The following is a 108,641-nucleotide window of genomic DNA, read 5'->3' on the forward strand; positions in this document are numbered from 1 at the left end:
GCATTCTCCTCTTTCAACCCGTTGCCTTTGCGCAGTCCGCCCTTGAGCGCAACCTGCCGCAGGTTGCGCCGGGTGAGCCGGTTTCTCTCGGCGTTGATGAACAGGAGTTCGGTGCGACAGACACGACGCCGCTCGGGGTTGATCTGGCCGGCGTTTATCTGATCGGGGAAGATGATGCGGCTGCCGCTGCACCGCCGAAAGGCGTCGGGGGAAAAATCGAGATCATCGACCGGCAGGCCGCCGAGACTGCACTGGGCGCGTTCATCGGCGAGCCGTTGACCCTGGCGCTGGCGGGCAAAATCCAGGCGGCAATCGCCCGCATTTACAGGGAGGCCGGTTATCCGTTTGTCTCCGTCACCCTGCCGCCGCAGGAAATCACCAGCGGTGTGCTGCAGGTTCGCGTCATAGAGTTTCGCACAGGCGAGGTGACGGTCGAAGGCGTCGCTGCCGGCGAAGCCGAGGGCATCCGGAAGGGGCTGCGCGCGGCGCGCGGAGAGAAAATCGATGCACGGGCGCTGGAAGAGGATCTGAACTGGCTGAACCGCACCCCATACCGGCGCGCCGAAGGGGTGTTTCGGCCCGGCGAGGACACCGCGCTCAGCAATCTTGACGTCATGATCCGGACGCAGCGGCCCTGGCAGGTTTTTGCCGGCTGGTCGAATTCCGGCTCAAGCGACACCGGGCGGGACCGCTATTTCCTTGGTGGTTCTGCGCGTCTGCCCCTGCCGGGCGCACCCTGGATTTCCTATCAGATGACGGCAAGCGACGACATCTGGAGTGATCCGGGGATCATTATTCCGCGGGGGGGTGATTATCCGGGATACATCAGTCATGCGGGTAGATTGACCATCCCGACCTTCGCCCGCCAAAGTCTGGAAATCGCCCCGGCCCTGGTTGCGAGCAGCGACCGGCCGAACCGCTTTTTCACCATTGAGAACACCACGTTCGAACTGCCGGTGATCTATCGGTCGGCGGTCTCCAACATCCTGCCGGGACGCTATTGGGGCGACATCTATGGCGGTGTCGAGTTCAAGCGTCTCGAACGCCGTACATTGTTCAACGGCGTGTCGGTGGCAGAGGGAAGTGCGGAGCTTTTCCAGCTGGTGCTGGGCTGGAGCGGGGATTTCGAAGACCGCTGGGGCAAAACGGTCGTCGATGTGCGCGTGAAAGCCAATCCGGGCGGCGTGCTTCACGGCAACGACATGGCCAGCTGGCACCCGTTTTCCAACGGTCGTATCGATGACCTTCGATATGCCTATCTGGCCATGGATCTCACCCGCGCCACGCCACTGCCGGCTCAGCTTTCCTGGATTTCCTCACTCTCGGGAACCCTTGCCGGCGAGGCGCTGCCGGATACCGAGCGCGTCTCTCTTGGCGGGCGCTATGCGGTGCGCGGTTACAATTACGATGATGTGAGCGTGGACAGCGGCATCATCTGGCGCAACGAGCTGCGTCTGCCGAACATCTCGCTGCTGGGAGACGGGGTCGGGGGCGATTGGCTTCCGCCCGTTCAGGACAGCCTGTCCCCCTACTTCTTCGCCGATCTCGGCTTCGGGGGCGATCACAGCACGGACCGGAGCACGACGCTGGGCGGGCTTGGAGTGGGGTTCGATTACAATGTCGGCGAAACCTTCTCAGCCAGTTTCATAGCCGGCGTTGCTCTCAGTGACGGTGGAAACACGCAGGCCGGTGACTGGAACCTGCAGGGTTCCATAACGGCGCGTTTCTAGCAGCCTGGACCGACGCCGTCCCATGCGCGCCGGCTCATGGCATTGACGATTCGGATGTTCCTTCAGGCCGTGAGACGGCTGCTGTCGCCAAGTGATGGCGGCTGTTCCCCGTCGCCCTGCGCGGCTGCAATGCCATCCACAATTAAATAAATGCAATTGTCGTGGCTGCCAGGCGCGTTGTCTGAATACCCTGCCAATTGATGCACACTGCCGCGGTGACACGCGAAAGCAGTGTGCTTCCGCGCGCCGCACCCGCGACAAAAACGCCGCATCGAATGCCTCTTTCGCTATGCCAAAAACGAAGGTAAATGAAAGCAATATGAAAATTCTGTGTCCGACAGGTATAGACATATTGTTCTTCAGGTGTTGTCATCCAACGGTAACAATAGCTGGTCAAGAGAGATCGGTTTCAAAATCGGCGACCAGCTCTACAGGGAGATAAGAGATGAAATTTCGCGCAATGCTTTCCGCCGCGACTGCTTTAACGGTGGCGCTGCCGGCAATGGTCGGCGTCGCACAGGCCGAAGCAACCCAGATCCAGTTCTGGCATGCTTTCACCGGTCGTCTCGGTGAACTTCTGGACAAGCAGGTAGCGGACTTCAACGCCAGCCAGGACCAGTATGAAGTCGTTGCCACGCTCAAGGGCAACTATTCGGAAGCTCTGAACGCAGGCATCGCCGCTTTCCGCGCCGGCGAACAGCCGCACATCCTGCAGGTGTTCGAAGTCGGCACCGCGACGATGATGGCTGCCAAGGGCGCGATCAAGCCGGTCTACGAAGTGATGGCGGAAGCCGAAGCCGATTTCGACCCGAGCGCGTATCTCGCGCCGGTTGCCGGCTACTACACGAACACCGACGGCGAGATGCTGTCGCTGCCCTACAACTCCTCCACGCCCGTTCTCTACATCAACAAGAACGCGCTTGAGGCTGCCGGTCTCGACCCCGAGACCAAGCCGGCTACCTGGTCGGAAGTCGAGGAAATCCTCGTCAAGCTGAAGGAATCGGGCTCCGAGTGCCCGCTCACGACGGCATGGCAGTCCTGGATTCATCTTGAGAACCTGAGCGCCTATCACAATGTGCCGTTTGCCACGGAAGCCAATGGCTTTGCCGGCACCAACACCGAGCTCGCTTTCAATGGCGACCTGCAGGTGAAGCACATCGACAAGATGGGCGCATGGGCGAAAGACGGCCTGTTCAGCTATTCCGGCCGCCGCAATGAGGGCGGTGCGCGCTTCCGTTCGGGCGAGTGCGCCATGTTCACCGAATCCTCCGCTGGCTATGCCGGTGTGAAGGCCGAGGCCGACTTCCCGTTCACGGTGACGAACCTGCCTTACTGGGCGGATGCGGAAGGCGCGCCCTTCAACACGATCATCGGCGGCGCATCGCTGTGGGTCATGTCGGGCCATGAGGGCGAGGAATATGCCGGCGTTGCCGACTTCCTGAACTACCTCTCCAGCGCCGAAGTGCAGGCTCAGTGGCATCAGGACACCGGCTATCTGCCGATCACCACCGCCGCTTACGAGCTGACCAAGGAGCAGGGCTTCTACGACGAGAACCCGGGCACCGACATCGCCATCCTGCAGATGACCGGCAAGGCCCCGACGGACAACTCCAAGGGCATCCGTCTCGGCAATTTCGATCAGGTCCGCGCCATCATCGACGAGGAACTGGAAGCCGTATGGCAGGGTGAGAAAGACGCCAAGACCGCACTCGACGAAGCTGTGAACCGCGGCAACCAGCTGCTGCGCCGCTTCGAGCAGTCGACGCGCTAATCTTGTAAAATTGCGGGGCCGGCACAACAGCTGCCGGCCCCGTATCATTTGGTCGGCCCATGGAAAAACGCGTTACCTTCGACAATCGATTATTGCCATATCTGCTACTTGCGCCGCAGCTTCTGGTGACCATTGTCTTTTTCTTCTGGCCTGCCGCACAGGCCCTCTACCAGTCGCTGCTTCTGCCTGATCCGTTCGGTCTGGGCGCGCAGTTCGTCTGGTTCTCGAACTTCGAATATCTCTTCAGCGACCCGTATTATCTCAAGTCGTTCATCACGACGGCGGTCTTCACCTTCTTCGTGACGGTGGTTTCCATGTCGGTCGCGCTGCTTTTCGCCGTGATGGCTGATCAGGTCATTAAAGGCGCGGGGACCTACAAGACGCTGTTGATCTGGCCCTACGCCGTCGCGCCTGCCGTTGCCGGCGTGATGTGGCTGTTCATGTTCCAGCCCTCCATCGGCGTCATCGCATTCTACATGAAGGCCATGGGCATCGACTGGAACCCGGTTCTCAATGGCGGTCAGGCCATGTCGCTTGTCATCCTCGCTGCCGCGTGGAAGCAGATCAGCTACAATTTCCTGTTTTTCCTGGCCGGTCTGCAGGCCATTCCGAAGAGCCTGATCGAGGCTGCCGCCATCGACGGCGCGGGCAAGTGGCACCGCTTCCGCACGATCATCTTCCCGCTTCTGTCGCCCACCACCTTCTTCCTGCTGGTGGTCAACATCGTCTATGCCTTCTTCGAGACGTTCGGCATCATTCACACGATGACGGCAGGCGGCCCCGGTCAGTCGACCACCATTCTCGTCTACAAGGTCTATTCCGACGGTTTCGTCGGGCAGGACCTCGGCTCCTCCGCCGCCCAGTCCGTCATCCTGATGGTTGTCGTGGGCATCCTGACCGTCATCCAGTTCCGCTTCATTGAGCGGCGCGTGCATTACTGAGGAGGGCGGATCATGGTCGAAAAACGGGGTTTTGGAACCATTCTGATGCATGCGGTGCTGATCATCGGCATCGCCATCGTCTGCTTCCCGATCTATCTCACCTTCGTCGGCTCGACGCTGACGCATTTTGATATCATCCGCCCGCCCATGCCGTTGCTGCCCGGGCCGCATCTCATCGACAATTACAGCGAGGCGCTGGCTTCGGGCGTGACCGCGCCTGTCGGGCGCATGCTGTTCAACTCGTTCATCATGGCCATGGGCATTGCGATCGGCAAAATCGCGATCTCCATCCTGTCGGCCTATGCAATCGTCTATTTCCGCTTCCCCTTCCGCATGCTCGCCTTCTGGGCGATCTTCATGACGCTCATGCTGCCGGTGGAAGTGCGTATCGTGCCGACCTATGAGGTCGTGGCCTCGCTTGGCCTGCTCAATTCCTATACCGGCCTGATCCTGCCGCTCATCGCCTCGGCAACCGCCACCTTCCTCTTCCGCCAGTTCTTCATGACCGTGCCGGACGAGCTGGTGGAGGCTGCGCGCGTCGATGGCGCGGGGCCGCTGCGCTTCTTCAAGGACATCCTGCTGCCGCTCTCGGTGACGAACATCGCAGCGCTGTTCGTGATCCTCTTCATCTACGGTTGGAACCAGTTCCTCTGGCCATTGCTCATCACCACAAAGCCGGAGATGAACACCATCGTGATGGGTCTGAAGCAGATGATGCCGACCGCCGATGACTACGGCAACTGGCCCGTGACCATGGCAGCCGCCATGCTGGCCGTTCTGCCGCCGGTGGCTGTGGTGATCTTCATGCAGCGCCTGTTCGTCAAAGGCCTCGTCGAGACAGAAAAATAGAAGGACCGAAATCGGCATGGCGACGATTTCCATTCGCGATATCCGCAAATCCTACGCAAAGACCGAGGTCATTCACGGCGTAAGCCTCGATGTGGCCGATGGCGAGTTCATCGTCATTGTCGGCCCCTCCGGTTGCGGCAAGTCCACGCTTCTGCGCATGGTCGCAGGCCTTGAGCGCATCACCAGCGGCACGATGGAAATCGACGGCCGGCTGGTCAACGATCTGGAACCGCGCGAGCGCGACATCGCCATGGTGTTCCAGAACTATGCGCTCTATCCGCATATGAGCGTGTTCGACAACATGGCCTATGGCCTGAAGATTGCCGGCAAAACAAAGGACGAGATCCGCCAGCGCGTCGACAAGGCCGCCACCATGCTGCAGCTCGAGCCCTATCTCGACCGCAAGCCGCGCGCCCTTTCCGGCGGTCAGCGCCAGCGTGTCGCCATGGGCCGCGCGCTCGTGCGCAATCCCGCCGTCTTCCTGTTCGACGAGCCGCTTTCCAACCTCGATGCCAAGCTGCGTGTGCAGATGCGTCTTGAGATCAAGCAGATGCAGCGCTCGGTGGGCACCACCGCGCTTTACGTGACGCATGATCAGGTGGAAGCCATGACGCTGGCCGATCGGCTGGTGGTCATGAATGGCGGTATTGCCGAGCAGATCGACACGCCGATGAATGTCTATGAACGTCCGGCCACGCGCTTTGTCGCCGGCTTCATCGGTTCGCCGGCCATGAACATTCTGCAGGGCAGCGTCTCGGGCTCGGATTTTGAGCTGGAAGGCGGGGGCAAGCTGGCGCTCGACGCCCAGCCCGCAGAGGCTGGCCGGCCGGTTCTCTTCGGCGTGCGCCCGGAGCATCTGCAGCTTGTTTCGGCGGATGAGGCCACGCTCAACCTGTCTGTCACCGCAGTGGAAACGCTTGGTGCGGACACGCTTGCTCACGGCAAACTGTCCGGCGCCAATGGAGCGGGCGGCGAGCTGATCGCCCGGCTGTCCGGCAGCGCGCAGGTCGCTCCCGGCGACACGCTGCCGCTCGCCATCCAGAAGGGCATGACGCATCTCTTCGATGCCGAGACCGGCAAGCGCCTCTGACAAAAAGCGCCGCCGGGCGAAAGGCCCGACGGCGCTTGAAAATGTTAGCGCAAGCTTATGAAAATCAGGTGCAAAGCGGGTTCGGCATGTAACCGACAAAGCCGGTGATCTTCCAGCGCCCGTCGATCTTCGAGCAGAAATAGAGCGTCTGCCAGTTCAGCCGGTCGACGGTGCCGTCGGCCTTGGCAACCATGCCGTTGAACTTCTTGTGCAGCACCGCGCGGTCGCCATCGATGTCGATGTCGCGCATGTTGGTAACACGGAACAGGGCTTCGCGCAGCGGCTCGGCAAACGTAGTGGCCGCCGTCTCCTTGCCCTGACGCAGCCACTCGTCGCGATAGGTCTCGACGTTGGGAAACTGAAGCCGCCAGGAATCCGCATCGCTCAGAAAATGCGCGTGCATGCCGAAGAACCGGTCTTCGGCAAAATCCCCTTCCACCATCGACCAGTCCTGCGAGAGGAACGCGTCGATATCGCGCCGCACCAGCATCTCCCATAAGTAATGACGGTCGGCGTCGCCTTCGGGAAAGGGATTCTTGTCGTAGTTCATCAGCTCCTCCGTCTTGATGATGGGGTTTGGGGGCAGGGTCTAGAGCGTCCCCACTTTTCGTTGAATCGCGAAAACCCTCTAATTCACTGTTCTTGCGCAATTCCGGACGGAAAACCGGTTCCCACTTTTCCTGGAATTGCTCTAGGTCAGGCGGCCACGCGCGGCGACCGGAACGGTCTCGGTGACGATGTCGCCATCGGCAAGGTTCACCTCGTCATAGAGGTTGGACACCGGGCAGACATGGTTGGGAATGATGCGCACTTTCTCGCCGATTTGAGGTTTTTTGGCAGAGCCTGAAAGATCGATGACGCCGTGCTCCTCGCTGAGCCCGGTAATCACCGCATCGGGATATTCCACGATGTGACCATGGCCGGGCACGGGCGCGAGGTCGGCGGCGAGCGCCTTGGAGCCGGCATCGATGACCGCGCGGTTTTCCGTCGGGCGGCTCACCACCGTCGCAAGCACCGTGAACGCGCAGTCTTCCAGCGTGCCATGGCCGAAAGCCACCTGCATCCGGTCTGAATAGATATAGGTTCCGGGCCTGTGCTCGGTCGCGCTCTTCACGCTTCCCGCCTCGTAGAAATCGGGCGAGCCGCCACTGGAAACCGTGTTCGCCCTGAGGCCGTTTTTCTCAAGTGCGGCGATGGCCTCGCTCAGCCATTCTTCCACCTCGGCGAGTTTCCCGCGCGGCGGATAGGTCATCAAGCCTTCGAAGCGCAGGCCAGGTGCTGCGTCGATCTCTTTCGCGAGCGTCACGACCTCTTCCATCGTCTGCACGCCGCAGCGCCCCGCGCCCGTATCGCACTCGATGAGAACCGGAAGGGGATGATCGGGATCGGTGAAATGCGCGGCATAGCCTGCCACCGTCACCGCACTGTCGGCGGTGATCGAGAGGGTGATGCGCCGGTGCAGCGCCAGAAGCCGGTCGAGCTTGCCCGCGCCCAGAATGTTGTAGGGAATGAAGATGTCGGTAATCCCGGCATCGGCCATCACTTCGGCCTCACCGATTTTCTGGCAGGTAATGCCCACTGCGCCGAGGTCGCATTGAAGCTTTGCGAACATGGGCAGTTTGTGCGTCTTGATGTGCGGGCGCAGCTTCAGAGCATGTTCGTCGGCATAGGCCTGGGCACGAACAAGGTTGGCTTTCGCCCTGGCGCGGTCGATGACCACCGCCGGCGTTTCCAGGTCGAGAATGCGCACGGCATCAGTCTCCAATGGGCAGTTCGGGATCGCGGATATTCTGGCTGGCAAGGCTATGGCGCACGCGGCGCAGCGGTTCAAGCACCTTCTTGCCGAGCGTCAGGGCCGTCGCCATGGCGATGATGTCGACGCTCGCCAGCAGCGCATACCGCATGGAGGAAGGTTTGTAGAGATTGCCGTCTTCCTTGAAGGTCAGCGGCAGAAGCGCGTCGCCGGCCTCGGCCAGCGGCGTGTTGGGCGTCGTCACCACGTAGGCCCGCGCGCCATACTGGCGGGCGATGGTCACCGCATCCATGACGGAGGGCGCCTGGCCCGAAACGGAAAACCCGATCACCACCGCTTTCGGCTCCAGAACGGAAGCGCTCATGCGCTGCAATTGCGGATCGGTGTGGGCGGTGACGTGCAGGCCAAGGCGAAAGAGCCGGTTCTGCAATTCCACGGCGGCAAAGGACGAGCTGCCGCCAGTGCCATAGATCAGAATCTGGCTTGCCCGGCTGATGCTGCGGGCCATCGGCTCCAGATCGATATCGGCCAGCGCCATCGACATGAGGTCGAGCGCGGCATGTGCGCCCGTGGCCACCTTGGCCACCACTTGACCGGAAAGCGGTAGCTCCTCCACCGGCGCGCTCGGCTCGCGCAGATAGGCCCCGCCAATGGCGAGCGCCTGCGCAAGGTGAAAACGCATGTCGCGCGTGCCGGGGAAACCGAGCGCCCGCGCCAGCCGCGTGATGGTCGGTTCGCTCACGCCCGCCCGTTCGGCGATCTGCGCAATCGGCGCGTGCGCCGCGAAATGCGGATCGGCCAGAATGCTCTCGACCAGACGAATTTCCGCGCCGCGCCCCCGCTCCAGCCGGTCCTGCAGCCGGGCGATGATATCGACCGTACGTTCCGTGTCGTTGGGCGCGCGTTCGTCCATTTTCAGGCTGCCTTCAGTCGCTGGCCATTGTCGTGGTCGAACAGATGCACGTGCTCGACGGGCACCGCAAGCCGCAATTCCTCACCGGGCCGCGGCAGATCGCGGTCGCGCAGGACGACGCGCACATCCTCGCCCGCAATCGTTCCGAACACATGGATTTCCGGCCCTGTCGGCTCCACCACCGCCACTTTGAGCGCCAGCGGTCCCTGCGGGTCACGCACATAGGATTCAGGCCGGATGCCGATCGTGACCGGGCGTCCGTCGCCCGCGCCGGCGGCGATGGGCAGTTTGCTGCCATCGCCCAGAACGGCAACCGGCGCGCCATCTGCGCTTTCCGTCCGCGCCTGAAGGAAGCTCATGGCCGGCGAGCCGATGAAGCCGGCGACAAAGGTGTTTGCGGGGTTGTCATAGAGCTCCAGCGGCGTGCCCACCTGCTCGATATTGCCGCCATTCATGACAACGATCCGGTCGGCCATTGTCATGGCTTCGATCTGGTCGTGGGTCACATAGACGATGGTGGTGCCGAGCTTCTGGTGCAGCGCCTTGATCTCGGTGCGCATCTGGATGCGCAGCTTGGCGTCGAGATTGGATAAGGGCTCGTCGAACAGGAATACTTTCGGATCGCGCACGATGGCGCGGCCCATGGCGACGCGCTGGCGCTGACCGCCGGAAAGCTGTCCCGGCTTGCGATCCAGATAGTCGCCAAGATTGAGAATTTCAGCTGCCTTTTTGATGCGGCGCTCCGTCTCGTCCTTGGGCTCGCCGCGCACGCGCGGACCGAAGCTGATATTGTCGCGCACGCTCATATGCGGAAAGAGCGCATAGGACTGGAACACCATGGAGGTGTCCCGCTTCTGTGGCGGGATATCGTTGGCGCGCGCGCCGCCGATCATGAGGTCGCCGGCGCTGATCGCTTCCAGCCCCGCAATCATGCGCAGAAGCGTGGACTTGCCGCAGCCGGACGGCCCGACCAGAACGACAAACTCGCCATCGTCGATGGCCAGAGACAGTTTCTCGATGACTGTCAGAGAGCCGTAGCGTTTGCAGATATCCGTCAGTTTCAACTCAGCCATGAAGGGGCTCCTTAGCCGGCGATCTGTTCGAGAAAGGGCAGGTTCCCGGCGGAAATGCCTGCATCCACGGGAAGCACCGTGCCGGTGATGCCGCTTGAAAGCGGGGAGGCGAGGAAAGCGGCGGCGCGCGCCACCTCCGCAGGCTCCACCATGCGGCGCAGCGGATAAAGCGCTCCAACCTTGCCGAGAATCTCCGGGTCGCGCTCGATGCGATGATCCCACGCCATGGTGCGAACGGAACCAGGCGTGATCGCATTGGCGCGGATGCCGTGCCGGCCTTCTTCCGTGGCGACAGCGCGCATCCAGGCGATCAGCCCCGCCTTGGCAGCCGCATAGGCGGGGTTGCCGTAATGGGAGAGCGCGTTGATCGAGGAGATGAAAACAAAGGCCGCCCCGCCTTCGCGCTGGCGCAGGGCGGGCAGAAACGCCTGCGAAAGACGCGCCGCGCTGCGCAGATTGAGGTTCAGCTCATGGGTCAGCGCTTCGGGCGTGACATCATCCAGCGTTTCGGCGCGTGTCCACCCGGCATTGGAGATGATGGCGGAAGGGACCCCGTTTTCGCAGATCCGTTTTGCAGCCGCCTCGACCGCTTTATCGTCCAGCAGGTCGAAACGCTGCGCCTCTGCGACGCCGGCGAAGGATAAATCGGCCTCATCCAGATCGCACGCGACGACTGAAGCCCCGAAACCCGACAGAACCTCCACCATGGCCCGGCCAATGCCACCGGCCGCGCCCGTTACGACGATTCTCTGGCCACCAAGATCGATCATTGCACTCCCATTCATTCGCTCGTTTCGTCCGCCGCTTTTGTGCTCGTGTTTTTCGTTTCACAGGCAGACGGGGCGTCGGCAGTTACACCAGCCGACATCTAAAGCTTGCCGAAAAATCGTAATTTAGCAACATGATTGTGCGATTTTCCTTGCCAGAAGCTAATTTCTGTAAAAAAATTACATAAAAGATTGCCGCTCACGCCGAGAAGGCAACCGGGAAAACAGGTCAGGCCGCCGCCTCCCGAACGGGAGATGGAACAGGAACCCAAGAGAGGAACAGGGAGACAGACATGAAAAGGACTGCACTCAGGACAGCCGTTGCCGGCGCTGCTTTGTTAGCCGCGATGGGATGGGCGCATGCAGAGACCGTGCGCGTGACCGTTGCGGAATACAGCTCGAAAACCGGCCCGTATTTCGAGGAAGCCGCAAAAGCCTTCGAGGAAGCCAATCCGGGCTCCGAAATCCAGGTCGAAGTGGTGCCGTGGGATGTGCTTCTGCAAAAGCTGACCACCGATATTTCCGGCGGCGCCAATGCCGATCTCTCGATCATCGGCACGCGCTGGCTGATCGACTTTGTGGATCAGGGCATTGCCGCGCCGCTCGATGATTACCTGACTCAGGACTTCAAAGACCGCTTCTTCCCGGTCTTCCTTGAGCCTTCGGTGATGCAGGAAAAGACCTATGGGCTGCCGGTCGCCGCATCGGCCCGCGCCATGTATTACAACAAGGACCTGTTCGAGCAGGCCGGCATTACCGAAGTTCCCGACACGTGGGATGAGCTTGCCGAGGCAGCCAGGAAGATCGGCGCGCTGGGCGATGATATTGCCGGCTTCGGACTTCAGGGCAAGGAAATCGAGACGGACGTCTATTTCTACTATGCGTTCTGGGCCTATGGCGGCGAGCTGGTGGAAGAAGACGGCACGTCCGGCCTCGACAGCGACGCCGGCTACAAGGCGGCGGAAATGTACAAGTCGCTGATCGATTCCGGCGCAACGCAGCCGGGCGTCACCTCCTACAATCGCGAGGACGTGCAGAACCTGTTCAAGCAGGGCAAGGTCGGCATGATGATCACCGCGCCGTTCCTTTCCAACCAGATCAAGGAAGAAGCGCCGGATCTCAAATATGGCGTGGCGGCCATTCCGGCCGGTCCCGAGGGTGACCGTGGCACCTATGGGGTGACCGATTCCATCATCATGTTCGAGAATTCCGAGAACAAGGATCTGGCCTGGAAGTTCCTCGATCAGCTGTTCACCACCGAATGGCGCGCCAAGTTCACCTCCGGCGAGGGCTTCCTGCCGGTCAATCCGGAAGTCGCGGCACAGCCGGCCTTTGCCGACAATGCCGATCTGAAGGAGTTCACCGCGCTTCTGCCGGACGCCCGCTTTGCACCGGTCATCGCCGGCTGGGAGGAGATCGCGGCAACCACGTCGGATGCGGTCCAGACCATCTATCTGGGCAATGGCGAGGCCAAGGCCACGCTTGATGCCGCTGCCGGCGAGATCAACAGCATCCTCGGCAACTGATCACGGCCTGACCGAACCGGCATGCGCGGCCCAGCGCCGCGCATGCCGACTTCCAAGTTTCATCCGGCGATGAGCCGGCAAAACGTGACGGGACCATGATCCGCTCGCCTTTGACCAATCCCTATCTGCTGATCCTGCCGGGGTTCCTGCTCGCCGCGTTCATCATCCTGTGGCCGCTCTACCAGCTCGGCACGATTTCGCTCAATGACGTCAATCGTTTCGGCCAGTTGCGCGGTTTCAACGGTGTCGAAAACTACGTGGCGGTCTTCACCGATCCGGATTTTCTGGGCGCGCTGTGGCGCACCTTCATCTGGACTGGCGCCATCGTCATCGGCACGCTCGTCGTTTCCGTGCCCGTCGCCATGATCCTCAACGAGGATTTTTATGGCCGTGCGATTGCGCGCGTCATCATCATGCTGCCCTGGGCCGTGTCGCTGACCATGACCGCCATTGTCTGGCGCTGGGCGCTGAACGGCGAAAGCGGCATGCTCAATTCCGGCCTTCATGGTCTCGGTCTGATCGACCAGAACATCCAGTGGCTCGCCCGCGCCTCCACCGCCTTTCCGGTGCAGATCATGATCGGCATTCTGGTCACGGTGCCCTTCACCACGACGATCTTTCTCGGAGGACTCTCCTCCATTCCCGACGATCTTTATGAGGCGGCGAAGCTTGAGGGCGCGTCGCGCTGGCAGACATTCCGCGAGATCACCCTGCCGCTGATGAAGCCGTTCCTGAACATCTCCATCGTGCTGAACATGATCTATGTGTTCAACTCGTTCCCGATCATCTGGGCCACCACGCAGGGCGGTCCTGCGAACTCCACCGACATTCTCGTCACCTATCTCTACAAGCTGGGCTTCCGCTTCGGGAAACTCGGCGAGGCCTCGGCCCTTTCGGTGATGATGTTCGTGCTGCTGCTTGCCTTCACCGTTCTCTATGTCTCGCTGGCCATGCGGAGGGAGCGCACATGAGCCCGAAGCTGAAGAAATCCTTCCTCTACTGGGCGCTGCTCTCGCCGCTCATCGTGTTGATCCTGTTCCCGTTCGCCGTGATGTTCATCACCGCGATCAAGCCGGCAAATGAAGTGCTCTCGCCCACCTGGTGGCCGCGCGAGCCGGCATGGCGCAACTTCATCGACATGTGGGCCGTAACCAATTTCGGCAATGCGTTGTGGAACTCGGTCTATGTTTCGGTTCTGTCGACCGTGCTGGCGCTCGCCGTCTCCATTCCCGCAGCCTATGCGATGAGCCGTTTCCGTTTCGCGGGACAGGGCTTCTTCCGCCAGTTCCTTCTGGTCACGCAGATGCTGTCGCCCATCGTGCTGGTGATCGGCCTGTTCCGACTGGTCGTGTGGCTCGGCCTGCTCGACAATGTGAATTCCATCGTCTTCGTCTATGGCGCGTTCAACGTCGCCTTCACGGTGTGGATGCTGCAGAGCTATTTTTCCACCATCCCGAAGGATCTGGAGGAAGCCGCCTGGATCGAGGGCGCGAGCCCGGCAAAGGCGCTGGTGATGGTGTTCCTGCCGCTTGCCCTTCCGGCCATGACGGTCACCGCCATCTTCTCCTTCATCAATGCCTGGAACGAGTTCGTGATCGCACTCACCATGCTGCGGCGGCAGGAGAGCTACACGCTGCCGATCCAGATCTTCTCGCTGGTTGCCGGCCGCTACACGGTCGAATGGCACCATGTCATGGCGGCCACGTTCGTCGCCACAATTCCCGTCGCCATCATCTTTGCCTGGTTGCAGCGCTATCTCGTGCGTGGCCTCGCGATCGGCGCGGTGAAATAGGTCTCAAAACGGAGTTTATCGATGACCAAGCAGTGCTTTGGCACATCCCATGTGCCGCTTTCCCCCGCCGTTCGTGCCGGCGACTTCGTCTACATTTCGGGCCAGGTGCCCGTTGGTGAGGATGGCGTTGTCGTTCAGGGCGGCATCACCGAGCAGACCCAGCAGGTGATGGCCAACGTCAAGGCCGCGCTGGCGCTCGCCGGCTGCTCGCTGGACGATGTGGTCAAGACGACCGTCTGGCTGGAAGACGCGCGCGATTTCGGCCCCTTCAACGCCGTCTATGGAAAGCACTTCCCCAAGGATCCGCCGGCGCGCACCACCGTTGAATCGCGGCTGATGCTCGACATCAAGATCGAGGTCGAGGCCGTCGCCTACAAGCCGCTCTGATCCAGACAAACCGGAATCTCATCGCATGCGTGTCTTCACGGCGTCGCTCGCCACCGAAACCAACACCTTTTCGCCCATCCCCACGGATCGCGGGGATTTCGAGATGGCTTTCTACGCCGGACCCGGCGACCATCCCGAAACCCCCACGCTCTGCTCCGCGCCGATTCCGGTTCTGCGGCGGCGGGCGAAGGAGGAGGGGTTCACCCTGATCGAGGGCACCGCCACCTGGGCGGAGCCGGGCGGTTATGTCCGTCTCGATGTCTATGAGGCGCTGCGCGATGAGATTCTCGATCAGCTGCGGGCCGCCATGCCGGTGGACTGCGTGGTGCTCGGCCTGCACGGCGCGATGGTGGCGCGCGGGCTCGACGATTGCGAGGGCGATCTGCTTGCCCGTGTGCGCGAGATCGTCGGCCCCAATGTGATCGTTGCCGCTGAACTCGACCCGCACAGCCATCTGACGGCGAAGCGCGTTGCGGCGGCGGACATTCTCGCCGCCTTTCTGGAGTTTCCGCATACGGATTTTCTCGAGCGCGCCGAGCATGTGGTGGATCTGGCGCTGCGCGCCACGCGCGGCGAAATCCGCCCCGTGATCTCCACCTTCGACTGCCGCATGATCGACGTCTTTCCCACGAGCCGCGAGCCCATGCGCTCCTTCGTGGACCGCATGAAGGCGCTTCAGGGCAGGGGGGACGTTCTTTCGGCCTCGCTGATCCATGGCTTCATGGGAGGCGACGTGCCCGAGCTTGGCACCCAGGTCATGGTCGTCACCGACAATGCGCCGGAGGCCGGTGACGCACTGGCCGAAGAACTGGGGCTGGAGGTGCGCGGCATGCGTGGCATGACCGCGATGAACAGCCTTTCCATCGAAGACGCCATTGCGAAAGCCGGTGCCGGCGGCAGGAGCGGAAAACCCGTCGTGATCGCGGATATGTGGGACAATCCCGGTGGCGGAACCGCAGGCGACAACACTGCGCTTTTGCATGCGCTTGTTGAAAGCGGCATCACGCGCGCGGGTGTCGCGACCATCTGGGATCCGCAGGCCGTCGGCTTTGCCCATGGCGCGGGCGAGGGCACCATTCTCGACATGCGCATCGGCGGCAAGGCGAATGCGGCCAGTGGCACGCCATTTGACGGCACATTCGAAATCCGCAGGCTGGCGGAAGAAGGGTGGCAGACCTTCGGCACCAGCCGCGTCACGCTTGGCCCGGCGGCTGTGGTGCGGCTTGTCGGCACCGAGATCGACATCGTGCTCAACACCAACCGCACCCAGACCTTCGAACCGGATATCTTCTCCAATCTCGGGGTCGATCCGTTGGAAAAGCAGGTGCTTCTCATCAAGTCGACCAACCACTTCCATGCGGGTTTTGCGCCCATCGCGGAAGAGATCATCTACGCGGCGGTGGAAGGGTGCTATCCGAACAATCCGAAGACGGCGGGATACACCAAACTCGCCCGCCCAATCTGGCCGATAGACGAGAACGCATTCCAGTAGAAAACCTGCGCTCAAATGCGGCCTGTTTGACCAATCGCAAAGTGTGCCTCCATGTCGACGGCTAGAAGGAGCCGTCGATATCAAGCGTTCGAAGCCGAACCCAGGAGACCATTCATGAAAGCGATCAAAACCGCCGCCGTGGCACTTGTTGCCGGCCTTGCCCTTGGCATCGTCGCAACGCCCGGCTTCGCCGCCGAGTTTGAGATCAGGATGCTCAACAAGGGCGAGAAGGGCGTGATGGTTTTCGAGCCGGATTTCGTTCGCGCGCAGCCCGGCGACACGATCAATTTCGTCTCGGTCGATCCCGGCCACAATGCCGAGACCATCAAGGGCATGGTTCCTGAGGGCGCCGAAACATTCCGCAGCAAGGTCAGCAAGGATTTCTCGGTGACGCTGACGGAAGAAGGCATTTACGGCGTCAAATGCACCCCGCATTACGGCATGGGGATGGTCGCCCTGGTGGTGGTCGGCGAGCCGGGAAATGCCGACGCTGCGGCGAAGGTCAAGCACCCCGGAAAGGCGAAGAAGCACTTTGCCGAACTGTTTGAAGCGCTGCCGGAAAAACTCGCCGCCAACTGATCCGGGCAGGGCTATGCCGGGCGGGTTTCCTGCCCGGCTTTAATTCAGGGCCGGGGCCGCGGGAGGCTCCAGCGCAAGGCCCAGAAGCCCGGCAAGTGCGGAACGCTCGGCCACGAGATCGGCAAGCGAATAGCGGTCGAACACCGCCAGATATGCATCCAGCGCTTCGGCCACGACGCCCCTCAGGCGACAGGCCGGGTTCAGTGCGCAGCGCGTCTCGCCACCGCCCATGCAGGCGACCAGCGCGAAACTTTCCTCCATCTCCCGCACGACCGCACCAAGGGTGATTTCCTCCGGCGCACGCGCCAGCGCGATGCCACCGGAGCGGCCGCGCTCCGTGGTCACCACACCCATCTGCGAAAGCCGACGCGCGACTTTCAACAGATGGTTGCGCGACAGATCATAGGCATTCGCCACCTCGCTCACCGTGCAACCGGCATCGCCCCGCAGCGCCAGATAAATCAGCATCCTGAGCGCATAATCCGTCTGCTGCGTCATACGCATGGCGTCACCCCTGCGCTGCGCCGGAAACCCTGTGGGAGCGCACCAGACCGAACAGGGCGCAGAGCGATGCGCCAAGCAGGAGGAGCGCTTTAAGGCCCTCGCCGGAAGCGTAGATGAAGTGGTGCATGGAGGCCGGCAGCGGCGAACCGGCAATAACGGCCGCCATGCGCGTGTCAAGCACGGGCAGAAGCCAGAAGGATTGCACAGCGAGGATCACCACCAGAAGCGCCGTCGCCAGAAGAAGCACGCGTCGCCGATAAACGAACACCGTCGCCATCATCAGCAGGACGGCCAGCGCCCATTCAACGCGCGAAAAGGCTGCGAAGGTGACATTGCCGATCTCCAGCGCGACAGGCAGCGACATCGAGCCCGCCTGAAATTTCACCGGTGTGGCCAAAAAGGAAACGCCGCACACCATGCCCAGCCAGATGAGGGCGATGAAGCCATAGGCGGCGAGCGCTGCGGGGCTGGTTTCGTTCTCACGCATTGCCCGCACTCCTCGCACGCGCCGCATCCGGTCCGAGCGCCGCAGGCAGGCGGAAGAACATGGCCAGCCGCAGGCTCCTTGCAATGCGCTCGGCCCGCTCGACGAAGACCGCCGCGGTGCCCGGCGCGCACAGATCTGCAACCGTCTGCCGGAAGATGCCGAGCCAGATGTCGAAGTCGGATTCCTCGACGGTGGTGAGCTTCACATGCGCAGGCACGGGTCGGCCGTGATAGCTGCCATCCTTCAGGATCACGGCGCACCAGAAGTCCGTCATCTTTTCCAGATGCGGTTCCCAGTCGTCCTTGATCTCTCCGGCGAAAATCGGGCCGAGACGCGCATCGCTGCGAACACGGCGATAGAATTCCCGCACCAGACGGCCGATGAAAGCGCGGTCCACCGCCGGGTCTTTCAGGGCCTCGTCAGGCTGCGGCCTTGGGCGCGCCGACAATGCATCGCTCATGGCATGCTCCTAAAGTGATATATTTGATGCCACTTTTATCATGAAGGCGCGTCCACTCAACAGACGCGATGTCGCAGCGCCGATCTGCCTGGCAGGCGAGGGGGCGGCGGTCTCAGCCATGGGTTGTGCAGCGCCTCTCATTTAATCTTGACAAAGATACTCATATTAATGATGATTGGGAACGAAAACAGCGGATCACTCGTGATGCAGTATCGTCTCCTTTCGCCAGAAAGCCTGATACCGACCGAAGACGTCGACCCCGACCGGGTTGCCGGGCTTCAGGACGCTATTTTGCGCCATGGCTTCTGGACCGTGCCCATCGCGGTCGAGAGGAACGCCCTGTTCGTGATGGATGGCCATCATCGTCTCGCCGTCGCCCAGCGCCTGCGTCTTGCCGTCGTTCCGGTTGTGTTGCGCGACTATTGCGACGTGAAGGTGGAGAGCAGGCGGCCGGGCATGACGATAACGCCAGCGCGCATCTTCGCGATGGCGCGCAGCGGCCGCAAATTCCAGAGCAAGACCACGCGGCATGTATTCGTAGAGGAACTGCCCGACTGCGCGCTGCCGCTTGGCCATTTGCGTCACCCGGGCATCGCGCCGCGTTTCTTCAGGTCAGCGCCCGAGGCGCGCCCGTGACGTTTCATGGCCACAAGCCCAATGCCGGGCTCTCCCCCGTCTTAAGCCCGGAAATCGCAAGAGTTCTGGCCGAAGAAAGCACGCTTCTAATGGAGTGGATCGACCGGCACGGCTCCCCGCTCAACCTGATCTGGCCCGGACAGCTGGCGAAGAACCTTGCCGCGATGGAGGCGGTTTTCGCGCAGTGTCGCGTCGCCCATGCGGTCTATTATGGCGCCAAGGTCAACAAATCACCGGGCCTCATGGCCACGGCATTGAAAGCCGGTGCCGGGATTGACGTGTCGAGCCTCTATGAGCTTCAGGACGCCCTGCATCTCGGAGCCGATGGGGGAAAGCTCGTGGCAACGGGACCGGCAAAATCCCGGGCGTTTCACGAAGCCCTGATCGATTGTCAGGCCCTGATTTCGGTCGATTCACCGGAAGAACTCGATGATCTGATCGCCCGCCTTCCAGACCGGGAGTGCGTGCAGCCGGTGCTTTTGCGCCTGCAGCCTGCCGGTCATGAAAAGAGCCGTTTCGGCATGCCCGCACCGCGCCTGCGCGCCTGCCTTGCGCGCATTGCCGCCGAAAAGAGACTGCGCTTCGATGGGCTGCACTTTCATATAAGTGGTTATGCCTGGGAAGAGCGCGCAGAAGCATTGCGTGAAGCCGCTCCGCTGATCGCTGAAGCCCGCGCCATGGGGTTCGCCCCGCGCATGATCGACATTGGCGGCGGATTGCCGGCGCAATATGTCGATCCGCACGCCTATCGCGTGCATTTGCAGGCGCAGAGGCCTGACGATTATCGAACCGGAAGAGTGCCATCCGCGTTCTATCCCTATGGGGGCGCGCTTTCCGCCGCCGACTGGCTGCGCCATTTGCTCGACGCTCCCATGGGCGATGGCCTCAGCGTTGCGGACTATCTGAAGCGCGAAGCGCTGACGCTCGGGCTGGAGCCGGGGCGTGCACTCGCCGATCAGACGGCGCTGACGCTCTTTCGGATACTGCGGGTCAAGGCGCTCACGGCCGGAGACCATGTGATCTTTGTCGAAGGCAGCAGTTTCAGCGCCTGCGAGACTTGGTTTTCGTCCGAATTTCTGGTCGATCCGGTCCTTTTGCCGACGGGTCGCTCCGCACGCTTACTCAGGCCCGTTCGTGCCTACATCGCAGGCCACAGCTGCCTGGATGAAGACGTGCTGTGCAACCGTTGGCTCACCTTTCCGGTTGCTCCACGCGCCGGAGACATTCTGGTCTGCGCCAACACCGGCGGCTACCAGATGGACCTCCTCGAAAACGAATTTCATCGCCACCCGATGCCGGGCCGCCTTTGCGTGGTTCAGGACTCAAATGGGCAGCCAGCTCTTGTTCCTGACACACTGACGAGAGGCGCACATGCTTTGCAGCACCATTGGCCAGTTGATCGGTTATACGCCGGTCATGACGATCCCTGTGCCGAATAGCGACGCTACGCTGGCACTCAAAATCGAGAAGAACAATCCAGGCGGTTCGATGAAAGACCGCATGGCGCGCAGCATGGTCATTGCCGCACTTGAAGACGGAAGGCTTTCCCCCGGCGGGACGATTGTTGAATCCTCTTCCGGCAATACCGGCATAGGCCTGGCGCTTGCCGCACAGGAGTTCGGTCTGCGCTTTATCGCCGTGGTTGACCACCACGCCGCACCCGACAAGATCCGCACCATGCGGGCGCTCGGCGCGGAGATCCGCTTTGTCGAAGGCGATTTTCGCGAAGACGAGGTTGCGGTGGTGGAGCGGCAGCGGCTTGCCGCACAGCTCGGTGCGCAGCTACCCGGCGCGCTCTTCATGAACCAGTCCGACAACCCGGCGAACCCGGATGGCTATGCCGGCTTTGTCGATGAATTGCTCGTTCAGTTTCCCAGAGGGATCGACGCCTTTGTGGGCTGTGTCGGTACCGGCGGCTCCATGACCGGCATCGCCCGGCGTCTGAAGCGGCACAATCCGCGGATTCGCACGATCGCGGTGGAGCCGGCGGGCTCCATCGTTTTCGGCAAGCCGGGGCATGCCTATTATCAGTCTGGCACGGGAACACCGGCCGGCGACGAAGTGGGCAAAGTGCTCGATTACACCTGCATCGATGAAGGCGTGCAGGTTACCGACACGCAGGCGTTTGAAACCGCGCGCCATGTCGCCCGCCATCATGGTCTTCTGGTCGGGGGCTCCACGGGCGGAACCATCTACAAGGCGCTGGAATTCATCGCGTCCGGCCATCTTTCGGGCACGGTTGTTACCGTGGTGGCCGATGGCGGCGAGAAATATCTGGGCTCCATCTTCGATGATGACTGGATGCACAAACGCAACCTGCTCGACCCCGCGATTGGCGAGCAGCTCGAGTTCTGGCTCTCCGGCATGGCGTGCGCGGCATGAAGGTCACGATCTGCGGCGCGGGCCGCACCGGACATCTCAACGCAGTGCTTTTCAGGCAGCAGCCGAATGTCAGCGTTTCCGTCTTCACCCGGAACGCCGAACTGGCTGAACTTTGGGCCTCTGGCGAGAGCCAGTGGGAGGCGCACACCGCTGACGGCGGTGTGCTCTCGGCGCGGCCAGACTATGTGGGCGTGGATGCCGAACGGGCGCTCTCGCAGACGGATCTCGTCGTGGTGACCCAGCCCGCACAGGCGCGCGCCGGGCTTCTTGAACAGCTTGCGCCACACCTCCCGCAGGAGAGGCGCGTCTTTCTCGGCGCGATCCCCGGCTTTTGCGGGTTCGACTGGCTGGCCGCCGAGATTCTGGCTGGACACGACAATGTCGTGATCTGGGGCATGAAGGATGTGCCCCACACGGCGTTCGACCTGACGCCTGGAAAGCGCGTGCGCATGGGCGGCGCAAAGGCGCAGCTTTATGCAGCGCTTCACCGCCGCGAGGATGACGCCCACGGTGCGGAACTGGCTGGCATGCTTGCCACGCTGTTTGCGGCCCCGGTGACGATGCTGCGCGACTATCTGGAAATCACGCTCACCCCCGGCAATGCACTCATGCACCCCGCCGTGCTCTATGGCCTGATCGGCCCGGACGGGCCATGGCAGGGCAGAGCGTTCGACGCACCCGTCTGCTGGTGGAGCGATTGCCCGCAAAAGGGCGCGGATCTCCTTGAGGCGTGTGATGCGGAAAATCAGGCGATCCGCCATGCGGCAGAGGCGAAGCTCGGCATCGATCTCAGCAGCGTCAAGCCGCTCCGGCAGGAATTGATCGAAGCCTATGGCGACCAGATCGGGGATGCCCGAAGCCTCTATTCGCTCCTGCGCACGAACCGCGCCTATGCCGGTATCAAAGCCCCCATGACGCCTGATCCGCAGGGGCAGGGGCTGGTGATCGACCGCGAAAGCCGCGCCTTCCACGAGGACATCGGTTTCGGGCAGGCCCTGCTGGTGGAGATGGCGAAACGGCTCGGCGTGGCGGTTCCCAACATCGCGAAAACCTATCGCTGGGCCTGTGATTATCACGGCGGGTTGGCCGATGCCGCGCCGGCCTATGTGCCCCGCAACTGGCCGGAGGCTGCGTGATGGATGACATTCGCCTTTACACCGCCGCCAGTCTCGATGAAGCGCCTTTGCGGGAAAACGCAGTGCAGAACGCACTGCGAAGGCTCATCCGCTGCCTGTTCGCCGAAGGCCTGCTCGATCCGGCGGCCCTGCAATGGGCCGGGGACAGAAATGAGGCGGAACTTCCGCTCTGGCCATCGCGCCGGGTTCTCCATTTCGCTGATCTGCGTCGTGCGCCCGCCGGCACACTGCGCAATTTCGGACCGATGGAGCTTGTCGATGCGGCAGGCGTTCGCGCCCGCATCGAGCACCCCGTCACGCTGGTGCGGGCGATTGCCCCGAGCCTTGCCATGTCGCCCGCGGCCAATGGCATCACACATCTCCTGCGCGACATCGAAAACAGCATGGCAAACGACATTCTGGCGCGTCGCTACCGCGCGGATTGGAGCGCGGGGCTGCGACGCCGGATCGATGATGGGAAGGCCCCCGGCCTCCTTGCCTATCTGCAGGAGACCCTGCCGCCCCATCTGGCGGCGATGTTCCTCGATCAATGGGGCGCGCTTGAAGGGCACCCCTTCTATCCAACGTGGAAGGCGCGCCCGGGCCTCTCGGCAGAAGACGTGGAAGCGTTCTCGCCCGAGTTCGGCGCGCGGGTGCCGGTGCGTATTGCCGCGCTGCGCAGGGACTGGGCCCATGTCGAGAGAATGCCTCATGTGGCCGATTATTCCGACTGGTTCGCGCAGAATTTCCCCGATTGCTGGCGGGACTGGTCGCACCGGTTGGAGGCGTGCGGCCAGGTGGTAACGGAGTGGATACCGCTGCCGATCCATGCCTGGCATCTGACGCATTTCGTGCGCCACGAATTTGCAGACGAGATCGCCCGTGGCGTGCTCGACCCGGAAGGCCCCGACTTGGTGACGCTGCCTTCCATGTCGTTCCGCACCATGCTGCCGGAGACGCAAACCCCGCGCCCCTTCATCAAATTGCCGGTCGCGATCTGGATGACCAGCGAGCAGCGCACCCTGCAGGCCAAGTCCATCCATATGGGGCCGCGCCTCAGCACGATGATCCGCGATATCCTGATGCGCGAAGGGGAGGCGCTAACCGACAGGCTCGACATTTTCACCGAGGAGCTGGGCGCGATCCTCCGCGATCCCGAAACGGGCGATGAGCATCCCGGCCGCTTTCTCTCGGTTGTCTATCGCAACACCGATGTGCTGAAGCTTGCCGACGGTCAGATCGCGGTCGCCGTTGCCGCCCTTCTTGCCGAAAGCCCGCTCGATGGCCGGCCTCTCATCTGCGAGCTGATCGCCCGGGGAGACGAGGGCGGCGAGGGCGATGCGGCGGTGGAAGCCTTCTTCCGCTCCTATGCACGCACCATCATCGAGCCCGTGCTCACCATGTATCTGCTCTATGGCATTGCCTTCGAGGCGCATCAGCAGAACAGCACCATCCTGTTCGATGCGGCGGGCAGGCCACGAAAACTGCTGATCCGCGATTTCGGCGATGGCCGCAGCTTCGCACCGCTTTTCGAGGAACGTGGCTTCCGGCTGAAACCCTTTGTGCGGGAGGGCATTCTACCCACCACGTTCGACGAGGATATCGGCCCGGTGCGGTCCTTCCTCATCGATGCCTGCTTCGTCTGCCATCTGCACGAGATCGCGCTCACCCTCACCGATCACTATGAGCTCCGCGACACAGGCCTGTGGCGCATTCTCAGAGAAGAAGCGGAAAGCGTTTTCGACGCGCTGCGCCCGCGCATGCTGAGCGACGCCTTCTGGCAGCGGGAGCGTGCGGCGTTCCTTGAAGAGCCCTGGCCGACGCGCTCCGTTCTGCGCATGCATCTGGAGCGATACCGCGACTACCGCGCCGAGCACACGCTGCCCAACCCGCTGGCGGAGGCGCAATGACGCTCACGGCAACGGTCATTCGCGGCTTCGGGCCGGTCTTTGTTCTGCTCTTTGCGCTGCAATTCGTTTCCATGGGCGCGATGGAGATGAGCGGGCCGTTCTGGCCGCTGCACATCGAGGCGCTGAGCGCTTCTGAAAACGCCTTCGCCCTTGCCGGCATCGGCGTCTACGTGCTTCCCATGCTCGGCATGTCGCTGACCAGCGCTTTCTGGGGGTGGATGGGTGACCGCTACGGCAACCGGTTGATGATGGTGCGCGCGCTTGCGGGGCTGGCCGTCACGCAATTGCTGGTGGCCTTCGCAACCGATGTGTGGACCATCATGGCCCTGCGCTTTCTGCAGGGGGGATGCGCGGGCTATATCGCCCCGGCGCAGGCCTATGGGGTTCAGGTCACCGGGGGCAGGGACCGCACAAGCCTGTTCGCCTGGCTCCAGGTGGCCACCAATGTGGGCTCGCTTGGCGGCGCGTTTCTGGGCGGACTGATCCTCGATGCCTACCCCTTTGCCGTGATCAACCTCACCGCCGGCGCGGTCTGCGCCCTCTGCGCCCTTGTCGCCTGGCTAAGCCTGCCGACACCGCAGGGCGAAGCGCCCGCCGTGGGCGCGTGCAGGGTGCAGGCGCGGCCGGCCGAGGCGCCTGTCACCGCGCTCTTTGTTTTGATGGGCACGCTCATTGCCAGCCGCATGGTGCTTCAGGTTCCGTTCGCGCTCTACATGACGCAGGTTTTCGGCGCGGCCCACTGGGTTGCCGGCTTCAGCTACGGCCTGCTCGCTCTCGGTTTCGTGCTTGCCGCGCCGCTGTGGGCGCGGTTCCTCGAAGAGCGGCCCAACGCCTTTGTGCTGGGCTGGAGCGTGCTGATCTCGACTGCGTGCCTGCTCGTCACGCATCTCGCTGGGGCCACCAGCTCCGTTGCGACATTCACCATGCTCTATTTCCTCTGGGGTGTGCTTCTGGGCGGCACCACGCCCGTTCTGCTCTCGCTTGTCTCGGCAGCCACGCCGGGCGACCGGCAGGGGCGGGCGCTTGGCCTCGCGCAAAGCTGGCAGCAGGGCGCATCCGTGATCGGCATCACCGCCGGCGTCATCGCAACGCGGCTCCTGGGACTGGAAGCCGCGTTCCCACTCGTCTCATCCCTCTACGCCCTCTCCACCTGCATTGCGCTCGGCACATGGCTGAGGGAGCGACACTCAAACAAACAGGAGATTTCAAATGACTGAAAGACGAACCCTGCTTGGCTCCATCGCCATGGCAGTTCTGCTGACCCTGACCGTGCCATCAGGGTTGGCTCTTGCCAATGACAAGCCGGCGGCTCAGGCGCAGGCACCGCTTGTCGTGACCGATATTGCAGGCCGCGAGGTCACCGTTCAGGCGCCCGTTCAGCGGATCTTGCTGGGCGAGGGCAGACAGCTTTACCTCATTGCATCGCTCGCCCCGGAAAACCCGCTTTCGCGCATCGTCGCCTGGCGCAACGACTTGATTGAGGCGGACCCTGCCACCTATGCGCAGTATCTGATGGCGTTTCCCGAGCTTGCGGACCTCACCACGTTCAAGGGGCAGGAAGACAGTCTGATCGATATCGAGTCGGCCATCATCCAGAAGCCCGATGTGGTTCTGCTCAACCTCGAGGCCATGCGCGCCAATGAGGACGCCGAATATGTCGAGAAGCTCGCCGCGCTCGATATTCCGGTTCTCTATGTGGACTTCCGGCACATGCCGCTCGAAAACACCGATCCGACAATCCGCCTTCTCGGCAAGATCATGGGCCGCGAGGACAGGGCGGAGGAAATCGTCGCCTTTCGGCGCAAGGCAATGGCCGAGGTGACCGATGTCATCGCCGCGCAGAGGCCTGAACGACCGAACGTGTTCATTGAGCGCATCGGCGGCTATTCGGAGGAATGCTGCCTCACATTCGGGCCGGAGAATTTTGGCAAATATGCCGAGCTCGCCGGCGGCCACAATATCGGCAGCGATTTCCTGCCCGCCACCTTCGGCCAGCTCAACCCGGAACAGGTGATCGTCTCCAACCCGGATCATGTGGTCGTTACCAGCGCGGACTGGGAAGCCTATGTTCCCGGCGGGCGCTGGATACCGGTCGGTCCGGGCGAAGACACCGAAAACGCGCGCGAAAAGCTGGACTGGTACACGACGCGCAACGCCTATGCCGGCACCGAGGCGCAGGAAAAGCAGAATTTCCACGGCATCTGGCACCAGTTCTACAACAGCCCCTATGATTTCGTGGCCGTGCAGCAGATGGCGAAATGGTTCCATCCCGAGCTCTTTGCCGATCTGGACCCGGACGAGACATTTGCGGAATATCACCGCCGCTTCCTGCCCGTAGACTATCTGCCGGGCTACGCCGTGAGCCTGTCCGACAATCCGTCATGACCGGCATTCGCAGTGAAACAGCGCCCCTTTCGGGGCGCACCTCCTATCAGGCGCTGACCCTGCGGCGAAAGCTCGTTCTCGCCGCTCTCTCCATCGCTCTCGTTCTGGCGCTGATCGGCGACATCGCAACAGGGCCGGCAAGCTATGGCCTTTGGGATGTGGCGCGCACGCTGATCGCGCCGGCCGAGGCCGATGCGCAGATGCGTGTCATCGTCTGGTCCATCCGCACGCCGGCCGCCTTAATGGCCATTGTCGTGGGCATGGCGCTCGCCATTGGCGGGGCGCAGATGCAGACCATTTTGAACAACCCGCTGGCGAGCCCCTTCACGCTGGGCATTTCAGCCGGCGCGAGCTTCGGCGCGGCGCTGGCCATCGCTTTCGGTGTCGCCCTCATTCCGGCAGCGGGCGAATATGTGGTTGCGGTCAACGCTTTCGTGGTCGCCATGGCGACGGCCTGTCTCATCCACATGGCGAGCATCAGGCGCGGGGCGTCCATCCAGACCATCGTTCTGTTCGGCATCGCGCTTGTCTTCAGCTTCAACACCGCGCTGGCCATCACCCAGTATTTCGCCAATCAGGAGGCGGTTGCTGCCATCGTGTTCTGGACCATGGGGAGCCTCGCCAAGGCCACATGGCCGAAATTCTTCATGACCGCGCTCGCTGTGGCCATCACGCTGCCGATCTTCCTGCGCCGCCGCTGGCAGCTTTCCGCGCTGCGGCTGGGCGAGGCGAGGGCGGCCAGCTTCGGCATACCGGTGCGCCGCCTGCGGCTTGAAACGCTGATCCTCGTGTCGCTTCTCTCGGCCATTCCGGTGGCCTTTGTGGGCACGATCGGCTTCGTCGGGCTCGTTGGCCCGCATATCGCGCGCATGATGGTGGGCGAGGACCAGCGTTTTCTCCTGCCGGCAAGCGCGCTGACCGGCGCGCTGATCATGTCGCTGAGTTCGATCCTGGCAAAGGTCGCTGTGCCCGGCGTCGTGCTGCCCATCGGCATCGTGACCGCGGCCGTTGGCCTGCCGGTCTTCCTCTATCTGATCCTCAAGAACGGGAGAGAGATATGGTAGTTTTGAGCACGGATCGCCTGGGTGTTCGCTTCGGGTCGCGTGATGTGCTGCGCGACATCACGCTGCCGCCCTGCGACGGCGGCAAGGTGGTTGCCATTGTCGGCCCCAACGCGGCGGGCAAGTCGACCCTCTTCCGCCGCATCGCCGCCCTTCTGCCGGGGCCGGGCTCCTTCAGCATCAGAAATGTGCGCGATCCCGCCCGGGCCATCGCCTACATGCCGCAGGACCAGAGCGGCAGTGCGGTTCTGACCGTCTTCGAGGCCGTTCTGCTGGCCCGCAAGCAGGTGAGCGGCTGGCGGCTGCGAAACGGTGACCTGATGGCGGTCGACCAGACGCTTCAAACGCTTGGCATCGACCATCTCGCCGACGAGGTGCTGTCGGAACTGAGTGGCGGGCAGCGCCAGCTTGTCGGGCTTGCCCAGTGCCTCGTGCGCGATCCGCAGGTGCTGCTTCTGGACGAGCCGACCAGCGCGCTCGACATGAACCGCCAGCTGGAAGCCCTGAGCTGTGTGCGCGGGCTGGCGCGCGAAAAGGACATGCTCGTCCTGATCGCGCTGCACGACCTCAACCTGGCGCTGAAATTCGCCGACGAGGTGGCGATCCTGTCAAACGGAACGCTTCATGCTTTTGGGCCGGCGGCCAATGTGCTGACCCCCGACAACCTCGCCACCAGCTTCCGCGTGCGCGCCCGCGTCGAGCCCTGCTCACGGGGTGAACCGCATCTCATCGTGGATGAGGCGATCTGAGGGAGCCATTCGACGTTCAGTCTTGCGCGACCCGCCCGGAAATGCTTCGAACCGGCTGCAATCTTCAACTCTTGTGGCTGAGTGCATCATGGCTTGCCTGATCGGCGCCTGCGCACATCTCGGCCGATTTCGGGAGCGGCAACATGCAGGACCCATTCAGGCGCGCCACGCTGGGGGCGGGCGTCTTCTACCGCGATCCGACCGCCGCGCTGGACTGGCTCGAACGGGCATTCGGTTTTGAGCGTCATACCGTGGTGCGGGACAGGGACGGTGAACTCGTTCACTCCGAAATGCGCATCGGGGATGCCTGTATCATCGTCGATTCCGAATGGTCTTCCCATGTCGCCAGCCCGGCCTCGGTGGGCGCGAAGAACACGCAGGCTCTCTACATCAAGCTCAAGGGCGCGCTCGACGATCATTGCGAGCACGCCCGACAGGCCGGCGCAGAGATTTTGCAGGAGCCGGAAGACCAGATCTACGGCGACCGCACCTATCGCGCACGCGATCCCGAGGGACATGTCTGGACATTCATCCAGCCTGTCCGATCCGTTTCCCGCGAGGAGGTTCAGAACCTGACAGGCTGGTCCATTGAGGGCTGGCACGGGGAGTAGGTGTGTGATGGGAGTAGTGAAGCCAGAGCGATGGCGGAGAGTGAAACGCCGGCGGCTGCATGCTTGTTACGGAGTTGTATAGTTCGTCCCTGAGGAACCGGAAGTCTGTCATGAGCCGGAGAACTCCACGCTAGCATGGCTCCTTACGCGAATTGGCTCGCCGAAAACCAACGTTCCAGCGCCTGCCTGCATCCTCTTGAAATCGATGGTGAGACGGAGCCGCTTGTTTGAAGATTGCAACAAGTGTAGCCTTTTAGGGTGCCAATGGGTGGATTTTTGTGAGGTACACGATGGTTCGGAATATGCTTGTCGTTGCAGCAGCCGCCTTTGCCATAGCTGGCTGCACCACCACAGAGCGGGACGTTGGCGTGGGAGCCACAGCAGGTGCTGTTGTCGGCGGATTGGCCGACGGTGGTCGAGGAGCGCTTATTGGCGCCGGCGCAGGGGCGTTGGGCGGGCTTCTCGTTCGAAACCTTCGCAACGGATATTGCGAATATCGCGGTCGCGACGGTCGGATCTACAGGGCCCGGTGCCGTAAGTAGTTCCCGATCCGAATGTGCAGGATTTTCAAGTGGCGGAATTAGACGTCCGACAGGATTTTCTGCCGGACGCGCCGCAATCCCTGAGGCATTGACAATCGTTCGTGCCCAGGGAGCTGCATTGCTCGGGCCGGTGACGCTTTCGCGGGGCCTTAGACAGTTATGAATTGACGCGCTTCATTTTCGTGATCTTCTGCGGGGATGTTCGGCGTTGCCGTTTTCTCACCGCAGGCTGATCCCTGCTGGCTTCGCACCATTTCTTCTATCCATAGTCCTCTGGCTTTTACTTTGACAGCCTGATCGTCTCCTTCTGGAGAAGGACAGGTGGCGGCTCCATCTCTGTCATCCCATGAGTACTGGCGGTTGCCGTCTACGCTGGCGTTCCCAGCGTAGACGGCAACCGGAGAACCCCATTCCTTGTCGTAATAGTCGAGGAACTCCGGCGCCGCACCTGACCAGCTACAGCGTGGTTCACCATCGGCTCATGTGAAGAGCTTTGGCATCGTTCAGGCTTTCAAGAAGTCAAGCGCGGGTGTTGTCTTCTTGACGTCGACTTCGGTGATCTCGGCAATGACGACATTGTGCTCTACGAACGGATCGGTATTGATACGCCTCTCGATCTCTTCGCGGCTTTCTCCTGTCGCCAGAATCGCGCCGCCGCCTTCCGGTGTCAGAGAGCCCACACATTGAAAGATGCCGTCGCCGAAACCCTGAGCGATCCATTCGTTGTGGGCCGGCATGAAATCCGAGGCGGCTGATTTGTTTTCGGAGAAGCGGAGATAGATGATGAACACTGTTGTCTAGTCTTTCGTTGAGGTTTGAACGGGAAGTCGGTCAAGCCACGCCTCCAGCGCGGAGACTTCCGCCCTGAGGAATGCCTCATCCTTGAGGGCGGAGACCATCACTGCGATGCCTTGCGAGCGGGCGAGAACATGCAACGCCAGAGCATCGGCATCGTCCTTATGCCCGAGCGCGCTGAACTGATCCGCAAGCCAGTCGCGAAACAGGCCGAAAATCTCTGCGGCGCGCGATTCTGCGATGTGATCCAGCTTGGCCAACTCGGTCGTTAGCGTCCCGACCGGGCATCCGAATGCCATGATCTTGGTCCGATTGGTGATGAGGATACGGATGAAAGACCGTATTCGGTCTTTCGGTGCGGCATCCGTTTCCCAGGACTCGAGCAGTGTCTGTGTTGCTGCCAGGCGACGGTCAATGACCGCGTCGAGAATATCGTCCTTGGATTTGAAGTGGTGGTAGAAATTGCCGCGGGAGATGCCGACCGCTCCCGCAATGTCCGCAAAGGATGTCGCCTCGAAACCTGCTTCGTAGAACAGCGCATCGGCCTTTTCTTCGATACGTTTGCGAGTGGCTGATCGTGACATGGAGGCCCCTGAAGAGTCGCTGTAGTCAAGATTAGGACGAGCGTCCTAATCTGTCAAGCGCGAACTCCGAAAGCGGCTGTCATGCATCGCGCAGCATTCGGTAGCATGGGCTCAGAGCGGTCGCCGGGGCCGTACACCAGCAATCCGAATGGCTGCTGTCAAAATGGCGGGTTGGAGCCCGGAGTGCGTGATGCTGCGCAGCCGCTGAATGTCGGCTTTCTTCAAGACCGCCGTCCCATCGCGGCCTATCGTTGTGGTCGCATTGTTGGAGACACCTCACATGATCTTTCGCTACACGATTCTCTACGTGGATGACGTCTCGTCGTCGCTCGACTTCTTCGTAAAGGCTTTTGGGTTCGAACGCGGCTTCCTTCACGAAAGCGGCGATTACGGCGAGTTGCTAACAGGGGAAACCAAACTGGCTTTCTCCTCAAGAACCCTCATGCGTCAGTTGGACAAGGACCCGGCGCTGCCGAGACCGGACGCCCCGACGTTCGAGATAGCATTCGAGACGGAGGATGTGGCTGGCACCCTGCAAAGGGCGCTCGACGCGGGGGCCACGCTCATTCAGGACGCGCGCGATGAACCATGGGGGCAGACAACGTCATACGTGGCGGACCCGAATGGGTATCTGATCGAAATCTGCACAGCAGTACAGTTGCCGGGTTGAGGCCATGATGGAGGAGTCAGAGAAAGCCAAAATTGTCGCTCAGTTGAAAGCTGTTGTCGCAACGGTCGAGCCGGAGGCGGCCTTTGTCGCGAAATATGGGGGAACCATGGTCGAGAGCGTTCCCGGGCAGCCCAAATCGCAGTTCTGCGGGATTTTCGCCTACAAGGACCACGTTTCCCTAGAGTTCACCAACGGCGCGCAGCTGGCTGATCCGGAAAAGGTGCTAGAAGGCGGCGGAAAGCACCGGCGTCACATCAAGCTCGCCAGCCTCGCCGACATCGTGGACAAGCGATGCGGGCATTTCCTACGTCAGGCCCGCGATCTCCAAGCCGATTTCCAATGACCAGTTGCCAAGCCCGGGTTGCGCCAGATCGGCAATCGCAGCAGGGTTCCGGCGGAGTTGGACGGGCGTCCAGCCGAACCACCGCACGAACTCTCGCGTCATGTGGGCCTGGTCGCTATAGCCGTAGTGCGCCGCGATCTCGGCAAGCGGAACACGACATGGCAGGGCCTGAACCGCCCGCCGGGCCCGACCCAGCTGACGCCAGAAGGCCGGGGTTGGAAGCGACAGGTGCCTGAACCGACGTTGCAGGGTTCTTTCCGATACGCCCTGTTGCCGGGCCAGGCGATGAACGCTGTTGCCCGGCAAGCAAAGGGCATCGATGATTTCCGAAATCTCTTGGTCATGCCGCGTGAGGGCTTCGATCTCTGTATCAAGGTTCGACACGTCACGGTCCGCGATCTCGAATTCGGCAAGGTCTAGCGTGGTGCCAGGCCGCAGCCGATATCCAGTCAGGCAGGTTCCTGCGTCGAGCCTGACCAACCTTGGCGCGAAGTCCCAGTCAGTGACTAGAAGAACCTCGCTTCCCGCCCTGCCGCAGGACAAGACAAGCAGATCGACACAACCATCTGGAAGAACCACCGAGACTTCGTTGGCCCCGACTGCGTAGGTCCAGCGATGAACGCAGGGGGAGGTAGCTTGGGTCAATGCGGGCATGACAGTCAAAGTAAACGAATAGCTGCCGTTGATCCAGAGCGAAGCAACGGCTGGCTCGTCCGCATGACAGTCATTGGGGGCTGCTGGCAGGTGGCTTTGTCACGAATGCCCGCTATTTGACCTCGCGGAAAATCGTTGAACGATGCCGGTCGAGTTTCGCGGCGTTGTGGTCAACGCTAATGCCGGCTATCCGCCAGCGGGCAATCTTGCGGCGTTCATCCACGCCAATCTGTGAGTAGGTGCGTTTCATGGGGGGCGAGAGATAAGTCATTGTTATCTCCTGCAAGTCGCAAGTCGCAAGTCGCAAGTCGCAAGTCGCACTTCAAGATAGGACTCACCCTGCTATATCAAATGATCGCATAACATACATTATGGAACCAATCTAACCCTCCGAGCGCTCCGGCGGTGCGATGAGTGAACCGGCGGTGTAGACGAGGATCGAAAGTCCCACCGCGCCCAGCGCCGCGATGCCGAGGAAGATGATCACATCTATCGGCCCGCCGAGATCCGACAGGCTGGATTTCGTCACCCACAGCACCAGCGCCACCGCCGCCACCGCGCCGAACGGCATGGAAAGCTGCGCCCACAGGAACTTCTTCATGGAAACCGAGCGGTCGCGGATCAGCACATAGATATAGGCCAGCGTGATCACCACGGCCGCCACAACCAGAAACCAGAACAGACCGCGTCCGAACATTTCTTCGAACACCGCGATCATCGTGCCAAATGTAAGGTCTTTCATGATCCTGTCCTCTCAGGCTTCGCCGCGCAGCATCGCGTTGTAGGTCGGCTTGAGCGCCAGCTCCTTCATCAGCCAGCTGATCCATAATTCTTCCAGCGGCGCGATGATGCCCGGGAAGGATGGAACGAGATTGTTCTGATAGTCGAACTCGACCAGCATCGCCCGGCCTACGCGGGTGATCATCGGGCATGAGGTGTAACCATTGTAGCTTGCCGTGCCTTCGCTCCCCGCAATGGCCGCCACCAGATGATCTTCTACCACCGGCACCTGCCATTTCACGCTGGCTGCGGTCTTTCCCTTGGGCACGCCGGCCACATCGCCCAGCGCGAAAACATCGGGATAGCGCAGGTGGCGTAGCGTCTGCATGTCCACCTCGACCCAGCCCTGATCGGTCCATTTGTCCGCCCAGGAAAGGCCCGACTGGCGCACCACATCGGGCGCGCGCTGCGGCGGGATCACGTGGAGATAGTCGTAACCAAGCTCCTTCTCGCCCTCCGGCGTGTCGAAGGTGGCGATCCGGCGGCCGGCGTCCACACGCTTCAGCACATGCGAGAGCGCCGGCGCGATGCCGCGATCCTGAAACAGCATGCGCACCTTCTCGGCCACGATGGGCACACCGAATAGCGCCTGCGAATTGTTGGCGTAGATGATCTCCGTCTTGCCGGCATTGCCGTTGGTTCTGGCAATGTCGTCGATGAGGAAGGTGTGCTTGAGCGGCGCGCCCGCGCATTTCATTTCGGTGGCGGGCCGTGTGAACACGCCGACACCGCCCTCCTCGGTGAATTTCGAGGCCGCGGCCCAGGTCCGCGCGGCATGGTCCGGTCCCGCATAAAGCGCGCCGATGCCGTTTTCGCCGACCATGTCGAGCGAGAACCCCTCGATGGCGTCGTGATCCAGAACCAGGCCCGGTGCCACAACGAGGAAATCATAGCGAACCGTCTGGCCGCCGCTGGTCGTGACCGTGCGGGCTTCCGGGTCGATTTCCGTGGCGGCCTCGGCAATCCAGTCGATGCCGTCCGGCAGCCAGTGCGCCGTCGAGGAGACGACGTAATCTGCCGGTTTCAGCCCGGCTGCAACGAGGGAGAGCCCCGGCTGATAAAGATGCCGCTCGCTTGGATCGACGATGGTGATCTTCGCGCCATCAAGCCTGCGCACCAGGCGGTTGGCGAGCGATGTGCCGGCGGCCCCTGCGCCGATGATCACGATGGAAGCGGATGTTTTCACGGTCTGGGCCGGCGCGGTGTGGGCGGATGCGCCAAGAAGGGCGCCGGCGGCGGAAAGAGTGATGAACTGGCGTCTGTTCAAGGTCAGAGCCTCCCTGCTTGTCGTGGCCTGCGGGATACTTCATCCGGAGCCACATTCATTATGATGGATAAGACAATAGACGGCTATTTTCCTTGATTAAGATCAAGCGGGGTGATGCAATACTGTCGACGCGCAGATCTCGCATCCTGTCGACAGGAATGGAATGCCCTTGATCTGCATCAACGACTTTCAGTCGGTTTCGGCTGAAGGTCAGAGGCAATGGCAGCAGCAGGAAACAGGCTCGATGATCATTCGCTCCCTGACAGAAGAAGAATGCGTCGCGGTGCTGGATCGCAACCGGCTTGGCCGGCTTGCCTGCGCCCGGGATGGCGAGCCCTATCTGGCGACGATCCACTATGTGCATGCGCAGGGCAGCCTTTATGCCTTCTCGCTTCCCGGTCGCAAGATCGATTTCATGCGCGCCAATCCGCGTGTTTCGATGCTGATTGAGGAGAAGGACGAGAAGGGCTGGCGCAGCGTGGTCGTCAATGGCCGTTTCGAGGAACTGCCAAACGAGATCGGCCACAAGAAGCAGCGTGAGCAGGCGTGGCAATTGCTGAGCCAGCACGAAAACTGGTGGCTGCCTGGCGGCCTGAAGCCGGTTCTTCCCGTCACGACGAAACAGCCGCACCTGTTCTTCCGCATTGCGGTCGAGGAAATGTCGGGCCGGCTGGCCGACCGTGAGGCGGAATAGAGCCATGGCGCAGCCTTCCGCCTTGATCCAGAACAAGGCGGATGGGCCGGACAGGGAGCATACTTGATTGCATTCAACGGTTTTGGGAGAGCGACGATGTCTTACAAGACAATACTCTGTGTGATCTCTGCCAGTCAGGGCGACAATGACCTGAAGCAGGCGCTGACGCTTTGCGAGCAGAACGAGTCTCATCTGGCCGTTCAGGTGCTCGGCATCGCCGCTCCACCGCCGGTTGGCACCTATGCCGCCACCGTTTCGGAAACCTGGGCCGTCGAGCGCCAGGCTGATATCGAGCGCCTCAGCCAGCGGGTGAAAGAGGTCAATGATATCATCGCCAGGGCGCAGGTTTCGGCGGATGTCGACAGTGTTTTCGTGGAGCGGACCGTGGTGGACGATGTGGTCGGCCGCCGGGCGCGCTATGCGGATCTCGCCGTCATTGGAGCGGATCTCAGAAACAACGAGGATCTGCGCGGCCCGGTGCTGAACGGCCTGTTCTTCCATGCCCAGATTCCCGCCATGATCTTCCCGGACGACAGGCCCATGGCGCTTGTCGCGAGCAACATCATGATTGCCTGGGATTGCCGTCTGGAGGCGTCGCGGGCCGTGCATGAGGCAAGGCCCCTGCTCGCGGCTGCCGGCAATGTCCATGTGGTGATGATCGACCCCGAGGCCGGCGAGCGCGCGGATGGCGAAGAACCGGGCGCGGACCTCGCGACTTATCTGGCCCGCCTGGGTGCGAAAGTGACCGTGGAGCGCGTCACCAGCTCCGGCCGCAGCGTCGCCGATACGCTTCAGCGTCGCGCGCAGGACATGCAGGCCGATCTTGTGGTCATGGGCGCTTACGGGCATTCGCGGCTGCGCGAACGCATTTTCGGCGGCGTCACGCGGTCGATGATCGAAGAACCGGCAGTGCCGGTCTTCATGGCGCGCTGAGCGCGGGGCACGCTGAATGGGGGCACGCTGAACGAGAGGCGCGCCAAACCGACGAAAGGGAAACGTCTGCAATGTCGATCACACCCGAACAGTGCCGCGCGGCGCGGGCCATGACCCGCGTTTCCAGAGAGGTGCTGGCCAATGCCGCGAATGTGCCGATCTTCGTGATCGAGCAATATGAGCAGATGCTGTCGGAACCGGATGATGCGCAGCTTGAAAGCATCGAGACGGCGCTTGAGACGCTTGGCGCGGAATTCATCGATGAAGACAGATATGGCGGCGCAGGTGTGCGCCTTCGGTTCGATGCGACCCTTTCCAGAAGCATGTCCGACTGGGAGAGCGAAGGCGGCCGCGCCGCCGACAATGATGTGCCCTGAGGGCCTTCTTCAGGAGAGAACGCCCTGCTCGCGCAGCATACCGATCTCGGCGCGGATCGTGTCGATGAAGGCGTTTTCGATGCGGCTCAGCGGGCGGTCTTCGTGATGGAAGATCGCCATTTCCCATGGGATGGAGGGCTTTAGCGGCCGCTCGATCACATCGTCGCCCGAAGGCAGAAGACTGCTGAACGGATCGACGATGGCAATGCCGACGCCACGCCGCACGAGGCCGTGCACCGCGCGCAGGGTGCGCGCCTCCGCCGCGATCTGGCGCTGCGCGCCGGCGGTCTGCATCATGTAGTCGACGCGGGTGCGCAGCGGGCTGCCGATGGCCAGTTCGACAAACACTTCGCGCCGCAAATCTTCAATCTGCACCACATCCCTGCCCGCCAGCCTGTGCCCTTTCGGGATCAGGCAGCGCGCCTCGCAGGCCCCCAGGTTAATCAGGCTCGCGCCATAGGGGCTCGCATCCAGCGTGATGCCGACGCCCAGATCGCAGCTTCCCTCGTTGAACATGCGCAGAAGCTCTTCAAGGCCCGTATCGACGATCTTCACCGCCACGTCCGGGTGCGTCTGTTTGAAGCGCGCCACCACATCCAGCAGGAACGTGTCCACATAGATCGGCTGTGCAGCCACCACGATGCGCCCCACCTGCCGGTTGGCGATGGCGCGCGCTTCGCGCTCAAGCTCCTGAAACGCGGTCAGTGAACGCGAGACATTTGTGTGGAACAGGATCGCCTCATGGGTCGGCATGAGCTGGTTGCGTTTGCGCACGAACAGGGGAAAGCCAATCGTCTCCTCCAACTGGCCGAGAAGGCGGCTCACCATGGGCTGGCTGATCTTCAGCGCCGCAGCCGCGCGCGTTGCGGAACCATGGCTCATGAAGGCGTCGAACGCCTCGAGCTGCTTCAGGTTCATCTGCGCATCCTCAATAGTCACTATTAATAATAGTAATACTAACAGGCATAATTTGCGAAATAAAGCATACTGTGCAAAAAAAGCGTGCGCTCGGTCCATCCGGGCGAATGGCTTCACTCTCCCAGGGAGGACCCTGCATGAAATCTGTACTGAAAAACATTGTGGCTGCTGCCGCTCTCGTTCTCGCAGCCGGCACGGCGCACGCGGGCGATTATCCGGAAAAGGCCGTGACCATCGTTGCGCCTTATGGCGCAGGCGGCGCTTCGGACATGGCGGCGCGCGCATTGGCCGAGACCGCCCGTGATTATCTCGGCGACCAGCCGGTTGTCGTGGTCAACAAGCCGGGCAATGGCGGCATGATCGGCGCTCGTTTCGTTTCCGAGATCGAGCCGGACGGTTACACGCTTCTTCTCGCCCGCGTCGGCATGGCGCTCTACCCGGCGGTTCAGGAAAGCTCCCCGGTCGGTTGGGATGGCTACACCTTCCTCGGTTCGCTCGAAGCAACCCCGATGATCCTCGCCGTGGCGGAAAACTCCCCCTACAAGTCGGCTGAAGAGCTCATCGCGGCGATGAAGGCCGAGCCGGGCGCCCTCACCTATGGCGCATCCGGCGCGACCGCCATTGACGGCTTCACCGTTCAGGCGCTGCTGGCCGACAATGAACTCGACCCGCTGACGGCAGCGACCCTCGTGCCCTACAAGGGCGGCGGCGCTCTCGCGACCGCGCTTCTGGGCGGCCATGTGGATTTCCTCGCCATCGCGGCCGGTTCGCTGATGCCGCATATCGAGTCCGGCAAGATGCGCGCTCTGATGGTCTACGCACCGTCGCGCATGGACACGCTGCCTGACGTCCCGACCGCAGCCGAGCTCGGCTTCGACAAGGCTGGCCAGATCACCGGCTGGAGCGCACTCTACGGCCCGAAGGATCTGCCGGAAGAGGTCGTGACCCGCTGGCAGGAAACCCTCAACAAGGTTGGCGAGGACGAGACCTGGCTTGAGCTGGCCAAGCGCCGCGGCTCCATCTCCACGGCTGGCAAGGAAGACATGCCTGCCTATGCCAAGTCGCAGTACGAGCTGTTCAACGGGCTCGCCCGCGAGTTCGGCTACATTCAGTAAGCCAACTTAAGAACCAGGAGGACGCGGCATGCTGAACAAGGGAATGCTCCGGGGCTTTTTGATCGCCCTTTTCTTCGGCGTGGTGCTTTTTGCACTGATCCCGATCCACGTGCCGCGTCCTTCCTTCATTCCAGGCTTCGCGCCCCCGCCAGACATGTGGCCGCGCACCGTCTCGATTCTGGGCCTCGCGCTCGGCATTCTGGCGATGGTGCTTGTGGCTCTCAGCGGCGGGCGCGCAGCTCCGGAAGAGGCGGAATATTCGCCTGCCTCGCCTGCGGAATGGCGCAACCGGCTGATCCGGCTCGCGCTGGCGCTCGCCGCATTTGCAGGCTTCGTCTTTCTTGCGCCGCGCCTCGGTTTTCTGCCGTCATCGATGCTGCTGGCGCTCGCTGCCTTCATTCTCGCCGGAGCTTCGTCGCGCTGGGTCGCAGTGCTTGCGCTGGCCGTCCTGCTGCCGCTCGGCCTGCAGCTCTTCTTCGGCAATGTAACGCACACGCCCTTCCCTCAGGGGAGCTGGGGCATCTTCCCCACCTTCAACTGAGAACGCCACCAGGACCGCTCAACACATGTGGAACGATCTTCTTTTCGCATTCGAATCCGTCGCCACGCTGGCCAATGTGCTGGCCATGGGCGCAGGCATCCTGGCCGGTGTGATCATCGGCGCCATTCCGGGCATGACCGGCACCATGGCGGTGACGCTCGCCCTGCCCTTTACCTTCTATCTGTCGCCCGTCACCAGCATTCTGCTGCTCGTTGCGCTCTACAAGGGCAGCACCTATGGCGCGTCGATCTCGGCGATCCTCATCAAGACGCCGGGCACGGCGTCCGCTGCCTGTACGGTGCTTGATGGCTGGCCGCTCGCCCAGAAGGGCAAGGCCGGCAAGGCGCTCAACATGGCGCTCATCTCGTCCTGTATCGGCGATTTCCTGTCCAACATTTCGCTGATCTTCCTCGCGGCCCCGCTGGCGCTTCTGGCGCTGCGCGTTGGTCCGCCCGAATATTTCATGCTGATGGCCTTCGCGCTGACCATGGTCGCCTCCATTTCCGGCGGCTCGCTGTTGCTCGGCGTCGTGTCGGCCTGTTTCGGTCTGCTTCTGGCAACCGTCGGCGAGGACATGTACGGCTCGTTCCGCTTCGCCATGACCGAGGACATGAAGGGTGGCCTTTCCGTGGCACCCGTTCTGATCGGTCTGTTCGCCCTGCCCGAGCTTCTGCGTCTCATCGTTTTCCGCGAGGAAAACCATGGCCAGGCCATGAAACTTGGCGACAACCGGCTGACGCTGGCGGAATTCCGTGGCTCGGTGAAATCCATCATCCGCGGCAGCTTCATCGGTGTGATTCTGGGCGCCATTCCGGGCATCGGGCCGTCGGCCGCCGCCTTCTTTTCCTATGGTGAGGCGCGTCGCTCCTCCCCCAACAGCGAGAATTTCGGCAAGGGCGAGCTGGAGGGCATCGCGGCTTCTGAATCGGCCAACAATGGCTGCTGCGGCGCGACCATGATCCCGCTTCTGGCGCTCGGCGTTCCCGGCGACGTGATCACCGGCGTCATGCTCGGCGCGTTCATGATCCAGGGCCTCACGCCCGGCCCGCTTCTGTTCCAGAACAATCTGAACGAGGTCTACATGCTGTTCATCGGCATGATGTTCTCCTCGGTTCTGCTGTTCGGTGCGGGCAAGCTGACGGTGCGCTTCTTCTCGCACATCGCGTCGATCCCGCAGGTGCTTCTGACGCCTGTGGTCCTGATGCTGTGCGTCTATGGCATCTATTCGATTTCCAGCAACATGTTCGACGTTACCGTCCTGCTCATCATGGGCGTGGTCGGCTTCATCATGCTGCTTTTGAACATCCCCCCGGCGCCGTTCCTGATCGCCTTCATTCTGGGGCCGATGTTCGAGGACAATCTGCGCCGCGCGCTGGCCATTTCGCGCGGTGACCCGTCCGTCTTCTTCCAGTCCGCCATTTCCTGGATTTTCGCAGGTCTGATCGTGTTCTTCGTCGGCCTGACGATCCGCCGGGAGTGGCAAAAATACCGAGAGAACCGTGCTGCACAGAATGCCTGAGGCCGAAAAGTCCACCATGTCACTGCTTGAGAATGCCAAGAGCCACCTGAAGGATCTGGTCGCCTTCGATACGACGAGCCGCTACTCGAACCGGCCGCTCATCGACCACATGGCGGCGTTCCTGCGGGAATACGGCATCGAGCCGGTCATACTGCTGGACGAGACGGGCGAGAAGGCAAACCTGATCGCCCGCATCGGCCCTGCCGACGTTCCCGGTGTCGTGCTGTCCGGCCACACCGATGTGGTGCCGGCGCTGGAAAAGGGCTGGACTTCCGGTCCCTTCGACCTGACCGAGCGCGACGGAAAGCTCTATGGCCGCGGAAGCTGCGACATGAAGGGCTTTGCCGCCTGTGTCATGGCGATGGTGCCGCAGCTTGCAGCCGCGAAGCTGGAAAGGCCGGTCTGGCTCTGCTTCTCGCATGACGAGGAAGTGGGCTGCCTCGGTGCACCGGCCATCGCCGAATGGCTGGCCGCGCTCGACGTGCCGCCCATGCTGGCGATCATCGGCGAGCCGACCGACATGACGCTGGTGACCGGCCAGAAAGGCAAGATCGCCATGCGCTGCCATGTGCATGGCACGTCCGGCCACTCCTCCTTCGCGCCTGATCACGTCAACGCCATCGACTATGCGGCGCGCATCGTTTCGATGATCGCCGAACGCGGCGAGCAGATCGGCGAGGAAGGCCCCTTCGACCGCGACTTCACGGTGCCGCATTCGACCATGCTGGCGACCATGATTTCCGGCGGCGTCGCCACCAATGTGACGCCGGATCTGTGCAGCTTCACCTTCGAGATTCGCAGCCTGCCGACCCATGATGCGCGGGCCGAACTGGAATCTCTGAAAAAGCGCGCAAACGAAGAAATTTTGCCGAAAATGCAGGCGAAATGCGCCGAAACCGGCATCGAATGGGAAGAAATTTTCGCCTATCCGGCGATGGGCGACAGCACGTCGACCGACGGCTTCGCCTTCTTCCGCGACATCATGCCGGAGTGGTCGGGCAAGGTGTCCTACGGTTCGGAAGGCGGTGTGTTCGAGACCATCGGCGGCATCCCGTCGGTAATCGTCGGCCCCGGCTCGATCCGCCAGGCGCACAAGCCCGACGAGTTCGTTGCCATTGAGCAGCTGGACCTTTGCCTCGATTTCCTGGGCAAGGTCGCCCGGAAGGTCACCGAACCGGCCTGACCTAAGCATTCCGGCCCGGCCGCTCATCGCGGCCGGCCCTCCCCTGACGCAGAGTTCTGCACAACCGCGTCAGCCTGCTTGACAAGCAGCACCGCCTTCGCCCACCCTAACGCCTCACCTGGGGGGTCCCGCCAAGGGGCTGAGATTCTGCTGGCATGGTTTTCCATGCAGCGCAGTGACCCGATGAACCTGATCCAGTTCATACTGGCGTAGGGATGGTGCATGCTTGGCGGGTCACAGGCTTATCGCGGCCGAAAACCGTTTCCGTACAGGAACGTCACAGCTCTTCCTCCTCTCGGCACGAACTGGGTCTCCATTGCTGAACGAGCAGAGGAGGCTCTGAACCCATGGACGCATTTGCCCCGACCGTAACCACCGGCCCGTTGCCGGCGTCGCGCAAGGTCTACAAACCCGGAACGCTTCACCCCGAGATTCGCGTGCCCATGCGCGAAATCGCCGTGCATCCAAGCGCCGGCGAACCGCCGGTGACCGTCTACGATTCCTCCGGCCCATACTCTGATCCCGACGTGCTGATCGAGATCGACAGGGGCCTGCCGCGCATCCGCGAAGCCTGGGTAAAGGCGCGCGGCGACGTGGAAGCCTATGAGGGACGCCACGTCAAACCGGAAGACAATGGTTTTGCCACCGGCGACCGGCTGACGCCGGAATTTCCCATTCGCCATCAGCCGCTGAAAGCGAAGGACGGCAAGGCCGTCACGCAGCTCGCCTATGCGCGCGCCGGCATCATCACGCCGGAGATGGAATTCATCGCCATCCGCGAAAACCTCGGACGCGCGCAGGCCAAGGCCGCGCTTGCCCGCGACGGCGAGAGTTTTGGTGCATCGATCCCCGATTTCGTGACGCCGGAATTCGTGCGTGACGAGGTGGCGCGCGGCCGGGCCGTGATCCCCTCCAACATCAACCACCCGGAAGCCGAGCCGATGATCATCGGCCGCAACTTCCTTGTAAAGATCAACGCCAATATCGGCAATTCCGCCGTCACCTCCTCCATGGCAGAGGAAGTGGAAAAGATGGTGTGGGCGACGCGCTGGGGTGGCGATACGGTGATGGACCTGTCGACCGGCCGCAACATTCACAACATCCGCGAATGGATCATCCGCAATTCGCCCGTGCCGATCGGCACCGTGCCGATCTATCAGGCGCTGGAAAAGGTGAACGGCATTGCCGAAGATCTGAACTGGGAGGTGTTCCGCGACACGCTGATCGAACAGGCCGAACAGGGCGTCGACTATTTCACCATCCATGCGGGTGTGCGCCTGCACTACATTCCGCTGACGGTCGACCGTGTCACGGGCATCGTTTCGCGCGGCGGATCGATCATGGCCAAGTGGTGCCTGCACCATCACAAGGAGAGCTTTCTCTACGAGAACTTTGCGGAAATCTGCGACATCTGCCGCGCCTATGACGTGTCGTTCTCGCTGGGCGACGGCCTGCGGCCGGGCTCCATCGCCGACGCCAATGACGCAGCCCAGTTTGCCGAGCTGGAAACGCTGGGCGAACTGACGAAGATCGCCTGGGAGAAGGACTGTCAGGTCATCATCGAAGGCCCCGGTCATGTGCCCATGCACAAGATCAAAGAAAACATGGACAAGCAGCTCGAGGTCTGTGGCGAGGCCCCGTTCTATACGCTTGGGCCGCTCACCACGGACATTGCGCCGGGCTATGACCACATCACGAGCGGCATCGGCGCGGCGATGATCGGCTGGTATGGCACGGCCATGCTCTGCTACGTCACGCCGAAAGAGCATCTGGGCCTGCCCGACCGTGACGACGTGAAGACGGGCGTCATCACCTACAAGATCGCAGCGCATGCGGCGGACCTCGCCAAGGGGCATCCGGCGGCGAAGATCCGCGATGATGCGCTTTCGCAGGCGCGCTTCGAGTTCCGCTGGGAGGATCAGTTCAACCTCTCGCTGGACCCGGAAACGGCGCGTAATTTCCATGATCAGACCCTGCCGAAGGAAGCGCACAAGGTGGCGCATTTCTGCTCCATGTGCGGCCCGAAATTCTGCTCCATGCGCATTTCCCACGACATCCGCGCCGAGGCGCAGAAGGAGGGGATGGCGAAGATGGCGGAGAAGTTCCGCGAGGGCGGCGATCTCTACATGCCGCTCGACCAGGTGGCGGCGGAGAACGGGGACTGACCCATGCATGTCCTCATTCGCGGGGCCGGCATTGCCGGCCTCACGCTGGCCCATGAGCTTGTCCGGGCGGGCGCGCAGGTGACTGTCTGCGACGTTCGCGCCGGACCGGCGGGCAGCGCCTCATGGCTTGCCGGCGGGATGCTTGCGCCCTGGTGCGAGCGCGAGAGCGCGGAGGAGCCGGTTCTGACACTGGGACGCCTTGCTGCGGACTGGTGGGACACGGCGCTGCCCGGCCATGTGTTGCGCAATGGAACGCTGGTGGTCGCACCTGCGCGCGATGCAGCGGAACTCAACCGCTTCGCCACCCGCACGGGCGGCCATGCGTGGCTGGATGGCGACGGCGTGGCCGCACTGGAGCCCGATCTCGCCGGACGGTTTCGGCGTGGGCTCTTCTTCCGGGACGAAGCGCATCTCGACCCGCGCCGGGCGATGACGGCGCTGATCGCCGGGTTGAAAGCGGCAGGTGTACGCTTCGCTTACGGTAATGATACGTCGGTTGAGGCGGACAGGATTGCCTATTGCACCGGCATGGCGGCCGCTGACGACGGGCTGCGCGGGGTACGTGGCGAAATGCTTCTGCTGCGCACGAAAGAGATCAGCCTTTCACGCCCGGTGCGTCTGCTTCATCCGCGCATTCCGGTCTACATCGTGCCGCGCGAGGGGCATCACTTCATGGTCGGTGCGACGATGATCGAAAGCGATGATGACGGGCCGATCAGCGCCCGCTCGACAATGGAACTCCTGAACGCAGCCTACAGCCTGCACCCGGCCTTTGCGGAAGCGAAGATCGTGGAGACGGGCGCCGGCGTGCGCCCGGCCTATGCCGACAATCTGCCGCGGGTGAAGCAGACCCGGGAGGGGATCAGCGTGAACGGTTTTTATCGCCATGGCTTTCTGCTCTCGCCCGCAATGGCGCAGGAGGCGGCGGCCCTGATCCTGAACGAACGCGTGGAGGCTCTGAATGAAGCTCACGGTTAATGGCGAGGAGCGGCGCGTGACGGCAACGACGCTTGCCGCCCTTCTCGACGAACTCGACTATGCGCCCGACTTTCTCGCCACGGCGCGCAATGGCGAACTGGTGCGGGCGGGGGAACGCATTCTCTGCACACTTGATGAAGGCGACCGGATCGAAATTCTCTCGCCCATGCAGGGAGGCTGACATGCTGACGCTCTACGGTGAAACACTGACATCGCGGCTTCTGCTGGGCACTGCGCAATACCCCTCCCCCGCCATCATGGCCGAGGCGGTGCGGGCTTCGGCCTGCGATATCGTGACCGTGTCGCTGCGACGCGAGACGGCGGGAAACCGCACTGGCGGGCAGTTCTGGGAGCTGATCCGGGAACTGGGCGTGCGGGTTCTGCCCAACACGGCCGGATGCCACTCGGTGAAGGAAGCGGTGACCACGGCGCAGATGGCGCGCGAGCTTTTCGGCACGGACTGGATCAAGCTCGAAGTGATCGGCCACCATGACACGCTTCAGCCGGACGTGTTTGGCCTCGTGGAAGCCGCGCGCATCCTGAGTGCCGAGGGTTTCAGGGTGTTTCCCTACACGACCGACGATCTGGTGGTGGCCGAACGGCTTCTTGAGGCGGGATGCGAGGTTCTGATGCCCTGGTGCGCGCCCATCGGCTCGGCGCGCGGGCCTGTGAACGTGGACGGATTGCGGGCGATTCGGGCGCATTTCCCCGACATTCCGCTGATCGTGGATGCGGGACTCGGACGCCCCTCGCATGCGGGCATGGTGATGGAGCTTGGGTTCGATGCGGTTCTTTTGAACACGGCCGTTGCAAAGGCCGGCGATCCGGCAGCGATGGCGGCAGCCTTTGCCGGGGCGGTCGAGGCCGGCCACGTGGCCTTTCGCGCCGGGCCGCTGGAGCCGCGCGACATGGCCGTTCCCTCAACCCCGATTATTGGCAAGGCCGTTTTCGAATGAAGCTTGATCCCTTTTATCTCATCGTTGACAGCGCGGCGTGGATTGCCCGGCTTGCGCCTCTGGGCGTGAAGCTGGTGCAGTTGCGCATCAAGGAGATGGATGCGCAAAACCTCAAGGCCGAGATCGCCGAGGCAAAGCGCATCTGCGCCGGTCACGACTGCCAACTGATCGTCAACGACCACTGGCGGCTTGCCATCGAGACGGGCTGCGATTTCATCCATCTGGGACAGGAAGATCTGGCGGAAGCCGATCTTGGCGCGATCCGCGCGGCGGGGATGAAGCTTGGCATCAGCACCCATGATGGAGCGGAACTGCGCACGGCGCTCGCCGAAAAACCGGAATATGTGGCGCTCGGCCCGGTCTATCCAACGATCCTGAAGAAGATGAAATGGGCGCCGCAGGGGCTCGACCGGCTGGCCGACTGGCGAAAGCGTGTCGGCGATGTGCCGCTGGTGGCGATTGGCGGGCTGAACCCGGAGCGGTTGCCCGGCGTGTTTGAAGCGGGTGCGGACAGCGCCGCCGTGGTGACGGACATCACTTTGAACCCCGATCCGGAAGCGCGCACCCGCGAATGGCTGGCGGCGACGGAGAAATGGCGATGAGCGCTGCGCATGTGCTGGTGGTCGCCGGCTCGGATTCCTCCGGCGGGGCCGGTATTGCGCGCGACATCGAGACGATTTCGGCGTTCGGCGTGAAGACATGCCTTGCCGTGACGGCAGTGACCGTGCAGACGCATGAGGCGGTGAGCCGCGTCGACCTCTGCGCCCCTGAGATGGTGGAAGCGCAGATGCTTGCCGCCCTTTCGGCCAACCGGGTGACGGCGATCAAGATCGGCATGCTGGGAGCCGGTGAGACGGTGGAGCGCGTCGCGGCCATTCTGCGCGCAAATGCCGACATTCCGGTGGTGCTCGATCCGGTGATCGCTTCGTCTTCCGGGCGGGCGCTGCTTGCCGAAGACGCGATTGAAACCATGCGCGAAAAGCTGATGCCGCTTTGCAGCCTTGTGACGCCCAACCTGCCGGAACTGGCGCTTTTGACGCGAGAGGAAGAAGCGGAATGCGAGGCTGACCGGCATGCCCAGGCAGGCCGGATGCTTGCCGGGGGCGTGCGCGCGCTGCTGGTGAAGGGTGGACATGCGCGTGGTGTTCGCGCGGTTGACACGCTCTTTCGGGCGGACGGGCCACCGCTTCATTTTGATGGACCGCGCCTGCCCGGCGCAATGCGCGGCACCGGCTGCATGCTGGCGAGCGCCGTCGCGGCTGACCTTGCCCGGGGCGATGCGCTTGAGGCAAGCGTGCGGACGGCCAAAACCCATCTTTCCGAACGCTGGCTGGCTGCCTGAGGCAGGCTGCGCCCGGCTGTCACTCAGCGTCAGCCTTGGTGAGACACTAAAACCATTTCAATCCTCGTTCGATGGCGTATAAAACGCCCCGCGCCTGCGGGCGCTTTCCCTTTCAGATCACAAGTTCAGGCAAAGCCATGACCGAGAAGACGTTTCACATCAATCTTACCTGCGAAGATCGCCCCGGCATCGTGGCGGCAGTGACGACGGAACTCGCCGGTCTGGGTGCGAACATCGCTGAATCCAACCAGTTCTGGGATCGCCAGAGCAACCGCTTCTTCATGCGCATTGCCGCGACCGCGCCCGAGGGCGTGGAACGCGACGGGCTGATGCGCGCGCTGGAGCCGGCCATTGCGCGCTTCGACATGAAGACCGCGATGAGCGACTCGACGCGGCGGCCGAAGATCATCATCATGGTGTCGAAGTTCGACCACGCGCTGCTGCACCTGCTCTACCAGATCCGTGTCGGCTGGCTGGACGCCGAGGTGGTGGCCATCGTTTCGAACCATGAGGATTCACGCCGCACGGCGGAGATGGAGGGCATCCCCTATCACTGCTGGAAGGTGAACAAGGAGAACAAGCAGGAGCAGGAAGCAAAGCTGCTTGAGCTGTTCAAGGAGACGGGCGCGGATCTCGTCATCCTCGCGCGCTATATGCAGGTGCTTTCGAACGAGCTCTCGAACCGTCTCTACGGCAAAGTGATCAACATTCACCATTCGTTTCTGCCGAGCTTCAAGGGCGCGAAGCCCTATCATCAGGCGCATGAGCGCGGCGTGAAGCTGATCGGCGCGACGGCGCATTATGTGACGCCGGATCTCGATGAGGGGCCGATCATCGAGCAGGAAACCGAGCGTGTGACGCATGCCATGACGGCAGAGGATTTCGTTGCCACCGGCCGCGACATCGAAAGCCGGGTTCTGGCCCGCGCCGTGAAGCTGCACCTGGAAAACCGGGTGATGATGAACGGGCACAAGACGGTCGTCTTCGGGTGACACCTGTCAACAGAGTGTCGTGAAGGGCGCTCGGGTGTTTTGATCCCGTTCTCCGGTTTTCGTCATGCCCGGCCCTGAGCGGGGTATCCATGCCGTCGTCGGCGCAAATGATTGCGGTTCTGGCATGGATCCTCGGGTCAGGCCCGAGGATGACGAAGTGTGGAGGTGGGCTGGGGTTGGTTCGGCCTGTTGTCGCGTGGTTTTGCCTCTGCGCGTGGAAAGTACGCGTGGAGAGCATGTAGGACGGTGAGGCCTGACATGCGCAGGATTGTTGCCGGTCACGCTGAAGGTTGGGCGTCCCGCCTTGCTCTCCGGTTTTCGTCATGCCCGGCCTTGAGCCGGGTATCCATGTCGTTGTCGGTGCAGATGATTGCGGTTCTGGCATGGATCCTCGGGTCAGGCCCGAGGATGACGAAGTGTGGAGGTGGGCTGGGCTGTTTCAGCCCGTTGTCGCGCGGTTTTGTCTGTGTGCGTGGAAAGTGCACGGTACGGCGAGCAGGACGGTGAGGCCCGGCATGCGGAGGATGTCCCCGTTCACGCTGAGGTTGGGCGTTCCGCCTTTCTTCCCGGTTTTCGTCATGCCCGGCCTTGAGCCGGGTATCCATGCCGTTGTCGGCGCAACTGGTTGCGGTTCTGGCATGGATTCTCGGGTCAGGCCCGAGGATGACGAGGTGTGGAGGTGGGCTGGGGGTGGTTCAGCCCGCCGCAGCGCGGTTTCGCCTGCGGGCGCGGAAGGCGAGCAGGAAGGCGAGGCCCAGCATGGTTGCGGTGATGGCGTAGAGTGTCAGCGCGATGGGGCTTGAGACCAGAATCTGGAAGTCGCCATTCGAGATGGAGAGCGCGCGGCGCAGATTGTTTTCCATGTCCGCACCCAGAAGCAGCCCCAGAATGACCGGCACCAGCGAAATGCCCAGCATGCGCAGGATGTAGCCGATCACGCCGAACCCGACCATGACGAACAGGTCGAAGGTGGAATGGCTGATCGAGTAGACGCCCAGGAAGCTGACCATCACGACGAAGGGCATCAGCACCCATTGCGGCATTGAAAGCATGCGCGTGAACAGGCCGATCATCGGGATGTTCATGATGAGCAGCGCGACATTGGCCAGGTAGAGCGCGGCGATGAGGCCCCAGACCAGTTCCGGCTGCCGGTCGAAGAGCAGCGGGCCGGGCTGGATGTTGAGCGAGATGAGCAGCGCCAGCATGACGGCGGTGGTGCCGCTGCCGGGCACGCCGAGCGTGAGCATGGGGATGAGCGCGCCGCCGGACGCGGCGTTGTTGCCGGCCTCGGGCGCAGCGATGCCGCGCGGGTCGCCCTGCCCGAATTTGCCGTCCTTGGCGCTCCAGCGCTGTTCGGCGATGTAGGACATGAACGCGCCGAGTGATGCGCCGGCGCCCGGCAGGATGCCGCAGACAAAGCCGATGACCGAGCCGCGCAGATTGGCCCAGCCGCCGGACATCATGTCCTTGAAGCGCGGCAGCGCACGGCCAAGCGGGACCATTTTGGTTTCGCCCTGATGCACCCGCTCCAGATAGACCAGCACTTCGGAGATGGCGAACAGGCCGACAATTGCGACGATGGGGTCGAACCCGTCATAGAGATGGAACGAACCGGCGGTGTAGCGCGCGGTGCCCGTGGCCGGGTCGAGACCGACCGTCGCGATCATCAGGCCGATGAAGGCCGCGAGCAGCGTCTTGAACGGATTGACCGAGGTGATGCCGCCAATGGTGGCGAACGCCATGACATAGAGCGCGAAATAGTCGGCGGGGCCGAAATAGATGGCGGCCTTGGCCAGAAGCGGCGCAAACAGGGTGAGGCCGATGGTGGCGAAGGTCGCGCCGATGAAGGAGGCGACGGCGGAGATGGCGAGCGCTTCCGACGCCTTGCCGGCGCGCGCCATGGGGTAGCCGTCGAGCGTTGTCATGATCGCCGGTTCATCGCCGGGGATGTTGAGCATGATCGACGAAATGCGCCCGCCATACATGCAGCCATAATAGATGCATGACAGCATGATGAGCGCCGAGGTGGGCTCCAGCCCGAGCGAGAAGGCGAGCGGGATGAGAATGGCAACGCCGTTTACCGGACCAAGGCCCGGCAGCGCGCCGATCAGCGTTCCCGCAAAGCAGCCGAACAGCGCCAGAGCCAGATTGGTCGGCGTGATGGCGACCGCAAAGCCTTGCGCAAGGGCGGAGAGCATATCCATGAAATCAGCTCACGAATTCTGGGAGAAGCGGCAGCGGCAGGCCGAGCAGCTTGTCGAAGGTGAGGAACAGGAACGCGCTCATGATTGCCGCCGAAGCGATGGATTTCGGCCAGGAACTGCGCAGAATGCGCCCGAAAAGCGCGACGGCGATGAAGGTGGCAAGCGGAAAACCGAGCACTTCCAGAAAGCCCGCATAGGCAAGCAGCAGCGAGACCGCCGCCACCTGCAGCAACAGCGGCTTGCCCGTGACCCAGGCCGGTTCCTCATCGGGCCGGATGATCATGACCAGGCTGAGAATGGCCGCAGGCACGGACAGCATGACGGGGAAGGCCGCGGGGCCAAGAGGGTCGCCGAAGCTCGCCTCATAGTCTCCCGCGGTCACGCCGTACCAGATCGAAATGGCCAGAAGAAAAAGGCCGACGATCCTGTCTGTCACTTGATGACTCCGATCTCCTGGGAAATCTTGCGCATCTGCTCGGACTGATCCTTCACATAGGCTTCGAATTCGTCGCCGCCGCGCCAGACCGGAACAAGGCCGTTGGCCTGCGCCGTCTCTTTCCAGTCATCGGTGTCATAGAGGTTCTGCAGACGGTCGACCCAGGCGCTGTAGCCCTCGTCGGACACCTCGCCGCCCGTGTAGAAACCGCGCCAGTTGTAGCCGGTCACGTCGAGGCCCTGCTCCTTGGCAGTCGGGGCGTCGGGGAAGGCAGGAATGCGGTCGTCGGAAAGGGCTGCGAGAATACGCACATCGCCCGATTCCACAAAACCTGCGATCTCGCCGAGATCGGTGGAGACCGCCTGTACCTGACCGCCGATCATCTGCGTGACGGCCGGGCTGCCGCCGTCGAACTGCACCCAGCGGATCTGCTTGTAGTCATCGCCGGAAAGGCCTGCGGCCTGCGCCAGCATGAGAAGGCGGATGTGGTCCCAGCCGCCCGCACCGGACGAACCGGCGACGGCAAGCGCGCTCGGGTCTTTCTTGAGCGCCGCAACCAGATCGTCGAGCGTCTTGAATTCGGAGTCCTTCGGCACGAGAATGACGCCGACATCGGTGCCGAGCATGGCAACCCAGCGCATCACGGATGTGTCTGCCGGATATTTGCCCTGCGCGATCTGCGTGACGCCCACCGTGGAGGTGGCGACCATCAGATCCGCGTCATCGGCGCGCGAGGACATGACCTTGGCATAGGCAACCGCGCCCACGCCGCCCGGCATGTTGGTGACCTGCACCGGGGCGTCCACGCGTTTCTGGTCAAAGAGCATCTTGCCGATGGTGCGGCAGGTGAAGTCCCAGCCGCCGCCGGGGTCGGCGGGCGCAATGCATTCGGCTGCCGTCGCGCCGGCAACGGAGAGCGACGTCCAAACGACGGCCGCGCCAAAGAGCTTCGATAATTTCCTCATCAAGTCCTCCCTTGTTGAAACCGAGATGCGAGATCCCGAAACCGGTTTCCCTGACCGGCCTCAGCCTCCTTCCACGAATCCGCGCGCGCCAAAAAGACGACGCGAATCCTCCAGCGCCTGCAGGATCTGCCCACGCACATCCTGCGCATGCCTGCGAATGGCGGCGGCGGCCTCCTCAGTCTTCCGCTGCCTTACAAGCGCTATGATTTCATTGTGTTCGCGATGGGCAATCGCGCGCGCCTCCGGCGAGCTGGCAACCAGCCAGCGGGCGCGGATCGTGCGGTTGACCGCATCCTGCACCGCGTCGCGCAAAAAGCGGTTTCCCGAAAGGGCCGCAAGCTGCACGTGAACGTCGAGCCCGGCCTCGAACCAGTCGTCCGGCGTGAAATCGCTTAAGCCCTCATCCACCGTGCGCAGAATGACGTCGAGCTCTTCGGGCCTGGCGCGTTCACAGGCAAGGCGGATCGCCGCATCCTCTACGATCTCGCGGTATTCGAAGATCTCTTCGAGCTGCTGGAGGTCGAACGGCGCAATGGCGTAGCCGCGCTCTGCCTTGACCACGAGCCCTTCGCGGATCAGTTCCGCCAGCGCCTGCCGGATGGGCGTGCGCGACACGCCATAGGCTGCCTCCAGCGAACGCTCCGAGACGACCTCGCCCGGCGCTAGCTTGAGCGACAGAACATCGCCGCGAATGCGCGACAGGACGCGCTCGCCAAGCGGCTGTTCGGACATGTCGCGCGCGGCCTCACCCATGGGTCGTCTGTCTTCCTCCCGGATGCGCAGCCGATGCCCGGGCCGCGCCATTGTTCTTCCGGTCGCCATTTTCTGAAGGGCCATTGACCGGACTTTGCGAGACGGTATACCAATCCGGTCTACCGATGCAATCAGGTGGGAGGAAAAATCGTGACAGCAGCAACCGGCCACCATGTGAAGGGCTTCCCCGAGACCGTCAGCGTCATCGAGGTGGGGCCGCGCGACGGATTGCAATCGGAACCGGAATTCGTGCCGACGGACCGGAAAATCGCCCTCGTCAACGGGTTGATCGATGCCGGCATCCGTCATCTGGAGGTGACCTCCTTCGTCTCGCCGCGCGCGGTTCCACAACTGCGCGATGCAGCAGACGTTCTGGCCGGGATCGACCGCTCGAAGGGGGCGGTGCTGACTGCGCTGGTGCCCAACGCAAAGGGCGCGGTTCGTGCAGCCGAGGCCGGCATCGACGCGATGGTCGTTTTCATGTCGGCGTCGGAGAGCCACAATCTGAAGAATGTGAACCGCACCCGCGCCGAGTCTCTGGAAGGATTTGCGGACATCGTGCGGATTGCCGGAGAAGCGAACATTCCCGTCTTCGGCGCGATTGCGACGTCGTTTGGCTGCCCGTTTGAGGGCAATGTGCCGGTGAGCGCCATCGTGGACATTGCACGGGCCTATCGGGACATGGGCATCACCACGCTTTCGCTGGGCGACACCACCGGCATGGCCACGCCGCCGCTGGTGCAGGAGCGCTGCCGCGCGCTTGGCGAGGCGGTGCCGGAAGCCGACATCGCGCTGCATTTTCACAATACGCGCGGTGTGGGGCTGGCCTGCGTCTATGCCGGGCTTCTGGAAGGCGTGACCCGCTATGAGGCAAGCATTGGCGGGCTCGGCGGCTGCCCCTTCGCGCCGAATGCGACGGGCAATATCTGCACCGAAGATCTGGTTTACATGCTGGATGAATGCGGCGTGGAAAGCGGCGTCGATCTCGACAGGCTGATCAGGGTTTCGCGGGAGGCGGAAGCGGTGATCGGGCGCACCCTGCCCGGCCAGGTTATGAAGGCGGGGCCACGGCTTCAAACCTACGGCATGGACAGTGTTGCGACGGCCAATGGCTGACGGGATGACCGACATGAAAGCGCCTCTCGACGGTATTCGCGTCATCGACCTGACCCGCGTTCTCTCCGGCCCCTTCTGCACCATGATGCTGGGCGACATGGGCGCGGAAATCATCAAGGTGGAGCCCGCAAAGGGCGATCCTATCCGCGAACAGGGCACGCTGCGGGATGGGTTTTCCGCCTATTATGCGAGCTTCAACCGCAACAAGAAGTCGGTCGTCATCGATCTTTACAGCGATAGCGGTCGGCAGGTTCTGGAACGCCTGATCGCCGGCGCGGATGTGCTGGTCGACAATTTTCGTCCCGGCGTGATGGCCAGGATGGGTTTTGGCGAAGAGCGCCTGAAGGCGCTGAACCCGAAGCTGGTGACCGCCAATGTGAACGGCTACGGCTCGACCGGCCCTTATGTGGAGCGCCCGGCTTTCGACTTCATCGCACAGGCGATGAGCGGGCTGATGGGCGTGAACGGTGCGGAAGGCGGGGAACCCATGCGGGTTGCGCAGCCGATCACCGATCTGGTGGCCGGGCTCTACTGCGCTTTCGGCATCGTCAACGCACTGCGCGCCCGCGATCTTAATGGCACGGGACAGCATGTGGAAACCGCCATGATGAATGGCGCAATCAGCATGATGGCCTATCTGGCGTCCGAATATTTCACCACTGGGGAACTGCCGGCCCGCACCGGAAACGACCACCCGCTGGTCGCCCCTTACGGGCTGTTCCGGGCGAGCGATGGCGAAATTGCGGTGGCTCCATCGAATGATGTGATCCTGAAGCGCTTTCTCGATGTGCTGGGGCTTGGCCATCTGCTTGAGGACGCGCGCTATGACACGAATGAAAAGCGTTTCGGCCGACGCGCCGAACTGAACGAGATGATCAACGGCGCGGTCGGCGGCGACACGCAGGAGGCCTGGATTGCGCGCCTGAACGCAGCCGGTGTGCCCTGCGGCAAGGTGCAGAACCTGGCCGAGGCGCTGAATGACCCGCAGACGCGCGCGCAGAAAATGGTTATCGAGGTGGATCAGCCGAACCATGGGCCGATCCGGATGCTGGGTTTCCCGGTGAAGCTGAGTGGAACGCCATGCCGATTACGCCACCCCGCCCCCGCACTGGGGGAAGACACCAGGGCGGTTCTGGAAACGAGTGGTTTCTCTGCAGACGAGATTGAGGCGCTGGCAAGAGAAGGTGCCATCGGTAGAAATTAGGCTGTGGCATTCAACGCGCCACCCTTGGATCGGCGTTGAACGGCACCCATATGCCGGGGAGTGTCCTGCCCCTCCGGAGTTTCCCCATGGTTCCGTTTTCCGTTCTCGATCTGGCTCCCGTTCCCGACGGTTCGAGTGTTGGAGACGCCCTGCGCAATACGCTTGATCTGGCGCGCCACACCGAGAGCTGGGGTTATCGCCGTTTCTGGCTGGCCGAACACCACAATATGAGCGGCATTGCCAGTGCGGCCACCGCAGTGCTGATCGGCCAGGTGGCGGCGGCGACACAGTCGATCCGCGTTGGCGCGGGCGGCGTGATGCTGCCGAACCATGCGCCGCTGGTCATCGCAGAACAGTTCGGCACGCTCGCGACGCTTTATCCCGACCGCATCGACCTCGGTCTTGGTCGCGCGCCCGGCACCGACATGGCGACGGCGCGGGCGCTGCGGCGCGGGCTGGAAGATGGCGACGGCTTTCCGCGCGACGTGATGGAACTGATGGCCTATCTCGGCGACGGGCAGCCCGGCCAGCAAGTGCGCGCCATTCCCGGCGCGGGCACGCATGTGCCGATCTGGATTCTCGGTTCAAGCCTTTATGGCGCGCAGCTTGCGGCGCATCTGGGCCTGCCCTACGCCTTCGCCTCGCATTTTGCACCCGCGGCGCTGGAACAGGCGAGCGAGATCTATCGCCAGACCTTCCGTCCTTCGGAGCACCTGGAGAAGCCGTATTTCATGATGGCGCTGAACGTTTTTGCAGCCGATACGGACGCGGAAGGCATGTTCCTGAAGTCCTCCATGCAGCAGGCTTTTGCCAATCTGCGCCTCGGGCGGCCAGGCCCCCTGCCCCGGCCGATGGAGAATGTGGAAGCAACATTCGACCCGGCAATCGCGGCAGGTGTGGCGCAGGCGCTGGCCTGCACGGCGGCGGGCAGCCCGGATACGGTGCGCGATGCGCTGCATGGTTTCATCACCCGCTACGGGCCGGATGAAATCATCATCACCGGCCAGATCCACGACCCTGAGGCGCGCCTCAAATCCTTCCGGATCGCGGCGGAAATTCTTTCTGAAACCCGGGCTTCGCAGGAGGCCTGAGGTCACAGGATGACCCCATAACAGCTCTGTTAGAGATATGCTTTAAGCCTGAACTGATCCAAGGATTTTGGAAAATTTGGTCTGATCGACCTTGAAATCGGCAAATTAAGACCAAACGAGTTTTTGCTCCTGTTATCGTCAAGTGAACAAGAGCGCGGGGAAAACGCGCCTTTCTTCGAACGATAATGGGAGAGAGACATGTCGTCCTCGCAAAAGGCATTGCCGAGCTTACCGCTTGCGCTCACGCCGGTGCTGCTCACGCTCATCGTGCTTGGCGTACAGCTATTCTACTTCGACGATTTCACCCCGCATGTGCCATTGGCCATAGGGCTGGCGATTACCGGCCTTGTCGGCGTCAAGCTGGGGTTTGACTGGGAAGACATCGAAAAGGGCGTGTTCCACGTCATCCACGTGTCACTGCCTTCCGTTTCGGTTCTGATCACGGTTGGCATGATCATCGGCGTGTGGATCGCGAGCGGCACGGTGCCGACGCTGATCTATTACGGTCTCACCATCCTGTCTCCGCAGATATTCCTCGCCGCCGCCATGCTTTTGTGCGCGGTCGTTTCGCTGTCGCTGGGAACCTCGTGGGGCACGGTCGGCACGGTCGGCCTGGCGCTGATGGGCATTGGCGCGGGATTCGGCATACCCGTCTACTGGACGGCAGGCGCGGTGGTTTCCGGCGCGTTCTTCGGCGACAAGGTTTCGCCGCTCTCCGACACGACGAACCTTGCTCCGGCGGTGACGGGTGTCGACGTGTTCTCGCATATCAAGAACATGATGCCGACGACTATCCCCTCCATGCTGATTGCGCTCGGTATCTACCTTTTCGCCGGCTATGCGCTGATCGAGTCCGGCGGTGCATCCTTTGACAAGATCACCGCGATCACCTCGTCGCTGCAGGACAATTTCGTGATTTCGCCCTGGCTGCTTCTGCCGGCCATTCTGGTGATCGCGCTGGCCGTGAAGCGCATGCCGCCTATCCCCTCTCTTTTTGCAGGCGTTCTGGCTGGCGGCCTGACGGCGATGCTCGTGCAGGGCGTCGGGCTGCATGATGTCTTCACCTACGCCAATAGCGGCTACAAGATCGACACGGGTGTGAGCGAAATCGACTCGCTGCTCAATCGCGGCGGCATCCAGTCGATGATGTGGACGATCTCACTGGTGCTGATCGCGCTCGGCTTTGGCGGGGCTCTGGAGAAGACCGGCTGCCTGGAGACGATCATCCGCGCCATCATGATGAAGGTGAAGAGCTTCGCCGGCATCCAGACGGCTGCCGTCGGCACCTCCATGGCGACCAATCTGGTAGCAGGCGATCCCTATCTTTCCATCGCGCTGCCAGGCCGCATGTATGCGCCGGTCTATCGCGGCATGGGCTATTCCACGCTCAACCTGTCGCGGGCGATCGAGGAAGGCGGTACGCTGATTTCGCCGCTGGTTCCGTGGAATGCTGGCGGCGCATTCGTCATCAGCGCGCTGGCGCTCGGCGTCTCGGACGGGCATCTGGAGAACCTGCTCTACATTCCGCTCGCCTTTGCCTGCTGGCTCTCACCGGTGATCGGGCTCGTCTATGCCTATACGGGGCTTTTCTCGCCACGGGCGAGCGAGGCGGAGATACAGGGCTGGCACGATAGCGGTGAGACCATCGCTGACCTGAGCGACCATGGCTGGGAGACACCCGCCATACCGAGCACGACACCGGCGGAATAAGCCGCTGTGACACGGACAGGCCCCTTGGATGGACGCGCGGCGATCTACGGGGCCTGTTTCACATTCAGCGGGCGGGGTAGTGAAACGGCTCGCCCGCAAAAGCTTCTGCGCCACGGCCGATCTGGTGGATCGCGCGGATCATCCGGCCTTCGCGCTCAAGGAGCCGGTCGCCCAGTGCGACGATGCGCCGGTTGGGCGTGGCGCTCGGGGCGCGCTCGCGCAGCATCTGCGCAAGGGCGAATTCGTCCATCTCGCGGGCGAAGGCGTTGGCGATGACATAGGCGGCGGCCGTGGAGCGGCTGATGCCCGCATAGCAATGCACGACCATTGGCGAGCGCCAGTCCCAGTCCTGTGCGAAATCGAGCAGGCGTTCGACATGATCGAGTTCCGGCGCGATGAGGCCGGGACGCAGATCCGCGATGTCGTGCATGGCGAGATGCAGGCGGTTCGGCACGGCGCTGGCATCATCCAGAGCCGGGGGCTCGCCGTTCGAGGTGAGCGAAATCATGTGCTGTGCGCCGGTGGCCTTGAGCATGCGCTGTAGATGCGCGCCGGGGCAGACATAAAGCATTATGCCCCTCCCCCGTCCCGGCTTTGAAGTGCGGCGCGCACGCGCTCGAAAGCCTCATCATCGCCCGGCAGGCCGATGCGCAGGCAATCCGGCCGTCCGGCGAAGCGCCGAACGAGAATGCCGCTGCGGCCAAGATGATCGAAAAGATCCGCCGCGCGCGGATGGCGCAGGAAGCGGAAGAGATCCGTTCCGCCTGCGATGGTCAGACCCTTTTCGTGAAAGAGCGCGTCGAGACGTAAGCGCTCTGCTTCGAGCCTCTGGCGCATGGCGCTTTGCCAGCCATGGTCTGCAAGCGCCTCGAGCCCGGCGTGGAGGGCCGGCCCTGCAACAGCCCACGGACCGAGCCAGCCTGAGAGTTTTTGGGCGCGTTCAATGGAGGTGAGCGCGAACCCCAGGCGCAGGCCTGCGAGACCGAAGAACTTTCCGAACGAGCGCAGCACGAGGATGTTGCCGGCTTCCAGATCGCCGGCGAGGCTTTCGGCCTGCGGGCCGACATCCATGAAGGCCTCATCGACCACCAGAACGCCGCCATTGCCGCGCAGGCTTGCGGCGAGATCGAGAAGGTCGCTTCGACCGATCAGCCGCCCGTCGGGATTGTTTGGATTGACCACCACGGCGAGCCGCGCGCCACGAAGCGCATCGAAGCTCTCCACCTCTTCGACCGCATGCCCGGCCAGTGCGGCTGCGCGCGCGTGTTCGGCATAGGTGGGGCCGAGAATGCGGGCCGGGCCGGGTGCCAGAAGCGATGCGACCAGCGGGAGAAGAAGCTGCGTTCCGGGCGCGGCGATGACGTTTGCCGCAGACGGCGCGCCGTAATGCCGGGCCGCGTGCCCGGTCAGCGCGGCAATGTCGGCTTCTTCGGGCAGGCGCTCGACGGCGCTGGCAGGCAGGGGCGAAAAAGGATAGGGGTGCGGGTTGATGCCGGTGGACAGGTCGAGCCAGGGCGTCGGCGCGTCTGGAAACTGCGCCGAAGCCCGAACGAGACTGCCGCCGTGATCGGTTACCTTCTCCGCCGCCCGGTCAGCCAGTCGAGGCCTGATGTCCATTCTGATCGCCCTTTCATCCATGCTGGTCGAGCTCGCCATCGGTTATCCGCAGCAGCTCTTTCGCCTGATCGGTCATCCCGTCACCTGGATTGGCCGTCTTATCGCGCTGGCGGACGCGCGATGCAATGTTGAAACCCTTTCTCCCGGTGCGCGCCGCCTGAATGGCGCGCTTGCGCTGGTCGGCATTCTGATGCTCGCAGGTCTGGCCGGCTGGTTCATCCAGACGGCCCTTTCCGGCTGGGCCGGGCTGCTGGTCGCCGCTCTTGCCGGCAGTTCGCTGATCGCCCAGCGGAGCCTTGCAAGCCATGTGAAAGCGGTGGCGGACGGGCTGGACGCCGGCGGGCTTCCGGAAGGCCGAAAAGCGGTTTCGCAGATCGTTGGCCGGGACCCCGAAAGCCTTGATGAGGCCGGGGTTTCGCGCGCGGCCATCGAGAGCCTTGCCGAAAACTGCTCCGACGGCGTGGTTGCGCCGGTGTTCTGGCTGGCGGTTGGCGGACTGGCGGGCGGCGCGCTCTACAAGGCTGCGAACACGGCCGATTCCATGATCGGCCACAAGACCGCGCGGCATCTTCATTTCGGCTGGGCGGCGGCGCGTTTCGACGATCTGATCAACCTCCCCGCTTCGCGCCTGACGGCGTTTCTCTTCATTGCCGCCGCGTTCTTCATGCGTGATGCCTCGGCCGGAGCGGCATGGCGCGCGGTGCGCCGCGATGCGCGCCATCATCGCTCGCCCAATGCGGGCTGGCCGGAAGCGGCGATGGCGGGCGCGCTGGGCCTCGCCCTTGCCGGCCCGCGCCGCTATGGTGGCGAGGTGGTGGATGACGCGGTGATGGGCGATGGCGGCCGCCGCGCCGCCAATGCCGGCGACATCCGCCGGGCGCTCACGCTCTATCGGATTGCAGACGGGCTTTTGATCGGGCTTGTGGCGCTTGCCGCCGGGCTCTGGCATCTGGCTTTCTGAGATTGGCGGATTGGGGCGGAGGCGTGGGGGCCGATTGCCACGCTCTCTGATCTTCTGGCAACTACGTGGTGCGTGGTTCGACAGGCTCACCATGAGGGAGGGGGAGGCGCTGCAACTCCGTTCTCCATGTTGATGAACAGGCTTTCAGGACACCACCTCCCTCATGGGAGCCTCCTGAGCCTGTCGAAGGCGAACCACGCACCACCTCAAAGCAGGGCGATCTAAAACTCGATGCCCTTCTGCGCTTTCACACCAGCGGCGAAGTGGTGTTTTACCTGCCCCATTTCGGTGACGAGATCGGCGGCCTCGGTGAGTGCTGGCTTGGCGTTGCGGCCGGTCACGACCACATGAAGGTCGTCACGCCGGTTGGTCAGCGTGGTCACGACGCGTTCAAGATCGAGATAGTCGTAGCGCAGTGCGATGTTCAGCTCGTCGAGAACGACAAGACCGATCGTCGGATCGGCCATCAGTTCCTCGGCCTTTTCCCACGCCCGCTCGGCGGCGGCGATGTCGCGCTGGAGATCCTGTGTTTCCCAGGTGAAGCCCTCGCCCATTGTGTGCCAGGAGACCTGATCGCCAAAGGCGGCGAAGGCATCCTTCTCACCGCAATGCCATGCGCCCTTGATGAACTGCACGACACCGACGCGGCGGCCATGGCCGAGCATGCGCAGCGCAAGACCGAAGGCAGCGGTGGACTTGCCCTTGCCCGGCCCCGTATTGACGATCAGAAGCCCCTTTTCGACCGTCTTGTCGCGCACCTCGGCATCCTGAACGGCCTTACGTTTGGCCATTTTTGCCTTGTGGCGCCCGGCTTCGTTTGCGTCGATCTCTCGCATGTCACTTCACTTTCATGGGCAGGCCGGCAACCACCAGCGTGACGCTGTCGGCAGCGGCGGCGACTTTCTGGTTCAGGAACCCCGCCTCATCGCGGAAACGGCGTCCGAGCGGGGTTTCGGGCACGATGCCGAAGCCGACTTCATTGGAAACGAGAACCGTGGTTCCCTCTCTTGCGGCAAGAGCTGCAAGCAGTCGCTCGGCGGCAGGTTTTAGCTCTTGGTCGTTGAGCATGAGATTGCTGAGCCACAGGGTGAGGCAATCGACCAGAACCGTTTCGCGGGCAGGCAGGGTTTGAAGCACGCCCGGCAGGTCGAGCGGGGCGTCGTGCGTCTGCCACGCCCCCGCCCCTTTGCGCCGCGCGCGGTGAATGGCGATGCGCTCGCGCATCTCGTCATCGAAGGCCTGGGCCGTGGCGATGTAGTGCCAGGGCGCGGGCGCGGCTTCGATCAGCGTTTCGGCATGGCGGCTCTTGCCGGAGCGCGCGCCGCCCAGAACGAAATGAAGTGAACGCATCGTCAGATCCGCTGGCTCAGCCGAGAAGTTGTCCGGCAAGGAAGGTTATGCCGACACCGACAATGGCGGCGCCAGCAAGCCGGGGCTGCATGGCCTCAACCGCCCAGCCGCGCGAGCGGACGAGAAAATAGACGCCAAGCGCGATGGCGCTCTGTATTGCGGCAAGGCCTGCGAGATAGGCGATGAGCGGCGTCTGCTCGCTGCCGACAATGGCTTCGCCGAAGGCATAGCCATGGAACACGCCGACCACCAGGAACAGGGCGAAGACGAGCATGTGGCTTTCCACGGCCCGACCGCGCGCCAGAAGCCAGCCGCCAGCAAGAACGCTTGCCGCGATGACGATTTCGGCTGCCGGAAGATCGAGCAGCATCAGGTGCAGGCCGACGCCGACAAGCGAGCCGGCAACAAAGAGAAGCGGCGCGAAAAGGCTCATGCCGGCGACGGCGGCAAACAGGCCGGCAGCGACGATGAAGGCCAGGTGATCAAGCCCGATCACGGGATGGGCGAGCCCTGAGACCAGCCCTTCGTAAAGGGTCGTGGGCGTCTGCCCGTCCATGGCGTGATGGGCGTGGGCGCTGGTTGCGAAGAGCGATGCAAATGCGAATGCGGAAAAAGTGCGCAGGAAATGCGTGTTCATGTCCGGTCCTTTCCCCTCCACCCGAGGGTTACGGTGTTTCTTTCAGGCCGTCGGCAGGTTTCCTGGCTCACGGGTCGATGCGCTTTCCAGCCTTCCCAAGGCGTCATGCCTCAGTGGCGATCAGGAAAACGCTCTCCGCTTACAGTTGCGGGGGCAGCCGTGGTTTTGGCGCGATTGCGCCGCACCACGTTCCCTCTGGGTCCGCTTCAGCGGAACCGACAGCGGGCGGAGCATACAAGAATCGCCACGCCCCGCAAACGCTTTGTTGCCCGCATTGACAGACGTGGCGGGCGAGCCGTAAATGCGCAGCAGACGGTCCTTCTCCCGCAATGGAGAGGGCTAAGAGGGAATGCGGTGCGGGCCTTGCCCAATGCCGCAGCTGTCCCCGCAACTGTAAGCGGAGAGCGCACCTGACACGCCACTGGGGTTTGCCCTGGGAAGGCTGGAAAGCGCATCGACCCGTGAGCCAGGAAACCTGCCGTCTGCGAATGAAATCCTGACCGCCTGGCGGGTGTCCCGGGCAAGGAGTGTGCATTGTGACTGCTGACAGCGCCGCTGCGCGCCTTCTCCCGACCATTCATGGTGTCTCTGCCAGTACGCGGCCGCAAAAGGCCCGTGCGCCCCTCACCCGCGTCTTATCGTTCTCCACACTCCATCACCTGAAGGATATCCCATGACCACGAGTTTCGACCGGGTTCCCTGCACCGTCGTGACCGGCTTTCTCGGCGCCGGCAAGACGACGCTGATCCGCAATGTTCTGGAAGGCGCGCATGGCAAGCGGCTGGCGATCATCGTCAATGAATTCGGCGATGCCGGCATCGATGGCGAGGTGCTGAAGAGCTGCGGGCTGGACAATTGCCCCGAGGAAAACGTTCTCGAACTGGCCAATGGCTGCATCTGCTGCACGGTTGCCGATGATTTCGTGCCGGCGCTCGACCAGATCCTCGCACGTGAGCCGAAGGTCGATCACATTCTGATCGAGACGTCCGGTCTGGCGCTGCCAAAGCCGCTGGTGCAGGCCTTTCAGTGGCCGGCAATCAAGAACCGTGTGACGGTCGATGGCGTGATTGCCGTGGTGGACGGACCGGCGCTTGCCGACGGTCAGGTGGCTGCGGACATGGACGCGCTGGATGCACAGCGCGCAGCCGACGATTCGCTCGACCATGATGATCCGATCGAAGAAGTGTTCGACGACCAGGTGGCCTGCGCTGACCTGATCGTTCTGTCGAAGAACGATCTTCTGGATGAGGAAGCCGCCGGGCGCGCCCGCGCGCGGATCGCGGGGCATCTGTCGCGCAATGTGCAGATCGTGCCGAGCGCGCATGGCAAGGTGGACCCTGCCCTGCTGCTGGGTCTCGGGCTTGCCGTCGAGGACGACATCGAGAACCGCAAGACGCATCACGACGATGCGCATGACCACGAGCACGACGATTTCGATACATTCGTTGTCGATCTGCCATCGGTTCTGCGGCCCGAAGATCTGGAAGCGCGTGTCAATGCGGCGGTGGAGACCGGCGAGGTTCTGCGCCTCAAGGGCTTTGCGCATGTGAAGGGCAAGCCGATGCGCCTGCAGGTGCAGGCGGTTGGTCCGCGCGTGTCGCACCATTACGACCGCCCGTGGAAGGCCGGCGAAGCCGCCGAGACGCGGCTCGTGGTGATCGGCCTCAAGGGCATCGACCGCGCGCGTATCGAAAGCCTTCTCTCGGCCTGATCCGATGCACATCCTCGCCACCACCAGTGCCTCACTCGACGATCTGATCGAGCCTGTCGATCTGCAGCAGTCGCCGGCGGACATGGTGGCGCTGTCGTTCACCGACAGCGATCTGGCGGGGATCGCTTCTGCATGGCAGGCGCAGCGCGAGGCCCTGCCCTCGCTGCGCCTCGCCGCACTGCGCGACCTGAGACACCCCATGTCGGTCGATCTGTGGATCGACAACACGGCGGCGCATGCCCGCGTCATTCTGGTGCGGGTGCTGGGCGGCTATGAGTGGTGGCGCTATGGCTGCGACCGGCTTTCCGCACTGGCCCGGCAAAAGGGCATCGCGCTGGCGCTGCTTCCCGGCGAATGCCATCAGGACGACCCGCGCCTGGCCGAGCGCTCCACCGTTTCGCCGGAAGCGCGCGCGGCGCTGCTCGCCTGCTTCCGCGAAGGCGGACCGGACAATATGCGCGCGCTGACCATGCAGCTTGCGTGCCTTGCGGGGCGGGACATTGAAGCGCCGGAGGCGGAACCGGTGGCCAAGGCCGGTTTCTATGCGCCGGGCCATGGCATTGTCGAAGCGTCGTTCTTCCCGGCCAGTGCGAATGCCGACCGGCCTGTCGTGCCGATCCTCTTTTATCGCTCCATGCTGCTGGCAAGCGATGTTGCGCCCATCGACGCGCTGGTGGAGGCGCTTGAGGAACAGGGGCTGTGTGCGGTTCCCGTTTTCGTTTCCAGCCTGCGTGACCCGGTTGCCGTCGATCTCGTGCGCAACGCCGTGGAGGCGTTGAAGCCGCAGGCGCTCATCACCGCGACGGCCTTTTCGAGCGGCGCGGAACCCGGCGAAAAAACGCTGTTCGACCGCTTCGGCGTGCCGGTTTTTCAGGTGGTCACCGCCACCACGCGGCGCGAAGCGTGGCAGGAAGGGCAGCGCGGTCTCGCGCCTGCGGACCTCGCCATGCATGTGGTGCTGCCGGAACTCGATGGCCGGCTGATGGCCGGCGCGATTTCCTTCAAGGATGAGGCGGCGCTGGATGAAGGGCTTTCCTTTGGCGTTCAGCGCAACCGGCCCGAACCCGCGCGCATCCGGCAGGTTGCGGCGAGGATCGCCGCCTTTCTGAAGCTCGGTGGCACTCCGGTGGCTGAGCGCCGCATTGTCGTTCTCATCCCGGACTATCCAAGCGCGCCCGGCCGCACCGGCTATGCGGTGGGGCTCGACGTGCCATCGAGCGTGCTCGCCATGCTGCATGACCTTGATGAAGCGGGTTATGCGGTTTCTGGTGTTCCGGAGACCCCAAGGGCGCTGATGCAGCAGCTTGAAGAGCCGTCGGAAGCGCTTTCGCTGGATGAATACCGGTGCGCTTTTGATGCGCTGCCCGAAGAGGCGCGTGAAACGCTGCTCGCCACCTGGGGACCGGCGGAAGGCGATGCGGAAGATGGCGTCTTTCCGTTCCGCGCGGCGCGGTTCGGCAATGTCACCGTGGCGCTTGCGCCGGATCGCGGGCGCTCGGCAGACCGACGCGTGGACTATCATGACCCGACGCTTGCACCGCGCCATGCGCTCGTCGCCTTCGGCCACTGGATGCGGGAGGGGCTCGATGCCCATGCGCTGATCCATGTGGGTGCGCATGGCACGCTGGAATGGCTGCCGGGCAAGACCGTGGCGCTGACGGAAACCTGCTTTCCGGAGATCGTGGCTGGTGCGCTGCCGGTGGTCTATCCCTTCATCGTCAGCAATCCGGGTGAAGCGGCGCAGGCCAAGCGCCGGATCGGCGCTGTGACGCTTGGGCATCTGACGCCGCCGCTGGCGGGCGCAGGGCTCTCGCAGGACCAGCAGGAGTTGGAACGGCTGGTGGACGAATATGCGCAGGCCGACGGGCTGGACCGCCGCCGCCGCGACCGGCTGGCGCAGCTGATCGTGGAAACCGCCGAGCGCACCGGTCTGACCCGTGATGCCGGCGTTGAGGACACGGGCGACACGGATGCGGCGCTGATGCAGATCGACGCCTGGCTCTGTGATCTGAAAGATTTCGCCATCAAGGACGGGCTACACATCTATGGCCGGGGCAGCGGCATGGATGAAGGGCCTGAACGCAGCGCCTGCGCGGAGAGCGAAAAGCGCGCGCTTCTGGCCGCACTCGATGCCCGACACATCGCGCCCGGCCCCTCCGGCGCGCCGGCGCGGGGGCGTACCGATGTGTTGCCGACCGGCCGCAACATCTTCACCGCCGATCCGCGCACCCTGCCGACGCCGACCGCAACCGCACTGGGCAGGATGGCGGCGGATGAGGCCGTGCGCGGCTATCTGCAGGAGCATGGCGACTGGCCGCGCTCGCTCGTCATCGACCTGTGGGGCAGCGCCAGCCTGCGCACTGGCGGCGAGGAGATCGCACAGGGTCTGGCGCTGATGGGCTGCCGGCCGCAATGGGATCAGGCGACGGGGCGCGTGACGGGCATTGAAGTGCTGCCGCCGGCCAGCCTTGGCCGTCCGCGTATTGACGTGACGTGGCGCATCTCAGGCCTGTTTCGCGACATGTTCCCGACCCAAATCGCGTTGCTCGACACTGCGGTCGCCGCCGTGGCCGCGCGCGACGAAGACGAGAGCGAAAACCCGCTTGCCGCTGCTGCGCGCGTGGCCGGCAAGGCTCCGGCGCGCATTTTCGGTTCTGCGCCGGGCACCTATGGCGCGGGACCGGAAGAAAAGCTGGCGCGCGGAGACTGGCAGGAACGCGCCGAACTCGGGCAGGCCTATCTGGACGCCGGCGCGTTTGCCTTCGGCGGTGCGGAGGGCGAAGGCCGGCGGGAAGATGGCGCGTTTGCGCGGCAGGTGGCGGATGCCGATATGCTTCTCCACACAGGCGACGATGCCGGGCGGGACATTCTCGAAGGCTCGGCGGATGTGGCCTTTATCGGCGGGTTCGCGGCGGCGGTGGAAGCGCTGGGCGGCAAGGCTGATCTGGTGGTGCTCGACACAACCGATCCGGAGCGCCCGCGCGCCCGCTCGCTGGCGCAGGCCATTGCCCGCACGGTGCGCGCCCGTGCGGTCAATCCGCGCTTTATCGAAGGGCAGTTGCGCCATGGCCCGCGCGGCGCGGCGGAACTGACGGAAACGGTCGACCGGCTGATCGGCTTCGCCGAGACCACGGATGCGGTTTCAGGCAGCCTGATCGATGCCGTGTTCGATGCCTATCTCGGCGATGAGCGTGTGCGCGATTTCCTGCTTGCAGAGAATCCGGCGGCGGCCCGGGCGATGGCGGAACGGTTTCACGCTGCGCGCAGGCGTGGCCTCTGGCACCCGCGGCGCAACTCTGTCGATGACGATCTGGCGGCACTACTCGCGGAGGCGACGGCATGACGATGCGGCGCGGCGCATGCCCCACACTCTCCGCCCCCATGAAAACCGGTGACGGGCTGCTCGCGCGGATTGCGCCGGCTCATGGCGCACTGACGCCTGTGAAGCTGGCGGGCATCGCGCGGGCCGCGCGCCGCCACGGCAATGGCATTCTGGAAGTGACCGCGCGTGGAAAGTTGCAGATCCGGGGCCTGACCGCTGAGAGCACGCCTTTGCTCGGGGCGGAAATCAACGCGCTCGATCTTGGGGCCGTGGATGGCTTCGCGGTGGAGACGGGAGCGCTTGATGGTCTGGCGCAGGATGCGCTGGGTGACCCGATGGCGCTTGCCCGGCGGCTCGATGAATATGCGGCAGCGCACTGCCTTGCCCCGCGCCTTGCGCCCAAGGTCTCGGTGACGGTCGATGGTGGCGGGACGCTGCATCTCGACGCCATCGGAGCCGACATCAAGCTTGTGGCGCTGGGTGACGGTCTCTGGCAGATCGGCGTCGGCGGCAATGGCGCGACGGCGGACTGGTTAGGCCAGGGCGATGAGCAGGCGGTGGGCGGTGCAGCGCTTGCGGTTCTTGATCTGCTGGCGCAGACCGGCGGCCGCGCCCGTGATTTCACACAGGCGCAGAAGGATGCGCTCCGGGCCGGGCTTGAGCCAGCCGTGCAACATCCCGCACGGGCTGACAGTGCGCCGGTTGGTCTGTTTGCGCTGAAAGACGGGGATAGCGCGCTCGGGATCGCCCTGCCCTTCGGTCAGATCGCTGCGGAGGCGCTGGTCGCGCTTTGCGAGGCCGCCTCGGATGCAAGGGAAATTCGTCTTGCGCCGCGCAGCGGCCTGCTGCTGATCGGGCTCGATGAGCCCCGGCAGGATGCGCTGTCGCGGGGGGCTGAGGCTCTTGGCTTTGTCACGGACGGGCATGATCCGCGTCTTTCCATAGCGGCCTGCGCCGGTGCGCCGGCCTGTGCCTCGGCGCGGTTCGACGCCAAGGCGCTTGCCGCCGAGGCGGCGGAAGCCGGTCTGCCGGACGGTTCGTTTCGTCTACACCTCTCGGCCTGCGAAAAAGGATGCGCCCAGCCCGCCGGGGCTGCGGTGAACCTGATCGCGGCCGAGGGCTGCTGCACGCTTTCCTCCGTTGGCGTGGAGCCTTCCGAACGCCTTCGCACCTTCCTCATCGAGCGCGGCGAGAAGCTGCGCGCCGCCCTTCTTCGAAAGACAGGCTGAATGCAAGAAACCGAGTACATACGCGACGGCAACGCCATTTATGAAAAGTCGTTCGCGATCATACGCGCCGAGGCCGATCTCGCGCGCTTCAGTGCGGAAGAGGCCGATGTCGCCATCCGCATGATCCATGCCTGCGGGCTTGTCGAGGCGGCGGAGCATTTCGTCTTTTCCGAAGGGTTCGTTGCGGCAGGTCGCGCGGCGCTGAAAGCCGGCGCGCCGATCCTGTGCGATGCGGAGATGGTGGCGCGGGGTGTGACCCGCACGCGGCTCCCCGCCGACAATGAGGTGATCTGCACCCTGCGCGATGCGCGCACGCCGGAGCTTGCGCGGGAGATCGGAAACACGCGTTCCGCCGCTGCACTGGAACTGTGGCGCGAACACATGGAAGGAGCGGTGATCGCCATTGGCAATGCGCCGACCGCACTCTTCTACCTGCTCGACATGCTGCGCGCCGGTGCGCCGAAGCCTGCCGCCATCATCGGCATGCCGGTCGGTTTCGTGGGCGCGATGGAATCCAAGGACGCGCTCGCGGAGAGCGGGCTTGGCATTCCCTTTGCCATCGTGCGCGGCCGCATGGGCGGCAGCGCCATGACGGCGGCGGCGATCAACGCACTTGCGAGGGCTGGACTGTGAGCGGAACCCTGATTGGCGTTGGCACCGGACCCGGCGATCCCGAACTCATCACCGTCAAGGCGTTGAAGGCGCTGGAGCGGGCGGACGTGGTGGCGCATTTCGCAAAGCGCGGACGCCGGGGCAATGCCCGCAAGATCGTCGACGACCTCCTGCCGGAGGCGGCGGTGGAGCTGCCGCTGGAATATCCGGTTACGACCGAAATCGACAAGAACGACCCGCGCTATATCGAGGCCATCACCGGCTTTTACGAGGAGTCGGCGCGCGCGGTGGAAGTGCATCTGAAAGCGGGCCGAACGGTTGCGGTTTTGAGCGAGGGCGATCCGCTGTTTTATGGCTCCTACATGCATCTGCATGTGCGGCTTGCCGCGCTCTACCCGACGGAGGTGATCCCCGGCATCACGGCCATGTCCGGCTGCTGGTCGCAGGCGGGCATCGCAATCGTTCAGGGCGACGACATCATGACGGTCCTGCCCGGCACGCTCGATGAAGACGAGCTTGTGCGCCGCGTGAGCGACACGGAAGCCTTCGTCATCATGAAGGTGGGGCGCAATCTGCCGAAAATCCGCCGGGCGCTGGCGCGGGCCGGCAGGCTCGTCGGCGCGGTCTATGTGGAACGCGGCACGATGGACAATACCAGCATGACGCCGCTTGCGGACAAGGCTGACGACACCGCCCCCTATTTCTCGCTCGTACTCGGACCGGGCTGGCAGGCCAGGCCGCAGGAGGGCGCGGCATGAGCGGGCGCCTCGTCGTCATCGGCACCGGTCCCGGAAAACCGGCACAGACAACGCCGGAGGCGCGCGCAGCCATTGCGGCGGCAAGCGATTTCTTCGGCTATGGTCCCTATCTCGACCGGCTCGAACTGAACGATGGCCAGACCCGTCACGCCTCCGACAACCGGGAAGAACTTGCCCGCGCGAAGGCGGCGCTCATCATGGCCGCTGAAGGCAGGCATGTGGCCGTGGTTTCGGGCGGGGATGCAGGTGTTTTCGCCATGGCGGCGGCCGTGTGCGAGGCCATCGAACACGGGCCGCAGGAATGGCGCGCGCTCGATCTGGAGATCGTGCCGGGGCTGACGGCCATGCTTGCGGTGGCCGCCCGCGTGGGCGCGCCGCTCGGTCATGATTTCTGCGCCATATCGCTTTCGGACAATCTGAAACCCTGGGACCTGATCGAAACGCGGCTTGCGGCTGCTGCCGGTGCGGGCTTTGTGATCGCGCTCTACAATCCGATCAGCCGCGCCCGGCCCTGGCAGCTTGGCCGCGCCTTTGAACTGTTGAGCGGCATTCTCCCGGCCTCCACGCCCGTCGTGTTCGGCCGCGCCGCAGGCCGGCCCGACGAGCGCATGGCGATTGTTCCGTTGAATGAGGCGCGCGGCGAGATGGCCGACATGGCCACCTGCGTCATCATCGGATCGCCCGAAACGCGGATCATCGAACGCCCCGGCAAACCGCCGCTGGTTTATGCGCCGCGCTCGGCGACGGGAGCCGCCAGGTGAGTGTTGATCGCGCCGATCGCATCTTCGATGTCGGCCACGACGGCTGCGCCAGTCGGCTTTGGCCGGTCGATCATGATCACCGGCAGGCCGAGCCTGCGCGCGGCTGCGATCTTGCCATAGGTCGCAGCACCGCCGCTGTTCTTGGCCACCACGATCTCGATGCGGTGATCGGCGAGCAGCGCGATTTCATCGTCTTCAGAGAACGGACCACGCGCCAGAATGCATGCGGCATTCGCCGGCAGGTGGGACGGTTCGACCGGCTCCACGCTGCGCACCAGATAATGATGCTGCGCCGCCGCGCGAAACATTTGAACTTCCTGCCGGCCAATGGCCAGAAAGACGCGCCGGGGCTCAGGGCCGAGCAGCGTTGCCGCCTCGGCCATGCCGGACGTGATCTGCCAGTTGTCGCCGGCGACCGGCTGCCAGGCGGGGCGCATGAGCGTGATGAGCGGCACGCCGGTCAGGCTGGCGGCTTCCGCAGCATTGCGCGCCATGCGCGCGGCGAAGGGATGCGTGGCGTCCACCATCAGGTCGATGCCCTCGTCCTCGAGATAACGCGCAAGCCCCTCAGCACCGCCGAAACCGCCCACACGCACCTCACCCTGCAAGGCTTCCGGTGTGCGGGTGCGCCCGGCAAGCGAGGTGATGACGCGCAGCGAGCTGCGCGCGCAAAGCCGCTCCGCCAGAAGCCGCGCTTCGCCTGTTCCACCAAGAATGAGAAGGGTCTGCTTTGCCATGACGTCTTCTAGAGCATTTTGCAGTCAGGCGGAAACCTCAAGGCGCTGGCTTGCCATCGTGGGGATCAGCGAGGACGGTATGGCCGGGCTCGGTGAGGAAGCACGCCGCGCGATTGCCGATGCGGAGATCGTGTTCGGCGGTGCGCGGCACCTCGAACTGGCGGCAGGCCAGATTTCCGGCGAGACGCGGCAGTGGCCCTCCCCCTTTGGCAAGGCGCTTGATGAGATCGAAGCGCTGAGAGGCAAGAAGGTCTGCGTGCTCGCCTCCGGCGATCCGTTTCACTTCGGTGTGGGCGCGACGCTGACGCGGCGCATTCCGGCGGACGAGATGCGTGTCTTTTCCGCGCCTTCTTCCTTTGCGCTTGCTGCTGCCCGGCTTGGCTGGCCGCTGCAATCGGTCGAGGCAGTTTCGCTGCATGGCAGGCCCATCGCGCTGATCCGCCCGCTGCTTCATCCCGGCGCGCGCATTCTCGCGCTCACATCCGATGGCGCGGCTCCGGCTGCGATAGCCGAGCTGATCACGGCAGAGGGTTTTGGCCCCTCGCGCTTTCACGTGCTGGAAGCGCTGGGTGGACCACGCGAACGGCAGGTCAGCTTCATGGCTTCCGCGCTTTCCGCAGACAGTTTTGACGATCTGAACGTGGTCGCCATCGAGGTGGCGGCGGATGAGGATGCGCGCATCCTGCCGCTTGGAACCGGGCTGGAAGATGCGCTTTTCGAGCATGACGGGCAGATCACCAAATCGGAGGTGCGGGCCGTCACCCTGTCGGCGCTTGCCCCGAAACGCGGTGAACGGCTCTGGGATATCGGAGCGGGTTCAGGCTCCATTTCCATCGAATGGCTGCGGCTGCACCCATCGCTCAGCGCCATCGCCATTGAGGCGGACACGGAGCGCGCGGCGCGCATTGCCCGCAACGCGGAGCGCATGGGCGTGCCGCAGCTCACCGTGGTTGATGGAAAGGCTCCCGCCGCGCTCGCAGACCTTGCCGCGCCCGATGTGGTTTTCATCGGTGGCGGGGCGACTGCGCCGGGACTGATGGATGCGGCGATGGCCGCTCTTGGACCTGTGGGGCGCCTTGTCGCAAACGGGGTGACGCTCGAAACGCAGGCGCTTCTGATCGACTGCCACGGGCGGCACGGCGGAGAACTGATCGAGATCGCCGTCGCGCGCGCCGCGCCCGTTGGCGGCATGACGGCGCTGCGCCCGGCCATGCCGGTGCTTCAATGGCGCTGGAGGAAACCATGATCTGCGCCGGGCTTGGAGCCAGAAAAGGCGTCACGCGCGATGCTGTTCTTGCCGCGCTCGACGCCGCTTTGACAACGCATGACATCGCGCGGGACAGGCTCGATGCGGTGGCGACCGTGCCACGGAAGCGGGACGAGCCCGGCCTGACGGACGCTGCAAAGGCGCTCGGCCTGCCGCTTGTCATTGCCGATGATGCGGCACTTCAGGCGGCGGCGATGCATTGCCTGACCCGCTCGGAACAGGCGCGCTCAGCCACGGGCCTGCCATCGGCCTCAGAGGCGGCGGCGCTGGCCGTCTGCGGCCCGGCAGGCCGGCTTCTCGGCTCGAGGATCACACTTGACGGCGTGACCTGCGCCATCGCGACCACCGGAAGAAAATCATGACCGTTCATTTCATTGGCGCCGGACCGGGCGCTGCCGACCTCATCACCGTTCGCGGCCGCGACCTGATCGCGCGCTGCCCGGTCTGCCTTTATGCCGGTTCGCTGGTGCCGGAGGAGTTGCTCGCGCACTGCCCGCCGGGAGCGCGCATCGTCAACACCGCACCCATGTCGCTTGAAGAGATCGAGGCGGAATATATCCGCGCCCATGAAGCGGGTGAGGATATCGCCCGGCTGCATTCGGGCGATCTTTCCGTCTGGAGCGCGGTTGCCGAGCAGATCCGCCGTCTTTCGGCGCTCGGCATCGATTACACGCTGACGCCGGGCGTGCCTTCCTTCTCGGCGGCTGCGGCGGCGCTGGGACGCGAGCTGACCATTCCGGAAGTGGCGCAGAGCCTTGTCCTGACCCGCATTTCCGGCCGCGCCTCGAAAATGCCGGAGGGTGAAACGCTCGCCAATTTCGCAGCCACCGGCACGACGCTCGCCATTCATCTCGCCATTCACGCGCTGGACCGGGTGGTGGCGGAGCTGACCCCGCATTACGGACCCGACTGCCCGGTCGCGATTGTTGCCCGCGCAAGCTGGGCGGATGAGCGCATTCTGCGGGGCACGCTTTCCACCATCGAAGCAGAGATGGCGAAAGATCCCATCGAGCGCACGGCGCTCATTCTCGTCGGGCCGGGGCTGGGTGCCAAGGATTTTCGCGAGAGCGCGCTCTACAGCGCCGATTATCAGCGCCGGTTTCGCGGGCGGGAGGGATTATGAGCACGCTTGAGGCGCTCAACCGCCTGCCTTTTGAACCAACGCCTTTTGAGCCGGGCCATGTGTGGCTTGCCGGTGCCGGGCCTGGTGGCTTCGGCTGCCTGACGCTCGGTGTTCTGGCTGCGCTCGATGCGGCGGATGTGGTGATCTATGACGCGCTGGTGGATCCGGATATTCTGAAGGCCGCGCCGGACGCCCGGCACATTTTCGTCGGCAAGCGCGCCGGCCAGCCCTCCACGGCGCAGGATGAAATCAACCGGCTTCTGGTGGAACACGCCGAGGCGGGAGAGCGGGTGCTGCGCCTGAAAGGCGGAGACCCCAACATGTTTGGCCGTGGCGGGGAAGAAGCGCTGGTGCTGGCACTCGCCGGCATTCCCTTCCGCTTTCTGCCAGGCGTCACCTCGGCGGTGGGGGCGCTCGCCGATGCGGGCATTCCCGCCACCATGCGCGGCGTGAACAAGGCGGTGATCTTCGCGACCGGCCACGCCGCCGGCACGCCGGACGATCTGGACTGGGCGGCGCTGGCGAAAACGGGTCAGCCCATTGTGATCTATATGGGGATGCACAAGCTCGCCCTGATCGTGGACGCGCTCACATCCGGCGGCATGGCGGGCGATACGCCGGCGGCGCTCATCATGAACGCGACGAAACCGGAAGAACGCATTCTGACGACGGCGCTTTCCACGCTTGTCTCCGACGCATCGGTGGAAGGGTACGGCTCGCCGTCCATCATCGTGATCGGCGGCATCGTGGCGCTGCGTGAGGCGCTGATATGACGGCGCGGGCGATCATCATCGGTGCGGCCCGTTCGGGTTCGGGCAAGACCAGTGTGACCATCGGCCTGATGCGCGCGCTCAAGAGGCGTGGCCTCGCCGTGCATGGCGCGAAATCCGGTCCCGATTACATTGATCCCGGCTTTCATCAGGCGGCGACCGGGAAGCCCGGCGTGAATCTCGACAGCTGGGCCATGCATCCGGATCTGCTCGCCCATCTGGGAAGCCGGCAGGGCGAAGACGCCGACATGCTTTTGATCGAAAGCGCCATGGGCCTGTTTGACGGTATCGTGTCGGAGCCGGGTCGCTCCGGCGCTGCGGCGGATATTGCGCGGCTTTATGACGTGCCCTGCCTTGTCATTCTCGATGTGTCCGGCCAGTCGCAGACCGCAGCCGCGCTGGCAAAGGGGTTTGCAGCTTACGACCCGAAGGTGCGGATTGCCGGCGTCGTGCTCAACCAGGTGGCGAGCCCGCGACATGAAGCGATGGCGCGCGACGCCATTGAGGCCATCGGCATCAGGGTTCTGGGCGCGGTCTACCGCAACCCGGACATGGCGCTGCCGGAGCGGCATCTGGGCCTTGTGCAGGCGAGCGAACATGCCGCGCTCGAAGCCTTCATCGAGCGGCTTGCGGATGTGATGGAGCAGTCCATCGACCTCGACGCCGTGGTGGAAGCCGCCGTGCCGCTTTCCATGCAGGCGGGCGATGCGGCGCGGCTCTTGCCGCCGCCGGGGCAACGCATCGCCATCGCACAGGATGCCGCTTTCAGCTTTGTCTATCCGCATCTCGCCCGGCACTGGCGCGAGGTGGGAGCCGCGCTTCTGCCCTTCTCGCCGCTTGCCGATGAAGGACCGGCGGAAAGCGCCGACGCCTGCTGGTTGCCGGGAGGGTATCCCGAACTTCATGCGGGGCGGATCGCCGCTGCAGAGAACTTCCGCGCTGCGATGCAGGCATTTGCGGAGACGAGGCCCGTTCATGGCGAGTGCGGCGGGTTCATGGTTCTGGGCGAGGCGCTGGAGGATGCCGAAGGCGTTCGCCACGCCATGCTGGGGCTGCTCGGTCATGTGACGAGCTATGCGAAGCGCAAGATGAACCTCGGCTACCGGCAGGCAACGCTGATGAGTGACTGCGCCATCGGCAGCAAGGGCGAGACGATCCGTGGTCATGAGTTCCACTATTCGCGGCTGGTGGAGCCGGGCAGTGATGCGCCGCTCGCCATGCTCGCGGACGGACAGGGCCGCGATCTCGGCCCATCCGGTGCGCGGCGCGGGCATGTCTCCGGCACCTATTTTCACGCCATAGCGCGGAGCTGACGCGATGGCCGGACCCCGCTCGATGCTCGTGGCAGCCCTTCGCGATGTGGCCGCCTGTCTCGGCTTCTACACGCGGCTGCCGCTGCCTGCGTTCGAGATGCCGGCGCAAGGGTTTGCTGCCGCCCAATGGGCAGCGCCTCTGGCCGGTCTGGTGGTCGGCGCGATTTGCAGTGCGATGCTGATCGGCGCGGCGATGCTTGGCCTGCCGGCCACGATTGCAGCCGCCCTCGCGCTTGCAGTGGGGACGCTTGTGACCGGCGGGCTGCATGAGGACGGTCTTGCAGACGTGGCCGATGGTTTCGGCGGCGGTTCGACGCGTGAGAAAAAGCTCGCGATCATGAAGGACAGCCGCATCGGGTCCTATGGCGTTGCCGCACTGATCCTGTCGTTTCTCATGCGCTGGACGGCGCTTTCGTCGCTCGGGCTTGTCGCGGTTCCCGCCCTTCTGATGGCGCACACGGCCTCTCGCGCCCTGATGCCGGCGCTGATGCGCCTTTCGCCACCGGCGCGCGAAAACGGGCTCTCGGCAGGCGCAGGGCGACCGGAAACGGCTACCGTTCTCATGGCGCTCGCGATTGGTGGCGCGCTGCTTTTCATCTCCGGTCCCGGCTTCGTGCTTGTGACCGCGCCGCTTCTCTTGCTGGCGCTCTTCTTCATCAAACGGCTCGCCGAAAAACAGATCGGCGGACAGACGGGCGATGTGCTTGGCGCGCTCCAGCAGCTTGCCGAAACCACCGTGCTGATCGCCGCCGTTGCTCATTTCATCTGAAGGACTTCCATGACCCGCTTTCTCAAGATCGACGATCTGCGCGCCGCCTGTAACGATCGCCCCAGTGGCGACGAGGACGCCGCGCAGGCTGCAACCGCCCGCCAGGCAGTGCTGACCAAACCGCCCGGCAGCCTTGGCCGGCTGGAAGACGCGGCCATCCGGCTTGCCCGCTGGCAGGGACGCGAAAAGCCTGCGCTTGAGCGGGTTCATGTGCTGATCTTCGCGGGCTCCCATGGCGTGACCGCACGCGGTGTTTCGGCTTTTCCGGCCGAGGTGACGGCGCAGATGGTGGCGAATTTCTCCGCCGGGGGCGCCGCCATCAACCAGCTCGCGAAACAGACGGGGGCGAGCCTCACCGTCACATCGCTCGAGATCGAGCGTCCCACGGCGGACTTCACGGAAGCGCCGGCCATGGATGAAGCGGATTTTCTGAAGGCCGTTCAGACCGGTTTCGATGCGGTGCCGGAGGGAGCGGATCTCATCTCGCTCGGGGAAATGGGTATCGGCAACACCACCGCCGCAGCGGCCCTTGCCGCCGCGCTGTTCGGTGGCCGGGGAGCCGACTGGGTCGGGCGTGGCACAGGCGTTGACGATGCCGGCCTTTCGCGCAAGGCGGAGGCCGTGGATGCAGCGCTTGCCTGCCATGGCGAGGCGCTTTCCGATCCGCTGGAGGCGCTGCGCCGCGTCGGCGGTCGCGAGCTTGCCGCCATGTTTGGCGCGGCCCTTGCCGCGCGGCAGAAGCGCATTCCCTTGTTGCTCGATGGTTTCGTGTGCGGATCGGCAGTCGCCCCGCTTGCGCGCCTTGGCGAAGACGGTCTGGCGCATGCCATTGCCGGCCATGTTTCCGCTGAACCCGGCCACCGCAGGCTGCTTGGCGAGCTGGGCCTCAAGCCGCTGCTCGATCTCGACATGCGGCTTGGCGAAGGTTCTGGCGCATGCCTTGCGATCAACATTCTGCGCGGCGCGCTTGCCTGCCACAACGGCATGGCGACCTTTGCCGAAGCCGGCGTTTCGGACGGCTGATCATGCGCACGCTTTCGCTCATCGGCATTGGCACCGGCAATCCCGAACACATGACGGTTCAGGGCATCAATGCGCTGAACCGGGCTGACGTGATCCTTATCCCCCGCAAGGGGGAAGCGAAGGAGGATCTGGCGGATTTGCGCCGTGTCATCTGCGAGCGGTTTCTGGAAAACCGGCAGACGCGGATCGTGGAATTCGACCTGCCGGCGCGTGACGCCGCCAATCCGAGTTATCGCCGGGGCGTGGACGACTGGCACATGGCCATTGCCCGCGCCTATGGTGATCTGCTTGCGGCGCATACGGGCGAGACGGGCCGCGCGGCGTTTCTCGTCTGGGGCGATCCTTCGCTCTATGACAGCACGCTGCGGATCATCGAGCACATGCGCCGGGAAGCCGGGCTTGACGTCGCGCTGGAAGTGGTGCCGGGGATCACCAGCATTCAGGCGTTCGCGGCCAGCCACCATATGCCGATCAACACGATTGGCGGTTCGATCCTGATCACCACCGGTCGGCGGCTGAAAGCGGAGGGCTTTCCGCCGAATGCCGATACGCTTCTCGTCATGCTCGACGGCGACTGCGCCTTTCAAATGCTCGATGGCGATGCCTACGAGATTTACTGGGGCGCGTATCTGGGTACGCCGGATGAGCTTCTGATCGCCGGGCCGCTTGGGGATGTCGCCGGGCAGATTGTGGAGGCGCGGGTCAGGGCGCGGGAAGACAAGGGCTGGATCATGGATACCTATCTTTTGCGGGTCAGGGGGTAGGTTCGGCGGACTTCATGCCGCCCTCGCCCTTCGCCCTTCGACAAGCTCAGGAGGCTCAGGATGAGGGCTGTGTGGTGCGCCAAATGCTTTCATGCTCCTGCGGGGTCTCTGGCTGTAAGTTATAGCTTCTGAGCCCCTGCATCAGTCTCAGCTTTTGCCTGCCTTCTCCCTCATCCTGAGCCTGTCGAAGGGCGAGGGAGAAGGCAACCACCTCCCCTCAGGCTGCCTGCGCGCGCTGCCATCGCGGGAAAGGGTCCGCCAGCGCACGGTGCTGCGCTGGCTCGAAGTCGGTTTCACTGCCCACCAGCGCATCGTCCAGCGCTGCGGTGATGCGTTCGCGGTTCATGCCTGTGCCGATGAAGACCAGCTCCTGACGCCGGTCTCCGTAGGGTTCGCTCCAGTAGCGGTCCATGAAGGCTTTCGCTTCCGGGTGGTTTGGCCAGCGTTCGCGCGGTACGGCCGCCCACCAGGTGCCAAGCGGCTTCACGCTGGATAAAGCGCCGGCGAGGCTGAATTCGGCAACCCAGTCGGGCCGGGTTGCGATCCAGAAATGACCCTTGGCGCGGATGACGCCGGGCAGCGGGGCATTCAGCACCGCATGCACTTTCTGCGGATGAAAGGGACGCCGCGCGCGATAGACGAAGGAGGAAACGCCGTATTCCTCGGTCTCCGGCACGTGATCGGCAAAGCCATAAAGCTCCTTGGCCCAGAGCGGGTGCTGGTGAGCCGTCTCGAAATCGAAAAGGCCTGTATCGAAGATGCGGGCGGGCGCGACGCGGGAATGGTCTGTCTCGATGATCTGCGCATCGGGATTGAGCGCGGTGACGATCTTGCGCGCCGCATCAAGGCGCTCCGGGCCGGCGTCGCTGACCTTGTTCAGGATCACGATATCGGCAAACTCGATCTGGTCGACCAGCAGGTCCACAAGCGTGCGCTCGTCCCCCTCGCCTGCGACTTCGCCCCGGTCGCGCAGGAAATCATGGCTGGCGTAGTCTTCGAGCAGGTTCAGCGTGTCGACCACCGTGACCATCGTGTCGAGCCGCGCGACATCGGAAAGGCTGTGGCCCTGCTCGTCGCGAAACTCGAATGTGGCGGCCACCGGCAGCGGTTCCGAAACACCGGTGGATTCGATCAGCAGGTAATCGAACCGCCCCTCTGCCGCCAGACGCCGCACCTCTTTCAGAAGGTCGTCGCGCAGCGTGCAGCAGATGCAGCCATTGGTCATCTCCACCAGCTTTTCATCCGTCTGCGACAGGTTCGCCCCACCCTCGCGCACGAGATCGGCGTCGATGTTCACTTCCGACATGTCGTTGACGATCACCGCGACGCGCCGTCCTGCCCGGTTGTTGAGCACATTGTTCAAGAGCGTCGTCTTGCCCGCACCCAGAAACCCGGAAAGCACGGTGACGGGCAGGCGTTTGTCCTGGTTCGGCATGTTTGGTTCCTTTGCTGCAATATGGTATGTAATATCATAACACACACGAAGCGCAAGACGTGCCTTGGGGCCTTGAGGTGTGGAGGTGTGGAGGTGTGGAGGTGTGGAGGTGTGGAGGTGTGGAGGTTCGCTCCTGCCCTGGGTGATGGCAAGCGGTTTCTGTGGTTCGTGCCAGCCTGGAGGTGGAGACCGAAGGCATGCTCCGAAGCCGGATACAGTGCTGCCGATCATCGTTTCCCGGAGTTGCATGGCTCCAGCCGGCAATGCAGCGTTCTCCGGAAGATGGACGCCGGGTCGGAAAATGCCGGGGCGCACACTTTGGCGCGCCCCGGTTTTTTGTAGAAGTTCGATATCACCGAACAAGGGCGGAGAGTATCAACCACCCTGCCCTGAAATCAGATGGTCACGCCGCCATCCACGAGAACGGCCTGACCGCTGACGAAGCGGCTTTCGTCCGACAGGAGAAACACGACCAGCGGTGTGATGTCGTCGACCGTCGCAAGCCGCCCCATGGGCTGACGCGCGATAAAATCCTTCTCGGCCTGAACGGGATCCGGCGCAGCGGCGATGCGACCGCGCAGCGACGGCGTGTCGACCGTGCCGGGGCAGAGCGCATTGCAGCGCACGCCCTGCTTTACGAAATCGGCCGCAACGGACTTTGTGAGGCCGATCACGGCCGCCTTCGTGGCGCCGTAGACCGCGCGGTTGACGAAGCCTTTGATGGATGACGCCATCGACGCCATGTTGAGAACGGACACGCTGCCCGCCTCTTCGGCCCGTTCCAGCATGCCGGGTAGAAACGCCTGCGTCATGCGAACCATGGAGGTCACATTGAGATCCATGCTGAACGCCCAGTCGTCCTCGGAGACATCGAGAATGCTGCCGTGATGGACGAAGCCGGCGCAATTGAAGAGGCCATCGAGCTGGCCGACCCTGCCGGCGAGCGCATCGATTGCGCTGCGGTCGCGCACATCCAGCCGGTGCGTTTCGATGGACGCGTTTTCAGCGGCAAGAGAGGCAAGCCCTTCCTCGTTGATATCGACGGCCACGACCGACGCCCCCTCTGCTGCGCAGGCCAGCGCGCTTGCCCGGCCGATGCCCTGAGCTGCTGCCGATACCAGAATCCGCTTCCCCTGAAGTCGCATGCAAAGTTCTCCCCTCACTGTCGGACAGCAGCCCGCTACAAACGTTTGCATACAAGCAGCCTTTTCGCGTGGAACAAATGGGCCAGAGAGGATAATTTGTGCGCTAAACACTGATGTCCGCGCAGGATCATCAACATTGACGGTCCGTTAGACTGATTTTTGTTGCCGACCGGTCATCGCGCTGTAACATGGCGGGAATAACCGCTGCGATATCAACGCAGAAACAATGGGAGTGCTTTCATGACTTTGATCAAACGACGCAACTTCATCAAGGGCGCGGGCGCTGTGGCAGGACTGTCGCTGGCGGCGCCGCTCATCTCGCGCAGCTATGCGCAGGGCTCTTCCGGCGCGGTCAACATCTTCGCCTGGGCCGGTTACCTCAACGACGACATGATCGGCGCTTTCGAAAAGGCGACGGGCATCAAGGCCAATTACACCCCCTACGGCACCAATGACGAACTGCTGAACCAGCTTCGCGCCAACAATGGCGGCGGGTTCGACATCATCTGGCCGACGGTCGATCGCGTGCCCAATTATGTCGAGTTCGAGCTGGTGCAGCCGATCGACGAAAGCAAGGTCAACGTCGACAACTGCCTGCCGAGCGCCTGGAAGAATTCTGAAAATCTCGGCGCGGTCATCGACGGCAAGCGCTATCAGGTGCCCACCGACTGGGGTACGGAAGCGGTTTCCTTCGACAAGGATCAGGCTCCGCTGGAATACGGCACCGCCTCCTATGGCGACATCTGGAAGCCGGAAATGAAGGGCAAGGCCACCGTGCGCGGCCATTCGGGTCTTGTCGGTCTCGGCCTCTGGCTCGAAGCCGAAGGCAAGCTGCCCATGCCGATGGCGGACGCCTTCAAGTCCGAAGAGAACATGGTCAAGATCTATGACGTGATTCTCGAGGAAGCGATTGCCCGCAAGGCCAACATCGCGCAGTTCTGGTCCAACGAGAACGAAGCGCAGGGCGCATTCCGCATCAATGGCTGCACCATCGGCCAGACGTGGGATTCCACTGCAGCGGCTCTCGGCAAGGAAGGTCTTCCCGTCGGCTTCATCGCGCCGAAGGAAGGCGCGCTGGCGTGGATGGAAGGCGTTGCAATCCCGAAGGGTGCGGAAAACCTTGAGCAGGCCTATGCCTTCATCAACTGGTTCCTGACGCCGGAAGCCGGCGCCATGTACACCAATGCAACCTCGATCAACTCCACCGCCGTTGGCGCTGCCGACAAGACGACGGACGAGGCCAAGGCCTTCTTCGCCGCCGCATATCCCGGCGACGCGCTGGACAAGCTGTGGTGGTGGCCGATCCAGGAAAGCTGGTTCGTCGCCAAGCGCAACGAATATCAGGACCGTTTCCTCTCGGCCTGAGGCACGCTAAACAACGGACGATGGCGTTCGCCCCTCATCCGCCTGCCGGCACCGTCTCCCCGCGTACGGGGAGAAGGACGAAGCGGAGGGGCGAGCGCCGACATATTCAAAAGAACGCGGACCATAATACCGCGCGCACCAGAACCGGGGGACCATGTCACATTCCGTAGAGCTCGATCATGTCGGCGTTACTTTCGGGGCGACCCGTGCCGTCGACGACGTCTCCTTCACGGTCGAAGGCGGAGAGTTTTTCTCCATTCTCGGCCCCTCCGGCTGTGGCAAGACCACTCTGCTGCGGGTGATCGCCGGCTTTTTGAAGCCGACCGAAGGCCGCGTTCTGATCGGCGACAGGGACATGACCCCGCTGGGGCCCAATCAGCGCCCCACCGCGATGATCTTCCAGTCGCTTGCGCTCTTCCCGCTGATGCCAGTCTGGGAAAACATAGCCTTCGGGCTGGAGGCGCGTGGCATCGCAAAGGCCGAGCGGCGCAAAAAGGCCGACGAGCTTCTGAAACTGATCGCGCTTGAAGGCTATGGCGACCGCATGCCGGGCGAGCTTTCCGGCGGTCAGCGCCAGCGCGTGGCCATTGCGCGCGCGCTCGCGGTCGAGCCGCAGGTTCTGCTTCTCGACGAGCCGCTTTCCGCGCTTGATCTCAAGCTGCGCCAGCACATGCGCGCCGAGCTGCGGGCGCTGCAGAAACGCACGGGCGTTACCTTCATCTACATCACGCATGACCAGTCCGAGGCGCTCGCCATGTCGGACCGCGTTGCGGTGATGAGCGCCGGCGTGGTGCAGCAGGTGGGCGCACCGCGCGAACTTTACGACAATCCGGCCACGCCTTTCGTCGCCACCTTCGTTGGCGAGACCAACGCCCTGCCCTGCACGGTGAAAGGCATCGAGAACGGCATCGCGACGGTGGAGAGCGCCCATGGCACGCTGAGCGGCCGCGCGGGCGACGGGCTTTCAGCGGGTGCGACAGCGAAGCTTTATGTGCGCCCCGAGGCGCTGAAGCCGAACGGTGGAACCAACCGGTTGGCCGCCACCATCGAGCGGATCGATTTCGAGGGCGCTTTTGCGCTCGCGCACGGCATGGCCGGGGACGGCATGCCGCTGGTTGCCTCCATCGCCAGCACGGAACTCGCAGCCGCACCCGCCATTGGCGAGAAATCCGGTTTCGGCTTTGAGAGCGCAAACGCCGTGGTGCTGCCCGATGTCTGATCTCTACAGACGTTTTGGCGGGGGGCTTGGCACGCTGTTTCTGGCGCTGGTCGGCGCGTGGCTCGCCGGCATGGTGCTCGCGCCCAATGTGATGATGATCGACTACGCGCTGCGGCCCAACCTGCCGCCATCGCAGCTCGGCGGGCCGAATGATGTCTATTCGCTCGACAACATTCTCTACCTCGCGAATGAGGGTGTTCACCGTGCGATCTTCTTCAAGACCGTGTGGGCGAGCGCGCTTGTCGCTTTCATCACTTTTCTGGTGTGTTATCCGATGGCCTTCTGGCTTGCCCAGAACGCGACGGTGAACCAGACGGCCATCGTGCTTCTCGCGCTGACCATTCCGTTCTGGATCAACGAGGTGTTGCGTACGCTTGCCTGGTATATCCTGCTTGCGTTTCGCGGGCCGCTGAACGCCTTTCTTCTGTCGCTTGGCATCATTGATGAACCGGTGCGCTGGTATGGCGATGGCGGCGTGCTGGCCGGCATGACCTACGCCTACATCCTGTTCATGCTGTTTCCGATCTACAACGCGATTGAGTCTCTCGACAAATCGCAGATCGAGGCAGCGCGCGATCTTGGCGCATCCACCTGGCGCATTCATTGGCGGGTGGTCATCCCGCATGCCAAGGCGGGCATCGCCACGGGCTGTGTCTTCACCTTCATGCTCGCCGCCGGCAGCTATGTCGCGCCAGCCCTTCTCGGCGCGCCCGGCAGCCGCTGGTTCACCGAGATCATCTACAACTGGTTCTTCGAAGGCGGGGACTGGAACCGGGGCGCAGCCTATGCGCTGGTTCTTCTGGTGCTGTGCCTTGCAGTGGTGCTGATCACGCTGCGCATCGCCCGCGTGAGCCTGACGGAGGTGGCGAAATGAGTCTGGTGTTCATTCGTCCATGCAGGCGCTGCCCCTCATCCGCCCTTCGGGCACCTTCTCCCCGCGCACGGGGAGAAGGAAACGCGCCGAGATATCCGCAGCCTTTCCTCGCCCCGTTTACGGGGAGAGGATGCCGGCAGGCAGGTGAGGGGCAGCGCCAGCCTCTCTGGGTAGCCCCGGAGGTTCGCGCATGAGTGCCGCTGACCGCATCGCCCGGGCCATGTTCGGCTTCTATATGGTGGCGTTCTTTCTCTACCTGTTCGCACCGCTTGCGATCATGGGCATCGCCACATTCAACACCAGCCGCTTCCCGACCGTGACGCCGTGGCGCGGCACGACGCTTCAATGGTTCGATGCGCTGTGGAGCGACAGCGGCATGTGGCAGTCGCTGTGGACCTCCTTCATCGTCGCCTTCTTCGTTGTGATCACCGTTCTGCCCATCGGCACGGCGGCAGCGCTTGTTCTCACGAGCCTGCATGCGCGCGCCCGCAGCTTCATGTATGCGGTCATGGTGTCGCCGCTGCTCACGCCCGGCGTGGTCATCGGCATCGCCACACTGGTTCTGTGGCGGCAGCTCGGCGTCGGCGGCGGCGTGTTTCTGATCGTGGTGGCGCAGGCGAGCTTCATCATCTGCTATGTCATGCTGATGATCACGGCGCGGCTCCAGCGCTTTGACCCGACACAGGAAGAAGCGGCCCTTGGTCTCGGCGCATCGAAATTCATGGTGTTCCGCCGCGTGCTCCTGCCCTTCCTGAAACCCGCGCTCATCGCAGCCGGTTTCCTGGCGATCCTGCAATCCATCGAGAACTACAACACGACGCTGTTCGTGCGCGGTTTCGATACGCCGCTGACGGTCTACATCGCCACCAAGGTGCGCACGGGCCTGACGCCCGCCGTGAATGCGCTGGCGTTGATCATGATCGCGATCACGGTGCTTGGAGCCATCGCCTATGAGATTGCCCGCCGCCGCAGCGCCGCGCGGATGGCGGCGGATTAGAGCAATTCCGGACGGAAAACCGGGGCCCACTTTTTCCGGAATTGCTCTAGCCCAGCGATCTAACGATCGATCCGCGTCGACAGGATGATGGAGCTCATTGTCCGGTCGACGCCCTTCAGTGCGCCAATCGTGTCGATCACCGCATCAAGCTCGGCCACCGACGGCGCTTCGACGACGATGATCATGTCGAACGAGCCGCTGACGGAATGGACCGCGCGCACGGCCGGCATCTTCTCCATGGCTGCGATGACATCGCCGGAGAGCTTTGGCGAAACCGTTACCAGAAGATGCGCGCGGATCTGCGCGGCGTCATATTCGCCTGAGAGCCGCACCGCATAGCCGGCGATTGTGCCGCTGCGCTCCAGCCGCTCGAGCCGGCTTTGCGCGGTGGAGCGCGAGACCCCGAGCCGTCGTGCGATTTCCGACACCGACATGCGGGCATTCTCACGCAGGAGAGCGATCACCGCACGATCCGCTTGCGATACCGTCATATTGTCCAATCTTATCGTCAATATGTTTAAAATGATAAGTCAAATTACCCGATTTATCTCTTCGATTCAACGCAGATCGGGGTGACACTTGGTGCTCATTCTACAGAATCGAAAGGGAACGGAATGAAGGAAATCGTCGTCACCGGAGCCGGGCGCATCGGCGCTGCCATTGCTGACATGCTGGTCGCCTCGGGCGATTATTCGGTCACCGTTGCCGACCGTTCGGCCGAACAGCTCGCGGCCCTGCCCGAGCACCCGCAGATTGCGGGTGTCGAGGTCGACCTTTCCGACACGAAGGCGCTGGCTGCCGTTCTGAAGGGCAAGTTCGCCCTGCTCAACGCCGCGCCCTACAATCTGACCGTTCCCATTGCCGAGGCCGCAGCCGAAGCCGGTGTGCATTACCTCGACCTTACCGAGGATGTGAAAAGCACGCGTCGCGTGAAGGAGATCGCGGCGACCGCCGACACGGCCTTCATTCCCCAGTGCGGTCTCGCGCCGGGCTTCATCACCATCGCCGCCAATTCGCTCGCCAAGCGCTTTGACGAGCTGCACGATGTTCGGATGCGCGTCGGCGCGCTGCCGCAGTTTCCGGCCAATGCGCTCAATTACAATCTCACCTGGTCGCCGGAAGGCGTGATCAACGAGTATTGCGAATCCTGCGAGGCCATTGTCGATGGCGAAATGAAGGAAGTCGCGCCGCTTGAGGGGCTGGAAGAGTTCTCGCTGGACGGCGTGCGCTACGAAGCGTTCAACACGTCCGGTGGCCTGGGCTCCATCTGCGAGTCGCTCAAGGGACGTGTGCGCAATCTCAACTACCGCACGATCCGCTATCCCGGTCATGCCTCGATCATGAAGATGCTGCTGAACGATCTGCGCCTGATCGAGCGCCGCGATCTGTTGAAGGAGATCTTCGAGCACGCACTGCCGACCACCATGCAGGACGTGGTGGTGATCTTCGTGACGATCACGGGCCTGAAGAATGGCCGTTTGGTGCAGGAGAGCTACGCCAACTCGGTGTTCGCCGATCCGGCAGGGCCGCATGCGCGCAGCGCTATCCAGAAGACGACGGCAGCCGGCATCTGCACCGTGCTTGACCTGCTCGCCAATGGCAAACTTCCCGCAAAAGGCTTCGTGCAGCAGGAAGACATCGCGCTGGAAGACTTTTTGGCAAACCGCTTCGGCCGCACCTATCAGCCGGACAGCGGCCCGCAGGCAAAAGCGGCCTGATCGGGCATTTTTCGGCCAGCGGCGAAATAGGTCGCTGGCCGTACCGTTTCGGCCTCATGTGACATTGCGCGGGTCAGAACCTCTCCATAATCTCGCGCGATGACAAACGACCGGCCGCTAGTCGGCATCCTCCTGATGATCGGTTTCTGCGCGGTCGCCCCTCTGGGCGACTCGATTGCGAAACTGTTGGGCGAGACCATTCCGCTGTTCGAGCTTCTGGTCGTGCGTTTCGCCGCGCAGGTGGTCTTTCTTCTGCCTATCGTCTGGTGGAGCGGCACGCGGCTCGCACTGCCCGGATACGTCATGCGGCTGACGGTGCTGCGCACGGCGCTTCACATCACCGGCATCGGCGCAATGTTCATGTCGCTGCGCTATCTGCCGCTGGCCGACGCCGTGGCAATCGCCTTCGTCATGCCGTTCATCATGCTCGCTTTCGGAAAGTTCTTTCTTGGCGAAGCGATTGGCCCAAGGCGTCTTGCCGCCTGCACGGTCGGCTTCATCGGCACGCTTCTGGTCGTGCAGCCGAACCTCGTGACCGTGGGCGCACCGGCTTTGCTGCCGCTGGTCGTCGCCTTTGCCTTCTCAGGCTACATGCTGGTGACGCGAAAGATCTCGCGCGTGGCCGACCCGATTGCGCTTCAGGTGGTGAGCGGCATTTACGCCGTCATCGGTTTTGCGGCGGTCGCGTTCATTAATCTCGGCTTCGACCTGCCGCAACTGCGCATGGTGCAGCCAGACCTGCGGGAGACGCTGCTCCTGATCGCATCGGGCTTTTTCGGAACGTTCGGGCACCTGCTCATGACCTGGTCGCTGCGCTTTGCGCCATCGGCCACCGTGGCGCCGATCCAGTATCTGGAGATCCCCTTCGCCACCGTGATCGGCTGGCTGATCTTCCGCGACCTGCCCAACGGGCTCGCCGCTCTCGGCATCGCCATCACCATTGGCGCAGGGCTCTACATCGTTTTCCGCGAGCGGGCCATTGCAAGGGATATGCAGGCTCAGCCCTTGCCGGACGCGCAGTAGATTCCGTAGAGGGTCTGGAGCACCTGCTCCACTTCCTGTGCGGCAAGGCTGTAATAGATTTGCTGGCCGTCTCGCCGCGTCTCCACCAGCCCCAGCGCCCGTAACTTGCCGAGCTGCTGGGATAAGGCCGACTGGGACATGCCGACCGCTTCCGCCAGCGCATTCACGCTCGCTTCGCCATCGAGCAGGTGGCAAAGGATCATGAGCCGGTTCTGGTTGGCCATGGCCTTGAGGAGGTCCGAGGCTTGCCGCGCCTTGCTTTCAAAGGCGGCGATGTCGTTTTCGTTCATCTGAATACATGAATTTATGAGCATCTCAGATGTCGGGTGCGCGGGCAGTCATGTCAAGCGCTCTCGCGGGCTGCTGCACAATCCGATCCATATCGTTGCGGGAAAGTTCAATTCATCGGGTCTTGCATTTCACTCGTATATTAATATATGAAGACATCATAATATTCAAGGAGGCATAGCCATGACACTCGATCGCGCAGTTCTCGCCTTTGCTGGCATCATGATACTTCTCTCCGTGGTTCTGACCATGTGGGTCTCGCCGCTGTTCATCTGGTTCACGGTCTTTATCGGCCTGAACATGCTACAGTCGGCTTTCACGGGCTTCTGCCCGGCCGCGTTCCTGTTCCGCAAGCTGGGCGTGAAGTCCGGCACCGCGTTTTAATCACCACAGTGAGGCTCCGATGCGCGCCATACTTCTTCTCGCCGGGTTTCTTTCAGCAGGCCCGGCACTCGCCGAAAACATCACCCTGACGCCAACTGCGATAACCGAGTGGAAGCCGGTCTATGGCCGCGTGGAAGCCCGGGATACGGTGCCGGCGCGTGCGCGCATCGGCGGCATCGTTGTCGAACTGAATGTCAGCGAGGGCGACAATGTCACTTCGGGGCAGCAGATCGGCACGATCCGTGACGACAAGATCGCATTCCAGATCGCCGCTCTAGACGCGCAGCTGCGCGCGCTGGAGGCGCAGATGGAAACGGCGGAATCAGAACTCGCCCGCGGCCAGACACTGGTGGAACGCGGCGTTGTTACCACCCAGCGGCTCGACCAGCTGCGCACGCAGGTGGACGTGATCCGCAACCAGATTGCCGCCACCGAAGCACAGCGTTCGGTGATCGAACAGCAGGGTGCCGAGGGCGCAATCTTTGCGCCGCTCGATGGCCGGATCCTGACGGTTCCCGTCACAAGGGGCGCCGTGGTTCTGCCCGGTGAACCGATCGCCACGATTGGCGGCGGTGGGTTCTTCCTGCGTCTTGCAATCCCCGAACGGCACGCAGCTGCGCTCGAAGAAGATGCAGCCATTCACATCACCAGCCAGGGGCAGGAAGTGGAAGGCCGTCTCGCCAAGATCTATCCGCAGATCGAGAATGGCCGCGTTATCGCCGATGTGGAGGTGGAAAGCCTCGACACTGCCTTTGTCGATGCGCGTGTGCTCGTGCGTGTGCCGGTGGGCGAACGCGAAGCGCTGCTCGTTCCCGCCGCTGCCGTCACCACGCGCTCGGGCATCGATTTCGTCACCGTTGAAGCAGGCGGGGCAACCATCGAACGCACGGTGGTTCCGGGCGAAACCGTTACCCGCGACGATGGTGACTTTGTTGAAATCCTGAGCGGCCTCGCTGCCGGAGACACGGTCATCGCGCCATGAACCAAGCACCAGAAAAGCTGGGTATTGCCGGTGTGCTGACGCGCACCTTCATCAATTCGCCCCTCACCCCCCTCTTCCTGATCGCGGCTTTCGCCTTCGGGCTGGTGGCGCTTGCCACCCTGCCGCGCGAGGAAGAGCCACAGATCTCCGTTCCCATGGTGGACATCCACGTCCAGGCCAACGGGCTGAAGGCGGAAGACGCCGTCAAGCTCGTGACCGAGCCGCTGGAAACCATCGTCAAGGGCATTGACGGTGTCGAGCACGTCTATTCGCAGACCGGCGACGACCGCACCATGGTCACCGCGCGTTTCGTTGTCGGCACCTCGTCCGACGCCGCAGTGCTGCGCGTGCACGACAAGGTGCGGGCCAATATGGACCGCATTCCCGTCGGCATTCCCGAACCGCTGATCGTTGGACGCGGGATCGACGATGTCGCCATCGTCTCGCTCACCCTGTCGCCGAAGCCCGAGGCCGCCGACAGCACCACGGCGACCGATCTGACCCGGATCGCCCGCGAGCTGCGCACCGAGATCGCAAAGATCGAGGATGTCGGCCTGACCTATCTGGTTGGCGAAACCGGCGAGGTGATCCGCATCGCGCCCGATCCGCGCCGCCTGGCGCTCAATGGTATCACGCTGCAGCAGCTGGCCGGCAAGGTGTCGGGCGCAAACCGCGCCTTCCCCGTCGGGCAGGTGCGCGATGCGGGTGAGCAGATCACCGTTGTTGCGGGCGAAACGCTGCGCACGCCGGCCGAAATCGGCAATCTGCTGCTGACCGCGCGTGACGGACGCCCCGTCTATGTGCGCGATGTGGCCGATGTGAGCTTCACGACGGACGCCAGCGAAGCGCTGGTCTCGACCGTGACCCGCAGCGAGGATGGCGCAATCGAACGCGTTCCGTCCGTCACGCTGGCAGTCGCAAAGCGCGCCGGCGCAAACGCCGTGACCGTGGCGCACCAGATTCTGGAGAGTGTGGAGCTGCTCGAAGGCAATGTCATTCCCGACAGTGTCTCCGTGGAGATCACCCGCGATTATGGCGAAACGGCCAATGAAAAGGCCAATGAGCTGCTGTTCCACCTGGCTCTTGCGACGATTTCGATCATTGCGCTGGTGTGGGTTGCCATTGGCTGGCGGGAAGCGATCGTGGTGGCCATCGTCATTCCGGTCACCATCCTGCTCACCCTGTTTGCCGCCCGCGTGATGGGATACACGCTGAACCGCGTCTCGCTGTTCGCGCTGATTTTCTCCATCGGCATTCTGGTGGACGACGCCATCGTGGTGATCGAGAACATCGCACGCCACTGGGGCATGGGTGACGGGCGCGACCGCCGCCGCGCGGCCATTGAGGCCGTGGCGGAAGTGGGCAACCCGACCATCGTCGCCACGCTGACCGTGGTGGCCGCCCTTCTGCCGATGCTGTTCGTGTCCGGTATGATGGGGCCCTATATGAGCCCGATCCCGGCCAACGCCTCGGCTGCGATGATCTTCTCCTTCTTCGTGGCCGTCATGGTCACGCCGTGGCTGATGATGAAGACCGCCGGCAAGGCCCCCATCGCTGCACATGGCGGTGACGGTCATCACCAGGGCGGTTCGCTCGGGCGCATCTATAGCTGGGCTGCCCGGCCGATCCTCAAGACCAAGGGGCGGAGCTGGTTCTTCCTCATCGCCGTTGGTCTCGTGACGCTTGGCTCGCTCGGTCTGTTCTACACCAAGGACGTGACCGTGAAGCTGCTGCCGTTCGACAACAAGTCGGAACTGGCGGTGCTGATCGACCTGCCCGAGGGCTCTTCCGTGGAAGCCACGGATGCGGTTGCCCAGGCGGTTGCGCGCAACGTGCTCGAACTGCCCGAGGTGCGCTCGGTGCAGACCCATGCGGGCTCGGCCGCTCCGTTCAACTTCAACGGGCTGGTGCGTCACTACTTCCTGCGTGCTGCCCCTGAACAGGGCGACGTGGCGCTGAACCTGACCGGCAAGGGCGAGCGCGACCGCGCCAGCCATGACATCGCGCTCGACATTCGTGAGCGTCTTGCCACGCTGCCGGTGCCCGAGGGCACGAGCCTGAAGGTCGTTGAGCCGCCGCCCGGCCCGCCGGTCATGGCGACGCTGCTGGCCGAGATCTATGGTCCTGATGCCGAAACGCGCCGCCAGGTGGCGGAGCGGGTAGAGGCTGCGTTCCGCTCTGTTCCCTTCGTGGTGGACGTGGACAACTCCTTCGGCGACCCGGCCCGGCGTCTGCGCGCCACGGTCTCGACCGATGATGCGGAATTCTACCGTGTCGAGGAAAGCGACGTGTTCGACACGCTGGCCATCCTCAATGGCGGCCAGACCGTTGGCTATTCGCATCGCGGCGAAGGCCGACAGCCGATCCCGATCCGTGTTGAGCGGCCGAAGGGCGAGAAGACGCTGGACGAGGATTTCCTGACGACGCCGATCCCCGCCAATGTGCTGCCGGGCAGCCGCGGCGTGGTGGAGCTGGGCGATGTCGTGCAGATTTCCGAGGAGCGCGCCTCCTATCCGGTGTTCCGCCACAATGGCCGTGCGGCCGAGATGGTGACGGCAGAACTGGCCGGCGATTTCGAGGCTCCGCTCTATGGCATGATGGCCGTGCAGGAGGCGCTGGATGCGCAGGACTGGACGGGGCTCGAAAAGCCGACCATCAGCCTGAACGGCCAGCCCTCGGACGAAAGCACCCCCACGCTTCTGTGGGATGGCGAGTGGGAAGTGACCTGGGTCACCTTCCGTGACATGGGCGCTGCTTTCATGGTTGCCCTGCTCGGCATCTACATTCTGGTGGTGGCGCAGTTCGGCTCGTTCAAGGTGCCGCTGGTGATCCTGACGCCGATCCCGCTGACCTTCATCGGCATTCTCGGCGGGCACTGGCTGTTTGGCGCGCCCTTCTCGGCCACGTCGATGATCGGTTTCATCGCGCTTGCCGGCATCATCGTCCGAAATTCGATCCTGCTGGTGGACTTCATCCGCCATGCGGCGTCACCCGAGCGGCCGCTGACCGAGGTGCTGATCGAAGCCGGTGCGATCCGCTTCAAACCGATCCTGCTCACCGCCTTTGCGGCGATGATCGGCGCGGCGGTGATCCTTGCGGACCCGATCTTTCAGGGTCTGGCGATCTCGCTCCTGTTCGGTCTGGCGTCTTCGACGCTGCTGACCGTGCTGGTTATCCCCGCGATCTACCGCGTGCTGCGCACCTGATTGCGGCGAAAGCCCTCGCCTTCCCCCTCATGCGGGCGCAGATGTGCCTGGCAGGGGGAAGGCACTTCTCCCCTCCCCCTGACGCATTGTTTTTACGAAATTCCGGACGGAAAACCGGTTCCCGCTTTTCCTGGAATTTCTTTAGTGCGCTAACAGAAGCGGTGCGGGCGCGCTCTGGAGCATGGTGCGGGTGACACCGCCGAGGACAGCCTCGCGGAAGCGGGAATGAACGAAAGCGCCCATCACCATCAGCTCCACCTGCTCTGCCGACAGAAACGCATTCAGCCGCGCCGTGACATCGCCATCAATGGCGGTGAGTGTTTCAATCTGCGGGTCATTGACCCCGTGGCGGACGAGATAGGCGGCAAGGTCAGCCCCCGGCGCCATGCGCGAGAGATCCTTCTCGCCGGTCACCGAAACGATGAACACCTGCTCTGCTTCCTGCAGGAAGGACAGCGCATCGTCCACCGCACGCGCCGCACGGGCGCTGCCGTCCCAGGCAACCGCAACACGCTTCGGCGCTGGATTGCCACCCGCCTGCGGCACAAGAAGCGCAGGCCGGCCGCTGTCGAACAGCACATCCTCGACCACATCGCTTTTCATATCCGAGCCTTCGCCCGGCGCGTCGAGAACGCACAGATCGTTGACCCTTGCGAGGCGCGCAAGGCGTGCGCTGCGTGGCTCAAGCCGCGAAAGCGACTGCTCGGTCACGCATTCCACGCCGGCCCCTGCGGCAAGCCGCGCCGCAGCCTTCGCGGTTTCGCGCGTCGTGGCTTCCAGTGCGTCCAGCTCTTTCTTGACGATGCTGGCCAGGCCGCCACCGGTGCGCGAGATCGGCAGGTAGATGGATGGCGGCAGTGCGCATACCGTGAGACAGGAACCATGATGGGCGGCAAGCGCCACCGCATAATCGAGCGCCGGCGTGGAGGTAAACCCCTCGCTGGCCTCAAGGCCGACAAGAATGCATTTCGGTTTATCGGCCATGGTTCTTCTCCTTCTTAAAAAAGCGCTACTGGAGCGTGGCGAGATAAGTCAGGATCGCGTCGATCTGGTCAGGCTCGGCGATGAAGACCGGCATGTCGGGATGGCCCACGACAATGCCTTCTGCAAACGCCTCTTCCAGCGCCTCCAGCGGATAGCGCTGCGAGAGCTCGCGGAAGGGCGGCGCCTCCGGATGCGTGCTCTCATCGGTCGCGCCGACGGCATGGCAACTGGAGCAGTTCGTCTCGATCAGCTCCCGGCCATAGGCCACGAGTTCATCAGCTTCGTCTGCCATCGCCTGAGCGCAGGCTGCTGCGAAGAGCGCCGCGAAGACGCCCGTGCGGAGCGTGAAGTTCTGCATTTCCAGCCTTTCGGATCATAATTGATTCAAGAACTATCAGCTTTAGCATAGCAAACTTTGATGCGGGTCAAGGAACAGCGGCAAACAATGACTTGATCTTTGTCAAAGCGCCTTCAGAATCGGCTTTCTAGGGTGGTGAAGAACGAAAGGATCCAGCATGACCACAGTTTCTGACCTCTCTCCGAAATTTCGCCATGTCCGGCTCGAACTCGCCCGCGAAAAAGGGCACCCGATGGGTGAGCATGACGAGGGCTACGATCTGCTCGTACCGCTGGACACGGAGGGCCGCCTCGACCCCGTGGAGTGGAAGAAGCACCAGATGCAGTGCCGCGTGCGCCGCTTTGAACCGGACGCGCAGGACAAGATTGGCCGGTTGCGCCGCAAGCCCGGCGGCCAGTGGTATTTCGACTATGAGGAAGGCGAGCGCGATGACGAGATCGGCTTCCGCCTCGGGGAGGAACGCTTCCGGCAGGGCGAATATGTTTCCATCTCCCGTGAAGGCCAGATGCACACCTTTCAGGTGAAGCTGGTCGAACGGCTCTAGCGGCCCGATGACCCGGCGCATCGCCATCGTGCTGGGGCATCCCGACCCCAGCCCCGACCGGCTCTGCCGCGCCTTCGCTGCCGCCTATGCGGAAGGGGCGCGGGAGGCCGGGCATGTGGTCGAAATCATCGATCTGGCGGCGCTGGACTTCCCGCTTTTGAAGTCACAGCAGGACTTTCTGCACGGAGCCCTGCCCGACGCGCTGAAACCGGCGCAGGAGGCCGTGACCGCCGCCGAACATGTGGTGTTCATCTACCCGCTGTGGCTCGGTACGATGCCGGCGCTCCTGAAGGGCTTTCTCGAACAGCTCCTGCGTCCGGGCGTTGCCTTTGCCTACAAGGAGAAGGGGTTTCCCGAAACGCTGCTCAAGGGCAAGTCGGCGCGGGTTATCGTCACTATGGGCATGCCGGCGCTGATCTACCGGCTCTGGTTCCTCTCGCACAGCCTGCGCAGCCTTCGCCGCCACGTGCTGAAATTCGTCGGTTTTTCGCCTGTGCGCGAAACCCTGTTCGGCGCAGTGGAAGAAGCGGGTGAAGAAAAGCGCAAAAGCTGGATCGAAGAGGTCCGCGTGCTGGGCAAGAGTGCTCTCTAGTTGTGAAATCCACACCGGCCGGGGTGACAGACCCGGCATAACAAAGCATCTTGCGCATATGGATTCACGGATCCAGACGTGACGACGCATCATCATCAGGAGGGCATCCGCAATGGCGGGAAAGTTCGAACTCTACAAGGACAAGGCGGGTGAATTCAGGTTTCGCCTGAAAGCCGGCAATGGCGAGATCATTCTGGCCAGTGAAGGCTACAAGCAGAAGTCGAGCGCGGAGAACGGCATCGAGTCCGTTCGCACCAATTCTCCCAAGGACGAGCGCTACGAGCGCAAGGATACTTCTTCGGGCAAGCCCATGTTCAACCTGAAGGCCTCCAATGGCCAGGTGATCGGCACGAGCGAATCCTACAGCAGCGAAAGCGCGCGCGAGAACGGCATCCAGTCCGTGAAGAACAACGCCCCGGACGCCAAGCTGGAAGATCTGTCGGCCTAGAGCAATTCCAGGAAAAGTGGGAACCGGTTTTCCGACCGGAATTGCGTAAAAACAATGAGTAGGGCGTTTTCGCGATTCAACGAAAAGCGGAAACGCTCCAAGCCCGGCTTTCCCTTTAGTGCTCCATGACCTTGCGTGGAGTGGAGGTCGCCTCCGCTCCACCATTCAGAATGCGTATCCCCGGCACGGGCAGCGGCAGGCCTGAATTGCGCAGGGCCGCATCGATCTCGGCGAAGATCGCATCCCGGCAGTCGATGTCATCGGCGAAGCTGGGCACCCAGAACCGCACATTATAGCGAATGCCTTCCGGATCGTATGACGCGACCCGAACGTCCGGCGCCGGCGTCTGAACGATGATCGGTGAACGGCTGGCGGCCTCGGCCAGAAGCTTGCGCGCATCGCTGACAGCAAAGGCGTGAGACAGCACCACTTCCACCTGCGTCCGGTATTTCCGGTTCGGAGCGCTGTAGTTGGTGAGCTTCTGCCGTGCGATCTGACTGTTGGGCAGGATCACATAGGTGTCGTTGCGGGTGAACAGGCGCGTGGTGCGCCAGCCGATCTCGATCACCCGCCCGCGCGTCTGGTCGTCGATGGAAACCCAGTCGCCTATGCGATACGGCGCTTCGATGCCCACCGCGATGCCGGCAAAGACATCCGCCAGTGTGCTGCGCAGCGCGAAGCCCAGAATTGCGATGATAAGCCCGGAACCGGCCAGCGCGCCGCTCCAGCTCTGTCCGATCACCAGCATCACCGTCGCCAGCGTCGCGGCCAGGAACAGGGCAGCCGAGATCAGCTCCGGCAGAAGCTTCGGCACCTGACGGCGCTTTCGCCCGGCCCGCTCCAGCGCCATGGCGACAAGACGCCCGCCCAGCCACGCCGCCGAAAAATAGGCGACAGCGCCTGTCAGCACGCGAATGGGTTTGGGCGGGATGCCCAGTTCCAGCCACTCCATGACCGGCTGGTGCAGCATATAGGCGGCAATGGCGAGCCCGGTGCAAAGCAGCGGCCAGAGTATGCGCAGGAAGGTTTTGCGGATCGCACTCATATCAGGCTCACCTCCAGGTCGACATGGCGGAAGCCGCGACCGGGGCGCTCGCGCGGGCGCGCAGGCAGTTTGACCGGTTGATCGTCCGGGCGAATGGGGCTCAGGCAGTGAAGGCACCGCGAAGCGGCGCGCGGAGACAGGCTTCCGCAATGCGCGCAAACCAGAGGCTGAATTTTTCTCGACATTGGTGATCTCTTCCAGGCACTTGGATCGCCGTGCACCCATTCGGACGCACCAAAGACGGTCCAGAGTTTCGATGGAGCATCGGAGGAAACCGAAAACCGGCTTCCACTTTTTGGATCGATGCTCTGGCTGGCACCCGGGACGGAAGAGAACTTATGCTTATCTCAACGACACACCGCCCCGGGAGAAACATGAGTTTCCCGGGCGCACCTGATCGTCGCGTTTTTCAGATTCATAAGCATGGTTTTGATTTAATTATAAAAATTTGGTTTTCAAGCTCAGAATCCAATAATAATCAGAAACCATCGCTCAAATGAGACATTCGCTTATGAATGGAGCCATTTGTTTGGTTTTTATTGGCATTTCCCGTCTGATTAATTTCCATGAATTGTGGTTGATTGACAAATTTCTTGAATCTGAAATTTTCTATTGCCCTTACGTAAGGAAAATGCAGATTCACTTCATTCATTTCACTCGCTGAAAACCACGCTTCACTGGCATGAACGACCGGCTTGCCTCCACTTCCGATTTCCTGCTCGAACTCTATTCGGACGCGGCCGACTGCCATCCCGAGGCATTTCGGCTTCGTACGCTGGAGCGGCTCACAAAGCTAATCGATTTCGATTTCGCGGTCTGGGGCGGCGGAGCGGCTGAAAGCCGCGACGTGACGGATCTGGTTACCTATGAGCAGTCTCCCGCAATATTGCATGATTGGTCGCAGGTGGCCGATCAGGATGCCTTTTGCGACATCACGCTGGGGCAATTGGGAAAAGCCGCCCGTTTCGACGATATCCGGAATTATCGGGACAGCATCGCCTATAATGATCACTGGCGGCGCTTTGGAGCGCGGCAGATGATGGCGACGATCTCGGCCGAGCCTCTGGATGGCTATGTCAGCTTTGTGGGCCTGTGTTCCGAAGCCAGAACAAACGTCTTCTGCGACGCCTCCCGGATGATGAAGAACGTGATCGTGCCGCATCTCTCTGCAGCGCTTCGCATCAACCGGCAATCCTCGCTCATGCGTCACGGCCGCGAGAGCGAAGCCATCGGCCTTGTGGATCGGGGCGGCTGGATTCTGGTGGGCCTCGACCGGTTTTCGGAGCTGGCGCGCGAAGAAGGGGCGCTTTCCAACCGCTTGCCGCATGGGATGTGGGAGGGGCTTGTGCAGACCGGCGCCTGGCAGGGCACGGCGCTTCTTGCCAGCGCCGAGCGCCGGGGTGCGCATTATCTCGTGCGGCTCACACCACTTGGCGCATTTGCGCGCCTGACCCCTCGCGAAATGGAGATCGTGCGTTCCTACGTGACCGGGCTGACTTTTCGGGAAATCGCGACGGAGCTGGCCATCGCCCCTTCCACGGTGCGCAACCACATCGCCAACATCTTTGAAAAACTGCACGTCGCCAGCCGGACAGAGCTGGTGCAACTGCACCTGGCGACCTTTGGCCAGTTCACCGCTCCGGACACACCGAAAGCCCCGGGCGCAAGACCGTAGTGCATCTGCACTATTTCCTTTTGTCTTTATCGCCGCTTCTTTCGCCCTGCCCGGCCGAAGCGCGCCGGCGGGCGAAAACGAAGCAAAGGCACGATGGAATGAGAAAACTGATCGCGGGGTTTCTGTTTGCGCTGACAGCAATGTCGGCCCCGGCTTCGGCTGAAATCGACGGGCATGGGCCCGATAGCTGGCGGGTGGTTGGCGTCTCCAGAAATGACGCGCTCAACGCGCGCATGGGCCCGGGCACACGCTATGCGGTGATTGAGCGTTTCCGCAGCAATGAAGGCGGCCTGAAACAGGTCACATGCGTTCCATACATCCCGCCGGCACATTTTCAGCGCATGAGCGAAGCGCAGCGCCGGGCGTTGCCGCCGCGCTGGTGCCTGATGCAGGATCGCGCTCTGATCCGGGCGGGATGGGTCAATGCGAACTATCTGCGGCCTGATTTTGGACAGCCAGCAAAACCACAAAAGCCGGCCAAACGCGTTTCCGTGGAGCCTGGCGGCGACCTGATCGCCAGATCGGAAGGGCTGGTGCGCGCGCTGTACGAACTGCGTTCGCTTGAGGATCAGGGTATTCGAACCGAGCTTTACACGCGCACGGGGGCCGGGCGGTTCTTCCAGAAAGCCATCGTGCAGCGCTTCATATCCGGCGCTGCGGGGGCCGACCCCATTTATGGCGCTCAGGATTTCGACGGCGCATGCGAAGAGCCGCGTCGCCATCCCACGCAGCCCATGTATCGCGGCATGATCACCGTCATTGTGGACTGTGTGAATTTCGGGCGGGCGCAGCGCACCGAATACGCCCTGCGTATTGATCCCGATCAGCCGGACGGTACACCGCGCATTTTCCGCATCAGCCACAAGGACTGGGATTTCCCGTGATTCCGGTCCCCTCACCTTTCCCTGAACAACCCAGGAGCACTTACATGAAGCCCACTCTGCGCCTTCTCTTGCTGGCAGGTTCGCTCGTTACATTCCCCGCCATGGCGCTGGAAGGCGAAACGATCGGCAGCGTGACGGCAACGATCGATGGAACCGGATATACGGGCGAGACACTGGCGTTCCCCTCCGAAGGCTCGGCCATGGCGACCTTCGTGCCTGTTGGCCCCTCCGTGACTGTCTCGGTTCAGGCAATGGACCCGCAAGCAGAGTCACGCCTCAACAACATGCTGGTGATCGACTTTACGGCGCTGGGAACGGACGCCACGGCGCAGATGATCACCGGCAGCATCAGCTGGTGGCCGGAAGGGATGGACAGCCCCTTCTATATCAGTGACGAAAATGCGGGGCATGCCGGCATCACGCTCGACAGTCTCAGCCTTGATGGCGAAGCGCGTGTGACAGGGAGTTTCGACACATCCATCTGCCGCAAGGACGGGCCGTTTTCCGAAGCGGATACGAGCAAATGCGTGAAGGTGTCGGGCAGGTTCGACACGGCGCTCCATGCGCAATAGCAGTGCTCCGCGCGTGAGTGCCTGGAGCAATTCCGGAAAAAGCGGAAATGCTTTAGAAGCGGAAAAAGGAATCCTGCAGCGCCGAGTTGGAATATTCGACCGGCGTTCCATCTTTGTCGACCACGACGCGCTGTACCCGAAGCAGCGGCGAGGCCTGTGGGATCGATAGCGCTTCGGCCTCTTCCGCCGAGGCCGTGAGCAGCGAAACATGTTCGCGGGCGAGGAATATCTCGCCTGCAAGCGCCGTGCGAAGCATGGTGTAGAGCGACGTGTCCGCGAGTTTGGCAACGTCCAGCCGCCGGGCCAGAGCCGCGGGCAGAAGCGAGGTCTGGTGAACCACCGGACGGCCCTCCAGTAGGCGCACCCGCCGGATCTCGAACACCTCGCTTCCAAGCGGAAGGTTCAGCGCGTGGGCGGCTGACAGGCATGCCTGACGACGCGCGGTGGAGACGAGCCGTGTGGAGGGGCGAAAGCCCGCTTCGCGCGCAGCGGTGGGGAAATCCACCAGCTTTTCGCTGCTGCGCCCGATGGCGCGTTCACGGTAGACCGTGCTGCGCCCCTGCCCTTTGGAAACGAAGCCCTCGCGCTGGAGAAGCTCCAGCGCCTGACGCACGGTGCGCCGTGAGACGGCATAGGCCGTGGCCAGCGCGTTTTCCGATGGCAGCGGATCGCCATTGCGCCACAGACCGCCGGTCAGCTCGCTGATGAGCCGGTTGGCGAGACGCTGATAGGCGTGATCCGCACCCATGCGCTCAGGCCGTCCTGCCGCCGATGTTGCGCACCAGCACAGCGCCGATGATGATCAAGCCGGTGAAGATGTCCTGCAGGTAGTTCGGCACACCGAGAATGGTGAGACCATTGGCGACCACGGCGATGATCGCCGCGCCCAGAAGCGTGCCGAGCGCATTCGCCTGCCCGTCGCGGAAGGCGGTCATGCCGAGGAATACAGCCGCATAGGCCTGAAGCAGGAAACCGTTGCCGCCGGTCGGATGGGCGCTGCCAAGGCGCGCGGTGAGAAGCAGGCCCGCAAGGGCGGCAAAAAGCGTGCACAGGCCGAAGGCCCACACACTGTTGGGCACGATGCGCACGCCGGTCAGGCGCGCGGCCTCGCGGTTGCCGCCAATGGCGAGGATGCGGCGGCCAAGCTCCGTGTGGTCGAGGATGAAGGCCGCAAACAGTGTTGCCGCGAGCGCCCAGAGGGTCAGAACGGGAATGCCGGCGAGATAGCCGCGGCCCAGATCGCGGAAGCCCACCGGAATGTTTCCGAAGAGCGTTGCGCCATCGCTGATCCAGTAGGTGATGCCGCCGACAATGGTGCCCATGGCAAGCGTGACGATGAAGCTGGGCATGCGATAGGTGGCGATGGCGAGCCCGCTGACTGCGCCGACGGCGAAACCCGCAATGAGCGTGACCAGCATGACCGGCACGATGCCCCACCCCGCCCCGAACAGCGTGACGGAAACAATGCCCGCCATGGAAACCACCGCGCCGACCGAAAGATCGAATTCCGACAGCGACATGACGAATGTGGCCCCCAGCGCAACGATGGCCAGAAGGGACATCTGCTGGGTGATGTTGATGAGGTTCGAGCCCTTGGCGAATGCCTCCGGCGACAGCGCTGCAAACAGGGCGACGATGGCCAGAAGGCCGATCAGGGTTCCGTAGCGGGCGGAAAAGCTCAAGGTCGTGTCTCCGGCTGGGAAGGCGCAGGCGGCGGGGCATGGAAGGTGGCGTCGATGACGGACTGGCGCGTGACGGCGCTGTTGGGCGCATCGAGCGTGACGGCCCCCTGCGCCATGACCACGACGCGGCTTGCGAGCATCAGGAGTTCTTCAAGATCGCTGGTGGCGAAGAGAACGGCCGCGCCCTCGCCCGCAAGGCGATTGCACAGTGCATGGATTTCGGCCTTGGAACGCACATCCACGCCGCGCGTCGGCTCATCGAGCAGGAACAGTTTCAGCGACGGATCGAACCAGCGGCCTATCATGATTTTCTGCTGATTGCCGCCCGACAGGGTGGAGATGCGGTCACCGAGGCCGCCATATTTGACGCTGAGCCCTTCAAGCGCGGAGCGAACGCCGGCCCGCGCCCGCCGCCAGGAAACAACCGGCAGGGCTTCCATCGCGCGATGCCGCTCCAGATGCGGCAGGACGGCATTGTCGAGAATGGAATGGTGCATGACGAGACCGGTGTTGCGCCTGTCTTCGCAGACATAGGCGACGCCGGCGCGTTTGCGGCTTTCAATGCCGGATGGTGGGAGCAATGCTCCTTCGAGCGCGATATGGCCCTGCGCCTGTCCGGCCGCCCCCCAGATCGCCTGCAACAGGCTTGAGCGCCCGCTGCCGACCACGCCGTAGAGCCCGACGATCTCGCCGGCGCGCACGGTCAGATCGATGGGCGACCGCCCGGAGCCCGCGCGAAGATTCGAGAGCTCCAGAACGGGTTCACCCGGCGCGCGCGCATCGCCATGGCGCTCATGGCGAAACGCCTCGCCCGCCATGAGCGCGACGATCCCGTCGCGCGAGGTGTCGGCGATCCGCCCGCTGCCGACAGATCGGCCATTGCGCAGCACCGTGTAGTCATCGGCCAGCGCGAACACCTCGTCAAGCCGGTGCGACACGAAGATGATGGCGCAGCCCTGATCGGCCAGATCGCGCACGATGCGGCGCAGGACGGTCGCTTCATCCTCGCTCAGCGAGGCGGTGGGCTCGTCCAGGATCAGCACCTGCGCATCGTCCATCAGCGCGCGCAGGATCTCGACGATCTGGCATTTGGCAACCGAGAGGCGACCAACCGGCGCGTCGATATCCAGGTCGAGACTGTAACGGTCCCGCAGGGCCGCGAAGCGCGTGCGCATCGCCTTCCAGTCGACGCGGCCGAAACGGCGGGGATAGGCCCGGCCCACATAGGCGTTTTCATAGGGTGTGAAGCCGGGAACGAGATTGAGTTCCTGATGCACGGAGCGCAGACCGGCGGCTTCCGCCGCGCGGGGACTGGCAGGCTCAAAATCCCTGCCGGAAAGGCGCATTGCACCGGCATCCGCCCGGTGCACGCCGGAGAGGCATTTGAGCAGGGTGGACTTGCCGGCCCCGTTCTCCCCCAGAAGGGCATGCACACGGCCGGCGGCGACGTCGAGGTGCACGCCATCGAGCGCCGTGACGCCGCCAAACCGTTTCGTGAGCCCTGCGATCTCCAGCATCTTTGCGGGTTTTACTCGCAGTTTGAGCCGAGCGTTTCGCGGTCGATCACCTTGGCCTCCACGAAAATCTCGCGGGAGGAAGGTTCGCCGCCGCCCAGAACGGTTTCTATCTCACCGACTGCGGCGCTCGCAATGCCCGGAAAATCCTGCCGCACCGTGGCGGCGAGGTTGGTGCACTGTTCGATCAGGTCGATCGCCTGCGGGTTGCCGTCAATGCCGGCGATGACGATGTCTGCATCGGGCATGTCGCTCTGGATGGCGAGCAGCGCGCCAACGGCAGGCTCATCCCAGGCGGCCCAGACGCCGTCGATCTCCTCGCCATACTGGCGAATGAAGGTCTCCATGGCTTGGCGCGCATTGTCGATGGGGCCCGGCACCTGCACGTAATGCTCGGCAATGACCTCGAAATCCGGATCCTTCTTCAGCGCTTCATCCAGCGCCAGCTCACGCTGGCGAACGCCCGGATGCGCAGAGTGGAAGAATTTGACGATTTTGCCTTCACCGCCCAGCGCCTCGAACAGATAGTCCGAGAGGATGGTGCCAAGTGCGAAATTGTCGGTGGTGATGTTGGCGGTCACGCCATCGGCAAGCGCGCCGTCCAGCACGAAAACGGGAATGCTCTTGCCGGCTGCGGCTGCAACCTGATCGCCGATCTGGTTGGGATCGACGCTGACCAGCACGATGGCGTCCGCGCCTGCATTGGTGACGTCTTCCACACGGCTTGCGAGCTGCTGAAAGTCGCCGCGCGTGTCGACCACATTGACCGTCCAGCCCTTCGCCTGCGATTCCTTCGTGAAGGTCTCGACCATTTCATTGGTGGCAACGGAGCTCAAATAGGGCGTCAGCACCGCGATGTCCTCGGCATTGGCCGTAGTTGCGTGAGCGAGACCGGCCAGTGCGGCTGTGGTGAGAAGCAGGCGTTTCATCATTTCCTCCGATCCGTTGAACGGTTTTCGTTTCTTTCGTTTACGTCAGCAGGCGGGCCTGTTCCCGCGCGAAACGGGATGCTGCGAGATAGGCCTCATAGCGGCTGTCGCAGCGTTCGGTATTGGTTGTATCAGGCGCGAGAACGGGCGGCGCATCCATGGCGGCAAGCGAGAGACCGGCCTTTGCGGCGATCATGCGCAGCGCGCCCAGCGCCGTCATCTCCTGACTTGCATCGGGAAAGGCGATCTCGCGCTTCAGAACACCGGCGAGCGTGCGCCGCTGGAGCGCATCGCGCGCCGCACCGCCAATGACGGTGAGCGGCGACGGCGGCAGGCCGGCGGTTTCCAGATTGTGGCGGATGGCGAAGGCCACGCCTTCGAGCACGGCGCGCGCCATTGCGCCCTTGCCATGGGTGCGGTCGAGGCCAAGGAATGCACCGCGCACGCGCTGATCCTCGAATGGAGCGCGCTCGCCGGAGAGATAGGGCAGGAAGAGCGGCGCGGCGCGCGCATCGTCCGCCGTCGCAGCCGCTTCCAGCAGGGCTTCGACACTCTCGCCCGTGATTTCGGCGAGCCAGTCCATGGCAGCGCCCGCCGTCAGAAATGGCGAGATGATGATGGCGCGGTCGGGGTGGACCGGATCGGCAAGCGTGTAGATGTCACGCGGGGGCGCGGCATCCTGCATGGTGAGCGTGGCTGCGACCCAGCCGGTAGTCCCGAGATAGGCGTAGGCCCGGCCCGGCTCGTCAGCGGCGGCGCCCCAGGTGGCGGCCGCGGCATCGCCCGCGCCATTGAACACCGGGATGCCCGCGACAAGGCCGAGCGCTGCGGCAGCTTCCGCGCGCAGTGGACCGACGATAGCATCGGCCGGGAGGATTTCGGGCAGGCGCGACGCCTCGACACCGGCAGTGGCGAGCAGTCCGGCATCCCAGCACCGCTCTGCGATGTTCATCAGGCCTGTGGTGGAGGCAACGGTTGGATCGATCACGGCCCGGCCCGTGAGCCTGAATGTGACGGCATCCTTCGCGCCGAAGAAGAAGCGGTGTTCGCCCGGAAGATCCGGTGCGAAACGGTCAATCCGCATGAGCTTGAAGATCGTGTGCGCAGGGTCCGGACGGTTGCCGACACGCTTTGCATAATCGCCCGGCAGGCGGGCTTCGAGCGCGGCAATCTCGACTTCATCGAGGCGGCGGTCGGAATAGAGCGCGGCGGGCGCGAGTGCTTCGCCTTCGGGCGAGAGAACAATCAGGTTCTGCATGGAGCCGGTGAAAACCAGCGCCGCGACATCCGGCCTGTGTGGCATATCGGCAAGCGCGCTGACCAGCGCGGCCCACCAGTCTGCCGGGTTCTGGGTCTGCGAACGGTCTGCACCGGAGACGGTGGAGATCGCCGCCGAGCGCGTGGCAAGCATTGCGCCGTCCTGCGAAAACAGAACGGCTTTCAGGGCCGAAGACCCGATATCGATTGCCAGAACAGCCCGGCTCAAAACCACCCTCCCTCTCACGGAGTGGACAAAACAATGTTGCCCACCGTGTCGCCGCGCACGCGCCTTTTTGCAAGGTCAGTTCCCGTTTTTTCTTGCGCGGTGATCCGTGAGTGCAGGTCTGGACGTGTCCCGTGTCAACGCCGGGGCGGCGCGTGGCTGCATTTCGCTTCCCGAATGGGACAGATGCTTCCGAAAATGCGTCAGGAAAGGGTTCTGGAGCGTGCGGGGCTGTGCCCGCAGTAACGCCGAAAGGCGGCGGCGAACCGTCCCGCATGGGCGTATCCGACGCGGGCGGCGATTGTGGCGACCGGCAGATCACCGTGCTCGAGCAGAAGCCGGGCATGTTCCATGCGGCGCATGGTGAGATAATCATGCGGGGAGAGCCCGGTGAACCGTCGCATGCCTGTGGTCAGCGTGCGCTGGGACACCTCAAGCCGCTCGCACAGTGTCGATACGGTGAGCGGAAGCGCGGACGGGTCGTCGAGCAGCGCCTTGAAGCTCAGCACATAGTGCGGCAGCGGACCGGCGGCGGCGAGAGCCGAAGGCTCTGCCTCGCGGCAGGGCACATGGGCAAAGAGTGTTTCCAGAACCGCATTGACGAGAGGCATGGGCGAAAGAGCCGTGCTGTCGGCGGCCTCGATTTCTTCCGCGACCATGAGCCCGAAGAGACGCGCCAGCCGTCGCCCGACCGGCGTGTCGAGGTCGATCTCCGGCTTGAAGAACGGTGTGCGGCGCACCGGGTCGCCCGTGTAACGCTGCCAGGAACGCTCGACGAAATCGCGCTCCAGCCGCAACATCACCTGCGTGGTGCCCGGACGCCAGTTGGAGCGCACGAAAGGCCCGGGAGACAGGATGAGGCCATGACCCGGACGCGACGCGACACGGTCGCGCCCATAGAGAATGTCCACCCCGCCGGAAAGCGGGAACTCCAGCATGTAGAACGTGTCGAAAATGCCGGCTTCGACCTCGATGTCGGGGCCATAGCGCAGGAGATTGAGAGAAGCCCCCTCGCCCGCGACGGCATGGTGCCGGAAGTCGAGTGATGCTTCGCCGGACGGCATCAGAAGGCGATGCGGCCTGTAGCGCGCGCCGATGGCGGCCTCGGCCTCCGCAACGTCAAGCGAATGCAGGCCGGGAACCCGGCCAAGCCTTTGCGACGCGTCGATGAGATCAGTCACCACCATGGGGCGTGAAGATATCAGGCGGGATCATCCTGTCCACTGGAAGCTGAGCCGCGAAAGGGACAAGTCGCGGGTAACCGAACATCGGCGGACGGTGATTTCGGTAGATATTTCAATAAATTGCTGAAAGTCTTGCGGTGAGACATGTGTTTGACTTGTCCCTGTCCGCCATGTGTGAATGGGCGAAAAGCAACAAGGGGACGCGCACGCATGACTGCACCCATTGAACCCAATTCCTTCCGGATTGGCCCGGATGATGACGGCATGTTCGGCATCTTCGGCGGCCGGTTCGTTGCCGAAACGCTGATGCCGCTGATCCTCGATCTGGAGAAACACTGGAACGAGGCCAAGGACGATCCGGCATTTCGGGCCGAACTCGAATATCTCGGCCGTCACTATACGGGCCGTCCCTCGCCGCTCTATTTCGCAGAACGCCTGACCGAGCATCTGGGCGGCGCGAAGATCTACTTCAAGCGCGAAGATTTGAACCACACCGGCTCGCACAAGATCAACAATTGCCTCGGCCAGATCCTGCTCGCCAAGCGCATGGGCAAGACTCGCATCATCGCCGAGACCGGGGCCGGTCAGCATGGCGTGGCCTCGGCCACCGTGTCGGCCCGCTTCGGCCTGCCCTGCGTGGTCTATATGGGCGCGACCGATGTGGAGCGGCAGAAGCCGAACGTCTTCCGCATGCATCTTCTGGGCGCCGAGGTGAGGCCGGTCTCTTCGGGTCATGGCACGCTGAAAGACGCCATGAACGAGGCGCTGCGCGACTGGGTGACGAATGTTGAAGACACCTATTACCTGATCGGCACGGCGGCAGGCCCGCATCCCTATCCCGAACTGGTGCGCGATCTTCAGTCGGTGATCGGCACGGAAGCACGCGAGCAGATCCAGGAGCTGGAAGGCCGGCTGCCCGACGCCATCGTGGCGGCGGTGGGCGGCGGCTCGAACGCCATCGGCCTGTTCCACCCCTTCCTTGATGACCGCCAGGTGGAGATCCACGGCGTCGAGGCCGGCGGACACGGGCTGGACGGCGACGAGCACTGCGCTTCCATGACGGCTGGCCGTCCGGGCGTGCTGCATGGCAACCGCACCTATCTGTTGCAGAACGATGACGGGCAGATCCTCGACGGGCATTCGGTGTCGGCGGGGCTGGACTATCCCGGCGTCGGGCCGGAGCACAGCTGGCTGAAGGATTCAGGCCGTGTGATCTATTCGCCCGTTCTGGACGATGAGGCGATCGAGGCGTTCCAGATGACGACGCGTCTTGAGGGCATCATCCCGGCGCTGGAATCGGCCCATGCGATTGCCCATGCGATCAAGCTCGCGCCGACCATGGGCAAGGACCAGATCATGATCGTCAATTTCTCCGGTCGCGGAGACAAGGACGTGCATACCGTTGGAAAGATGCTCGGCATGGAGATCTGAGCCGCAGGATCCGAACCCACAATCTGTCCGAAGAGAAAGCATCCTCCCATGACCACCCGCATTGACCGCCGCTTTGCGCGGCTGAAGGAAGAGAACCGTCCCGCGCTCGTGACCTATTTCATGGGCGGCGACCCGGACTATGAGACCGCGCTGTCGATCATGAAGG

109 protein-coding genes, 4 pseudogenes and 3 riboswitches (1 of these 116 only partly in view) are annotated in these 108,641 nt (G+C 63.2%); of the genes and pseudogenes, 75 read left to right on the plus strand and 38 right to left on the minus strand.

Going from position 1 to position 108,641, the window contains the following annotated elements; translation table 11 throughout:
- The 5 genes from JYP46_RS18535 to JYP46_RS18555 form a co-directional block, all read left to right on the plus strand.
- Window positions 1-1,730, plus strand: the 3' portion of a protein-coding gene (locus JYP46_RS18535) for a ShlB/FhaC/HecB family hemolysin secretion/activation protein (RefSeq protein ID WP_244974884.1). 61 nt of this gene lie to the left of the window's left edge; only the last 1,730 of its 1,791 coding nucleotides appear in the window; its start codon lies off the left edge, out of view; it ends in the stop codon at window positions 1,728-1,730.
- A gap of 445 nt (window positions 1,731-2,175) precedes the next feature.
- Complete coding sequence (gene ugpB, locus JYP46_RS18540; protein ID WP_113157072.1) at window positions 2,176-3,501, plus strand: sn-glycerol-3-phosphate ABC transporter substrate-binding protein UgpB; 1,326 nt, start codon at window positions 2,176-2,178, stop codon at window positions 3,499-3,501.
- A gap of 59 nt (window positions 3,502-3,560) precedes the next feature.
- Window positions 3,561-4,442, plus strand: coding sequence for a sn-glycerol-3-phosphate ABC transporter permease UgpA (gene ugpA, locus JYP46_RS18545; RefSeq protein ID WP_206546477.1), 882 nt, complete (start codon window positions 3,561-3,563; stop codon window positions 4,440-4,442).
- A 12-nt stretch (window positions 4,443-4,454) separates the two neighbouring features.
- The gene (ugpE, locus tag JYP46_RS18550) at window positions 4,455-5,291 is read left to right on the plus strand and encodes a sn-glycerol-3-phosphate ABC transporter permease UgpE (RefSeq protein ID WP_113157070.1); all 837 of its coding nucleotides are present in this window, start codon (window positions 4,455-4,457) and stop codon (window positions 5,289-5,291) included.
- A 16-nt stretch (window positions 5,292-5,307) separates the two neighbouring features.
- Window positions 5,308-6,381 carry a sn-glycerol-3-phosphate import ATP-binding protein UgpC gene (locus JYP46_RS18555; RefSeq protein WP_206548939.1) on the plus strand — a complete coding sequence of 358 codons (1,074 nt, stop codon included), beginning with the start codon at window positions 5,308-5,310 and terminating at the stop codon, window positions 6,379-6,381.
- A gap of 64 nt (window positions 6,382-6,445) precedes the next feature.
- Here the strand turns inward: JYP46_RS18555 and JYP46_RS18560 are convergent, their stop codons facing one another.
- The 5 genes from JYP46_RS18560 to JYP46_RS18580 form a co-directional block, all read right to left on the minus strand.
- Window positions 6,446-6,931 (minus strand): hypothetical protein, encoded by a 486-nt coding sequence (locus tag JYP46_RS18560; protein ID WP_206548940.1) that lies wholly within the window; start codon window positions 6,929-6,931, stop codon window positions 6,446-6,448.
- A gap of 141 nt (window positions 6,932-7,072) precedes the next feature.
- Window positions 7,073-8,131, minus strand: a complete 1,059-nt coding sequence (locus JYP46_RS18565; RefSeq protein WP_206548941.1) for a D-TA family PLP-dependent enzyme — start codon at window positions 8,129-8,131, stop codon at window positions 7,073-7,075.
- Window positions 8,132-8,135: 4 nt separating this feature from the next.
- Window positions 8,136-9,047 (minus strand): MurR/RpiR family transcriptional regulator, encoded by a 912-nt coding sequence (locus JYP46_RS18570; protein ID WP_113157066.1) that lies wholly within the window; start codon window positions 9,045-9,047, stop codon window positions 8,136-8,138.
- Between the two features lie 2 nt (window positions 9,048-9,049).
- Entirely contained in the window at window positions 9,050-10,120 is a 1,071-nt protein-coding gene (locus tag JYP46_RS18575; protein WP_113157065.1) for an ABC transporter ATP-binding protein, read from the minus strand.
- 11 nt (window positions 10,121-10,131) lie between these two features.
- The gene (locus JYP46_RS18580) at window positions 10,132-10,905 is read right to left on the minus strand and encodes an SDR family NAD(P)-dependent oxidoreductase (protein ID WP_244974885.1); all 774 of its coding nucleotides are present in this window, start codon (window positions 10,903-10,905) and stop codon (window positions 10,132-10,134) included.
- 275 nt (window positions 10,906-11,180) lie between these two features.
- On the opposite strand from JYP46_RS18580, the gene JYP46_RS18585 reads away from it, so the two are divergent.
- The 6 genes from JYP46_RS18585 (at window position 11,181) to JYP46_RS18610 (ending at window position 16,663) form a co-directional block, all read left to right on the plus strand.
- Window positions 11,181-12,413: an ABC transporter substrate-binding protein gene (locus JYP46_RS18585; protein WP_206548942.1), complete on the plus strand. Its 1,233-nt coding sequence runs from the start codon at window positions 11,181-11,183 to the stop codon at window positions 12,411-12,413.
- A gap of 95 nt (window positions 12,414-12,508) precedes the next feature.
- Window positions 12,509-13,384 (plus strand): carbohydrate ABC transporter permease, encoded by an 876-nt coding sequence (locus JYP46_RS18590; protein WP_113157062.1) that lies wholly within the window; start codon window positions 12,509-12,511, stop codon window positions 13,382-13,384.
- The gene (locus JYP46_RS18595; RefSeq protein ID WP_113157061.1) at window positions 13,381-14,205 is read left to right on the plus strand and encodes a carbohydrate ABC transporter permease; all 825 of its coding nucleotides are present in this window, start codon (window positions 13,381-13,383) and stop codon (window positions 14,203-14,205) included. The genes JYP46_RS18590 and JYP46_RS18595 overlap by 4 nt, the downstream gene beginning before the upstream one ends.
- Window positions 14,206-14,226: 21 nt before the next feature.
- The gene (locus JYP46_RS18600; protein ID WP_113157060.1) at window positions 14,227-14,592 is read left to right on the plus strand and encodes a RidA family protein; all 366 of its coding nucleotides are present in this window, start codon (window positions 14,227-14,229) and stop codon (window positions 14,590-14,592) included.
- A 25-nt stretch (window positions 14,593-14,617) separates the two neighbouring features.
- Window positions 14,618-16,084 (plus strand): M81 family metallopeptidase, encoded by a 1,467-nt coding sequence (locus tag JYP46_RS18605; RefSeq protein WP_206548943.1) that lies wholly within the window; start codon window positions 14,618-14,620, stop codon window positions 16,082-16,084.
- 114 nt (window positions 16,085-16,198) lie between these two features.
- Window positions 16,199-16,663, plus strand: a complete 465-nt coding sequence (locus tag JYP46_RS18610; protein ID WP_113157058.1) for a pseudoazurin — start codon at window positions 16,199-16,201, stop codon at window positions 16,661-16,663.
- A 39-nt stretch (window positions 16,664-16,702) separates the two neighbouring features.
- On the opposite strand, the gene JYP46_RS18615 is transcribed toward JYP46_RS18610, so the two are convergent.
- From JYP46_RS18615 to JYP46_RS18625, 3 genes are read right to left on the minus strand one after another with little or no spacing between them, the layout of a single operon-like run.
- Entirely contained in the window at window positions 16,703-17,167 is a 465-nt protein-coding gene (locus tag JYP46_RS18615) for an RrF2 family transcriptional regulator (protein WP_206548944.1), read from the minus strand.
- Window positions 17,168-17,171: 4 nt separating this feature from the next.
- The gene (locus JYP46_RS18620) at window positions 17,172-17,654 is read right to left on the minus strand and encodes a DUF4149 domain-containing protein (RefSeq protein WP_206548945.1); all 483 of its coding nucleotides are present in this window, start codon (window positions 17,652-17,654) and stop codon (window positions 17,172-17,174) included.
- Window positions 17,647-18,114: a group III truncated hemoglobin gene (locus JYP46_RS18625; protein WP_206548946.1), complete on the minus strand. Its 468-nt coding sequence runs from the start codon at window positions 18,112-18,114 to the stop codon at window positions 17,647-17,649. The genes JYP46_RS18620 and JYP46_RS18625 overlap by 8 nt, the downstream gene beginning before the upstream one ends.
- 204 nt (window positions 18,115-18,318) lie before the next feature.
- On the opposite strand from JYP46_RS18625, the gene JYP46_RS18630 reads away from it, so the two are divergent.
- The 11 genes from JYP46_RS18630 (at window position 18,319) to JYP46_RS18680 (ending at window position 29,505) form a co-directional block, all read left to right on the plus strand.
- Window positions 18,319-18,750: a ParB N-terminal domain-containing protein gene (locus JYP46_RS18630; RefSeq protein ID WP_206548947.1), complete on the plus strand. Its 432-nt coding sequence runs from the start codon at window positions 18,319-18,321 to the stop codon at window positions 18,748-18,750.
- On the plus strand, window positions 18,747-20,189 hold the full coding sequence (locus JYP46_RS18635) for a Y4yA family PLP-dependent enzyme (RefSeq protein ID WP_222474292.1): 1,443 nt from the start codon (window positions 18,747-18,749) through the stop codon (window positions 20,187-20,189). Before JYP46_RS18630 ends, JYP46_RS18635 begins: the two co-directional genes overlap by 4 nt.
- Window positions 20,122-21,132 carry a cysteine synthase family protein gene (locus JYP46_RS18640; protein WP_206548948.1) on the plus strand — a complete coding sequence of 337 codons (1,011 nt, stop codon included), beginning with the start codon at window positions 20,122-20,124 and terminating at the stop codon, window positions 21,130-21,132. The genes JYP46_RS18635 and JYP46_RS18640 overlap by 68 nt, the downstream gene beginning before the upstream one ends.
- On the plus strand, window positions 21,129-22,268 hold the full coding sequence (locus JYP46_RS18645) for an NAD/NADP octopine/nopaline dehydrogenase family protein (RefSeq protein ID WP_206548949.1): 1,140 nt from the start codon (window positions 21,129-21,131) through the stop codon (window positions 22,266-22,268). Before JYP46_RS18640 ends, JYP46_RS18645 begins: the two co-directional genes overlap by 4 nt.
- Window positions 22,268-24,157: an IucA/IucC family protein gene (locus tag JYP46_RS18650; protein WP_206548950.1), complete on the plus strand. Its 1,890-nt coding sequence runs from the start codon at window positions 22,268-22,270 to the stop codon at window positions 24,155-24,157. The genes JYP46_RS18645 and JYP46_RS18650 overlap by 1 nt, the downstream gene beginning before the upstream one ends.
- Window positions 24,154-25,374 (plus strand): MFS transporter, encoded by a 1,221-nt coding sequence (locus JYP46_RS18655; RefSeq protein ID WP_206548951.1) that lies wholly within the window; start codon window positions 24,154-24,156, stop codon window positions 25,372-25,374. The genes JYP46_RS18650 and JYP46_RS18655 overlap by 4 nt, the downstream gene beginning before the upstream one ends.
- The gene (locus JYP46_RS18660) at window positions 25,367-26,542 is read left to right on the plus strand and encodes an ABC transporter substrate-binding protein (RefSeq protein ID WP_206548952.1); all 1,176 of its coding nucleotides are present in this window, start codon (window positions 25,367-25,369) and stop codon (window positions 26,540-26,542) included. The genes JYP46_RS18655 and JYP46_RS18660 overlap by 8 nt, the downstream gene beginning before the upstream one ends.
- Entirely contained in the window at window positions 26,539-27,606 is a 1,068-nt protein-coding gene (locus JYP46_RS18665; protein ID WP_206548953.1) for a FecCD family ABC transporter permease, read from the plus strand. The genes JYP46_RS18660 and JYP46_RS18665 overlap by 4 nt, the downstream gene beginning before the upstream one ends.
- Window positions 27,600-28,352, plus strand: a complete 753-nt coding sequence (locus tag JYP46_RS18670; protein WP_113157050.1) for an ABC transporter ATP-binding protein — start codon at window positions 27,600-27,602, stop codon at window positions 28,350-28,352. The genes JYP46_RS18665 and JYP46_RS18670 overlap by 7 nt, the downstream gene beginning before the upstream one ends.
- 143 nt (window positions 28,353-28,495) lie before the next feature.
- Window positions 28,496-28,963: a VOC family protein gene (locus tag JYP46_RS18675; RefSeq protein WP_113157049.1), complete on the plus strand. Its 468-nt coding sequence runs from the start codon at window positions 28,496-28,498 to the stop codon at window positions 28,961-28,963.
- 302 nt (window positions 28,964-29,265) lie between these two features.
- Window positions 29,266-29,505 carry a YMGG-like glycine zipper-containing protein gene (locus JYP46_RS18680; RefSeq protein WP_113157161.1) on the plus strand — a complete coding sequence of 80 codons (240 nt, stop codon included), beginning with the start codon at window positions 29,266-29,268 and terminating at the stop codon, window positions 29,503-29,505.
- A gap of 503 nt (window positions 29,506-30,008) precedes the next feature.
- On the opposite strand, the gene JYP46_RS18685 is transcribed toward JYP46_RS18680, so the two are convergent.
- Together JYP46_RS18685 and JYP46_RS18690 are read right to left on the minus strand one after the other, a co-directional pair.
- Complete coding sequence (locus JYP46_RS18685) at window positions 30,009-30,296, minus strand: YciI family protein (protein ID WP_113157048.1); 288 nt, start codon at window positions 30,294-30,296, stop codon at window positions 30,009-30,011.
- Window positions 30,297-30,302: 6 nt separating this feature from the next.
- A complete protein-coding gene (locus tag JYP46_RS18690) occupies window positions 30,303-30,884 on the minus strand; it encodes a TetR/AcrR family transcriptional regulator (RefSeq protein ID WP_206548954.1) in 582 nt (193 codons plus the stop codon).
- Window positions 30,885-31,164: 280 nt separating this feature from the next.
- Here JYP46_RS18690 and JYP46_RS18695 point away from each other — a divergent pair, with 280 nt between their 5' ends.
- Window positions 31,165-31,554, plus strand: a complete 390-nt coding sequence (locus tag JYP46_RS18695) for a VOC family protein (protein WP_206546457.1) — start codon at window positions 31,165-31,167, stop codon at window positions 31,552-31,554.
- 7 nt (window positions 31,555-31,561) lie between these two features.
- Window positions 31,562-31,897: a DUF1801 domain-containing protein gene (locus JYP46_RS18700; RefSeq protein WP_206548955.1), complete on the plus strand. Its 336-nt coding sequence runs from the start codon at window positions 31,562-31,564 to the stop codon at window positions 31,895-31,897.
- Here the strand turns inward: JYP46_RS18700 and JYP46_RS18705 are convergent.
- From JYP46_RS18705 to JYP46_RS18720, 4 genes and pseudogenes are all read right to left on the minus strand, one after another.
- A complete protein-coding gene (locus JYP46_RS18705; protein ID WP_206546455.1) occupies window positions 31,859-32,377 on the minus strand; it encodes a helix-turn-helix domain-containing protein in 519 nt (172 codons plus the stop codon). The genes JYP46_RS18700 and JYP46_RS18705 overlap by 39 nt on opposite strands.
- A gap of 289 nt (window positions 32,378-32,666) precedes the next feature.
- Window positions 32,667-32,801 (minus strand): annotated as a pseudogene (locus JYP46_RS18710) (helix-turn-helix domain-containing protein); the annotation flags it as partial.
- 132 nt (window positions 32,802-32,933) lie between these two features.
- Window positions 32,934-33,293, minus strand: a complete 360-nt coding sequence (locus JYP46_RS18715; RefSeq protein ID WP_113157044.1) for a DUF5368 domain-containing protein — start codon at window positions 33,291-33,293, stop codon at window positions 32,934-32,936.
- Between the two features lie 12 nt (window positions 33,294-33,305).
- Complete coding sequence (locus tag JYP46_RS18720; RefSeq protein WP_206548956.1) at window positions 33,306-34,598, minus strand: NAD(P)/FAD-dependent oxidoreductase; 1,293 nt, start codon at window positions 34,596-34,598, stop codon at window positions 33,306-33,308.
- A gap of 244 nt (window positions 34,599-34,842) precedes the next feature.
- On the opposite strand from JYP46_RS18720, the gene JYP46_RS18725 reads away from it, so the two are divergent.
- From JYP46_RS18725 to JYP46_RS18735, 3 genes are all read left to right on the plus strand, one after another.
- The gene (locus JYP46_RS18725) at window positions 34,843-35,292 is read left to right on the plus strand and encodes a pyridoxamine 5'-phosphate oxidase family protein (RefSeq protein ID WP_113157042.1); all 450 of its coding nucleotides are present in this window, start codon (window positions 34,843-34,845) and stop codon (window positions 35,290-35,292) included.
- 96 nt (window positions 35,293-35,388) lie between these two features.
- Window positions 35,389-36,225, plus strand: coding sequence for a universal stress protein (locus tag JYP46_RS18730; protein WP_206546453.1), 837 nt, complete (start codon window positions 35,389-35,391; stop codon window positions 36,223-36,225).
- A gap of 71 nt (window positions 36,226-36,296) precedes the next feature.
- Entirely contained in the window at window positions 36,297-36,602 is a 306-nt protein-coding gene (locus JYP46_RS18735; protein WP_113157040.1) for an XRE family transcriptional regulator, read from the plus strand.
- Between the two features lie 9 nt (window positions 36,603-36,611).
- On the opposite strand, the gene JYP46_RS18740 is transcribed toward JYP46_RS18735, so the two are convergent.
- Entirely contained in the window at window positions 36,612-37,520 is a 909-nt protein-coding gene (locus JYP46_RS18740) for a LysR substrate-binding domain-containing protein (protein WP_113157039.1), read from the minus strand.
- A 137-nt stretch (window positions 37,521-37,657) separates the two neighbouring features.
- Here JYP46_RS18740 and JYP46_RS18745 point away from each other — a divergent pair, with 137 nt between their 5' ends.
- The 11 genes from JYP46_RS18745 to purU all read left to right on the plus strand — a co-directional run bounded on the left by JYP46_RS18745 (window position 37,658) and on the right by purU (window position 48,311).
- Window positions 37,658-38,635 (plus strand): Bug family tripartite tricarboxylate transporter substrate binding protein, encoded by a 978-nt coding sequence (locus tag JYP46_RS18745; protein ID WP_113157038.1) that lies wholly within the window; start codon window positions 37,658-37,660, stop codon window positions 38,633-38,635.
- 28 nt (window positions 38,636-38,663) lie between these two features.
- Window positions 38,664-39,176 carry a tripartite tricarboxylate transporter TctB family protein gene (locus JYP46_RS18750; protein ID WP_206546451.1) on the plus strand — a complete coding sequence of 171 codons (513 nt, stop codon included), beginning with the start codon at window positions 38,664-38,666 and terminating at the stop codon, window positions 39,174-39,176.
- Between the two features lie 25 nt (window positions 39,177-39,201).
- On the plus strand, window positions 39,202-40,695 hold the full coding sequence (locus tag JYP46_RS18755; protein WP_113157037.1) for a tripartite tricarboxylate transporter permease: 1,494 nt from the start codon (window positions 39,202-39,204) through the stop codon (window positions 40,693-40,695).
- A gap of 16 nt (window positions 40,696-40,711) precedes the next feature.
- Window positions 40,712-41,878 carry an acetylornithine deacetylase gene (argE, locus tag JYP46_RS18760; protein WP_236042286.1) on the plus strand — a complete coding sequence of 389 codons (1,167 nt, stop codon included), beginning with the start codon at window positions 40,712-40,714 and terminating at the stop codon, window positions 41,876-41,878.
- Window positions 41,879-41,987: 109 nt separating this feature from the next.
- Window positions 41,988-42,112: riboswitch (TPP riboswitch) on the plus strand.
- 113 nt (window positions 42,113-42,225) lie between these two features.
- Window positions 42,226-44,043, plus strand: a complete 1,818-nt coding sequence (thiC, locus tag JYP46_RS18765; RefSeq protein WP_206548958.1) for a phosphomethylpyrimidine synthase ThiC — start codon at window positions 42,226-42,228, stop codon at window positions 44,041-44,043.
- Window positions 44,044-44,046: 3 nt separating this feature from the next.
- Window positions 44,047-45,021 carry a glycine oxidase ThiO gene (gene thiO / locus JYP46_RS18770; protein WP_206548959.1) on the plus strand — a complete coding sequence of 325 codons (975 nt, stop codon included), beginning with the start codon at window positions 44,047-44,049 and terminating at the stop codon, window positions 45,019-45,021.
- Window positions 45,005-45,202 carry a sulfur carrier protein ThiS gene (thiS, locus tag JYP46_RS18775; protein WP_113157033.1) on the plus strand — a complete coding sequence of 66 codons (198 nt, stop codon included), beginning with the start codon at window positions 45,005-45,007 and terminating at the stop codon, window positions 45,200-45,202. The genes thiO and thiS overlap by 17 nt, the downstream gene beginning before the upstream one ends.
- Window position 45,203: 1 nt before the next feature.
- Window positions 45,204-45,977, plus strand: a complete 774-nt coding sequence (locus tag JYP46_RS18780) for a thiazole synthase (RefSeq protein ID WP_113157032.1) — start codon at window positions 45,204-45,206, stop codon at window positions 45,975-45,977.
- On the plus strand, window positions 45,974-46,579 hold the full coding sequence (locus JYP46_RS18785; RefSeq protein ID WP_206546444.1) for a thiamine phosphate synthase: 606 nt from the start codon (window positions 45,974-45,976) through the stop codon (window positions 46,577-46,579). Before JYP46_RS18780 ends, JYP46_RS18785 begins: the two co-directional genes overlap by 4 nt.
- Entirely contained in the window at window positions 46,570-47,319 is a 750-nt protein-coding gene (locus JYP46_RS18790) for a hydroxymethylpyrimidine/phosphomethylpyrimidine kinase (RefSeq protein WP_244974888.1), read from the plus strand. The genes JYP46_RS18785 and JYP46_RS18790 overlap by 10 nt, the downstream gene beginning before the upstream one ends.
- Window positions 47,320-47,456: 137 nt before the next feature.
- Window positions 47,457-48,311 (plus strand): formyltetrahydrofolate deformylase, encoded by an 855-nt coding sequence (gene purU, locus JYP46_RS18795; protein WP_206548961.1) that lies wholly within the window; start codon window positions 47,457-47,459, stop codon window positions 48,309-48,311.
- A 695-nt stretch (window positions 48,312-49,006) separates the two neighbouring features.
- Here purU and JYP46_RS18800 read toward each other — a convergent pair.
- Genes JYP46_RS18800 through JYP46_RS18815 form a run of 4 tightly spaced genes read right to left on the minus strand, consistent with a single transcriptional unit; the run spans window position 49,007 to window position 52,669 of the window.
- A complete protein-coding gene (locus tag JYP46_RS18800; RefSeq protein ID WP_206546442.1) occupies window positions 49,007-50,515 on the minus strand; it encodes a tripartite tricarboxylate transporter permease in 1,509 nt (502 codons plus the stop codon).
- A 4-nt stretch (window positions 50,516-50,519) separates the two neighbouring features.
- Window positions 50,520-50,951 carry a tripartite tricarboxylate transporter TctB family protein gene (locus JYP46_RS18805; protein WP_162742448.1) on the minus strand — a complete coding sequence of 144 codons (432 nt, stop codon included), beginning with the start codon at window positions 50,949-50,951 and terminating at the stop codon, window positions 50,520-50,522.
- Entirely contained in the window at window positions 50,948-51,916 is a 969-nt protein-coding gene (locus tag JYP46_RS18810) for a Bug family tripartite tricarboxylate transporter substrate binding protein (protein WP_206548962.1), read from the minus strand. Before JYP46_RS18810 ends, JYP46_RS18805 begins: the two co-directional genes overlap by 4 nt.
- A gap of 60 nt (window positions 51,917-51,976) precedes the next feature.
- On the minus strand, window positions 51,977-52,669 hold the full coding sequence (locus JYP46_RS18815) for a GntR family transcriptional regulator (protein ID WP_113157026.1): 693 nt from the start codon (window positions 52,667-52,669) through the stop codon (window positions 51,977-51,979).
- A 150-nt stretch (window positions 52,670-52,819) separates the two neighbouring features.
- On the opposite strand from JYP46_RS18815, the gene JYP46_RS18820 reads away from it, so the two are divergent.
- The 4 genes from JYP46_RS18820 (at window position 52,820) to nhaC (ending at window position 57,790) form a co-directional block, all read left to right on the plus strand.
- Complete coding sequence (locus JYP46_RS18820) at window positions 52,820-53,785, plus strand: hydroxymethylglutaryl-CoA lyase (protein ID WP_206548963.1); 966 nt, start codon at window positions 52,820-52,822, stop codon at window positions 53,783-53,785.
- A 13-nt stretch (window positions 53,786-53,798) separates the two neighbouring features.
- The gene (locus tag JYP46_RS18825) at window positions 53,799-54,989 is read left to right on the plus strand and encodes a CaiB/BaiF CoA transferase family protein (RefSeq protein WP_236042287.1); all 1,191 of its coding nucleotides are present in this window, start codon (window positions 53,799-53,801) and stop codon (window positions 54,987-54,989) included.
- A gap of 86 nt (window positions 54,990-55,075) precedes the next feature.
- Entirely contained in the window at window positions 55,076-56,080 is a 1,005-nt protein-coding gene (locus tag JYP46_RS18830; RefSeq protein ID WP_206548965.1) for an LLM class flavin-dependent oxidoreductase, read from the plus strand.
- Window positions 56,081-56,278: 198 nt separating this feature from the next.
- Window positions 56,279-57,790, plus strand: a complete 1,512-nt coding sequence (gene nhaC / locus JYP46_RS18835; RefSeq protein ID WP_206546436.1) for a Na+/H+ antiporter NhaC — start codon at window positions 56,279-56,281, stop codon at window positions 57,788-57,790.
- A gap of 64 nt (window positions 57,791-57,854) precedes the next feature.
- Here nhaC and JYP46_RS18840 read toward each other — a convergent pair whose 3' ends face one another.
- Together JYP46_RS18840 and cobD are read right to left on the minus strand one after the other, a co-directional pair.
- Window positions 57,855-58,361: a tyrosine phosphatase family protein gene (locus JYP46_RS18840; protein WP_113157022.1), complete on the minus strand. Its 507-nt coding sequence runs from the start codon at window positions 58,359-58,361 to the stop codon at window positions 57,855-57,857.
- Window positions 58,361-59,407 (minus strand): threonine-phosphate decarboxylase CobD, encoded by a 1,047-nt coding sequence (cobD, locus tag JYP46_RS18845; protein ID WP_206548966.1) that lies wholly within the window; start codon window positions 59,405-59,407, stop codon window positions 58,361-58,363. The genes JYP46_RS18840 and cobD overlap by 1 nt, the downstream gene beginning before the upstream one ends.
- Here cobD and cbiB point away from each other — a divergent pair.
- Entirely contained in the window at window positions 59,400-60,368 is a 969-nt protein-coding gene (gene cbiB / locus JYP46_RS18850) for an adenosylcobinamide-phosphate synthase CbiB (RefSeq protein WP_206548967.1), read from the plus strand. The two genes, cobD and cbiB, sit on opposite strands and share 8 nt — an antisense overlap.
- Before the next feature lie 221 nt (window positions 60,369-60,589).
- On the opposite strand, the gene cobO is transcribed toward cbiB, so the two are convergent.
- Genes cobO through JYP46_RS18865 form a run of 3 tightly spaced genes read right to left on the minus strand, consistent with a single transcriptional unit; the run spans window position 60,590 to window position 62,355 of the window.
- The gene (gene cobO / locus JYP46_RS18855; protein WP_206546433.1) at window positions 60,590-61,204 is read right to left on the minus strand and encodes a cob(I)yrinic acid a,c-diamide adenosyltransferase; all 615 of its coding nucleotides are present in this window, start codon (window positions 61,202-61,204) and stop codon (window positions 60,590-60,592) included.
- Window position 61,205: 1 nt separating this feature from the next.
- Complete coding sequence (gene cobU, locus JYP46_RS18860) at window positions 61,206-61,718, minus strand: bifunctional adenosylcobinamide kinase/adenosylcobinamide-phosphate guanylyltransferase (protein WP_206548968.1); 513 nt, start codon at window positions 61,716-61,718, stop codon at window positions 61,206-61,208.
- Between the two features lie 16 nt (window positions 61,719-61,734).
- The gene (locus JYP46_RS18865; protein ID WP_206548969.1) at window positions 61,735-62,355 is read right to left on the minus strand and encodes a HupE/UreJ family protein; all 621 of its coding nucleotides are present in this window, start codon (window positions 62,353-62,355) and stop codon (window positions 61,735-61,737) included.
- 35 nt (window positions 62,356-62,390) lie between these two features.
- A riboswitch (cobalamin riboswitch) is annotated at window positions 62,391-62,590 on the minus strand.
- A 61-nt stretch (window positions 62,591-62,651) separates the two neighbouring features.
- A riboswitch (cobalamin riboswitch) is annotated at window positions 62,652-62,852 on the plus strand.
- 176 nt (window positions 62,853-63,028) lie between these two features.
- Between JYP46_RS18865 and cobW the strand changes: the two genes are divergently transcribed.
- From cobW to JYP46_RS18895, 6 genes are read left to right on the plus strand one after another with little or no spacing between them, the layout of a single operon-like run.
- On the plus strand, window positions 63,029-64,066 hold the full coding sequence (cobW, locus tag JYP46_RS18870) for a cobalamin biosynthesis protein CobW (protein ID WP_206548970.1): 1,038 nt from the start codon (window positions 63,029-63,031) through the stop codon (window positions 64,064-64,066).
- 4 nt (window positions 64,067-64,070) lie between these two features.
- A complete protein-coding gene (cobN, locus tag JYP46_RS18875) occupies window positions 64,071-67,409 on the plus strand; it encodes a cobaltochelatase subunit CobN (protein ID WP_206548971.1) in 3,339 nt (1,112 codons plus the stop codon).
- Window positions 67,406-68,617: a precorrin-3B synthase gene (cobG, locus tag JYP46_RS18880; RefSeq protein WP_206548972.1), complete on the plus strand. Its 1,212-nt coding sequence runs from the start codon at window positions 67,406-67,408 to the stop codon at window positions 68,615-68,617. Before cobN ends, cobG begins: the two co-directional genes overlap by 4 nt.
- Window positions 68,618-69,250, plus strand: coding sequence for a precorrin-8X methylmutase (locus tag JYP46_RS18885; RefSeq protein WP_206548973.1), 633 nt, complete (start codon window positions 68,618-68,620; stop codon window positions 69,248-69,250).
- A complete protein-coding gene (locus JYP46_RS18890) occupies window positions 69,247-69,987 on the plus strand; it encodes a precorrin-2 C(20)-methyltransferase (RefSeq protein ID WP_113157013.1) in 741 nt (246 codons plus the stop codon). The genes JYP46_RS18885 and JYP46_RS18890 overlap by 4 nt, the downstream gene beginning before the upstream one ends.
- Window positions 69,984-70,748, plus strand: coding sequence for a precorrin-3B C(17)-methyltransferase (locus JYP46_RS18895; RefSeq protein WP_206548974.1), 765 nt, complete (start codon window positions 69,984-69,986; stop codon window positions 70,746-70,748). The genes JYP46_RS18890 and JYP46_RS18895 overlap by 4 nt, the downstream gene beginning before the upstream one ends.
- Here the strand turns inward: JYP46_RS18895 and JYP46_RS18900 are convergent.
- Window positions 70,712-71,485: a cobalt-precorrin-6A reductase gene (locus JYP46_RS18900; protein WP_206548975.1), complete on the minus strand. Its 774-nt coding sequence runs from the start codon at window positions 71,483-71,485 to the stop codon at window positions 70,712-70,714. The two genes, JYP46_RS18895 and JYP46_RS18900, sit on opposite strands and share 37 nt — an antisense overlap.
- Here JYP46_RS18900 and cbiE point away from each other — a divergent pair.
- The 8 genes from cbiE to cobF are packed head-to-tail and all read left to right on the plus strand — an operon-like array spanning window position 71,484 to window position 78,514.
- Window positions 71,484-72,731 (plus strand): precorrin-6y C5,15-methyltransferase (decarboxylating) subunit CbiE, encoded by a 1,248-nt coding sequence (gene cbiE / locus JYP46_RS18905; RefSeq protein WP_206548976.1) that lies wholly within the window; start codon window positions 71,484-71,486, stop codon window positions 72,729-72,731. The two genes, JYP46_RS18900 and cbiE, sit on opposite strands and share 2 nt — an antisense overlap.
- Entirely contained in the window at window positions 72,710-73,114 is a 405-nt protein-coding gene (locus JYP46_RS18910; protein WP_222474296.1) for a cobalamin biosynthesis protein, read from the plus strand. Before cbiE ends, JYP46_RS18910 begins: the two co-directional genes overlap by 22 nt.
- Window positions 73,111-73,875 carry a precorrin-4 C(11)-methyltransferase gene (gene cobM, locus JYP46_RS18915; protein ID WP_206548977.1) on the plus strand — a complete coding sequence of 255 codons (765 nt, stop codon included), beginning with the start codon at window positions 73,111-73,113 and terminating at the stop codon, window positions 73,873-73,875. The genes JYP46_RS18910 and cobM overlap by 4 nt, the downstream gene beginning before the upstream one ends.
- On the plus strand, window positions 73,872-74,648 hold the full coding sequence (cobA, locus tag JYP46_RS18920) for a uroporphyrinogen-III C-methyltransferase (RefSeq protein WP_206548978.1): 777 nt from the start codon (window positions 73,872-73,874) through the stop codon (window positions 74,646-74,648). The genes cobM and cobA overlap by 4 nt, the downstream gene beginning before the upstream one ends.
- On the plus strand, window positions 74,645-75,958 hold the full coding sequence (locus JYP46_RS18925; RefSeq protein WP_206548979.1) for a cobyrinic acid a,c-diamide synthase CobB: 1,314 nt from the start codon (window positions 74,645-74,647) through the stop codon (window positions 75,956-75,958). The genes cobA and JYP46_RS18925 overlap by 4 nt, the downstream gene beginning before the upstream one ends.
- A 4-nt stretch (window positions 75,959-75,962) precedes the next feature.
- A complete protein-coding gene (gene cobS / locus JYP46_RS18930) occupies window positions 75,963-76,727 on the plus strand; it encodes an adenosylcobinamide-GDP ribazoletransferase (RefSeq protein WP_206548980.1) in 765 nt (254 codons plus the stop codon).
- A 9-nt stretch (window positions 76,728-76,736) separates the two neighbouring features.
- Entirely contained in the window at window positions 76,737-77,750 is a 1,014-nt protein-coding gene (cobT, locus tag JYP46_RS18935) for a nicotinate-nucleotide--dimethylbenzimidazole phosphoribosyltransferase (protein WP_206548981.1), read from the plus strand.
- 2 nt (window positions 77,751-77,752) lie between these two features.
- Window positions 77,753-78,514 (plus strand): precorrin-6A synthase (deacetylating), encoded by a 762-nt coding sequence (gene cobF / locus JYP46_RS18940; RefSeq protein ID WP_206548982.1) that lies wholly within the window; start codon window positions 77,753-77,755, stop codon window positions 78,512-78,514.
- Between the two features lie 217 nt (window positions 78,515-78,731).
- On the opposite strand, the gene JYP46_RS18945 is transcribed toward cobF, so the two are convergent.
- Both JYP46_RS18945 and JYP46_RS18950 read right to left on the minus strand, forming a co-directional pair.
- A complete protein-coding gene (locus tag JYP46_RS18945) occupies window positions 78,732-79,949 on the minus strand; it encodes a GTP-binding protein (RefSeq protein ID WP_113157003.1) in 1,218 nt (405 codons plus the stop codon).
- 395 nt (window positions 79,950-80,344) lie between these two features.
- Window positions 80,345-81,094 (minus strand): SDR family oxidoreductase, encoded by a 750-nt coding sequence (locus JYP46_RS18950; protein ID WP_206546415.1) that lies wholly within the window; start codon window positions 81,092-81,094, stop codon window positions 80,345-80,347.
- Between the two features lie 240 nt (window positions 81,095-81,334).
- Here JYP46_RS18950 and JYP46_RS18955 point away from each other — a divergent pair, with 240 nt between their 5' ends.
- The 4 genes from JYP46_RS18955 (at window position 81,335) to JYP46_RS18970 (ending at window position 85,549) form a co-directional block, all read left to right on the plus strand.
- Complete coding sequence (locus JYP46_RS18955) at window positions 81,335-82,459, plus strand: extracellular solute-binding protein (protein WP_113157001.1); 1,125 nt, start codon at window positions 81,335-81,337, stop codon at window positions 82,457-82,459.
- A gap of 154 nt (window positions 82,460-82,613) precedes the next feature.
- On the plus strand, window positions 82,614-83,678 hold the full coding sequence (locus tag JYP46_RS18960) for an ABC transporter ATP-binding protein (RefSeq protein WP_113157000.1): 1,065 nt from the start codon (window positions 82,614-82,616) through the stop codon (window positions 83,676-83,678).
- Window positions 83,671-84,552, plus strand: a complete 882-nt coding sequence (locus JYP46_RS18965) for an ABC transporter permease (RefSeq protein WP_113156999.1) — start codon at window positions 83,671-83,673, stop codon at window positions 84,550-84,552. The genes JYP46_RS18960 and JYP46_RS18965 overlap by 8 nt, the downstream gene beginning before the upstream one ends.
- Window positions 84,553-84,742: 190 nt before the next feature.
- The gene (locus JYP46_RS18970) at window positions 84,743-85,549 is read left to right on the plus strand and encodes an ABC transporter permease (RefSeq protein ID WP_113156998.1); all 807 of its coding nucleotides are present in this window, start codon (window positions 84,743-84,745) and stop codon (window positions 85,547-85,549) included.
- A 59-nt stretch (window positions 85,550-85,608) separates the two neighbouring features.
- Here the strand turns inward: JYP46_RS18970 and JYP46_RS18975 are convergent, their stop codons facing one another.
- Window positions 85,609-86,040, minus strand: coding sequence for an Lrp/AsnC family transcriptional regulator (locus JYP46_RS18975; RefSeq protein ID WP_113156997.1), 432 nt, complete (start codon window positions 86,038-86,040; stop codon window positions 85,609-85,611).
- A 123-nt stretch (window positions 86,041-86,163) separates the two neighbouring features.
- Between JYP46_RS18975 and JYP46_RS18980 the strand changes: the two genes are divergently transcribed.
- Together JYP46_RS18980 and JYP46_RS18985 are read left to right on the plus strand one after the other, a co-directional pair.
- Window positions 86,164-87,267 (plus strand): saccharopine dehydrogenase family protein, encoded by a 1,104-nt coding sequence (locus tag JYP46_RS18980; protein WP_113156996.1) that lies wholly within the window; start codon window positions 86,164-86,166, stop codon window positions 87,265-87,267.
- A gap of 99 nt (window positions 87,268-87,366) precedes the next feature.
- On the plus strand, window positions 87,367-88,290 hold the full coding sequence (locus JYP46_RS18985) for a DMT family transporter (protein ID WP_206548983.1): 924 nt from the start codon (window positions 87,367-87,369) through the stop codon (window positions 88,288-88,290).
- Here JYP46_RS18985 and JYP46_RS18990 read toward each other — a convergent pair.
- Window positions 88,266-88,580, minus strand: a complete 315-nt coding sequence (locus tag JYP46_RS18990; protein ID WP_113156994.1) for an ArsR/SmtB family transcription factor — start codon at window positions 88,578-88,580, stop codon at window positions 88,266-88,268. The two genes, JYP46_RS18985 and JYP46_RS18990, sit on opposite strands and share 25 nt — an antisense overlap.
- 181 nt (window positions 88,581-88,761) lie before the next feature.
- Here JYP46_RS18990 and JYP46_RS18995 point away from each other — a divergent pair, with 181 nt between their 5' ends.
- From JYP46_RS18995 to JYP46_RS19005, 3 genes are read left to right on the plus strand one after another with little or no spacing between them, the layout of a single operon-like run.
- A complete protein-coding gene (locus JYP46_RS18995; protein WP_113156993.1) occupies window positions 88,762-88,962 on the plus strand; it encodes a YgaP family membrane protein in 201 nt (66 codons plus the stop codon).
- Between the two features lie 19 nt (window positions 88,963-88,981).
- The gene (locus tag JYP46_RS19000; protein ID WP_113156992.1) at window positions 88,982-89,944 is read left to right on the plus strand and encodes an efflux RND transporter periplasmic adaptor subunit; all 963 of its coding nucleotides are present in this window, start codon (window positions 88,982-88,984) and stop codon (window positions 89,942-89,944) included.
- Window positions 89,941-93,150 carry an efflux RND transporter permease subunit gene (locus JYP46_RS19005; protein ID WP_206548984.1) on the plus strand — a complete coding sequence of 1,070 codons (3,210 nt, stop codon included), beginning with the start codon at window positions 89,941-89,943 and terminating at the stop codon, window positions 93,148-93,150. Before JYP46_RS19000 ends, JYP46_RS19005 begins: the two co-directional genes overlap by 4 nt.
- 141 nt (window positions 93,151-93,291) lie before the next feature.
- Here the strand turns inward: JYP46_RS19005 and JYP46_RS19010 are convergent, their stop codons facing one another.
- The gene (locus JYP46_RS19010) at window positions 93,292-94,134 is read right to left on the minus strand and encodes a universal stress protein (RefSeq protein WP_206546411.1); all 843 of its coding nucleotides are present in this window, start codon (window positions 94,132-94,134) and stop codon (window positions 93,292-93,294) included.
- A 25-nt stretch (window positions 94,135-94,159) separates the two neighbouring features.
- On the minus strand, window positions 94,160-94,492 hold the full coding sequence (locus JYP46_RS19015; protein WP_113156989.1) for a c-type cytochrome: 333 nt from the start codon (window positions 94,490-94,492) through the stop codon (window positions 94,160-94,162).
- Window positions 94,493-94,649: 157 nt separating this feature from the next.
- On the opposite strand from JYP46_RS19015, the gene JYP46_RS19020 reads away from it, so the two are divergent.
- From JYP46_RS19020 to JYP46_RS22400, 4 genes and pseudogenes are all read left to right on the plus strand, one after another.
- Window positions 94,650-95,036 carry a hypothetical protein gene (locus tag JYP46_RS19020; protein WP_206546410.1) on the plus strand — a complete coding sequence of 129 codons (387 nt, stop codon included), beginning with the start codon at window positions 94,650-94,652 and terminating at the stop codon, window positions 95,034-95,036.
- 7 nt (window positions 95,037-95,043) lie between these two features.
- Window positions 95,044-95,628, plus strand: a complete 585-nt coding sequence (locus JYP46_RS19025) for an NAD(P)H-dependent oxidoreductase (protein WP_206548985.1) — start codon at window positions 95,044-95,046, stop codon at window positions 95,626-95,628.
- A 112-nt stretch (window positions 95,629-95,740) separates the two neighbouring features.
- Window positions 95,741-95,902, plus strand: a pseudogene (locus tag JYP46_RS22395) (YegP family protein); the annotation flags it as partial.
- 33 nt (window positions 95,903-95,935) lie between these two features.
- A pseudogene (locus JYP46_RS22400) lies at window positions 95,936-96,076 on the plus strand (YegP family protein); the annotation flags it as partial.
- Between the two features lie 115 nt (window positions 96,077-96,191).
- Here the strand turns inward: JYP46_RS22400 and JYP46_RS19035 are convergent.
- A complete protein-coding gene (locus tag JYP46_RS19035) occupies window positions 96,192-97,121 on the minus strand; it encodes a mechanosensitive ion channel family protein (protein WP_206546407.1) in 930 nt (309 codons plus the stop codon).
- A gap of 682 nt (window positions 97,122-97,803) precedes the next feature.
- Between JYP46_RS19035 and JYP46_RS22140 the strand changes: the two genes are divergently transcribed.
- From JYP46_RS22140 to JYP46_RS19050, 3 genes are all read left to right on the plus strand, one after another.
- Window positions 97,804-98,796: a helix-turn-helix transcriptional regulator gene (locus tag JYP46_RS22140; RefSeq protein ID WP_222474297.1), complete on the plus strand. Its 993-nt coding sequence runs from the start codon at window positions 97,804-97,806 to the stop codon at window positions 98,794-98,796.
- 98 nt (window positions 98,797-98,894) lie between these two features.
- On the plus strand, window positions 98,895-99,680 hold the full coding sequence (locus JYP46_RS19045) for an SH3 domain-containing protein (protein WP_206548987.1): 786 nt from the start codon (window positions 98,895-98,897) through the stop codon (window positions 99,678-99,680).
- Window positions 99,681-99,724: 44 nt separating this feature from the next.
- A complete protein-coding gene (locus JYP46_RS19050) occupies window positions 99,725-100,252 on the plus strand; it encodes a hypothetical protein (RefSeq protein WP_206548988.1) in 528 nt (175 codons plus the stop codon).
- Between the two features lie 52 nt (window positions 100,253-100,304).
- Here the strand turns inward: JYP46_RS19050 and JYP46_RS19055 are convergent, their stop codons facing one another.
- The 6 genes from JYP46_RS19055 to JYP46_RS19080 all read right to left on the minus strand — a co-directional run bounded on the left by JYP46_RS19055 (window position 100,305) and on the right by JYP46_RS19080 (window position 107,047).
- Window positions 100,305-101,000 carry a GntR family transcriptional regulator gene (locus tag JYP46_RS19055; protein ID WP_206548989.1) on the minus strand — a complete coding sequence of 232 codons (696 nt, stop codon included), beginning with the start codon at window positions 100,998-101,000 and terminating at the stop codon, window positions 100,305-100,307.
- 4 nt (window positions 101,001-101,004) lie between these two features.
- Window positions 101,005-101,934, minus strand: coding sequence for an ABC transporter permease (locus JYP46_RS19060; RefSeq protein WP_113156980.1), 930 nt, complete (start codon window positions 101,932-101,934; stop codon window positions 101,005-101,007).
- Window positions 101,931-103,451: a sugar ABC transporter ATP-binding protein gene (locus JYP46_RS19065; protein ID WP_206548990.1), complete on the minus strand. Its 1,521-nt coding sequence runs from the start codon at window positions 103,449-103,451 to the stop codon at window positions 101,931-101,933. Before JYP46_RS19065 ends, JYP46_RS19060 begins: the two co-directional genes overlap by 4 nt.
- A gap of 11 nt (window positions 103,452-103,462) precedes the next feature.
- Window positions 103,463-104,377: a sugar ABC transporter substrate-binding protein gene (locus JYP46_RS19070; protein ID WP_244974886.1), complete on the minus strand. Its 915-nt coding sequence runs from the start codon at window positions 104,375-104,377 to the stop codon at window positions 103,463-103,465.
- A 40-nt stretch (window positions 104,378-104,417) separates the two neighbouring features.
- Window positions 104,418-105,863 (minus strand): FGGY family carbohydrate kinase, encoded by a 1,446-nt coding sequence (locus JYP46_RS19075; protein WP_206548992.1) that lies wholly within the window; start codon window positions 105,861-105,863, stop codon window positions 104,418-104,420.
- 200 nt (window positions 105,864-106,063) lie between these two features.
- Window positions 106,064-107,047 carry a helix-turn-helix transcriptional regulator gene (locus tag JYP46_RS19080; protein ID WP_210346640.1) on the minus strand — a complete coding sequence of 328 codons (984 nt, stop codon included), beginning with the start codon at window positions 107,045-107,047 and terminating at the stop codon, window positions 106,064-106,066.
- Window positions 107,048-107,254: 207 nt separating this feature from the next.
- Here JYP46_RS19080 and trpB point away from each other — a divergent pair, with 207 nt between their 5' ends.
- Entirely contained in the window at window positions 107,255-108,475 is a 1,221-nt protein-coding gene (trpB, locus tag JYP46_RS19085) for a tryptophan synthase subunit beta (RefSeq protein WP_206548993.1), read from the plus strand.
- A 48-nt stretch (window positions 108,476-108,523) separates the two neighbouring features.
- Window positions 108,524-108,641, plus strand: a pseudogene (trpA, locus tag JYP46_RS19090) (tryptophan synthase subunit alpha); the annotation flags it as partial.

This window comes from Nitratireductor aquimarinus, from assembly GCF_017255295.1.
In the GTDB taxonomy this organism is placed as follows: Bacteria; Pseudomonadota; Alphaproteobacteria; order Rhizobiales; family Rhizobiaceae; genus Nitratireductor; species Nitratireductor aquimarinus.

What these genes read in the sequence shown, in the direction of transcription:
- JYP46_RS18700 (WP_206548955.1), top strand. Translation starts at nt 31,562, where the DNA reads ATGGAGGAGTCAGAGAAAGCCAAAATTGTCGCTCAGTTGAAAGCTGTT.
- JYP46_RS18605 (WP_206548943.1), top strand. Translation starts at nt 14,618, where the DNA reads ATGCGTGTCTTCACGGCGTCGCTCGCCACCGAAACCAACACCTTTTCG.
- JYP46_RS18790 (WP_244974888.1), top strand. Translation starts at nt 46,570, where the DNA reads ATGGCGATGAGCGCTGCGCATGTGCTGGTGGTCGCCGGCTCGGATTCC.
- JYP46_RS18570 (WP_113157066.1), bottom strand. Translation starts at nt 9,047, where the DNA reads ATGGACGAACGCGCGCCCAACGACACGGAACGTACGGTCGATATCATC.
- JYP46_RS18650 (WP_206548950.1), top strand. Translation starts at nt 22,268, where the DNA reads ATGGATGACATTCGCCTTTACACCGCCGCCAGTCTCGATGAAGCGCCT.
- JYP46_RS18960 (WP_113157000.1), top strand. Translation starts at nt 82,614, where the DNA reads ATGTCACATTCCGTAGAGCTCGATCATGTCGGCGTTACTTTCGGGGCG.
- JYP46_RS18640 (WP_206548948.1), top strand. Translation starts at nt 20,122, where the DNA reads ATGCTTTGCAGCACCATTGGCCAGTTGATCGGTTATACGCCGGTCATG.
- JYP46_RS19005 (WP_206548984.1), top strand. Translation starts at nt 89,941, where the DNA reads ATGAACCAAGCACCAGAAAAGCTGGGTATTGCCGGTGTGCTGACGCGC.
- JYP46_RS19025 (WP_206548985.1), top strand. Translation starts at nt 95,044, where the DNA reads ATGACCCGGCGCATCGCCATCGTGCTGGGGCATCCCGACCCCAGCCCC.
- trpB (WP_206548993.1), top strand. Translation starts at nt 107,255, where the DNA reads ATGACTGCACCCATTGAACCCAATTCCTTCCGGATTGGCCCGGATGAT.
- JYP46_RS18925 (WP_206548979.1), top strand. Translation starts at nt 74,645, where the DNA reads ATGACGGCGCGGGCGATCATCATCGGTGCGGCCCGTTCGGGTTCGGGC.
- JYP46_RS18715 (WP_113157044.1), bottom strand. Translation starts at nt 33,293, where the DNA reads ATGAAAGACCTTACATTTGGCACGATGATCGCGGTGTTCGAAGAAATG.
- JYP46_RS18785 (WP_206546444.1), top strand. Translation starts at nt 45,974, where the DNA reads ATGAAGCTTGATCCCTTTTATCTCATCGTTGACAGCGCGGCGTGGATT.
- JYP46_RS18800 (WP_206546442.1), bottom strand. Translation starts at nt 50,515, where the DNA reads ATGGATATGCTCTCCGCCCTTGCGCAAGGCTTTGCGGTCGCCATCACG.
- JYP46_RS18620 (WP_206548945.1), bottom strand. Translation starts at nt 17,654, where the DNA reads ATGCGTGAGAACGAAACCAGCCCCGCAGCGCTCGCCGCCTATGGCTTC.
- JYP46_RS19000 (WP_113156992.1), top strand. Translation starts at nt 88,982, where the DNA reads ATGCGCGCCATACTTCTTCTCGCCGGGTTTCTTTCAGCAGGCCCGGCA.
- JYP46_RS18645 (WP_206548949.1), top strand. Translation starts at nt 21,129, where the DNA reads ATGAAGGTCACGATCTGCGGCGCGGGCCGCACCGGACATCTCAACGCA.
- cobA (WP_206548978.1), top strand. Translation starts at nt 73,872, where the DNA reads ATGAGCACGCTTGAGGCGCTCAACCGCCTGCCTTTTGAACCAACGCCT.
- argE (WP_236042286.1), top strand. Translation starts at nt 40,712, where the DNA reads ATGTCACTGCTTGAGAATGCCAAGAGCCACCTGAAGGATCTGGTCGCC.
- JYP46_RS18995 (WP_113156993.1), top strand. Translation starts at nt 88,762, where the DNA reads ATGACACTCGATCGCGCAGTTCTCGCCTTTGCTGGCATCATGATACTT.
- ugpE (WP_113157070.1), top strand. Translation starts at nt 4,455, where the DNA reads ATGGTCGAAAAACGGGGTTTTGGAACCATTCTGATGCATGCGGTGCTG.
- JYP46_RS18950 (WP_206546415.1), bottom strand. Translation starts at nt 81,094, where the DNA reads ATGCGACTTCAGGGGAAGCGGATTCTGGTATCGGCAGCAGCTCAGGGC.
- JYP46_RS18985 (WP_206548983.1), top strand. Translation starts at nt 87,367, where the DNA reads ATGACAAACGACCGGCCGCTAGTCGGCATCCTCCTGATGATCGGTTTC.
- purU (WP_206548961.1), top strand. Translation starts at nt 47,457, where the DNA reads ATGACCGAGAAGACGTTTCACATCAATCTTACCTGCGAAGATCGCCCC.
- JYP46_RS18745 (WP_113157038.1), top strand. Translation starts at nt 37,658, where the DNA reads ATGAAATCTGTACTGAAAAACATTGTGGCTGCTGCCGCTCTCGTTCTC.
- JYP46_RS18615 (WP_206548944.1), bottom strand. Translation starts at nt 17,167, where the DNA reads ATGCGTATGACGCAGCAGACGGATTATGCGCTCAGGATGCTGATTTAT.
- JYP46_RS19010 (WP_206546411.1), bottom strand. Translation starts at nt 94,134, where the DNA reads ATGGCCGATAAACCGAAATGCATTCTTGTCGGCCTTGAGGCCAGCGAG.
- cobU (WP_206548968.1), bottom strand. Translation starts at nt 61,718, where the DNA reads ATGCGTTCACTTCATTTCGTTCTGGGCGGCGCGCGCTCCGGCAAGAGC.
- thiO (WP_206548959.1), top strand. Translation starts at nt 44,047, where the DNA reads ATGCATGTCCTCATTCGCGGGGCCGGCATTGCCGGCCTCACGCTGGCC.
- cobD (WP_206548966.1), bottom strand. Translation starts at nt 59,407, where the DNA reads ATGGACATCAGGCCTCGACTGGCTGACCGGGCGGCGGAGAAGGTAACC.
- JYP46_RS18975 (WP_113156997.1), bottom strand. Translation starts at nt 86,040, where the DNA reads ATGACGGTATCGCAAGCGGATCGTGCGGTGATCGCTCTCCTGCGTGAG.
- JYP46_RS18840 (WP_113157022.1), bottom strand. Translation starts at nt 58,361, where the DNA reads ATGCTTTATGTCTGCCCCGGCGCGCATCTACAGCGCATGCTCAAGGCC.
- JYP46_RS18810 (WP_206548962.1), bottom strand. Translation starts at nt 51,916, where the DNA reads ATGAGGAAATTATCGAAGCTCTTTGGCGCGGCCGTCGTTTGGACGTCG.
- JYP46_RS18655 (WP_206548951.1), top strand. Translation starts at nt 24,154, where the DNA reads ATGACGCTCACGGCAACGGTCATTCGCGGCTTCGGGCCGGTCTTTGTT.
- cobO (WP_206546433.1), bottom strand. Translation starts at nt 61,204, where the DNA reads ATGCGAGAGATCGACGCAAACGAAGCCGGGCGCCACAAGGCAAAAATG.
- ugpB (WP_113157072.1), top strand. Translation starts at nt 2,176, where the DNA reads ATGAAATTTCGCGCAATGCTTTCCGCCGCGACTGCTTTAACGGTGGCG.
- JYP46_RS18750 (WP_206546451.1), top strand. Translation starts at nt 38,664, where the DNA reads ATGCTGAACAAGGGAATGCTCCGGGGCTTTTTGATCGCCCTTTTCTTC.
- JYP46_RS18590 (WP_113157062.1), top strand. Translation starts at nt 12,509, where the DNA reads ATGATCCGCTCGCCTTTGACCAATCCCTATCTGCTGATCCTGCCGGGG.
- JYP46_RS18680 (WP_113157161.1), top strand. Translation starts at nt 29,266, where the DNA reads ATGCTTGTCGTTGCAGCAGCCGCCTTTGCCATAGCTGGCTGCACCACC.
- thiC (WP_206548958.1), top strand. Translation starts at nt 42,226, where the DNA reads ATGGACGCATTTGCCCCGACCGTAACCACCGGCCCGTTGCCGGCGTCG.
- JYP46_RS18625 (WP_206548946.1), bottom strand. Translation starts at nt 18,114, where the DNA reads ATGAGCGATGCATTGTCGGCGCGCCCAAGGCCGCAGCCTGACGAGGCC.
- JYP46_RS18990 (WP_113156994.1), bottom strand. Translation starts at nt 88,580, where the DNA reads ATGAACGAAAACGACATCGCCGCCTTTGAAAGCAAGGCGCGGCAAGCC.
- cobF (WP_206548982.1), top strand. Translation starts at nt 77,753, where the DNA reads ATGCGCACGCTTTCGCTCATCGGCATTGGCACCGGCAATCCCGAACAC.
- JYP46_RS19080 (WP_210346640.1), bottom strand. Translation starts at nt 107,047, where the DNA reads ATGGTGGTGACTGATCTCATCGACGCGTCGCAAAGGCTTGGCCGGGTT.
- JYP46_RS18965 (WP_113156999.1), top strand. Translation starts at nt 83,671, where the DNA reads ATGTCTGATCTCTACAGACGTTTTGGCGGGGGGCTTGGCACGCTGTTT.
- JYP46_RS18630 (WP_206548947.1), top strand. Translation starts at nt 18,319, where the DNA reads ATGCAGTATCGTCTCCTTTCGCCAGAAAGCCTGATACCGACCGAAGAC.
- cobM (WP_206548977.1), top strand. Translation starts at nt 73,111, where the DNA reads ATGACCGTTCATTTCATTGGCGCCGGACCGGGCGCTGCCGACCTCATC.
- thiS (WP_113157033.1), top strand. Translation starts at nt 45,005, where the DNA reads ATGAAGCTCACGGTTAATGGCGAGGAGCGGCGCGTGACGGCAACGACG.
- JYP46_RS19045 (WP_206548987.1), top strand. Translation starts at nt 98,895, where the DNA reads ATGAGAAAACTGATCGCGGGGTTTCTGTTTGCGCTGACAGCAATGTCG.
- JYP46_RS19055 (WP_206548989.1), bottom strand. Translation starts at nt 101,000, where the DNA reads ATGGGTGCGGATCACGCCTATCAGCGTCTCGCCAACCGGCTCATCAGC.
- JYP46_RS18885 (WP_206548973.1), top strand. Translation starts at nt 68,618, where the DNA reads ATGCAAGAAACCGAGTACATACGCGACGGCAACGCCATTTATGAAAAG.
- JYP46_RS18830 (WP_206548965.1), top strand. Translation starts at nt 55,076, where the DNA reads ATGGTTCCGTTTTCCGTTCTCGATCTGGCTCCCGTTCCCGACGGTTCG.
- JYP46_RS18900 (WP_206548975.1), bottom strand. Translation starts at nt 71,485, where the DNA reads ATGGCAAAGCAGACCCTTCTCATTCTTGGTGGAACAGGCGAAGCGCGG.
- JYP46_RS18865 (WP_206548969.1), bottom strand. Translation starts at nt 62,355, where the DNA reads ATGAACACGCATTTCCTGCGCACTTTTTCCGCATTCGCATTTGCATCG.
- cobN (WP_206548971.1), top strand. Translation starts at nt 64,071, where the DNA reads ATGCACATCCTCGCCACCACCAGTGCCTCACTCGACGATCTGATCGAG.
- cobS (WP_206548980.1), top strand. Translation starts at nt 75,963, where the DNA reads ATGGCCGGACCCCGCTCGATGCTCGTGGCAGCCCTTCGCGATGTGGCC.
- JYP46_RS18755 (WP_113157037.1), top strand. Translation starts at nt 39,202, where the DNA reads ATGTGGAACGATCTTCTTTTCGCATTCGAATCCGTCGCCACGCTGGCC.
- cobG (WP_206548972.1), top strand. Translation starts at nt 67,406, where the DNA reads ATGACGATGCGGCGCGGCGCATGCCCCACACTCTCCGCCCCCATGAAA.
- JYP46_RS18740 (WP_113157039.1), bottom strand. Translation starts at nt 37,520, where the DNA reads ATGAACCTGAAGCAGCTCGAGGCGTTCGACGCCTTCATGAGCCATGGT.
- cbiE (WP_206548976.1), top strand. Translation starts at nt 71,484, where the DNA reads ATGACGTCTTCTAGAGCATTTTGCAGTCAGGCGGAAACCTCAAGGCGC.
- JYP46_RS18980 (WP_113156996.1), top strand. Translation starts at nt 86,164, where the DNA reads ATGAAGGAAATCGTCGTCACCGGAGCCGGGCGCATCGGCGCTGCCATT.
- JYP46_RS18955 (WP_113157001.1), top strand. Translation starts at nt 81,335, where the DNA reads ATGACTTTGATCAAACGACGCAACTTCATCAAGGGCGCGGGCGCTGTG.
- JYP46_RS18600 (WP_113157060.1), top strand. Translation starts at nt 14,227, where the DNA reads ATGACCAAGCAGTGCTTTGGCACATCCCATGTGCCGCTTTCCCCCGCC.
- nhaC (WP_206546436.1), top strand. Translation starts at nt 56,279, where the DNA reads ATGTCGTCCTCGCAAAAGGCATTGCCGAGCTTACCGCTTGCGCTCACG.
- JYP46_RS18555 (WP_206548939.1), top strand. Translation starts at nt 5,308, where the DNA reads ATGGCGACGATTTCCATTCGCGATATCCGCAAATCCTACGCAAAGACC.
- JYP46_RS19020 (WP_206546410.1), top strand. Translation starts at nt 94,650, where the DNA reads ATGACCACAGTTTCTGACCTCTCTCCGAAATTTCGCCATGTCCGGCTC.
- JYP46_RS19065 (WP_206548990.1), bottom strand. Translation starts at nt 103,451, where the DNA reads ATGCTGGAGATCGCAGGGCTCACGAAACGGTTTGGCGGCGTCACGGCG.
- JYP46_RS19015 (WP_113156989.1), bottom strand. Translation starts at nt 94,492, where the DNA reads ATGCAGAACTTCACGCTCCGCACGGGCGTCTTCGCGGCGCTCTTCGCA.
- cobT (WP_206548981.1), top strand. Translation starts at nt 76,737, where the DNA reads ATGACCCGCTTTCTCAAGATCGACGATCTGCGCGCCGCCTGTAACGAT.
- JYP46_RS19050 (WP_206548988.1), top strand. Translation starts at nt 99,725, where the DNA reads ATGAAGCCCACTCTGCGCCTTCTCTTGCTGGCAGGTTCGCTCGTTACA.
- JYP46_RS19070 (WP_244974886.1), bottom strand. Translation starts at nt 104,377, where the DNA reads ATGAAACGCCTGCTTCTCACCACAGCCGCACTGGCCGGTCTCGCTCAC.
- JYP46_RS18675 (WP_113157049.1), top strand. Translation starts at nt 28,496, where the DNA reads ATGCAGGACCCATTCAGGCGCGCCACGCTGGGGGCGGGCGTCTTCTAC.
- JYP46_RS18585 (WP_206548942.1), top strand. Translation starts at nt 11,181, where the DNA reads ATGAAAAGGACTGCACTCAGGACAGCCGTTGCCGGCGCTGCTTTGTTA.
- JYP46_RS18970 (WP_113156998.1), top strand. Translation starts at nt 84,743, where the DNA reads ATGAGTGCCGCTGACCGCATCGCCCGGGCCATGTTCGGCTTCTATATG.
- JYP46_RS18725 (WP_113157042.1), top strand. Translation starts at nt 34,843, where the DNA reads ATGATCATTCGCTCCCTGACAGAAGAAGAATGCGTCGCGGTGCTGGAT.
- JYP46_RS18595 (WP_113157061.1), top strand. Translation starts at nt 13,381, where the DNA reads ATGAGCCCGAAGCTGAAGAAATCCTTCCTCTACTGGGCGCTGCTCTCG.
- ugpA (WP_206546477.1), top strand. Translation starts at nt 3,561, where the DNA reads ATGGAAAAACGCGTTACCTTCGACAATCGATTATTGCCATATCTGCTA.
- JYP46_RS18780 (WP_113157032.1), top strand. Translation starts at nt 45,204, where the DNA reads ATGCTGACGCTCTACGGTGAAACACTGACATCGCGGCTTCTGCTGGGC.
- cobW (WP_206548970.1), top strand. Translation starts at nt 63,029, where the DNA reads ATGACCACGAGTTTCGACCGGGTTCCCTGCACCGTCGTGACCGGCTTT.
- JYP46_RS18825 (WP_236042287.1), top strand. Translation starts at nt 53,799, where the DNA reads ATGAAAGCGCCTCTCGACGGTATTCGCGTCATCGACCTGACCCGCGTT.
- JYP46_RS18695 (WP_206546457.1), top strand. Translation starts at nt 31,165, where the DNA reads ATGATCTTTCGCTACACGATTCTCTACGTGGATGACGTCTCGTCGTCG.
- JYP46_RS18575 (WP_113157065.1), bottom strand. Translation starts at nt 10,120, where the DNA reads ATGGCTGAGTTGAAACTGACGGATATCTGCAAACGCTACGGCTCTCTG.
- JYP46_RS22140 (WP_222474297.1), top strand. Translation starts at nt 97,804, where the DNA reads ATGAACGACCGGCTTGCCTCCACTTCCGATTTCCTGCTCGAACTCTAT.
- JYP46_RS18580 (WP_244974885.1), bottom strand. Translation starts at nt 10,905, where the DNA reads ATGAATGGGAGTGCAATGATCGATCTTGGTGGCCAGAGAATCGTCGTA.
- JYP46_RS18660 (WP_206548952.1), top strand. Translation starts at nt 25,367, where the DNA reads ATGACTGAAAGACGAACCCTGCTTGGCTCCATCGCCATGGCAGTTCTG.
- JYP46_RS18910 (WP_222474296.1), top strand. Translation starts at nt 72,710, where the DNA reads ATGGCGCTGGAGGAAACCATGATCTGCGCCGGGCTTGGAGCCAGAAAA.
- cbiB (WP_206548967.1), top strand. Translation starts at nt 59,400, where the DNA reads ATGTCCATTCTGATCGCCCTTTCATCCATGCTGGTCGAGCTCGCCATC.
- JYP46_RS18560 (WP_206548940.1), bottom strand. Translation starts at nt 6,931, where the DNA reads ATGAACTACGACAAGAATCCCTTTCCCGAAGGCGACGCCGACCGTCAT.
- JYP46_RS18730 (WP_206546453.1), top strand. Translation starts at nt 35,389, where the DNA reads ATGTCTTACAAGACAATACTCTGTGTGATCTCTGCCAGTCAGGGCGAC.
- JYP46_RS18895 (WP_206548974.1), top strand. Translation starts at nt 69,984, where the DNA reads ATGAGCGGGCGCCTCGTCGTCATCGGCACCGGTCCCGGAAAACCGGCA.
- JYP46_RS18610 (WP_113157058.1), top strand. Translation starts at nt 16,199, where the DNA reads ATGAAAGCGATCAAAACCGCCGCCGTGGCACTTGTTGCCGGCCTTGCC.
- JYP46_RS18735 (WP_113157040.1), top strand. Translation starts at nt 36,297, where the DNA reads ATGTCGATCACACCCGAACAGTGCCGCGCGGCGCGGGCCATGACCCGC.
- JYP46_RS18670 (WP_113157050.1), top strand. Translation starts at nt 27,600, where the DNA reads ATGGTAGTTTTGAGCACGGATCGCCTGGGTGTTCGCTTCGGGTCGCGT.
- JYP46_RS18815 (WP_113157026.1), bottom strand. Translation starts at nt 52,669, where the DNA reads ATGGGTGAGGCCGCGCGCGACATGTCCGAACAGCCGCTTGGCGAGCGC.
- JYP46_RS18945 (WP_113157003.1), bottom strand. Translation starts at nt 79,949, where the DNA reads ATGCCGAACCAGGACAAACGCCTGCCCGTCACCGTGCTTTCCGGGTTT.
- JYP46_RS18665 (WP_206548953.1), top strand. Translation starts at nt 26,539, where the DNA reads ATGACCGGCATTCGCAGTGAAACAGCGCCCCTTTCGGGGCGCACCTCC.
- JYP46_RS18690 (WP_206548954.1), bottom strand. Translation starts at nt 30,884, where the DNA reads ATGTCACGATCAGCCACTCGCAAACGTATCGAAGAAAAGGCCGATGCG.
- JYP46_RS19035 (WP_206546407.1), bottom strand. Translation starts at nt 97,121, where the DNA reads ATGAGTGCGATCCGCAAAACCTTCCTGCGCATACTCTGGCCGCTGCTT.